Origin of the sequence: Bifidobacterium vansinderenii, from assembly GCF_002234915.1 — a bacterium.
Taxonomy (GTDB): domain Bacteria; phylum Actinomycetota; class Actinomycetes; order Actinomycetales; family Bifidobacteriaceae; genus Galliscardovia; species Galliscardovia vansinderenii.
Window position 1 is genome coordinate 56,485 of sequence record NZ_NEWD01000002.1, and the last position, 101,568, is coordinate 158,052.

Sequence of the window (101,568 nt, forward strand, 5' to 3'; positions counted from 1 at the left end):
ACGACGGGGTGACGCGTACGAGCATCGAACTGCGCGTGACGGCGATCGGCCCGGACCTGTCCACGCAGATCGCGGTGTGCGAACGCAACCCCAAGCCCCAGCAGCAGCCACAGGCGGCTCAGCAGCAGTCAGGCTATACGGGCGGTTTCGCGGGAGCCGCGCGCAATCGGCAGCAGCCGCAGTCTCAGGCCGGTGAGGAGAGTCAGGAGCCGTGGGCGGCCGGCGCCACGTATGGCTCCGGGTATGGAGAGGAGCCCGAGTTCTGATGGTGTTCGGAACGGAACCGCAAAGGAAGTCGCGTCGGTTCGTGGATTTGGAGCGTGATCTGATCCGTGAGGCGGTCAGGGATCTCGAGGACATTCAGGCCAGGAAGACGAACGGCACTGTGAGGCCGGGACCGGCGGCGGATGTGGCGAAGAGCGTCATCCACCGTCTGGGCCGTGACCTGGACCACAAGGGCAAGCACGGCACGCCCGCCGCCCTGTCGCGGGCGGAGCTGATCGCGGGCAACGGGTGGATCCCCGAAGCGATCCACATACTCAACACGATGATCGGAGGCACGAGATGATAGCGGTGCAGAAGACGCCGGACGGGATCCTGGTGGACATGGATGACGCGAGGTTCGTCACGTCCTCGGCCGAGCAGGGCTCGCATATGAGCCTGTTCCTCACCGAGGCGCAGGCCTCGCGGTTGGAGGATCTGCTGGCCAGGAGGCACGTATGAGCCGTGAGCCCTCCGAGAGGTTGAAGGCCGTGGTGGACGAGCGCGACCAGTGGTCGTGCGTCCGCTGCGGCGTTTCGCTGTATGCCACTGGCGGCAGTCGACATCACCGGCAGTTGAGAAGCCAGCAACCAAACCCCAAACTCTTGAATCGCCCGTCGAATCTGATCCTCCTGTGCGGATCCGGTACGACGGGCTGTCATGGCTGGGTGCACGCGCATCCGGCCGAATCGTATGAACAGGGCTGGCTCGTCCATGGATGGGACGATCCGACCCTGATCCCGGTCCGCTACCGGATCGGGAATCGTTTTTACACACTGCTGCTCGACGACGAGGGCGACAAGGAGGAGTCATGAGCGTTCAGGCGATGAGCTGGGCCATGGACGAGGCCCCGACGAAGGACAAGGCCGAACGCATCGTGCTGATCTACATGGCCGATGTGGCAGACAAGTACGGGCGCAATTCGTTCCAGTCGGCCGCGACGATCGCGAAGCGCAGCCGATACGGGATCACTGCGGTACGCACCGCCATCAAGGGACTGAAGGCCAAGGGCCTGATCCGCGAGGGCGACCAGCGGCGTATCGGATGGATGCCCAACGGGCAGCGTCCCGTGGTCTACGACCTCGACCTGGACGTGACCTGGGACACCGTGGAGGCACAGGAACCCACCACCGTGGAGCCCGAAACCACGAAAAACGACACCCCTCCAGAATCCGGAGGGGTCAGCAAGCCGGCAGTAGGACGGACCCGCAAAACCACCCCTCCAGAATCCGGACCCCTCCAGAAATCGGACCCGTCCAGAAAACCGGTTCTGACCCCTCCAGAATCTGGACCCAAACCCAATAAGAACCGTTATATAACCCCACCTCCTACGGAGGTGTCCCCTACCCGAGGGGAGACCCACCCGAAAACCAAAAACCCCAAACGCCATGAACTGCCCACGGACTGGACCCCCAGCCCCGAGGCACGCCAGCTCGCCCGCCAGCTCGGCGTGAACCTCAACCGGTCGGAAGCCAGCTTCCGCCTCTGGGCCCTCGAGAACCACCGCAGGCTCCGCGACTGGGACGCCCGCTTCCTGCGCTGGATCCACGGCGACGCCAAACCCGCCGCCACACCGGACCAGCAGCAGAAGCCCACACCCGTCCCCGCCCGCCACCAGAACAGCGAACACAAGCACACGGCAGGATGCGAGCACGTATCGGACCTCATCCGCCCGATCGAACACCGGTTCAGCACCGACCGCGTGGGAGGCAGGTTCGGCAGCTCACCGCGCTCGCAGGCACGCCAGCTGGCGGCGGACATGCTCAACGAGGGCAGGGATCCGGTGGAGATCCGCGGCGTGCTGACCGGCCGACTGGCGCCGGACGAGCTCATGCAGATCGCCTAGCGAAAGGAACACACTGAAAATGAACGAACTCGACAAGCCCGTCCGCCTGCTGTGGGTGGACGTGGAGACCACGGGACTGGATCCGGCAAGCGGTCACCTGCTGGAGGCGAGCGTGAGGGTCACGGACCTGGCTGGCGTGGAACTCTCCCGCCATCACGTGCTGGCCCGCCCCGAGCACTGGGAGACGGTCCTGAGGGGCATGGATGCTCGCTGGCGCCACACGCACACCGTCAACGGGCTGATCGACGCGGTCTCCTCGCTGGCCCCGCATCTGGGAGACGTCCGGTTCGCCGGCCTCGGTCTGACCGCGTTCATCGTCGCGCAGGCCCGTGAGGCGGTCCTCCGTCCGGCGGGATGGAACCCGCAGTTCGATATGCGCTGGCTCGCCTGTACGGCACCCGACGCCCTGGGCCTGCTGGACTACCACTGGATGGACGTGCAGTCCGCGTTCGCACTGCTCGAGCACCTGTCCCCCGACACGGCCCGCAGGATCCTCGACCAGGCGCCCGAGACCGATCACAGGAGCGACCAGTGCCTCGACAGGGAGATCGGCATCTACCGGCTCCTGCGCCGAGCCATGCTCGTCGGCTCTCTCGGATTCCACGAGGTGGCCCTATGAGCCAGTTGAAGGTCAGCGCGCAGGCCAGCCAGCACGGCAACTGCGTCATCCTCAAGACCGACCTCACCCACACCCGCGGCAGCAGGGCCCGCGAACTCACATCCTGGCGCATCACCCCGGAACAGGCCGAGGCGCTCGCCGACCAGTTGGATCAGGCGCTCGACGAATGCGAACGCCGCAGGAAGGAGAACCAATGACAACCCCGAGGAAATACCACCGGCTGAGCCCATGCCCGTTCTGCCATACCAGGATCCGTGTCACGCGCATCCCCGCCCCGTACGGGTGGAAGTGGCGGTACGAGTGCCCGTCCTGCCATGTGCGCTTCTACACGATGCACACCACCTCCCGGATCCCCACGGACGAGGCGCTGCGTACCGGGATCCGCGTGTGGAACCGCGCGGTCAACGGCCACAAGGGATTCGCATGGTATCTGGATTGCATCAGGGAGCAGCTATGAGCATGCGCGACATCCTGACCGAACGCTACCCCATCCCCGACCACCCGTACGAGCCCGTCACCGTCAGCCGACTCGATTTCGCGGTCATGCAGGCCCAGGCATTCGCCGCCGGCGTCGCATGGCAGCAGCAACAGGAGGAATCATGACCAGCATCATCGCAGAAGAGGCCAAGCGTCTCTACCAGGACCAGAATCTCCGACGCGCCTACCTCAGAGGAGCCATCCGCAAGCCAACGGATATGGAACTCGACCAGGCCGCCGAACTCCTGTACACGCTCATGACCAACGACGACAAGGGATACCGGGAAGCCAGCGAGGAGATCCAACACCACTGGCGGTACATGGCCGGAAGCGTCATCGCCCGAGCACAATGCTCCTGCATCGACCCTGCCATCACCTACACGGAGACCAACGAATGACCAACAACCAGACGGCACGCATCTACACCCAAACCGAACTCGCCCACGCCATCAGCTACGCGCTCGCCGACCTCGACCTGACCATCACCCTCAACCAGTGCGAGGACGGGGAGGCCGACTGGGAAACCATCGCCGCGCTCGCCGACAGGATCTACGAGCATTCAGGCATCCCCACCGACATCAGCATGCTGGAGGACGCATGATCGGCGAGCACGTGGCCCGCATCATCATCCGATGGTGGAACGCGGGCCTGACCATCCAGGAGATCCAGGAACTCAACCCGTTCGTCCCGTACGACGACATCGCCGAACTGATCGGCACCTACGAAACACGAAAGGACCAGCAATGAGCTTCCCGACAGAAATCATCCGAGGAACCCTGACCGACATCGCCTTCAAGGAGCCAAACAACAGGCTCTGCTACGACGTCGACGACATTCACCCCATCAGCACCCGCACCATCCTCATTCCCCAGGGCTTCGACTACGAGGAATTCATTGCCATCACCGAAGCCATCCACACCGCGCTCGCAGGCATGGAGGAATCGTGACCGTCGCTGATGTCACCGCGATCCTGCTGGCCGGCGTCATGTGCCTGATCCTGCTCATGGCGTCGGCCACGATCTGCATGTGCATTCTGCACCGCGAGTTCGGCTGGAATCCGTTCACGACAAGGAGGAAGCGATGAGCATCTTCACCACCGAGGACGAGGAGATCAGCTACTCCTCGATTATCCACGACTACGCGCACGCATGGGCCACGGACCCCGACGATATTGAGCTACGCCGGCATCGGATCATCACATGGCTGGCCAACCGCGACCGAAAACTCTTGAAGGCCGCGGCCGCGCAGGCATGGGAAAAAGGCGTCCAATACGGAATGAACGTCGTAAGAACCGCCGCCAATTCGGCGCGCGTGGGCCCCATCAGCGAAAACCCCTACATCATGGAGGAGAACCAGTGAGCACCAACACGAAATCCCAGCGCAACAAGATCCAGCACGACTACGCGCAGCTGCAGGACGACTCCCTGACCACGTCCTTTGATGCCGATGCCATGTACGTGGCGACCCTCGCCATCATCAACATCGCGGAAACCCTGGAACGCATCGCAAAAACCCTGGAAAACGTCGACAAGCAGTTGCAGACAACCATGGCCAGGGCATGGGCCGAAGGCTACGCCGCAAACAGCCCCTCACACATGATCGGCCCATACCACGCGCCACGCAACCCCTACGACGGCTCGACACCAGAGGAGGAATGAGTGTCCATCATCAACATCACCAAACGCGACCACGCCTACCAGCAAGTCCTCAACCAGATCCACGCCATGCGAGACACCAGCATCGAACACATCGACCACCCCGACACCCGACAGGGATACCTCACCGCGCTCGCCGAACTCGAACACTGCCTCAACGACTGGATGCGACCGCCAAAAACCCTCCGGCCCCACTAAACAAAAAGCCCCCACCCAAAGGCAGAGGCCGAAACGCATAACCAAGCATACCGCCAACGGGAGGGAACAACCATGACTGCAAACCACACCCCAACCGACGAAACCGACAACACCAACACCACACACGTCACATGCCGCATCTGCCCCACATGCGCCGCGAACGCGCTCGCCGACGGGATGACGATCTGCCGGCAGTGCATGCGCGCCTACGCCCGTCAGCTCACGCTTCTGCGCCATCATCTGGCTGTCCTGCAGCTGGTCATCCGCCGTGAGGTGCATCTGCGCGAGCGCGGCGGCGGGAGGGGTTCGTTCGCGCCGTTGGGCATCGATGTGTCCGCAGCCGATCTCGAGGCCGAGGTCGAACGTTTGATCGATGGGATCTGTGAGGCGGCCGGATTGCCCGGGGGCCGTTGGCAACGGGCATTGCCGCGGCTGGGCGCGAATCTACGTGTGCTGGCATGTCTGCCCGATGCGGCGGATCATCTCGAGGGGCTTATCAGGCTTAATGGGCGGCTGGAGCGTGTGGCCGATCGTCGGCCGCGGCTGCGCAGGCTTGTCGGGGTGTGTGACGTATGCGGGGCGATGGTCCATGCCGTTCAGGGCGAGGAGTGGGCGGTGTGCGGCCGGTGCGACAGTCTGCTGCATCTGCCCTCGGTGCGTCGGGCGGCTCGCAGACGGTTGGATGTGCTGCATACGACGCAGACCCCGTCCGGGGCCGCCGTGTGGGTGAGCCGGGAGACCGGGATCGACGTGACCCGCGATGACGTCAACAACTGGATCCGCTCGGGCAGGATCACGGCGCCGAAGCTTGAGAACGGCTATCGGGAGTTTCCGATTCTGCGGCTGATCGAGCTGGCCGAGGTGAAAATGGATTCCAAGCAGGAGTAGGCCTACACGCACCTGTGATATACTCGCTTCAGCGATAAGTATGAGAACCCCGAGACCCCTTGTGGATCCGGGGTTCTCTGCGTATTGCCACCTCTCTCTCGAAGACACCGTGCCGCCTCCCCGTCGGCAGTCAGCGGGGAAGCGACACGCCGGATGGTTGGCCGAGTGGTCGAAGGCACCTGTCCAGAAAACAGTCGAGGCGTATCCTCCGGGGGTTCGAATCCCTCACCATCCGCGAACACAGACGGGAGCCCTATGGCTTCGACGAATCCACGATGGAAGAACGGGTATAGACGCAGACAGGAGCAACGGCGCTGGCGAGCCAGCGGAGCTCCCTGCTACATCTGCGGCCGACCCATCGACTACAGCCTGAAAAGTCCCGACCCGTGGAGCTTCGTCATCGACGAGACCCTTCCTCTGGCCAGGGGCGGACGCGTCTGTCACTCCAACAGCGGACCCGCGCACCGATGGTGCAACGGGCTCAAAGGCACCCACAGCCTTGAATGGGCCCGCAACGAAGTCGCCAAACGACTCCAAGCCGGCTCAGGCACGATCCCGACAAAAGCCACCTCTCTCCGGTTCGAATCCAGCGACTGGTAGCCCCTCCATAGGGGGATATACCCCCGCCTCCGGTCTCGAGGTGCCCTCGGGTGCAGCGCCTTTTTTTCCACGGACGTTTTTCCACAGGAGACCACCATGGCCAAGACCTCCTCGGGCGTTCGAGGAACCGTGTACAACGCCGCCAGATCCAACGACCGACGGCGGTTGCTGGTCGCGATGCGCAACAAGATCGCCACCGCGCTCGACGAGGGCGTTTCCGCACGCGACCTCGCGGCCCTGACCAAGCGACTGGACGACATCACCCGCGAGATCGAATCCATCGACGCGCGGGACAAGGCGAAGGAGAACCCCATTGTGCAGGCGTTCGGAATCGCGGACCAGCCGTTCGACCCCGATACCGGGAGCGAGTGAGCTCGTCATCCCCGACGACATGGCCACGACCAGCGAACCGTCACTCAACGCGTTCGTCGAAGCGCTCGGCTTCGCCCTCGACCCATGGCAGCGAGCCATCAACCGGCTCGCCCTCGCCAAACGCGCCGACGGCCTATGGGCCGCCCGCAACGTCGACATGAGCATCCCCCGCCAGACAGGCAAGACCTTCACCGCCGGATTCATCCCCTTCCACCGGTGCATCCGCAACCCCCGGTTCACCGCCATCTGGACCACCCACCACTTCAGCGTCACCCAGGACACGTTCCAGACCCTGCGCGACATCGCCCTCATGGACGAAATGAACCCGTTCATCGACCCCGACCACGGCATCCACTCAGCCGCCGGCAAGGAGGCCATCTACTTCCGCAACGGCAGCCGCATCGCCTTCAAGGCCCGAGAAAACGGAGCCATCCGAGGATTCAAAAAGGTAGGACTGCTCGTCCTCGACGAGGCACAGCACCTGACCGACTCCGCCCTGGCCAGCGTGCTGCCCACCCAGAACCGAGCCGACAACCCCCAGACCTGGTACATGGGCACACCACCCGGCCCCGACCAGCAGGGCGACGTATTCGCCCGACACCGGGCCAACGCGCTCGCCGGCCGGTCCGCACGCACCCTGTACGTCGAATTCTCGGCCGAACGCGGCACCGACCCGCTCGACCGCAACCAGTGGATGCGCGCCAACCCCAGCTACCCGCAGCACACCAGCGACGAAAGCATCCTGAACCTGTACGAGGAGCTCGCCCCGGACGACTTCCGCCGCGAATGCCTCGGCATCTGGGACGACGTCACGTTCCACTCCGCGATCGACCCGGACGCATGGGCCGCCGGCATCGTCGAACGACGCGCCGCCACCCCGAACGGGTGGACAGCGATCGGCGTGGACATGCCGCCCGACCGCTCCAGCCTCGCCATCGGCGCATGCCGCGCATGGCCGGACGGAATGGCCCACGTGGAACTGGCCATGTTCCGCGACACCAGGCAGCACGGCACGGCCTGGGCCGTCGACTGGATCACGCAGCGCTGGCCACGCATGGCCGCCGTCGTCATCGACGCGCAAAGCCCCGCGACCGTGCTCGTGCCCGACCTCAAACGCCGCGGCGTGCAGGTCACGCTCACCGGGCCCACCGACATGGGCCAGGCCGTCGGCCGCTTCCAGGACATGCTGCGCGACCGCAGACTCGCCCACCTCACGCAAGCGCCGCTCGACATGGCCGTGGGAGGCTGCACGCTGCGCCACATCGGCCAGTCCGGCGCCATGGGGTGGAACAAACTCGGCAGCGACGTGGACATCAGCCCGCTGGTGGCCGTCACCCTCGCCCTGCACGGCGCCATGACCAGCAGACGCAGACCAGGACAAACGCAAAGGATGATACGACTGGCATGATCAGCTTCCCCACCACCATCAGCGGCCTGACCAGCGGCGAGCAGCAGCTCTACCGTCGTCTCCTGCGCCGCCTGTACCGCAAACGCAACCGCAACCGACTGCGCTCCACCTACTACAACGGACGCAACCAGCTGCACGACATCGGCTACAGCCTGCCCCCGATCGCCAAGGACATCAGCATCGTGGTCGGATGGCCCGAAAAGGCCATCGAGGGACTCGCCAACCGCGTACGCCTCGACGGGCTCATCGCCGCCGACGGATCCACCCCCGCCGACGCCATCGGCGAGCTGACCGACGCCAACGACGTCATCCAACTCGCCCAGAGCGTTCACACCGACGCGTTCGTCCACTCGTGCAGCTTCGTCGCCGTCCTGCAGGGAGACCCGGCAAAGGGCGAGCCCGAAGCCATCATCCAGGAGTTCACCGCCGACACCGCGACCGGCGAATGGGACAAGCGACGCAAGCGACTCGCCGCCGCGCTCCTGTTCGACGTCGACGACGAATACGAGCAGGTCAACGGCATCTACCTGATGGACTACGAGCACACCGTCACCATCGAACCCGACGAACACGGCTGGCACGTCGCCGACCGGTGGGACGAGGTGTCCGGACGCATCCCGTGCGAGCTGTTCGCCTACAAGCCCGACAGCCGCCGCCCCTTCGGACGCAGCCGCATCAACCGCACCGTCATGAGCCTGACCGACTCGGCCGTGCGCACCTTCCTGCGCAGCGAGATCCAGGCCGAGCTCTATTCCGTGCCCGGACGCTACTTCCTCGGCGTCAACGAGGACATGTTCACCGACGAGGACGGCAACCTCGTGCCCAAGTGGAGGATCATGCTCGACCAGGTCCTCGCCATCCCGCGGGACCAGCTCACCGGGCAGATCCCACAGGTCGGACAGTTCCAGCAGGCATCGTTCGAGCCGCACCTCGCACAGCTGCGCCAGACCGCCACCATGTTCGCGTCAGCGACCAGCCTCCCCCCGGACGCGATGGGCGTGCTCACCGACAACCCGAGCAGCGCCGAGGCCATCGACAAGGCCAGCAAGGAACTGTGCCTGCTCGCCGAGAACTGCCACATCTGGTTCGGCCGACCATGGCAGCGCGTCATCGAGCACGCGCAGCGTATCAGCGGAGACGGGCAGACCCAGACCCTGCTGCCCCAATGGCGCAACCCCAGCACCCCGTCCAAGGCCGCCGCCGCGGACCTCGCCGTCAAACTCGTCGGCGCGAACATCCTGCCCTCCGACAGCGAGGTCACCTGGGACATGCTCGACCTGACCGACCAGCAGCGACGCATCCTACGAGGCGAAGCCCGACGCAAACGCGCCCAGGCGGCCATAGACCAGCTGAGGGCCACGACCATGCAACAGATGCAGGAGGACACTGCCGGTGGAACTCAACGACCTGCAGGTGCCGGAGAACCGACGGGAGGAACTCGAACGACAGCTTGACGCGGCCTATGACCGCTACAAGCGCGAACTTGCCAAACTGCAAAGGAACGGCGCGGCCGACATCGGCTCGATCTGGGACGACGACTTCACCTTCCCCGACGCCGAATCCCGTATCGAGGAGGCCCGCGCGATGCTGGAACGCTACAGCGACCGCGCAGGCCAGCTCGCCAGCGACTACTACGACTCGATACGAGAGCTCTGGGGAAAGTACTCCGGCGTTGAGCTGCCGGAATTCGACCGTGGCGACATGCTTGACCCGAACCGTGTCGTCTGGCAGCTCGCCGGCGGATTCAACCAGACCGACTATCCCGGACTCCACTATCAGGACGTGATCCCCGGCGCCGACGGCGAAGTCCACAACAAGTACGGCAAGAGCATCGAGGAACTCTGGCCCAAGACCGACGACATGGCGGGCTACCAGTCATACATCGCACGCTTGGTCATGTCTGCCGGGCGTCTGACCCTCATGGACACGATCGGCCGAGATCCAACCCAGCCTCGCTGGGCGCGTGTGCCCAACGGGCCCACATGCGAGTTCTGCGTCATGCTCGCTTCCCGAGGCTGGGTGTACTGGACCGAGGACAGCGCCAGACTGGGTGGCAGCTTCCACAACGGTAACTGCGACTGCTCCGTCGTTCCCTCGTGGGGCGCCCAGAAGCTCAAGGGGTACGATCCCGACAGGCTCTATGAGCAATACCAGCAATGCGCCGACACCGCGGCCCGACTGACCACCCGCGAGGAATACCGGAAATACGAGGCCTCCTTCATCCCGAAGGCCGATAAGGACAAGCCGCTCGAATACAAGGAATGGAAACGCAACCGAATCCTCGCCGAGATGCGCACCCGTGACCGCCAGTGGCTATACGACGGGACCCCCACCCCGATCACCTATCTGAAGACCAGAGAGGACATCGCCAAGAACGAGCCTCGCGACCTTTTCGCGATAGACAGCCTATCCGCCAACGGATTCGCCCTAACGACACGTTCCGAAGATGCGCCGGTCGGGTATTCCAACATCGACCTGGAGATCGGGGGCCTGATCTGGGAAATCAAAAGCCCGAACAACGGCAACGTGCGATGCGTCGAATCGAACCTCAGAAAAGCCAAGAGACAGTTCGCCCAAGCCTACCCGAACCCGCTGTCGGTGGTCAGAGTCGTATTCAACGGCAAATACCTGGCATTGGACGACGAGTGGCTGGCGGGCGAATTGCTCAGACGAGCCAATCAACACGGCATAGACGAGGTGCTCCAGGTACGAAAGGACGGAACCATTCTGCGAATCAAATAAGGCGGTTCAAGTCCCTATTAGCAGAGCCCTGAAACCGCCTTACACCCTCATCATACCACCCGGCGGATTGCCAGAGCGGTCGATTGGGGCCGGCTGTACCCGGCTGCATTCTTGCCTCGCAGGTTCGAATCCTGCATCCGCCACGTACCGCGGACCCCGCACGCCGCGTCGCTAACCGTGCGCCATCACCAAGGAGGACCCATGCACAACAAGTTCCTGCAGTACCGGCTCCGTCGTCTGCGTCTCGCCGACACCGGCGGCGACGAGGGCAGCGGCTCCGAGCAGAGCCACGACGCCGGAGCTCTGAACGAGCACAAGGATGACCAGTCCAAGGACTTCAGCCGCGCCCTGGCCAAACGCGCCGCCGAGATCGAGGCCAAGTACTCGGACTACGAGGAGCTGAAAGCCAAGGCCGCGAAATACGACGCGCAGGAAAGCGAGTCGAAGTCCGACCTCGACAGGCTCGGCGAACGTCTCGCCGCAATCGAGAAGGAACGCGACGAGCTGAAGGCCGCCGACGCCCATCGCACGCTCGTGACCAAGATCGCCGCCGACACGGGACTGCCCACGGACATGGTCGCCCTGCTGTCCGGAGACGACGAGAACACGCTGGCCGAGCAGGCCAAGAAGCTCTCCTCGCTGATGGAGAAGACCACGACAAGGCAGCGCGGCCCCAAGGCCGCATCCCAGAACGGCAAACGCCCGCCCGAGGACGCGAAGTCCGCCATGGACATGCTGCGCGCCGCCTACGCCGACTAACCGACAACATCGAAAGGAAACCATCATGTCGCTCACCCTGGCCGAATCGGCCAAACTGTCCACCGACGCCCTGCAGCGCGGCGTACTCGAAACGTTCGTGCAGGAAAGCCCCGTGCTCGACCGCATCCCGTTCCTGAGCATCGAGGGCAACTCCTACGCGTACAACGAGGAGGCCACCCTGCCCGGCGTCGCGTTCCGCAACGTGAACGAGGCATACGCGGAATCCACCGGCACCGTCAACCAGAAGAGCGAGAAGCTCGTCATCCTGGGCGGCGACGCCGACGTGGACCGCTTCATCCAGCAGACCCGCTCCAACCTCAACGACCAGCGTGCCACCCAGACCGCCATGAAGGTCAAGGCGATCTCCTACAAGTTCCAGCAGACGTTCTTCAACGGCGACACCGCCACCGACGCGAAGAGCTTCGACGGTCTGCGCAAGCGACTGACCGGCAACCAGGTCATCAGCCCCGCCGCCGGAGGACTGAAGGTCCTGGGCAACGGCGGCACCGACGTGCACGCGTTCCTCGACAAGCTCGACGAGCTGCTCGCCGCGGTCAACGGCATCGGCCCGTCCAACGGCGCGATCTACATGAACCGCACGATCATGGGCAGGTTCCGCTCCGCGCTGCGCCACATCGGCTACGACACCACCCTCCAGCAGGACATCACCGGCAAGCGCACCCTCATGTGGAACGGCATCCCCGTGCTCGACGCCGGCACCAACACCGACGGCAGCATGGTCCTCGCCCAGAACGAGACCTTCGGCACCGGCGACACCGCGCCCAAGAACACGTCCAGCATCTACGCGGTCAAGTTCGGCGGCGACGAGGGAGACCAGGCCGTCACCGGCCTGACCAACGGAGGCGTCATGGTCGAGGACCTCGGCCAGCTGCAGGAGAAGCCCGCCTACCGCACCCGCGTCGAGTTCTACTGCGGCCTCGGCGTGTTCGGAGGCAAGGCCGCCGCACGCCTGAACGGAGTGCTCAATGCCTAAGCCGACCGACGACGTGACCACCGACATCCTCGACGAGCCCACGGCCACGCCGGCGCCGACGCCCGAACCGGACCCCGAACCCGCGGCGTCTCCCGCCGGCGACACCGCACCCACGGAGCCCACCGTCGAGGGGCTGCGCGTGGAATCGTTCGAGACCACGCGACCGGACGGCACACGAGTGCGCGTCGTCCGCGACATCGACACCGGGCGCCAGACCGTCGAGGAACTGCCGTGAGCAAGCCGTTCGCCAGCGTGGACGAGCTCGAAGCCGGATGGCACACGCTGAACGACGAGGAACGCGCCCGCGCCCAAACGCTGCTGGCGCGGGCGTCGCGCATCATCAGAGCCGACTGCCCCCACTGGCAGCGGTACGAGATCCGCACGCCCGGCCTGTGCGCCGACACCTGCTGCGAGATGGTCAAACGCGCCATGCTCGCGGACCAGAACGGCGCACCGGCAGGCGTCAGCCAGATGAACACGACCACCGGCCCGTTCACCGACGGGTACACGTTCGCCAACCCCATGGGCAACCTGTACATGCTCGACACCGAGAAACGACGACTCGGCGCCGGCGCGGGCCGGGCGTTCACCCTCACCATGTCCAGGAGCGGCGAGTGAACACGGAGACCGTCCCATTCCAGCGGCACGAAACCCGCATGGAGCACGGCAGGCGCGTCGCCGGCGAGCCGACCGAACTCGGCGCCCTGCACGTGCTCGCCGCTCCCGGCACCTACGAGCGGCAGACCGACACCGGGAGACTGGTGGTCACGTCGGGCTACGACCTGTACCTGCGCGGCACGCCCCCGTTCGATGTGCGCGTCGGGGACACGGCCGTGGTGCGCGGCGAGACCCTGACCGTCACCCGCACGCCCGAGGACTGGCGGCGCGGCGACCGCCGCATCGGCGTCCAATACCACGTGGAAAGGAGCCTCGACTCATGAAACCCGGCAAACTCGTGCTCGACCGGCTGAAGGTCTCCCGATACCTGCTCCACAACGCGACGATCCTCGACAACGTCGAATCCCAGTTTCACGGGATGGCCACCGCGCACCGTGCCATCAAGGTGTACCGCAACGAGGACGGCGACCGCGGCAACGTCGTGGCCACCATCCCCAAGGCCGTCGAGGACGCGCACCGCGGCACGCTGGCCGGATTCCCCGGAAGGCTGACCCTATGACCCCCGCGCTCACCGGCGTCGACCCGTCCGACATGATCCTCGACGGGCTCTCCGGCGCTCTGCCAGGCATCAGGTTCGGCTGGGACATGCCCGACGGCCTGCAGGCGAAGACGCTGCTCACCCTGGATCCGGGGGCCATGCCCACGCCCGCATCCCAGTACATGACGCTCACATTCAGCTGTTACGCGTTCCAGGCGGACGGTACCGCCGACACGCCGACGGCCATGCGAATGTTCCGTCAGTGCGCCCGATGGCTGCTTGCCCACCGCAAGACCGGCCCTCTCGTCGACGCCTCCCTGCAGGCCGGCCCCACCATCAACCACGACACCCGGCTGGGCGTCGACTACGCGTACGGGGCGGTCCTGCTCACCGTCGCCGCACGATAACCAATCGAAAGGAAAACGATCATGGCAACCAGTCTGGAGGCGCAGCTGCTCGCGGCCGGCGCCGCCGGCCTCGACTTCGTGTCCACCGGCAACAACAGCGACCTCGTCAAGCTCATCAAGGAGGCCGCGATCTACAAGTTCGACGTGAACGAGACGCTCACGTTTGGACCGAACTGGCGTCCCGCCGACGGCAAGGACCCGTTCGGCTACTTCTCCGAGGACGGCATCGTCATCCACCCCGAATCCGGCGACAGCAACGACTTCAAGGCCCACAACGGCAACGTCGTCATCTCGCAGAGCTCCGGCGGCTACTGGACCATCCAGTTCACCGGCCTCGAGTCCAAGAAGGAGGTCGTCGAGACCTACTTCGACGCCACCATCGGAGAGGACGGCGGCCTGACCATCAGCTCGGCCGAATGCAACCGGATCAGCCAGTACGTCGTCGCCGGCCTCACCCAGAGCGAGGACCTCATCCTCCTGCACGTCCCCAAGGCCAAGGTCAACGAGCGCGAGGACATCACCTGGAACGTGAGCAAACTGCAGAACTTCGGCATGACCCTGCGCACCTACAGGGACTCCACGAAATACCCGTACTTCATGAAGGCCTACGGCTTCGCAGCCTGACCGGAAGGAACACCGCATGAGCGACAAGCAGTACACGCAGATCACCCCCGAGCACATCACCGACGACGTCGACCCCCGTCCCGTGCACATCCAGTACGGCAGCGTGAAGATGGACCTACCCCGCCTCGACGACAGCAGGCAGATGCCTACCGCCGTCATGATCGCCGGCATGAGCGTCGCCTCCAAGGGCTGGGACAACCTCGACGAGAACGAGCAGACCGGGTTCATGGCCGTGCTCCTCGCCTGGCTGTCCCGCGAATACCCGCGGTTCGAACGCGAGCTCGACACCAGGAGCGGCGACAAGATCAAGGACATCGGCCTCGTGTTCCAGGCATGGGCGCAGGCCTCGAAGGCCGACCCAAAAGCCTGATCGTCCTGCACCTGTGGCTGGAGCACCGGGCCGCGCTCCAGTACGACTGGATCCGCGCATGGGGCTGTCCGCTGGATCTCAAGGCCATGCCCCTGTATGCGGCATGGCCCATGCTCTGGCAGATCCTCATGGACCACTCCAGCCACAGCTACGCCGCACTGGCCGGATACGCGTGGATCCCCGACCCCGCCGACAAGTACATCCACGCCTACAACCAGGGCATGAGCAAGATACGGATCCGCCCGCCCTGGCAGACCACCGTCACGCAGACCGACCCGGCCAAGCCGAAAAGGCCGCATGACGAACGACTCAGACGCCGGCTCAAGGACCGTCTGGGCATAACCGAATAGCGAAAGACCGGAGGGAGCCGCATGGCCAAGGATCTGGGAACCTACTACATCCTCGTCCAGCCCTCCACCAAGGGGCTGGGCAAGGCCATCGAGGGCAGTCTCGACGACGCCACCAGCAGCGGCGTGCAGAAATCCTCCAGGACGATCCTGTCCCGCGTCGGCGGCGCGTTCACCAAGGTCGGCAAGATCGGCGTCGGCGCGGTCGCCGGTGTTGCCACCGGGCTCGTCGGTCTGGCGGCCAAGGGCGGCTTCGACCGCGCCCTGAACATCGAGAACGCGCAGGCCAAGCTCAAGGGCCTCGGTCACGACTCGGAGTCCGTCAGCGAGATCATGAACAACGCCCTCGCCTCCGTCAAGGGCACCGCGTTCGGTCTCGGCGACGCCGCAACCGTCGCCGCCAGTCTGAGTGCATCGGGCGTCAAAAGCGGCAAGCAGCTGACCGACGTGCTCAAGACCGTGGCCGACACCGCCCAGATCAGCGGCCGCGAACTGACGGACGTGGGCACGATCTTCGGATCCGTGGCCGCGCGCGGCAAGCTCCAGGGCGACGACATGCTCCAGCTGATGAGCTCGGGCATCCCGGTGCTGCAGATGCTCGCCAACCATCTGGGCACCACGTCCGAGGCCGTCAGCGACATGGTGAGCGCCGGCGAGATCGATTTCCAGACCTTCGCCGACGCCATGCAGGAGGGGCTCGGCGGCGCCGCCCAAAGCGCCGGCACCACGTTCACCGGCGCCCTCGCCAACGTCAAGGCCGCCTTGAGCCGTCTCGGCGAGACCGCCGCCACGCCCGTGCTCAACGGACTGCGAGACCTGTTCAACCAGCTCATCCCCGTCATCGACCAGTTCGCCGCCACCGCCGAACCCGCACTCAAGGCGTTCGGCGACATCCTCGGCACCACGCTCGCCCAGGCGGTGCCCACCGCCAACAGCCTCCTGCAGCAGCTGCAGGGCACGCTCCAGTGGTACGAGGAGCACGGCGCGCCCATCAGCGCGGCGCTCATGGCCATCGCCGCGGGGTTCCTCGCGGTCAAGGGCTACCAGACCCTCAACGGCGGGCTCACGGCACTGACCAGGACCATGGACGCGGTCGCCTCGGGCGCCCAGTCGGCGGGCAGGGCCCTGCTGCTCATGCAGGATCTCGGCGGCCCGGCAGCGGCGCTCCGGACCTACGCGGGCAGCCTCACCCTAGTCGCCAACGCGCAGAAGGCGCTCTCCAGCGGCCAGGCCATGTTCACCGCGATCAAGGGAGCCGCCACGGGATTCGGCGCGGCGCTGTCCGGCACGATCGGCGTGATGGGCATGGTCGGCATCGGCGTCGCCGCGGTCGTCGCCGCCATGGCCCTGTTCTTCACCCAGACCGAGACCGGACGAGCGGCATGGCAGTCGTTCATGCAGTTCCTCCAGCCGCTCTGGCAGCAGGTGCAGGCGGCGTGGCAGGCCGCCCTGCCGGTCCTCCAGTCGCTCATGCAGTCGATCGGGAACACGATCTCCAACGTCGTCTCGACGGTGGGACCGGTCCTGTCCTCCCTCGCGTCCAGCATCGGCCCGCTGCTCTCCTCGATCGCCTCGGGGATGGCGGACCGGTTCCAGACCATCGTCGGCGTGGTCGGTTCCGTGCTGCAGCAGATCGGGCCGACGCTGGGGCAGATCGGCGGGCAGATGGCCGACGCGTTCGCCACGCTCGCCCAGGCCTCGATGCCCGTGCTGGAATCCCTGGCGGGACTGCTGTCCACGATCCTGCAGCCGATCATCGCGCAGCTGCCGGCACTGTCCGACGCGTTCGCCCAGCTCGGGCAGGCGTTCGCCCAGGCCGGCGCGGATCTCGCCCCGGTCATGGCCGACATGATGACGCAGATCGGCGACGCGCTGGCACAGCTCTCCCCGGTCATCGCCGAACTCGTCACCGCGTTCGCGCAGCTCGGTCCGGCGCTGCTCACCCCGCTCATCGCACTGGCATCCACGCTCATGTCCGCGCTGGCCCCCGTGATCACGATGGTCGCCGGACTGGCCGCGCAGATCCTGCCCGTGATCATGCAGCTCGCCACCACGCTGGTCAGCGCGCTCGTGCCGGTCATCACCACGATCATCAGCCTAGCCGCGCAGATCCTGCCGGTCATCGCCCAGATCCTGCCGGTCATCGCCCAACTGGTCTCCATGCTCGTGGGCACGCTCGTCCCCGTCGTCGTGCAGCTGGCGGCCACGCTGGTCAGCGCGCTGGTACCGGTCATCACGCTGATCGTGTCCGCGATCGCCGCGTTCCTGCCCGTCGTGGCCACCCTCGTCACCACGCTGGTGAGTCTGCTGATCCCCGTGATCACCGCCATCGTCAACGTCATCACCGCCATGGTGCCGGTCATCACGGCGGTCGTGTCCGCGATCATCGGCGTGGTCACCCCCGTGATCACCACGATCATCGGCGTCATCCAGAGCGTGGTCACCGTGCTCACCGGCGTGATCACGTTCCTCACCGGCGTGTTCACCGGCAACTGGAGTCAGGCGTGGGACGGCATCAAACAGGTGTTCTCCGGCGTATGGCAGGCCATCAAGAGCATCCTGTCCGGCGCATGGAACACGGTGCAGGCGCTTATCCGCGGCGGTCTGACCGTCATCACCAGCCTGTGGAACGCGGCGTGGAACGGACTGTCCGGCGCGTTCAGCGCGATCTGGAACGGCATCAAGACCGCCGCCAGCAGCGGCGTGAACGCCGTCGTGAGCGTGATCACCGGCATCAAGGACAAGATCACCGGCGCGTTCGCGAACGCCGGAAGCTGGCTCGTCAACGCCGGCAGCAACATCGTCAACGGTCTGGTCGACGGCATCAAGGGCGCCGTGAGCAAGGTCGTCGAGGCCGCCAAGAGCGTCGCCGACAGCGCCATCAACGCCGCCAAGAACGCGCTCGGCATCCACTCGCCGTCCCGAGTGTTCCGCGACCAGATCGGCCTGATGATCGGCGCCGGCATGGGGCAGGGCGTGAGCATGTCACGCGGGCTCGTGGAACGGTCCCTCGACGAGATGACCGCCAAGCTCCAGTCCGGCATCGAACCGCTGGTCGTGCCAGTGACCGCGCTGGCCACGACCGGAGGCAACGGCACGACCAGCGTCGTGCAGAACTTCACCACGAAGGTGGTGCGCGCCGACAGCGACCTGCACGTCGCCGCCAGCATCATCCACCGCAACGCGGCAAGGGAGGCGAGGCTGATGCTCGCATGAACCACACGATCGAAACGGTCGAACTCCGCGCGGGAGCCACCACGCTGACCCTGCACGGGGGCGCCGTGGACGACATCGACGGCCTGTACGTCACCGAGGACGGCATCGAGGGATGGCTGTCCACCCCGGATCTGAAGGTCACCAGCCAAGAGCGTGGCATCGGCGACGGCGCGCACGACATCCCCGACGGCATGATCCACTACGCCGCCAGAACCATAACCCTGCACTGGGCCGCCGTCTCGGAGAACCGTGACGCCCTGCAGCGACTGATCACCTCCATGGGCCTGCTGACGGGCCGGCAAATCACCATCCGCGTCATGGACGGCGAACAGGACACCTACTGCACCGGATACGCGTCGGTAGACGTCAACGCCGCATGGCCCGACAGGGTCCTGACCAAGAACCAGCTGACCATCGTCTGCCCGCGCCCGGAACGGCTCGCGTGGCAGGAACAGCGGCTGCAGCTGTCGGCCGCGCATGCGGGCGGGGGCGGCGGCCTGTCCTACGGGAGCGGAGTGAAGGGCCTCTCCTACCCATTGTCGTACGGGGACGTGGCCGTGGACGCGCGCAACGTGGGCGTGCTGCGCAACGGGGGTACGTATCCGGCAGCGCCCGTGTTCACCGTGCACGGGCCGATGCCCGACGGGGTGACGCTGCGCATGGGCTCGGACGCGATCCTCGCCTACGGACAGCCGATCGGCATGGTGCCGCTGGTTTTGGACTGCCGCAGCCGTACCGCCACGATCGGCGGCATGGACGTCAGCCGCGGTCTCACGGCGCGCGGCTTCCCCACGGTACCGGCCGGGGGCAGCGTGCCGGTCGTGCTGGAGTCGCCGGGCGGCGGGGTCGTGGACTGCCTGATCAGGGACACCTACATGTAAAGGAGACTTCATGGTTACCGCACTGGGCGTGGCGCCCGACAGGAACGGCAACGGCGTGGACCCGCTCACACACCGCAAAATCATCATGGGCCGGTGGATGACACCGGGCGTCACGTTCGGCCTGGACGTGACACGGCGCAGCGACCTGCGCTACGACGTGGCCGAGGGCAACGCGATCTGCAGCAGGGACGGCATGGGCGCCGACGGGATGACGGAGGCGTACTGGCCGGGAGGCCCGACCCCCGCGGTCGCGCCTGGCGACCCGTCGAACCCGCGCTACGACGTGATCTGGATCAGCGCACACGACGTGACGCAGGGCGACACGGACAACCAGGTGACGCTCAACGTGACCAGCGGCACGCCCGCCGCGTCGCCCGCCATGCCGAGCCTGCCGGCAGGCGCGGTGATCCTCGGGGTGCGCCTGCTCGCCGCCGGGGCGACCAGCACGCAGAACTCCGCCGCCTACGACTCGCAGCACTACGCGATCCCGTACGGAGCGACCATGGGCCGGCTCGGCTACGCGGAGAACACCCTGACCATCGAGCAGAACCACGACGACACATGGTACGTGCAATGCTCGGCCAGCACGTCGTACATGGCCCAGGACCGGCTCGTGGACGTGGTCTGGACCGGCAGGGCCAGCGCCGACGGCGACGCGATCGGCAGCTACTACCTCAAGGTCCAGATCGACGGCGTGGACAAAACCGACGGACTGGACGAGGTGCTCGTCAATCGCATCTGGTCCCGCAGCCGCGTCACCTGGACGCTCAAGCTGCCCGCCGGCTCGCACACCGTCACCATCCTCGCCAAATGCAACACGAACGAGGCCAAATGGTGGTGGCGCGGCGTGCGCAACGTCACCGTCTGGGACCGGGCGATGGCATGACCTGGACCCACTACCTGTACGACACCACCACCGGATTGCTTGGTAGTCCGATCGACCTGCCCGCCTTCCAATGGAGCGTCAGCGTGTCCGACAGCACGCTGTCGACCACCCGTGACAAGGGCGTGGGCGAGGACGACGTGTCCGGCCTGAAGGTCCCGTGGAGCGCGGTGCCCGGCAGCACGCCGGCGGCTAGGAACGCGGCCCTGATGGCCGGCAAGCGGTCGATCGTCAGCATGTGGCGGCCCGCCGGCGCGGATCCCTCCTCGCCCGGCATCCCGATCGTCACCGGCTGCATCGAACCACGCACCGACACCTGGAACGACACGAGCTTTTCGCTCCTGTCGACGATGCAGCAGCTCGCCTACCGGATCGTGGTCCCCGAAGGCCGGTTCGGCATGGACGAGGGCGGCACCAGCCGCAGCTCGATCACGGTCAACGGCTCCTACCGGGCGATCGCCTGCGAGGCCATCCGCCTCGCCACGTCGGCCAAGCCGGGCGGGGCGCTGCCGATCGACCTGCCGTATGCCGGCGAGGACGGCACACGGACACGCACGTGGGCCACGTGGAACGTGCAGAACCTCTCCTGCCTCGACGTGCTCACCAAACTCAGCAATGTGCAGGCCGGCCCCGACATGCAGTTCCGCCCCTACCTCGCCGACGCGCAGCACGTGCGTCAGCGGTTCGTCGCCGCCAGCGACGGGGACGTGTACCTCGGACAGGACGTCATGCACAGCCTCAGGGCGTTTCCCGGAGGCGGGGACGTGGACGACCTGACCATCACCAGGGCCGCGCCCATCCAACGCGTCTACATGACCGGCGCGGGCACCGACGAGGCCACCCTGTGCACGCTGGCCGAGGACCGCACCCTCATCGAGATGATGGACCCATGGCCGCTGCGCGAGAGCGCGAAAAGCGACACGGACCTCGACAACATCCCCCTGCTCACGGCGCACGCCACGGCCACGTTGAACGCGAACAGCAGGCCGCTCATGCAGGCGTCCTGCACGATCGACATAGCCGACGAGGACGCGAGCGGCAGCCCGCTGCATCCGCTCGGCTCGTTCTGGCCCGGCGAACTGTTCACCGTGTCCATCAGCTCGTATCCGTCGCTGCCCGACGGCGACTACCTGATGCGCCTCATGCAGATGAAGGGAGACGAGACCAGCACCGTCAAACTCGTCTTCGACATCATGGACGACCCGATCTACTAGGAGGCACACATGGCGGAACACTACCTATTGAATCCAGACCCCGACGATCTGGCCCTGTCGGTCGCCCAACGCGCCCTGTTGGAGGCACGCAGCCAGCAGACCATGAGGGCGGGCAGCATCTGGGTGCCCAACGGCGACGGCAGCGGCGCGGGCACCATGATCGGACCGCTCGCGGGAGGCCAGGGCATGTCCGACTGGGTGGGCGACACCACCGTCCCGCCCCGGCCGACCGGACTGGGCGCGACGAGCACGATGGGCATCGTGGCGGTCACGTGGGACGGGCGTCTGGAGGAGGAGACGCCACCGGATTTCGACTGCATCGAGATCCGCATCACCCTGCCCGACTCGACCGTGCAGACGCTAGGCCGCATGAGTGCGGCCGGCGAGCTCACGTCCGGCAGCCTCACCCCCGGCCAGAAGGTCACCGTCACCGCCCGCTCCTACGACCGCGCCCACGCCGTGGATGGCTCGACCGCGCCCAACGTGAGCGCGGACTCGGACCCGATCGGCGTGACCGTCAGCAGCGCGATCGACGACGCCGAGTTCGACCGGATCAACCAGGACCTGCAGGACGCGCTCGACCAGATGCACGACCTGAGCCAGACCGTCACCAGCATCGACGGCAAGACCACCGTCTCCGGCAGCGCGCCCACCACGGCCGACGCCAATGGCAAGCCCGAAGGCGCCATGTGGACCCAGATCGACAGCACCGGCAAGGTGCTCGGCATGTGGGTGCTCCGCAACGGCACGTGGATCAAAACCAGCTCCGACGCGACGATCCCGGACGGCATATTCGACGACATCAACAACCGGCTGGACGAGGCCGAAAAGGACCTCACCGACCTGTCCAAGACGGTCACCTCGATCGACGGGAAGACCACGGTGTCAGGCAAGGCCCCCACCACGGAGGATGCGAAGACCCACCCCGAGGGCGCCATGTGGACCCAGATCGACAGTACCGGCAAGGTGCTCGGCATGTGGGTGCTCAGGAACGGCGCATGGGTCAAGACGTCGTCCGACGTGACCATCCCCGACAGCGCGTTCGACGAGGTGAACAAGCGGATCGACCAGGCCATCAAGGACATGGACGATCTGGGCAAGACCGTCACCAGCATCGACGGGAAGACCACGGTCTCCGGCAGCGCGCCCACCACGGCCGACGCCAAGGGCAGGCCCGAGGGCGCCATGTGGACCCAGATCGACAGTACCGGCAAGGTGCTCGGCATGTGGGTGCTCCGCAACGGCACGTGGCTCAAGACGTCGTCCGACGTGGAGATCCCGGACGGCGCGTTCGACGACATCAACAACCGGTTGGACGAGGCCGAGAAGGACCTCACCGACCTGTCCAAGACCGTCACCAGCATTGACGGAAAATCCACCGTCTCCGGCAAGGCCCCCACCACGGCCGACGCCACGGGCAGGCCCGAGGGCGCCATGTGGGTGCAATTGGGAGCCACGGGCCAGCCACTGGGCCGCTGGTACCTGCACGACGGCGCGTGGATCGAGGAGAAGGCCGGACTGTCGGAACTGCCCTCGTGGGTGCGCACCGACATCGACCAGGCGCTCGCCCAGGCCAAGGACGCCAAGACCACCGCGGACGGCAAGAACCGAATATTCGCCCAGACGACGGAGCCGACCCATACGGGCCGTGTGAACGGCGACCTGTGGAGGAAGCTCGACGCATCCGGGAACATCATCGGCGAATACGTATGGAACGGCACCGTATTCGTCGCTCATGCGATCACGGCCGACAGCGTCCTGCTGCCCGGCAGCGCGACCGGCTCGACCCTGATCAAACCCGGGTCCATCACCGTGGGCACGATCCACATCGGATCCGGCGAGATCCTCACCGAACTCCTCAAGGCGCGCAAGATCACCACGTCCGACATCAGCACCGCGGGACTCGACGCCGGGGTCATCACCACGGGATACCTGAGCGCCGCCCGCATCAAGGCCGGCAGCCTCGACGCGTCACAGGTGCTCGTCAAGGGGTCGGTCGGCAGCGTGCTGATCGCCGACGGCGCCATCACCTCCAAGAACATCAGCATCGGCAACGGCGAGATCCTCACCGAACTCCTCAAAGCCAGAAAGATCACCACGTCCGACATCAGCACCGCCGGACTGGATGCGGGTGTCATCACCTCGGGCTACATCAGCGCGGCGCGCATCAAGGCCGGCAGCCTCGACGCCTCTCAGGTGCTGGTGCCCGGCAGTGTGGACGGCGGCGTGCTCATCAAGGACGGCACGATCACCGCCAAGAACATCAAGATCGGCAACGGCGAGATCCTCACCGAACTCCTCAAGGCGCGCAAGATCACCAGCACGGACATCAGCACCGCGGGACTCGACGCGGGCGTGATCAAGTCCGGCTACATCAACGCCGCCCGCATCCAAGCCGGATCACTGGACGCAAGCAAGGTCCTCGTCAAGGGGTCGGTCGGCAGCGTGCTGATCGCCGACGGCGCCATCACCGCCAAGAACATCAGCATCGGCAACGGCGAGATCCTCACCGAACTCCTCAAGGCGCGCAAGATCACCACCGGGGACATCACGGCCGACGGACTGGACGCCGGCGTGATCACCACCGGCTACCTGAGCGCCGCCAGAATCAAGGCCGGCTCATTGGACGCCTCTCAGGTGCTGGTGCCCGGCTCGATCGACGGCGGCGTGCTCATCAAGGACGGCACGATCACCGCCAAGAACATCAAGATCGGCAACGGCGAGATCCTCACCGAACTCCTCAAGGCGCGCAAGATCGTGGCGGACGACATCCAGGCGGGCGCGTTCAGCGGCTACACGTTCACCGGCAGCACATTCCAGTCCACGACCTGGGGCACGCCGAAGTCCAACAGCTGGCAGCTCAACAACCAGCGGCTCGAATGGTGGAACGACGGCGTCAAGACCATCTATTTGGACGGCACCGGCAAGGAAAACCTCCTCACCGGCACGTTCCAGACCGGCACCAGCGGCAACCGCGTGGTCCTCAGCCCGGAGTTCACCCAGTTCACCATCGGCGGCAGCGACACCATGTACGGTTCGGGCATCAGCTTTCCCATGTCCGGCACGTACGCACAGATGCCGTACATCGCCACCGAGGCCAGCACCAGTACGGAGGGCGACGTATCCGCACTCACGTTCAACGGTGGCCGCCGCGACAACGGATCCCTCGGCACGGGCCACGGATACGGGGCGTTCGGCCGTCTCGGAATGCGCCGCGACAGCCAGAAGCGCCAGCGCGCGACCGTGTACTTCAACGCGTGCGCGGACTACGACCACACCAACGACACCGACAAGACCCAACGGGAATGGAACTCCTATCTGAGCCTGCTCGTGCCCGACGAGGAGGACACCATCTCGACGCTGGGCGCGAACTCACCGACCCGGTGGGGACGCCACTGGGTCAACGTCTCCCAGGGACAGGCCGGCATGCGCATCGACGACGACAAGTCCGGCGCCTCCAACTACGCCGACATCCGCGGGGACATCCAGCAGGGCTTCTCCAGTCTCGAGTCCGGCGACGTCAATGGCACCGTCGGAATCCAGGCGAACATCACCAAGGGATACGTGTACCTCGGCGGATTCCTCGGCGGGTATACCAGCCGTCAGACGTTCCAAACGATCAACTGGCTCGCCTGGGGGCAGGGCATGGCCGCCGGACAGACCGGCTCCGTCGTCTGGACATGGGATCCGCCGAAGTACGGCGGCTACCACGTGCTCGCCCAACCGGTATGCGAATGGAGCGAGGTCCAGGCCCACCCAAAAAGCGACCACATCTCCAGCCAATGCGAGGTCACGTTCTGGAACGGGGCGGGATCCAGCAGCGACAAGGTGTACTGCAACGGCTACGCATGGCTGCACAGTTAGGAGAAACGCATGGAAACCGTGATCGAGGACGACAACCTCATCATCCGCCCCGAAGCCGGGGAGACCACCAAGGGACTGGTCTGCTCCCTGCGGTCGATCGCCGTCTGGCAACAACTGCTCGGAACACGATCCCCCACGGAAACCGTCGCGATGATGATGCAGGCGCAGGACCCCGGCATCATCAACCGAGCAACCGGAGAGAACGCCTGGACCAGCGCCTACACGCAACTCGAACGGGACAGGCTCCAGGACCTCAACCAGACCCGCAAAGCCGCACTGCACCGGGCCACCAACCCCCGAACACGCGCCCTCAGCATCGACGGCAGGGAGACCACACGCCGCCTGCTGGGCCTGCCCGGCAACCCCATCGACACGTACGAGGCCACGGCCGCCCTCGCCACCGGACAGACGGAGGACGAGGAAGCCATGGACGTGCCCCTGCCGGACGGCATCGACGAAACCACCCTGACCATCCTCCTGGACGGACAGGCTCCCCTGCTCGAACAGGAGGGCACGGCATTCCTCGAATCCCTCGTCCGCATCACCACCGACCCGCAACCACAACCATAAAAGGAGCCCATATGGCCACACAGATCGACTCGACCACCATCATCACCCGACTCGCCACACGCATCGCGGACCTCGAGATCCAACACGCCATCGACCAGGAAACCATCCACCAGCTCACCGAACAGAACAACACCGGGGAGGACGACTAGTGGGACCACTGCCCCAACTGTTCAACTCCACCGAATTCTGGACCGCGGTCATCGTCTCCGGACTCGGATCCGGCGGACTCATCGCCTGGATCCTCCGCCGCATCGACAAACACCTCGACCGCCACGAAAAGGTCCTGACCCGAGACGAACTCGACCTCGCGCTCGCCGAATCCCCCGTGATCCGCAGCTTCGAAACCAAACTCGACCGGGACTGGGAACGCTTCGAAGAGGCGGACCGGGACCGACGTGCGATCCGTCTGGACGTGCTGCGCATCGAGATGTTCGCCCACACCAACACGCGCACCCAGCACGAACGACAGCTCGAGGCCGGCAAGGAATACCTCGCGCTCGGAGGCAATGGACTGGGCCACGCCCGCTACGACGCGCTCAAAGCCGACTACGTACGCCGAGAACAGGCGTGCGACTGGACCTACCGGTAACCCAACGAAAGGACCCTCATGACACAGGTCAAGATCACCCTTAAACGCCATATCTCCACCGGACTGGAACCCATGGCCGACGGGCTCATCCGCTTCCAGGCCAAACGCCGCATCGACGCGGACAAGAACGTGATCGTTCGCGAGCCATTCGACGTCACCCTGGACAAGCAGGGCACCGCCACCGTCAGCCTGCCCGCCACGGACGGAACGTTCGTCTGGCACGTGGCCGAACTGCCCGGCACCGCGAACTCGTACGACCGATATGTGACCGTCCCCGACAGCCAGCAGACCATCGACTACGCGGACCTGACCGACGTCGACCCCGTCACATGGGCCCCTACCGCGATGATCGGCGGACGCCTTCTACAGGTCCGTGTCGCCACCAGCCAACAGGCCGCACAGGAACTCTCCGCCCAGCACCCCGATGACATGATCGTCTGGTTCGACGAAACCGCGACCGCCGAAGCCACGGAAACCGCACTCACCGCCGCCATGCAGGCCGCCGAGCGCGCCAGAACCGCCGCCGCCCAGGCACAGGCGGCACAGACCAGCGTGGAAACCAACGCCACCGCCATCGGCCACCTAGCCGAAACCACACAGACCGCCATCACCACGACCGTCCAGACCGTCGACCAGGCGGCAGCCGACGCGACCGCACGCATCGACGCCGCCGCCACACAGGTCGAGAACAAGGCCGCCGGCCTCATGGAAGGATAAGCCCATGCCAGCAGTCATGAGCCAACACACCATGCAACCACCCATCATGGGAGGCCACACATGGAACGCCTACATCGCCGGCAAACTCGTCTGGCCCTCGGCCAAGGACACCGTGGTATCAATCCGCATCACCACGGCGGCAGGCGGCCAGGTCCCGTCCATGCTCCCGGTCAACGGCAGCGTCCAGCTTGCGGCCGTGGCCACGTACGGGGACGGCCATACCGAGACCCATACGACCGAGGGCGTCGCATGGCGTTCGCTGGACACGGGCGTGGCGGTCATGGACGGGGCCACGCTGCGTTGGGTTCACGGCGGCACCGCGTTGGTGACCGCGACCGTGAACGGGTTCACATCGGCCGCGCTGTCGGTCGCGTGCGTCTGGGCGCCGGAGTCGATCACGGTCAGCCCGAACCCGGTCCTGGTGCGTGTGGGCGAGAGCGTGGACCTGACCATCCGGGTGCTGCCCGCCGCGGCCAGCCAGGACGTGACCGTGAGCATCGACGACGAGACCATCGCCCAGGTCGCGAAGACGGCCGGGGGGGGGATTAGCCTGACCGGCCTCGCGCCGGGCGGGACCGCGCTGGCCCTGCAGGCCGGTGACAAGCGTGCCAGGGTGCCGGTCACGGTGAGCGAGGCCGTGCGACCGAACCTGTGGCCGGCGGGCAGCCTGCCGGTGTCGAACGCCGGGGTGACGTTCTCGGACGCCGGCGGCGGCCGGGTGCGTGTTGCCGGTTCGAGCACGGGGTACGCGATCTACAGCGCGACCGGCGGGCTCGACGGTGCCGGCGAGTACACGATCGCCGACGGCGAGGGCTTCAACGGATCCCTGCTGTACATGCAGGTCAAGGCCGGTGGCACGACAGTGCTCGGCCCCGCCACGAAGACCGCGACCCTGACCGCAGCGCAGGCCGAACGCGTGCAATGCCAGATCGTGGTCGCGCCCGGCCTGACGGGCGACACGACCGTCACCCCGGTCATCCGCAAACTCTGAACCCCGTCACGGGGTTCCCAACATGGAAGGAGCCCCGCATGGGGACATTGAACGTCACGGGCGTGGCCATGGGCGCCACGAGCCTGAACATCGCATCATCCGGCCAGCCGACGGTCACGGCGAGCGTGCCTATCACGGTCCACAGTCGCAACCTGCTCGCCTACGGACCCGCCAGCGCGAACGGACTAACCTGTACGGTCAACCAAGACGGCAGTCTGCACGTCAGCGGACAGACCACGGCGGCCAACCAGGGCGTCAAATGGCGGTACCCCATCCCCGACGACGTCAAGGGCAAAACCGTCACCTACAAGCTCAGCTACGCGCCGGCGGGCGTGTACTGCTACGTGCAGGCCAGGAACGCGAGCGGCGTGCTGGTCACTCTGCTCTCCTCAGCCGCGACCCAGACCCTGCCCGAGGCGGCCACCGAGATCGAATTCAGGGTCGCGACCAACACCACCAACCTGATCGGCGGGGACATTAAGGTGCAGGTGGAACCCGGCGACACCGCAACCACATGGATGAGTCCCGACGTCACGAATCTCTCGGGGGGGGGGCTTAGCCTAGCCAGCCTCTGGCCTGCCATCACCGGCGGCACCAAAAACGGGGTCACCCTGACTCCGGGCCCGGACGGCTCGTACACGACCGGCGGCACCTGGGACAAATGGACCACGTTCGAATCCACGGTCGAACTCGAAGCCGGGCTCTACACGATCGAGGGATCCGAGGGACTGACCTCGCTGTCCTCGTGGGATCTGATCCTGCAGGTCGCGCCCTATCCCAGCGGCGACGCGATCATCAAGCCCGGTACCCCCAGCGCCCGCCTGGACGCGGGACGCTACCGATGCCAGATCAACATCAACAGCCAGGGCGCGATCGGCCGCAGCGTCACGCCCCGACTTACCAGAATCGACTAAAGGAGCACACCATATGAGCAAGAATCGCATCGGGGGGGGGGGACTTAGCGTCACCGGCCTGAAACGAGGCCATACCACCCTCACCCTCACGGCCGGGAACATCACCACGAGCATCCCGGTCACGGTGATCGACCCGCAGGCTCCCAGCCTGCCCACGGACCCGTCCGCCGGAGTCAGCCTAGACGAGGCACACGTGAAATACTCCCCGCAGGCCGTCAAAATGACCGCCGAGGCAGGGAAGACCGTGACCGCGCTCCTGTACCCCGACTACCGAGGGCAGGCCACCCCGCAGCGCGTGGGCCTGTGGGTGTGGGTGGGCCCCGAGAACCTGCCCAGCAAGGCCAGCGGCTCGACTTACACGGCCGTCAGCCTCGGCCGCGGCAACGGCGGCGGCTCCGGCACTCCGATCATCGGCACGGACCGGTACAAGGGCCTGTTCCCAGGCTGGAACCTGTGCGTGTTCGATACCCAGGCGTATGCGGTCGGGCTGACCGTCCAATGGAGAAGCGAGACGGGAGGCTCGATCTGGGTGGACAGCCTCATCGTCGAACCGCCCACCCCGAAGGCGGTCATCGTGTTCACGCATGACGTGGCCCCCGGCCAGGTCACGCAGGACATGATCGACATGTACCAGACGCGCGGACTCGTGTTCACGTGGGACCAGTCCAACGACAGTAATTGGACGGCCGATCAGGTCGCTCACCTGCTCGGGGCCGGCGTCACCGATGGCGGCGTGTACTCCGGTCACCCGGAGGACATCGACTACGACACCGGTGATTGGACCGTGGTGGCCGAACGCATGAAACACGTGCGAGACATTCCCAGTCTGCCGCGCGCCTCGTACGTCGCCAGCACCAGAAACCAGCTCGGCAAGGCGTATCTGGAGCGCCTGACCGATGACGGGTGGCCGCTCATTCGAGGCAACTACGGTGGTGGTCTCGGACTGACCATCGACCCCACGTACCGGAGCGTGCCGACGATCGGATACGAGGAGGCGTCCACGAAACTGGACACCTACGTGGACCTCGGCGCCATCATCTGCGTGACCGAACACAAGATCGTGGCCGACGGCCAGGGCAGCGACACCACCCAGATCGAGGTATCCAAGTGGACTGCCCTGCTCGACAGGGTCAAGACGCTTGTCGACGCAGGCAAGCTCGAATGCCTCACCATGCGCCAACTCGCCCAACGATACGTGCCCGACGCACTACACGCGTGGGACCAACAAACCAACTGAAAGGAGGCCTGGTGCATGCCTAGCATCCAGAAACTGTGCGACAGGATGCGCTACTGGTGCGTGTCCGTGTCGCTCGGCTACGACCAGTCCCAGCGCTGGAACATCTATCCCGGCGGCGAATGCGACTGTTCGAGTCTGGTGATCCACTGCCTCAGGGAGGCGGGATTCGATACAGGCTCTGCGTCATATACCGGGAACATGAGCCAGCAGCTGTGCGCCCGAGGATGGAAACGCCTGCCGAACAACGGCCGTCCCGCAAAGGGCGACATCCTGCTCAACGACGTGCACCACGTGGCCGTCTACCTCGGCGGCGGCAAGCTCGCCCAGGCCAGCATCGACGAACGCGGCCGGGCCAGCGGCGGCCAGTCCGGCGACCAGACAGGCTATGAGACCAATATCCGCAGCTATTACAACTATCCGTGGTCCTGTTATCTCAGGTACGCGGGCTCGACCGAACAGGAGGACGACATGACACCAAACGACGTATGGAACGCCGGTCTCGGACAGGAGGGCACCTACGGCAAGGACGACATCCCCGCGTGGATGCACCTGTCGTTCGCGCACTACGACACCGCCAGGCTGTTCGCGATTCTGGGCCGCACCGACGACGCGGGACTGGGCGACGGCACATCGGGCAACATCTACGAGCGCACCGTCAACATCGACAAGCGCGTGCGTGACATGGCCGGCATGCTGTCCCGCACGGACGACGCCGGCACGGGCGACGGGACCGACGGGGATCTCTACACGCGCGTGGTCAACATCGACAAGAGGGTCAGGGAGATGACCGCGACGATCGCCGCGCAGGCCGCCGCGATCGAGGCCCTGTCCAAGGCGCTCGGCCAGGATCCCGTCGACATGGCCGACGTGGTCGAACAGGCCGTCAGGGAAAAGCTCGACAGCCTCACCATCAGCCTGTCCACCAACACCATCACCGCACCCAAGACAAAGAAGGAGACCGAATGAGCGACGAAACCACGGATCCGGCCCAGAACCGAGTCGAGACCCACACCACCGACCTCACCGAAAGCCTGCCGCCCGACGTGCAGGAGATCTGGTACAAGGGGCAGCGCGTGCTGAGGACCATCGTCCAGATCGTGATCGCGTTCGCCCTGAGCGCGCCGACGATCACCGCGATCATCGACGCCCTGGGCATCCCGGTCGACACGCACATCGGTGCGTTCCTCGCCTCGATCGGCGTGGCCACCACCGCCATCGCCGCGGCCATCACCCGAGTCATGGCCATCCCCACGGTCAACCAGTGGCTCGTGAGCATCGGCCTCGGCAGCGTGCCCAAGGACAGCCTCAACCACTAGGTTGGTACGGCAGCTGCACATCTGAAAGTCATGCCCCGTCTGACGCCAAACGTCGGACGGGGCAGTTTTCCGTATATGGCGACACGCCGATGTCCCAGCTCACCGTTTGGGACATTTTTGGGACAGGAATCATTTTCTCCACGGGACTCATTAGACTCATTCGACGTCAATAACCGTGTTAAAACCCTTGGAATCATGCCAAACCGCATAATTCCAAGGACCGGTCTGCGGGTTCAAGTCCCGCTCCGGACACCGATTAACCCGGGAGTTTCGACTTCCGGGTTTTTTGTTATCCAAACGGTCTCGCACCGCTTATTTCCAGATTCGCCGCGACGGCGACCCAAGGTAGGATCATGCGCTACATTCACATCGACTCCATCGACGACGAGCGACTTGCCTCGTTCACCCACCTGACCGAACCGCAGCTACGCAATCGTCTCGAGCCCTCCATGGGCATGTTCATCGCGGAATCCCCCAAGGTGATCGACCGTGCGCTGGCCGCGGACGTGGAGCCCGTGTCGTTCCTGGTCGAGGAGGCCTGGCTGTCCGGCATGGAGCCGGAGTTTGCACAGGTCGACGAGCGCTGGGGCACCGACGTTCCCGTGTACATCGCCACCAGCGAAGAGCTCAAGCGCATCACCGGATATCGTCTGCACCGTGGAGCGCTCGCCACCATGCGCCGTTGGACGCTGCCCAGCGTGGAGGACATCTGCCGCAATGCGTCGCGCGTCGCGGTGATGGAGAACATCGTGGATCCCACCAACGTCGGCGCGCTCATGCGTTCGGCGGCCGCGCTGAACGTGGACGCCGTACTGGTCACGCCGTCGTGCGGAGATCCGCTGTACCGCCGCGCCGCCCGCGTCTCGATGGGCACGGTGTTCCAGGTGCCGTGGACGCGCATCGGCGGCGACGACACGCACTACTGGCCGTGGAAGGGTCTGAAGCAGCTGCACGAATGCGGTCTGACCACGGCGGCTCTGGCGCTCACCGACGACTCCATCGGTCTGGACGATCTTGTGGAACGACTGAACAACACGCCCGACACTCCGGGACACATCGATCGTCTTGCGATGATTTTCGGCACCGAGGGCGACGGTCTGAGCCGTCATACCATCGCCAACGCCGATCTGACCGTGAAGATTCCCATGGGTCACGATGTGGACAGCCTGAATGTCGCGGCTTCCAGCGCCGTTACGTTCTGGGCGACGCGCCGACGCTGACACGAATGCATCGGCGTGTCGCAAGGCGCGATTTCCCGGAATTCGAACATGACCTATAGGTAACGGCACGGCAAACGATTAACGAAAACCCGCAACACCCTCAACACCCACGCACATAATCACGATTTTTGTGAGATTATAGAGGCATTGTTTCAACTCACCGACGAGTAGAAGGCAGGGGATACCCATGAAGAGAAACCCGAAAGTGCTCTCGATAGTGCTGGCAGGCGGCGAAGGCACGCGTCTGATGCCGCTGACCCGTGATCGAGCCAAGCCGGCCGTGCCGTTCGGCGGCGTGTTCCGCCTGATCGACTTCCCGCTGAGCAATCTGGTGAACTCTGATTTCCGTCACATCATCGTGCTCACGCAGTATAAGTCCCACTCGCTTGACCGTCACATCTCCCAGGTTTGGCGCTTCTCGTCCCTGCTCGGCAACTACGTCTCCCCCGTTCCCGCCCAGCAGCGTCTTGGCAAACACTGGTATCTCGGCTCCGCCGACGCCATCTACCAGACGACCAACATCATCGAGGATGTCAAGCCCGACATCGTGGTGATCGTCGGCGCCGATCACGTCTACCGCATGGACTTCCAGCAGATGGTGGAATCGCATATCGAGTCCGGCGCCGAGTTCACGGTGGCCGGCATCCGCCAGCCGATCAGCCAGTCGAATCAGTTCGGCGTGATCAACACCGATCCGAACCACCCCGGTCTCATCACCCACTTCGAGGAGAAGCCCGCCACCACGCAGGGTCTGCCGGACGATCCGTCGATGATGCTGGCCTCCATGGGTAACTACGTCGCCAACACCGACGCCCTGTTTGACGCGCTGCGCAAGGACGAGAAGGCCAAGGACACCAAGCACGACATGGGCGGTGACATCGCCCCCTACTTCGCGTCCCGCGGCGAGGCCGGAGTCTACGACTTCACGACCAACGAGATCCCCGGTTCCACCGAGAAGGACCACGCCTACTGGCGTGATGTGGGTACGATCAAGCAGTTCTACGATGCCCACATGGACCTGATCGCCTACGTGCCGGAATTCAACCTGTACAACACGGATTGGCCGATCTACACCTACTCCGGCTCCCTGCCGCCGGCAAAGTTCGTGCACGCCGGCCGCGATCGTCTCGGCCACGCCACCGACTCGATCATCTCCCCCGGCGTGATCATCTCCGGTGGTGAGGTGCATCATTCGGTCATCTCCCCGAACGTGCGCATCCACTCCTGGTCGCAGATCGTCGACTCGATCCTGTTCAACAATGTCACGATCAACCGTCGTGCCCGCGTGTACAAGGCGATTCTCGACAAGAACGTCGTGCTCACGGAGAACGCGACCGTCGGCATCGACACCGAGCGCGATCTTGAGCGTGGCTTCACGGTGACCGCCGAGGGTATCACCGTGGTGCCGAAGGGTACGATCGTCACCGACTGATCGCATACCCCGCGCATAACGGCGTAGAGACGAGAAGGGTCTGAACCCAGAGAATATGGGTTCAGACCCTTTTCTTGTACCTTGCCAAGGAAAACCTAGGCACCTCGCCATCACTGTCAATCGGCAATCCCAAAACGGCATGAAAAAGGCGCCCTCTCAGGGGCGCCCGAATATCATGTCTACGCGATCACGCGCCGTAGGTGGGCAGGTTGTTGAAGTTGAATCCCAGCGCGGAGAGCTGGGCCTGTCCCTCGGGGGTGATCTTGTCGATCGTCCACGGCGGGGTCCACGTCCAGTCGATGCGGAATTCCTCGACCAAGCCGGCCAGCACGCTTGCCGTCTCGTCCTCGATGAGGTCGGTCAGCGGGCACGCGGGCGTGGTGAGGGTCATGGTGATGATGGCCCTGCCGAGTTCGTCGATCTCGATGCCGTATACCAGACCGAGGTCGATCACGTCAATACCAAGTTCGGGGTCGATGACCTGATGCATCGCCTCGCGCACGTCCTTGGCGGTGGCACGACCGATGTCGTCCACGGCCTTCAGTTCGATGCCGCCGTCCTCGGGGTCCTCTCCCCCGCACCCGCATGCGCCGTGGTCGTTGCCGCAGCCGCAGGTGTCGGCGGAAGTCGCGGATCCGCCGTCCTTGTTCGCCTGCACACTGCCGGCGAGATTCGGGTTCGCCATCACCTGACGGGCCGCCTTCTCGTCACCCAGCGCGCGTTCCACGGATGCGAAGATCGAATCCGTGGGCTCGGGAACCAGATTGCTGTTATCGCCCATTTACGCCTCCTTTGCGTTCATCTGAGCCAATGCCTGTGCCATGGAATCCTTCAGGCCCTCCCATCCGAGCAGCGCGCACTTGATGCGCATTGGGTAGCGGGAGACTCCCTGGAAGACCACGGCGTCGCCGAGCTCCTCCTCCATGGCCTCATCGTCAAGACCAGCGCCGCGCGATTCCATAAGCTTGTGGAATGCATGGAACAGTTCCATGGCCTCGTCCACGGTCTTGCCATCCACAAGATCAACCATAATCGAAAGGCTGGCCTGTGAGATGGAGCATCCCTGCCCGTCCCAGACCAGATGCTCGATGTGCTGGGGCTTGCCGTCGGTGCCGTCGGAGATCTCCACCCGTACGGTGACCTCGTCGCCGCAGGTGGGGTTGAACTGGTGGGACTGGGCCGGCACGCAATATTCGTGGGTTGCGCTCAGCGTGCTTTCCCCGGCACTGAGACTGTCTACGCCGATGGTCGCCTGCTGGCCCTTCTCGGCGGTGAAACTCACCTTGCCATGCGGTGTTTTCGAAGCCTCGAGGATGACCTCCTGGTACATCTGCTCGAGTTCTTCGCTGCTCATTCCGTAATCTGCCATGCCCTCTAACCTAGTGGCGCGCCCTGACTTGGACGCGCCGTACTTCTCCCAGCGAAACGACGATTCCGTCCGCAGATCCATATCTCCACGGACGGAACCATATGCCGGTCCTCTTCTGTCCGGTCCGACAGCGCTCAGACGCGGAAGAAGGCACGTACCTTGCCGACGGCCTCCACCAATGCCTGCGCGTCCTGTACCGAGTTGTATACACCGCTCGAAGCGCGATTGGATGCAAACAGTCCGAAGTGACGGTGGACCGGCTGGGCGCAGTGGTGTCCCACGCGGATGGCGATGCCTTGTGCGTCGATGAACTGGCCGACGTCGTGCGGATGCACGCCCTGCACATCGAACGCCACCGTGCCGATGCGGTTCACGTTTTCACGCGGTCCGAGGATGCGCACGCCGTCGATGTCGCCGAGCTTGAGCAGTTCGGCGGCGATGGTCTTCTCATGGGCTTCGATGTTCTCCATGCCCACGGCACGCATCCAGTCGGCGGCCACGCCGGCGGCCACCACCTGAGCGACGGGCTGGGTGCCGGCCTCGAATCGAGCCGGCGGAGCCATGTACTGGGCAGGCTTGTCCATCCATGCCAGTTCGACCATCGAACCACCGAAGTTTGCCGGCGGCAGGGCCTCGAGCAGCTCGCGCTTGCCGTACAGGAATCCAACGCCGGTGGGGCCGTACATCTTGTGGGCGCTCCATGCGGCGAAGTCCACGTCCAATGCGTGGAAGTCCACGGCCAGATGCGGCACGGACTGGCATGCGTCGAGAATGAAGATCGCTCCCACCTCATGCGCGCGACGGATGATCGGCGCGATGTCGGTGATGGCGCCGGTGGTGTTGCCCACATGCGTGATGGCCACGACCTTGGTGCGTTCGGTGATCACCTCGTCCGCGGTGTCGGCACGGACACGTCCCTCCTCGTCCAGGTCGAACCACTTGAAGGTCGCTCCAGTGCGTGCGGCCAGCTCCTGGAACGGCAGCAGCACGGAATGGTGCTCGGCCTTGCTCACCACGATCTCATCGCCGGGCTTGAGCGCGAAGCGCTTCGCCGCGTCTCCCCCGCAACCCAGTGAAGCGTTGCCAATGGCGGTGGCCAGCAGGTTCAGGCCTGCCGTGGCGCCGGCGGTAACGACGATCTCCTCCTCGCCTTCCGCCGCGTTGGCACCGACCAGTGCGGCGACCTTCGCGCGGGCCTGTTCGAACGCCTCCGTGCTCAGTGCGGCCAGCTCGTGGGCTCCGCGGTGCACGCCGGCGTTGATGGTGCGGTAGAACTCGGACTCGGCGTCGATGACCGTCTGCGGCTTCTGCGATGTGGCCGCCGAGTCCAGATACACGAGCGGATGGCCGTGGATCTGCTGGTCCAGAATCGGGAACTCCCCCCGAATAGCCTCAAAATCAACCATATTATCCCCCTACTTATATTTCCTTTTCGCTTCAGTAAGCCAGTAGTTGTACGTGAGCCGAGGGGCGGGACGTATGATGTTCGACTGTAGGCTCGGCCAAACGGCCTTGAGTGTGTCGAACATCATATGTCCCGCCCCTCGGCGACCAACCAAGTACCTTACGCCAGGGCGCTTTCGGAATCCGCGCCCTCCGGCAGATACTGGTCGTAGCCGTTCTCCTCCAGCTCGTCGGCCAGCTCGGGGCCGCCGGTCTTCACAAAGTGGCCGTCGGCGAACACGTGCACGATGTCGGGCTTGATGTACTTGAGGATGCGGGTGTAGTGCGTCACCATCATGATGCCGAGGCCGGTGTTCTCCTTGGCACGGTTGACGCCTTCGGACACGATGCGCAGGGCGTCAACGTCAAGGCCGGAGTCAGTCTCGTCGAGAATGGCGAACTTGGGCTTGAGCAGTTCGAGCTGCAGCACTTCGGCGCGCTTCTTCTCGCCGCCGGAGAAGCCCTCGTTCACGGAACGGGAGGCGAACTTCGGATCCATGCGCAGCTTCTTCATCGCGTCGCCGAGCTCCTTGGCCCAGGTGCGGATGGCCGGCGCCTTGCCGTCCACCTCGGTCTTGGCGGTGCGCAGGAAGTTCGTCATGGACACGCCCGGCACCTCCACCGGGTACTGCATGGCCAGGAACAGTCCAGCTTTGGCGCGCTCGTCCGGGGTCATCTTCAGCAGGTCGACGCCGTCGAGCAGTGCCTGACCGGAATCGACCTCGTACTTGGGGTGGCCGGCCAGCGTGTAGGCCAGCGTGGACTTGCCGGAGCCGTTGGGGCCCATGATGGCGTGGGTCTCGCCGGAGTTGACGGTGAGGTTCACGCCCTTGAGGATCTGCTTGCGTCCGTCCTTGGTCTCCACCGAGGCGTACAGGTCCTTGATCTCCAATGTGGACATTTCAAAATCTCCTATTTCGTCGTTACTTGTCTTCGAGGACCTGTGCCATGGCCGCGCTCTCGCCCTTGGCGAGCCTGCGGTCGATGACGGTCATCAGGTGTTCGGAAATGGACGGGATGCCGATCTCTTCGATCAGTTCGGCGAAGAATCCGCGTACCACGAGCTTGCGTGCCTCGGTTTCGGGGATGCCGCGGGACTGCAGGTAGAACAGCTCCTCGTCGTCGAATCGTCCGACGGAGCTGGCGTGGCCCGCGCCCACGATGTTGCCGTTCTCGATCTCCAGGTTCGGTTCGGAGTCGGCCACGGCGCCCGGAGTAAGCACCAGATTGCGGTTGAGCTCGTAGGAGTCGGTGCCGGGGGCGGTCGGTTCGATCAGCGCGTTGCCGACCCACGTGGAGTGGGCGTCCTTGCCGTCGAGCGCACCCTTGTAGACCACGCGGGACTTGCATTCGGGGTGGTTGTGCACCACCATCGTGCGGTGCTCGATGTGCTGGCCGGGATCCACGAAGTAGATGCCGAGCATGTTGAGGTCGCCCTGCGGGCCGCCGAAGTCCTGATCCATGCGGATGCGCACCACGTCGCCGCCGAGGGTGACGACGGAGTGACGCAGGCTTGCGCCCTCGCCCACGTGGATGCGGTGGTTGCCCACGTGCTTGCTGGTCTTGTCCCATTCCTGCACGAACGTGGTGGAGATGTGCGAGTCCTTGCCGGTGGTGATCTCCACGCCTTCGGCGAGACGGGCGTGGCCGGTGTGCTCGATGATCACGTCGCCGTGTGCCTTGTCGTCGGCCTTGATCACCAGATGCAGGGCGTCGAGTTCGTCGCCGGCGCCGGTGATCTTGACGAGCACGGGCGTGGTGAGTTCACCGGTCAGTTCCACCACGGTGGCGGTGGTGCCGGACTGCCATTCGACGGCCGACACGCGGTCGTTCGGCTTGGAGACGGTGCCGGAGGGGGCTTCGTCGATCTTGGTCTGGTACAGCTTCACATTGTCCGCCGCCAGTTCGGTGCCGTCGATGGTGGACACCTCGATGGTGGTCTCGCCGCTGGGCTTGAACACGTCGAAGAACTCCGCGATGCGGTCGACGGGGGTGAAGCGCCAGTCGTCTTGCTTGCGCGTGGGGACGGCGAAGTCGTTGGCCTCGAACGAGCGGATGGCCTTGTCCGCGCTGGACGGCATCAGGGCCGGCACGGCGTAGGGATCGTTGAGATCCGCGACGGGGATGTTGAGTTCGGCGGCGATGTCGCGCACGGTGCCGTCGCCGACGGTTTCGACCTTGTTTTCGTCTGTCATCGGTATCAGCCCACCGATCCTTCCATCTGCAGTTCCACCAAGCGGTTGAGTTCGAGCGCGTATTCCATGGGCAGCTCACGGCTGATCGGCTCGACGAAGCCGCGCACGATCATGCCCATGGCCTCCTTTTCCTCGAGGCCGCGGCTCATCAGGTAGAAGAGCTGGTCCTCGGAGACCTTGGAGACGGTGGCCTCGTGGGCCATGGAGACATCGTCCTCGCGCACGTCCACATGCGGGTACGTGTCGGAGCGGGAGTAGTCGTCGACGAGCAGCGCATCGCAGACCACGGATGAGCTGGAGCCCTCGGCGCCCTTGACGATCTTGACCAGACCGCGGTAGGCGGATCGTCCGCCGCCACGGGAGATGGACTTGGCCACGATGGTGGAGCTGGTGTGCGGGGCCAGATGGATCATCTTGGCGCCGGTGTCCTGGTACTGGCCCTTGCCGGCGAAGCCGAGCGACATGGTTTCGGCCTTGGCGTACGGTTCGGCGAGGATGCAGGCCGGGTACTTCATGGTGGCCTTGGAGCCGATGTTGCCGTCGACCCATTCCATGGTGCCGCCCTCGCGCACGTAGGCGCGCTGGGTGACGAGGTTGTACACGTTGTTCGACCAGTTCTGCACGGTGGTGTAGCGCACGCGGGCGTGCTTCTCGACCACGATCTCCACGATGGCGGCGTGCAGCGAGTCCTCGGACCAGATCGGGGCGGTGCAGCCTTCGACGTAGTGCACGTAGGAGCCCTCGTCGGCAATGATCAGCGTGCGTTCGAACTGTCCCATGGCCGGGGTGTTGATGCGGAAGTACGCCTGCAGCGGGATGTCCACGTGCACGCCCTTCGGCACGTAGACGAACGATCCGCCGGACCATGCGGCCGTGTTGAGCGCACCGAACTTGTTGTCCTCCGGCGGCACCACGGTGGCGAAGTACTTCTTCACCAGATCCGGGTATTCACGCACGGCGGTGTCGGTGTCGACGAAGATCACACCCTGCTTCTTGAGATCCTCCTGAATGGAGTTGTAGATCACTTCGGACTCGTACTGGGCGGCCACGCCGGAGACCAGACGCTTCTTCTCGGCCTCGGGGATGCCCAGTCGATCGTAGGTGCTGCGGATGTCGTCGGGCAGCTCATCCCAGCTCTTGGCCTGCTTGTCGATCGGCTTGACGTAGTACTTGAAGTCGTCGGCGTTGAAGCCGGAAAGGTCCACGCCCCATTCGGGCATCGGCTTTTCGAGGAACGCCTTGTATCCGCGCAGACGCATGTCGAGCATCCATTCGGGCTCGCCCTTGTCGGCGGAGATGGCCCTCACCACGTCCTCGTCGATGCCTCGCTTCGCAGCCTCGCCGGCGGCATCGGAATCATGCCATCCGTAGCTGTAATCACCGAACTGCGAGATGATCTCGTCATCCTGCTTGATCTTGTCCTCGTTGACGCGGGAACGGTCGGCCACATACTGGCTCATCTCCACGTCAGCCGCCGCGGAGCCCTTGTCCGGGGTCTCCTGCGACGTCATTTCATCCGTCACCTTGAGTTTCCTCCCATCGTCCGGCGTGATCATGGTCGCCGGAGCCTTGACGAAAGTGCTTTCTGTCCGTAGCAAATCTAACAGAACATCACGAACAACACTAATCGGCGTTCCGTGAATTATCCATCGGCAAACGTGAGAAAGATTACAAAGACAATGTGTCCGCCGGACGCAGAATACGATGAAGCCCGCCGTACGCGTAATGCACGGCGGGCTTCACGTCTCATCGGTGGTCGTCGAATCAATCGGTTAGATCATGGATTGATCGACGAATCCCGATCAGTGAGTGGCCTGATGATCAAGCGCAGCCTTGACCAGACCGGCGAACAGCGGGTGCGGCTTGGTCGGGCGGGACTTGAACTCCGGATGGGCCTGCGTGGCGATGTAGAACGGGTGCACGTCCTGCGGCAGTTCCACAAACTCGGTGAGCTCGCCATCAGGGCTCTGGCCGGAGATGCGCAGACCGGCCTCGCGCAGACGATCCTTATAGGCCACGTTCACCTCGTAGCGGTGGCGGTGACGCTCGGTGACGTGCGTGGTACCGTACAGCTGCGCGGCGAGGGAGCCCTCCTCCAGCACGGCCGGGTAGCTGCCCAGTCGCATGGTGTGGCCCATGTCACCCTTGCCGGCGACGATGTCCTTCTGCTCCTCCATGGTGGCGATGACCGGGTTGGCGCAATCCGGCTCGAACTCGGAAGAGTTGGCGTCCTCGAGGCCGAGGACGTGGCGGGCGTATTCGATGACCATGGACTGCAGGCCCAGGCACAGGCCCAGAGCGGGCAGACGGTTCTCACGGGCGTACTTGAGGGCGCCGATCTTGCCGTCGATGCCGCGGATGCCGAAGCCGCCGGGGATCACGATGCCGTCCACGTCGGCCAGCGCCTTGGCGGCGCCTTCCTCGGTCTCGCACTCGTCGGCCGCGACCCATTCGACGTTGACCTTGGCCCAGTTGGCGAAGCCGCCGGCCTTGATGGCCTCGGTGACGGACAGGTAGGCGTCGGGCAGGTCGATGTACTTGCCCACGATGGCCACGTTCACCTCGTGCTTGGGGTGGTGCACGCGGTCGAGCAGGTCGGACCACTCGGCCCAGTTCACGTCGTGGAACGGCAGGCCGAGCTCACGTACCACGTAGGCGTCGAGGCCCTCGTTGAACAGGGTCTTCGGCACGTCGTAGATGCTCGGGGCGTCCACGCAGTTGACCACGCCTTCCTCGTCCACGTCGCACATGAGGCTGATCTTGTCCTTGATGGACTGGGACAGCGGACGGTCGGAACGCAGCACCAGGGCGTCGGGGGCGATGCCGAGCTGACGCAGCATCATCACGGAATGCTGAGTGGGCTTGGTCTTGAGCTCGTGGGCGGCGGCGATGTACGGCACGAGGGACACGTGCACGAACATGCAGTTGTCGGAGCCGATGTCGCGACGCACCTCGCGGGCGGCCTCCAGGAACGGTTGGCTTTCGATGTCGCCGACGGTGCCGCCGATCTCGGTGATGATCACGTCGACGTCATCGGACGCCTGGGCACGCATACGCGACTTGATCTCGTTGGTGATGTGGGGAATGACCTGGACGCACTGGCCAAGGTACTCGCCGGCGCGCTCCTTGCGCAACACCTCCTGGTACACCTGACCGGTGGTGACGTTGGCCTTCTGGGAGAGGAACACGTCGAGGAAGCGCTCGTAGTGGCCGATGTCGAGATCCGTCTCGGCGCCGTCCTCGGTCACATAGACCTCGCCGTGCTGGAACGGGTTCATGGTACCCGGATCAACGTTGATGTAGGGGTCGAGCTTCTGCTGAAGCACATGGATGCCACGACTACGGAGGAGTCGGCCGAGGGACGATGCCGTGAGTCCCTTGCCGAGCGACGACACAACTCCGCCGGTGACGAAAATGTGCTTGGTGATGTGCTCTTGCGCGATGCCATGTTTTCTTCTAACCATGGAATTTCACTTTATCATCGCCATGAGACGCGGCGTGTTCGCAGTCGTCCCAGTGGATCGTCCCATCCCGTGGAACGAAAGTCGTCGTGTCGCCGTTGGTGTGATCACACTAGCGACGACACGACAGATGCGCGCACCGGCACGACATGCGATACGTCTGTACACAAATCGAATGTGCGAATGTGTACGGCGCTCAGCCGTTGACGATGTGCGCCACGGCCTCGAGGGCGAGCTTGTAGCCGAAGAAGCCCATGCCGGTGATGGTGCCGGTGGCCACGGGGCTGATCACGGAGCGCTTGCGGAATTCGTCGCGGGCGGACGGGTTGGAGATGTGCACCTCCATGAGGGGCAGTCCGGCGTCGCCGACCATGTGCGCGGCGTCGGACAGCGCGTACGAGTAGTGGGTAAACGCGGCGGGGTTCATCACCACCGGGGTCTTCTCGTCGGCGGCCTGGTGCATCCAACGGACCATCTCGGCCTCGTCGTCGGTCTGACGCACCTCCACGTCGAGACCGAGTTCCGCACCCCACTCGGTGCACAGGCGACGAAGCTCCTCAAGATCCTGCCGGCCGTAGACGTCCGGCTGGCGCACGCCGAGGCGGCCGAGATTAGGTCCGTTGACAACGATGACTTTGGTCATGATGGGCTCCTTTACTGCTGAATGCGGCGGAAGGCTTCCTCGACGGCGTCGGCCGGCGGGTTGTCCAGATGGACGACGTGTCCGGGGCGGTCGAGCACCACGAAGCGCAGCATATTGCCGCGGGCCTTCTTGTCGCGGTGCATGAGCGCGAGCACGTCCTCGAAGCTGCCGCCGTTCCACGAGGTCGGCAGGCCGAGCGAGGACAGCAGCGAACGATGGTAGTCCACCAGATCCTGGTCGATGTAGCCGAGCAGATGGGCAAGTTCGGCGGCGTAGACCATGCCGACGGCCACGGCGTTGCCGTGACGCCAGCGGAAGTGTTCCAGCTTCTCGATGGCGTGCCCCATGGTGTGACCGTAGTTGAGGAACTCACGCAGTCCCTTCTCCTTGAGATCGGAGGAGACGTGATGCGCCTTGACACGCACCGTACGCTCGATGAGTTCGGCGATCACATGCTCGAGCTCGTCGGACACATGTTCGGGATCGAAGATACGCAGCGCATCGGCGTTCTCCTCGAGGATGCGCAGGATCTCGGTGTCCATGATGAAGCCGGACTTGGCCACCTCTCCCAGGCCTTCGACGAAGATGTCGTTCGGCAGCGTGGCGAGCGTGGTCAGATCGGCGAGCACGCCGGCCGGCGTATAGAACGATCCGACCAGATTCTTGCCCGCCTCGGTGTTGATGCCGGTCTTGCCGCCGGTGGACGCGTCGACCATGGCCAGCAGCGAGGTCGGGCAGTTCACGTAGCGGATGCCACGCATCCAGGTGGCGGCGACGAAGCCGGCCAGATCGGTGGCCGCGCCACCGCCGAGGCCCACCACGGCGTCGGAACGGGTGAAGCCCTCCTCACCCAGACGCTTCCAGATGCCGTTGGCCACCTCGATGGTCTTGCCGGCCTCGGCATCGGGAATGGTGATATCGGACACCTCGTATCCGGCACGACGCAGCAGCGTGCGGGCACGGTCGGAGTGCCTCTGGACGGGAGTGGTGTGGATCAGTGCGATACGCACCGGCTTGTCGCCCAACACTTCGGCCAGATGGCTGCCCACATGCGAGCCGATCCGCACGTCGTAGGGGTCGGCACCCGTAACGTGCACCACGCGTTCGTTCGCGGAATCGGCGATGTTCTGTGCCGCCTGCATGGGATTCTTTCCTTTCGTGTGAACGATGCAATTCGCCAGTCGTTCGAATACCGGACGACGCTGTGAATACAGTTTGCGCCATTTCTTGGCGGCGCCGTCGACTAGCAGCGGCCTGTTGCCGGAACGGGATGCGCGGGCGATGGCCTCGTTGGGATCCGCATCGAGATAGGCGACGGTGCCGCCCTCCCCGATGTAGGATTCCAGGGCGGCGTAGACCCGGTCGGTCATCGGCGCTCCGCCGCCCAGCGACAGCACGCCTTCGAAGTCATGCAGATGTTCGAGTATCGTATCCGCCTCGATGCGGCGGAATTCCGCCTCGCCTCGGGTCTCGAAGATCTGTGGGATCTTCACGCCCTCGCGTTCCTCGATCTCCACATCGGAGTCGACGAACGGCACGTTCAGCAGTTCGGCCACATCCTGGCCGATGCGGGTCTTGCCCGCTCCCGGCATGCCGATGAGCACGGCCTTGGGGATCAACGTCATGATCGAAGCTCTCCCCTACCGCATGTGCTCGGGCCAGGACGCCAGGTAGGACTCGGCGTTACGACGGATCTCAGCCACCGAATCGCCACCGAACTTCTCCAGCACGAAACGTGCGAGCGTCAGACGGACCATGGCCTCAGCCACCACGGATGCCGCGGGCACGGCCGTAGTGTCGGAACGCTGGTTGATGGCCTGGGCGGCCTCGCCGGTCAGCACGTCCACGGTGCGCAGCGCGCGCGGAATCGACGGGATCGGCTTCATGGCGGCGCGTACGCGAATCGGCTGGCCGTTCGACATGCCGCCCTCGATACCGCCGGCGCGGTTGGACAGACGAGTGATGCGACCGTTCTCGTCGGTCACGATCTCGTCATGGGCCTGGGATCCGGGACGGACTGCCTCGAGGAAGCCGTCACCGATCTCCACGCCCTTGATCGCCTGGATGCCCATAACAGCACCGGCCAGAGCGGCATCGAGACGACGATCGGACTCCACGTAGGTGCCCAGACCGGCGGGAACGCCGTAGGCCAGCACTTCGATCACGCCGCCGACGGTGTCGCCGCTCTGCTTGATCTCGTCGATGCGGGCCTTCATACGGGCCTCACCGTCCTTGTCGAGCGTACGCACCGGGGACGCATCGAGGGCGGCCACATCATCGGGAGTGGGCAGCGGGGCGTTCTCGTCGACGCCGGCACCTCCGATGGAGATGACATGGGAGACGGTACGAATACCCAGCGTCTGCTCAAGGAACTTGGCGGCCACGGCGCCCAGAGCCACACGGGATGCGGTTTCTCGGGCGCTGGAGCGTTCCAGCACGGGGCGGGCGTCATCAAAACCGTACTTGCGCATGCCGGTGAGATCGGCATGGCCGGGACGCGGACGGCTCAGCGGGGCGTTGCGGCCCTCGCGGGGGATGTCGTGGTCAAGCGGGTCGGCGCTCATGACCTCGGTCCACTTGGGCCATTCGGTGTTGGCGATCTCGATGGCGATCGGGGAACCCAGCGTGGAACCGTGACGCACGCCGGTGAGCATGCGTACCTTGTCCTCTTCGAACTTCATGCGGGCGCCGCGTCCGTATCCCAGACGTCGACGCGCCAGCGCGTCCTTGATGTCCTGGGATGTGACGGCCACGCCGGACGGCAATCCCTCGATCATGGCCACCAACGCCTCGCCATGTGATTCCCCAGCCGTCTGCCAGCGCAACATCTCCCGCTCCTTTATCAACGTGTGTTCCCGGTCGAACGCTTGTCGTTCAACCTCGGTATATCTTACGAGTAATGACGTACCTTTTCATTCCTACAGCAGTGGCCGGATTTGTGGTGACGTGTACCGATATACGGACACGTCGGGTGCCCCGTGCGGTGATCGCCGCCGGATCGCTGACGCAGGTGATATGCATGGCTGCATGGTGCGCGACGGTGGGACGATGGTCGTCGTTGATCATGAGTCTCGTGCTTGCGCTGGCATGCGCCGCCGTGCAGCTGCTGCTGGCGATGGTCCGCCCCGGCACGCTGGGGTTCGGCGATGTGACGTGCACGCTGATGATGGGGATCGCCGTGGGCTGGTTCGGTGTGGAGGCGGTGCTGGTCTGGTGGATGCTGATGGGCCTGCTGGGACTGGTCATGCTGGGAGTACAAAAACGCCGGGGCGGGGATTCAATTCCCTTCGCCCCGGCGATCGTGCTGGCCGCGGTGATCGTGGTGCTGGCGCGCGCGCTCTGATTTCGGCACGCACCAGCCGATCGATTCGTCAGTTCGAAGCCTCCCAGTCCTCGTATTCCTTGGAGAACTGCTGGAACTCGTTCTCGTCGGCGGTGAACTTCGTCTCGCCCGTGTCGAGGTTGACGGTCACGAAGTAGAGCCAATCGCCCTCCTCGGGGTTCATCGCCGCCTTGATGGCATTGTCGCCCGGCTGGTTGATGGGCGTGGGCGGCAGACCCTTCTGGGAGCGGGAGTTGTAGGGGTTGCTGGTGTCGTTGAGCATCGCCTTGGTCAGTGCACGAGGCTCCACGTTGTTGCCGTAGGCGATCACGGAATCCATGCCGAGCGGCATGTCCTTGGCGAGGCGGTTCTCGATCACCCGCGTCACCTTGCCGTAGTAGTCGGACTTGTTCACCTCGCCCTCGGCGATGGATGCGATCTTGAGGATGCGCTCCCGGTCGTCGCCGGTGGGCACGCCCAGCTGATCGAGCTTGGCGATGCGCTTGTCGACCATCATCTTCATGATGTCCCCGGCCGACTTCTGCTCCTTGACGTTGTAGTTGCCCGGTTCCAACCATCCTTCGAAGCTGCCGCCGGCCTCCGCGGGAAGGATGCCGTCGCCCTTGTTATCGACGATGGCCTGGAACTCCGAACGGTCGATGCCGGAAAGGCTCGCTGCCTGATCCAGCACGGCACTGAGCCGCTCCCCCGGATTGACCACGAGGAAGCCCTTGGCGTTGCTGGAATCGGTGAGCACCTTCGCCACGGCGTCGGCCTTCATGCGATACTTCAGCTCGAACACGCCCGGCTGGAGTTGGTTCTCGAGTCCGGCGTTCTTGACCGCCTGCTGGAACGCCGCGCTGGACTTGACGATGCCCTTCTTTTCCAGATTGTCGCCGATCTGCACGCTGTTCTGCCCATTTTCGACGGTGAACTCCACATCGCCACTGCCGGGACCGGGATAGTCCGCCGCCTCGGTACGCGTGACCTGCACAGCGTTGCGAACGGATCCCAGCTTGGAGAACAACATCCAGCCGCACAGGCCGACCAGAACGACGAAGACCACTGCGATGATGACCTTGACCTGCCGGGCTCGCTGCTGCTTGCGCCGATACTTCTGCATCTCCTTGCGAGAGCGCGGAGGACGCGGAGGCGTGCCGGGAGCGGGCTCGGGCTCACCGTCCCCGCCAACCCATTCGGCCTTTTCAGCGAAAAAGTCCTGCATATCGTCGGCCATCAAACCTCCATAACCGCTGTATCCGTGCGTTCGCGTGCGTTCCTGTCCAAAGCCTCCTGCAGCAGCACCACGGCGGACTGCTGGTCTATGCTCGGCCGGTGATCCCGGGTCTTGAGCCCGGCCTCGCGAAGCTGACGGTGCGCGTCGACCGTCGTCAACCGTTCATCCAGCAATTCTACCGTGGCGGCGATGCCATCCTCATCGAGACGGCGTTCTAGGGCCTTGGCCCAGCGTCGAGCCTTCTTGGCGCTTTTGCCTTCGGTGCCATCCAACTGCAACGGATGGCCTACAACCACATGAGTGATGCGCTCGTCCTCGATGACGTCGAGGACATCGTCAAGCGCATGAAAATAATCGTCTCCCCATACCTGCACGTTGCCGATGGGGTGCGCGAAGGTAAGCTCCGGGTCGGACTTCGCGAGTCCGACCCGAGCGTTACCGAGATCCACGCCCAACCAATATGACATGGAATGCTCCGTCCCGTTGATCAGTGCTTGAGCACCTGGGCCTTCAGGGACGAAAGGGCCTCATCGATCTTGGTGGCGTCCTGACCGCCGCCCTGGGCGAAGTCGGGCTTGCCGCCACCGCCACCGCCGAGCGTCTTGGACGCGGTACGGACCAGATCGCCGGCCTTGATGCCGGTGCCGCGGGCCGCCTCGTTGGTGGCCACGATGATCACCGGATTGCCGTTCTCGCCTTCACCGGCAAGGGCCACCACCAGCGGCTTGGATTCGCCGAAGCGACCGCGGATGTCCATGACGGACTTGCGCAGGGCATCGACGGAACCGAAGTGACCGACGTTCTTCACGGCCACGGCCACGTCCTCGGAGGAGTCCTTGGCGCTCTCGAGGATCTGCGGCACCTGGGCGGCGAGGTTGCTCTCGTACATGGCAGCCAGACGACGGTCGGATTCCTTGAGCTTGGCAAGCAGAGCGTTGACGCGATCGGCCAGTTCGTCCGGACGGGCGTTGAGCTTGTCGGACAGCTGGGAGACCAGCGCGTGCTCACGTGCGTGGAAGTCGTAGGCGCCCTGACCGACGACGGCGTCCACACGACGCACGCCAGTGCCGACGGAGGCCTCGGACATGATGGACACGGCACCGATCTTGCCGACATGGTCGACGTGGGTGCCACCGCACAGCTCGCGGCTCCAGCCGTCCTCGCCGATGGAGACCACGCGCACGATGTCGCCGTACTTCTCACCGAACAGGTGCATGGCGCCGAGGGCGATGGCGTCGTCGAACTTCATCTCCTGCGTGGTCACGGCGAGGTTGTCGCGCAGACGATCGTTCACACGGGCCTCGACCGCGTTCATGACGTCCTTGCTCGGGGCCTTGCCCCACTGGAAGTCGAAGCGGAGACGGTTCGGGGCGTCCTCGGAACCGCGCTGAGTGGCCTGCGGACCGAGCTCCTCGCGCAGCGCCTTGTGCACCATGTGCGTGGCGGTGTGGGAACGGGCGATGGCTCCACGACGATCCTGATCGATGGTGGCGGTGACCTTGGCGCCGCGGACCAGCGTGCCTTCGGTCAGACGGCACTGGTGCACGGTCAGGCCCTTGATCGGGTGCTGCACGTCGTCGACCTCGAGCACGGCACCGTCGTCGGTGAGGATCTCACCCTGATCGGCGAGCTGACCGCCGGCCTCGGCGTAGAACGGGGTGCGGTCGAGGATGACCTCGATGGTGGCGGGGGCGCTGACCGCAGCCACGGAGCCCTTGCCCTCCTGGATGATGCCCAGCACGTTGGAACGGCTGGAGTACTCGGTGTAGCCAAGGAACTCGAGCGGGGCCTCGAGCGTCTTCTTGAAGTCGTCGTACACGGACAGATCCACGTTGTGACGCTTCTTCAGCGCGTCGGCGCGGGCACGGGACTTCTGCTCGTTCATGAGCTCGCGGAACTTGGCCTCGTCCACCTTCACGCCCTGTTCGGCGGCCATCTCGAGCGTGAGCTCGATCGGGAAGCCGTAGGTGTCGTGCAGGGTGAAGGCGTCCTTGCCGGACACCACCGGATCGGTGCCTTCCTTCTTGGCCTTCTTGACGGCCACGTCGAGGATGGACGTGCCGTTGTCGAGCGTGCGGCGGAAGGCGTCCTCCTCGGCGTACGCGGATTCGGAGACCTCGTGGAACGTGGTCTCAAGCTCCGGGTAGCTGGGGGCCATGGCGTTCTTGGAGACGGGCAGCAGGTGCGGCATGACCTCATCGGTGACGCCCAGCATGCGCATGGAGCGCACGGTGCGGCGCAGCAGGCGACGCAGCACGTAGCCGCGGCCCACGTTGCTCGGACGCACGCCGTCGCTCATGATCATCAGAGCGGAGCGCACATGGTCGGCCACCACGCGGAAGCGCACGTCGGCGTCGGCGTTCTCGCCGTACTTCAGTCCGGAGAGGCGTTCGGCCTCCTCAATGACCGGGTAGACCTCGTCGGTCTCGTAGATGTTCTCCTTGCCCTGCATCAGGTAGGCAAGGCGCTCGAGGCCGGCGCCGGTATCGATGTTCTTGTTCTCCAGCTCGCCCACGATGTGCAGGTCGGTCTTGGACTTGACGTTGTCGACCTCGTAGTTCTCGAACACGAGATCCCAGATCTCGATGAATCGGGTCTCGTCGGCGGCGGGGCCACCGTCCTTGCCGTACTGGGGACCGCGATCAACGTAGATCTCGGAGCAGGGGCCGCCGGGGCCGGGGCCGCCGGTGGTCCAGAAGTTGTCCTCCATGCCGAAGATCTGCATGTGCTCGGGATCGAAGCCCTCGTTCTTCCAGATGGAGCGGGCCTCCTCGTCATCGGTGTAGGTGGTGACCCACAGCTTCTCCGGATCGAAGCCGTAGCCGCCCTCGCTCTGCGGGGTGGTCAGCAGCTCCCATGCGAAGTGGATGGCCTCCTCCTTGAAGTAGTCGCCGAAGGAGAAGTTGCCCAGCATCTGGAAGAAGGTGCCGTGGCGGGTGGTCTTACCGACCTCGTCGATGTCAAGCGTACGCACGCACTTCTGGTTGCTGGCCATGCGCTTGCGAGGCGGCGTCTGCTCACCGAGCAGGTAGGGGATGAACGGCACCATGCCGGCGATGGTGAACAGCGTGGTCGGGTTCGGCGAGATCAGGGATGCCGAAGGAACGACCAGGTGGTCATGCTTCGAGAAGTAATCCAGATATCGCTTGGCGATTTCCGATGTGCGCATGGACGTGCGACTCCTTTAATTGATTGGCTTGCGGGCACGGCGATCGGCCCGCGAAAAATTACTGATCATGATCGCGGCGGACTGGTCCGCGATCGGCTAGCGTGCGGTCCGTTCGATGAACTCGCGGTTGAGCTGCTCCTCACGATCCCGGCGATGCTGCTGGAAGTCGTCGAACAGAGCCTGCACCGTCTGCAGGGTGATGGGCGGCTGCTCCTCATCGGGACCGAACACGAACTGTCTGGCCGGCTCGGGCGTATGGGCCTTCACGTAGGCCTGCGCCTTGGTGACGGCCATGATGCCGATGCCCACGCCGAGCGAAACCCAGAAGATGCGTTTGAACATGCTACTCCCCCTTGGATGCGTCGGACAGCGGCGAAGGCTCGGCATGGCGGCCGGCCGCACGACGGTTAAGGAAGTCCTGCGCGGTGGCTTTGAGGGCCCACAGTGCGGAGGCGGCCTTGATCACCGGCTTGCCGAGGAACGACCCATACAGATCGGTCAGCGCACCGACGTTCGTGGCGGAGCGCTGAGCCGCGTCGGAGATGGTGTTCACATCCTCGAGGGAACGGTTGACCTTCTGCACGGTGGTCACGCCTTCGTCAAGGGCGGGAAGTGCATGGTCTCCGGTGTCTTTGACGGTCTGTGCGATCTGATCGAACAGCTTGCCCAGACGAATCAGCGGGTAGATCATGAACCCCGCCAGAATGGCGAACGCGATGGCCGCGATCAGGCCGGCGATCTGACCGATATCCATTGCCGAATACCTCGTTTCCTTGACAACTTCTCGCGTCCCGGACGCAATACAAATCCAAAGGCTATCACCTACGGCGAACAGTCCCGTCATATTCGCCGCGAATGGTTCGCGATCGGCTCACTGATTATAGGAGACGATCGTGATGCCTCCGTCGTCCAACGGCCTGGACGGATCGAAGTCGAGCACGGTGACGCTGCCGTTCGCCGGGCGCTCGCTCAGATCGTAGCCGGCGGGCGCGAACCGGTGCATCAGGCTGAGCAGCGTATTGCCGTGGGAGATCACGAGCACGTCGTCGCCGTCCCGGAGCACGGGGTTGGCGGCGATGATGTCGAAGCCGCCCTCCACACGCTTCCAGTATTCGGTTTCGCTTTCGGCGTCATGGAACGGGTCGGCCTCCTTGAGGAAGTCCTTGGTGGCGCCGAGTCCGTATTTCTCCACGATGGCGTTGTAGGTCTTGACGCCGTGGGGCGCTCCGGCCGCATACCATGCCATGGCCATGTCGAGGCCTTCGTAGTAGCCGTAGAACTGCTCACGGAAGTGCATGTCCACGGTCAGTTCGGGACGCTGATGACCTGCTTTCTCGTTGATATCGAGGATGGAGCGAGCGGTCAGTTCGGCGCGGGTGGTGTCGGAGCAGTAGGCTGCCGCGAAGTCGATGCCTTCCAGCTTGTGACCGGCCTTTTCGGCGTCGGCGATGCCGGATTCGGTCAGCGGCGAGTTCGACCAGCCCTGCAGACGGTTGTACCGGTTGAAATAGGTCTGTCCGTGACGGACCAGATGCAGATGAAACGTCATAGCTCTGATTATCCCACGCTCAGCCCGCGATGGGCTTCCAACGGGGCATATCGTCGTTGCGCAGTTCTTCGGGCCCGTTCTCCCAGTCCATCAGTCCGGCGATGGCCGGACCGGAATTGAACTCATCGAGTGTCCAACGCAGTGTGCCGTCTCCGACGAACACTGGGGTGAGTCGTGACCAGAAGGCATTACGCATGGAGCCAAGATTGCTCAGATTGTCGGGATCCATGCCGACCAGTGTTTCGATGGTGGCCACGATCCACGATCCGTGACCCACGATGACCAGCGTGGTCTCCCGTTCCTCGCCGCGGGAACGCCCGACGATGTCGATGACCGCGTCTGCGCCACGCCGACCGACGTGAGTGCGCGTCTCCACGCCGTATCTGGTCTCGCCGCCGGTGTGCGCCTTCCACGACGCATAGGCTTCGGCGTCCATCGCACGCATCTCCGGGCGGGTCATCCCTTCCCATCGTCCGAATGCACGTTCGCGCATGCGTTCGTCCAGTTCGATCGGCAGACCGAGGATGTCGGCGAACGCATGGGCGGTCTGCTGGGCGCGGAACAGGTCGGACGACACGATCCTCAACGTTCTGCGCGCCGCCGGCGCCTTGCGATATTCCTCGGTGCTGCTCGGCCGCGCCGCCTGAGGTCCGGGCTGAGGCAGGGTTTCGGGATGATCGGCGATACGGCTGACCTTGGCCCAGTAGTATCTGCGCGCGAGTTCGAATCCGGTCTGGTCCGCCTGCCACTGGCCGACGATGTCGAGCGGAACGTCGATCTGCCCCTGCAGTCGACGTTCGAGATTGAAGCAGGTACGTCCGTGTCGCACCATCACCACTTCGGTAATCATCGTGTTCCATCCATTCCATGCCGTGTTCGTGACGGTAATCGTCGTATCGTTCCTATCATATGCTGGACATAGTCAATGAACACCGGCAGGGAGGTACGATGAGGATTCTGCTGGCAACACTCAACACTGCGTTGCGCAATGCGGTACGCGCGACGTTGGAGTCAGCGGGGCATGTCGTCGAGACGATTCCTTCGGACGACGACGATGACACGCCCGCCGATGCGTTCTCCGCGGAACTGATCATCATGGACGACGCTTTTCCGCGACATGCCGATCGAGAGGATCTGGACCGACTCGCCGCACGAATGATGCAGGCCAGAATGCTGTATCTGCGAACGCCCCGTCTGACCACGGCGGACGGCGATGCTCATGCCGATGACACGCATGCGGATGCCGCCGAGGCCGGGATGCTGTCGCAGATCGACGACGAGCTGCGCAAACCGTTCTCTGATTCGGAGCTGCTTGCCCATGTTCGCCGTCTGTCGTATGTCAATGACTCCGAAGACGCAACGATCCTGACCCGCGGCGATCTGACATTGGACACCGATGCCAGACGGGCGTTCTACGGGGATCTGGGACGCCCGTTGCCCCTTTCGCCCCGTGAGTACGCGGCTTTGGAGATGCTGGTTCGAGCCGACGGCGATTATCTGTCGTTCGACGAGCTGCTGGAAGGGGTGTGCGGCAACGGGTTCTTCGAACAACGCGACGTCATGGCTACCGCCATGCGTTCGCTCGCTCGTAAATTGCAACGCGCGGGCCTGTTCCTCACCCAACGCGGCGACCGGTACCGCATCGGCTGACGTGTTCGAAACTCAGCGGATTACGGCACCGAACGGCATGAGGGCGAGCTTGGCCATTTTGAAGGACTGGATGCCGAAGGGGATGCCGATGATCGTGATGCAGTTGGCCAGTCCGGCAATGACGTAGCCGATGGCCATCCACAGTCCCGCGATGACGATCCAGATGATGTTGAGCAGCAGGGAGCCGAATCCTCCCCCGTAGTCCACATGCTTGCCGAACGGCGTGAGCGTGAGTTGGGCCATCTTGAATGCCTGGATGCCCAGCGGGATACCGATGATCGTGATGCAGAGGATGATGCCGATGATGGCCCAGCCCAGCGCGAGGAAAAGTCCGCCGAGGATCAGCCATAGAATGTTGCCGAGCAGTCTCATGATTGCAATGCCACCTTATTGTGCGTGTTGATTATCCGTATGGTTTCATTATGGGCGCGCATGGGCGAGGGCGCCATCGGGGTTTGCCCTGATTGTTCCCCGATTCGTCCCTGATGGCAGGCTGCCTCGAAGTCGGCGACGCTCCGAACGACGATGTTCGGATATGGAAAAGCCCTGCGGCCACGAGGGCGCGCAGGGCGAAATGCTGAACTGAACCAGGATCAGCGAGCGTAGAACTCGACCACGTACTGGATGTTCACCTGAACCGGGATCTCCTCGGCGAGGGGCTTGCGGGTCAGGGTGGCCTTCAGCGAGGCGAGGTCGACGTCCAGGTAGCCCGGGACGGCCGGCAGCACGTCACGGTGCACGCCTTCGGCGGCAGCCTGGAAGGGCTCCATGGTCTGGCTCTTCGGACGGACCTGAATGGTCTGGCCGGGGCGAACCTTGTAGCTCGGACGATCCACCTTGTTGCCGTCGACCATGATGTGGCCGTGCACGACGAACTGACGGGCCTGAGCGGTGGTGCGGGCGAAGCCGGCACGCAGCACGAGGGCGTCGAGGCGGGACTCGAGGTCCTGCAGCATGGCGTTACCGGTCTGGCCGGCCTCGTGGGTACCCTTCTCGTAAGCGGCGCGCAGCTGCTTCTCGGAGATGCCGTACTGGGCGCGCAGACGCTGCTTCTCGCGCAGACGAACGGCGTAATCGGACTCGGTGCGGCGACGGGTGCGGCCGTGCTCGCCGGGGGCGTACGGACGCTTCTCGAAGATGCGCTGGGCCTTGGGGGTCAGAGCGATGCCGAGGGCGCGGGAAAGACGCACCTGACGGCGGGAGCGCTGAACGTTAGTCATGAATGTTCATCCTTTGTTTCTGTCGTTATCTGAACGGAACGCGCGGCATGCGCCGCACGCTGAGCCGGCCTCTCCAATGCTTCACCGTGCCATGGCACGAATGACCGCAACATGATTGCAGCCACCGACCCATTGATGGGCTAAGGCTCCAGATAGGTTTCCGCCTGATGGCAGACACCAAAAATAGAAGTATACGGTAACGGTCGGACTTTGTCACCGGGATGGTCTGTCGGCGAGTCGTCCGGCGTCCAGCGTGAGCACACGGTCGGCGTAAGGCAGGGCATCCGCATCATGGGTGACCATCAGCACGGCCGTGCCGTGGTCGGCAAGCGAGCGCAGGAGTCGCATGACGATGAGCGTGCTCTCCGCGTCAAGGTCTCCGGTCGGCTCGTCGGCGATCAGCAGCTTGGGGCGATTCATCAACGCCCGGGCGATGGACACGCGACGCATCTCGCCGCCGGACAGCTCCTTGGGATAGCTGTCGGCGAGGTCATCGACCTGCAGGTCGGCAAGCAATGCATGGGCGCGCGTCGACAGCGCGTCGGGCCTGGCGGCCGTCGGTTCGGAAACGCGTACCGGTGCTATGACGTCAGGCATATCCGGGTCGTCGGCTGGAGTCTCGGCCGGCTCCGCCGATTTGACGCCGGCGTTCTCGTTCTCGGATTCGACAGGCCCGCCAGCGGCCTGTCCATCGGAGTCGTCCGGGAAGAACAGGGCCGGCAGAATCACGTTGTCCAACGCGGTCAGGTTGGGCAACAGCGTCTGACTCTGCGTGACGAAACCGATGGTACGGTTGCGCAGTCGGGACAGCGCCTTGTCGTCAAGATCGGCGACGGACTGCCCGTCGATCGTCACCGCACCCGATGTGGGACGCAACAGTCCCGACACCATGTTGAGCAATGTGCTTTTGCCGTTACCGGAACGGCCGACGATGGCAATGAATTCGCCCGCGTCCATGGACAGGTTCACGTGGTCGACCGCCGCGAACGGTACGCCGCGACGAATGAACTCGCGGGTCAGGTCCTTGATCTCCAGCAGCATGTCACTCCCCCTCCCTCAGAGTCAGATATGCCTCGGGACGTCCCAGGCGGAAGGCGACGAACAGCGAAGCCACCGCCGCGGTGAGCACCGCAAAGACCAGAGCGACCAGCGCCATGCCCAGAATCGATCCGATGCCCACCTGCAGGTACGGCAGCTGCATCTGCTTGCCGATGTACCCGCTGAACGGGAACACGATCAGCGACGCCGCCGCCACGCCGATCACGCCGCCCGCAAGACCGGTGATCAGCGCCTCGCGGATCACGATGGAGATCAACATGCCGCGCGTGGCGCCCATGATGCGCAGGGATGCGAACTCCTTCTTGCGCTCGTTGACCGAGGAGGAGAACACGGCGAGCATGACGATCAGTCCCATCACCCACAGCACGACGACGAACACCAGCATATAGGACAACATGGTGTTCAGTGAAGTCTTGGTGGAGGCCGTCACGCCACCGGGATAGACAAACCCGACCGAGGCGAGCTGCGGATCCAGCTTGGCGATATTGTCCGCCACCGTATGGGCGTCGTATCCATCCTGCACCTTGATCAGCACGGAGGATACGGCCTTGGACGCGTACTCCTGCGGCATCACGCGCTTGGCCACCTTGGCCGAGGCCGCGACCATCTGCGGAACCGTGGCCTTGTTGACGAATACGGAGTTGTCGAGGCTGGTACCGGTGCTGGCCAGCTGTGCCACCACGGGCCAGGTCTTGCCATACAGTTCGATCGTACCGTCGGTGGACACGTTCACGTTCGCGCCGGCCACCATCTCGCCGTCGCCCAGCGTCTTGTCGTACTGGGAAGCGACCCACGGTTCGATCACGAAATCGGTCTGCGGATCGAACCCGATGATCTGCAGTTTTTCGGCGCAGCAGGCCGCGGCAAGTGACGAAATATAGGTCTGGGACGTGATCTGTGCGATGCCGTCGGCCTTGGCCACCTTCGATTCGATGTCGTTCGTGAAGTAGAAGGTGTTCGGCGTGCCGTCTGTCAGCAGTGCCTCGGCCTTGGATTCGGTGGTCTGCGGCACGACCATGAGGTCGGCCCCCAAGCGCTCCTCCATGCTCGTCAGACCCTTGTTGAGATTCATGGCGAGCATGGAGCCGCCAAAGAAGGCCACGGAGAGGATCGCCACCACGGTGATCAGGGAAGCGGTGCGGAATGGCTTGCGTCGAAGGTTCTCCAGCGGCAGTCCGGCAAGCGAGATATGCGGCGACATGATGTCCGGGTCCCGGTCAGACGCGCTTGGCCGGACGGGAGTCCAGCCAGATGGCGATGGCGGAGAAGACGATGGTCAGCACGCCGAGAACGATCAGCGTCGGACGGGTAACCATGTGGCAGTGCATCATGGCGCCGGGGCACACGCCGATCAGCACGGTCGGCACCGCAATGGCCAGCAGTGCACCCAGCACCGCGGCGATGTTCAGACCGATGCGGATCTGGGGGGCCACGAACAGGGCGATCACTCCCAGCACGGCGATGAGGGCGCCGACACCGATCTCGGCCTGAGCGGTCCAATGACATGCCATCGGCATCTTCTCAACCTTGCAGACATAGGCGAACGTGTGCGGGGCAATGGCGATCAGCGCACCGAACACGATGGACGGAATGGATGCGAACAGCTTGTTCTTCATGATCTTCTCTCCTGCGACTTCTGTATTGGGGATGTCCACGGATGCCTTCTGCATCCGAACCTGAGCGATTGTGAACGGCAATCGGGGGAAAATCAAGTCTTGACTTTCCCCCGATCCGTGCTAGAGCTTTTCGATCGGTGCCACGCGCAGCAGCAGACGCTTGGTGCCGTCGGAGCCGAAGTTCACGGTGATCACGGAGTTGCGGCCCTTGTCCTCCACCGCCACGACGGTGCCCAGACCATACTGGTCGTGCGTCACCTTGTCACCGGTGTGGAAGTCGGCGACGTTGGGCAGGGATTCCTGATCGTTCTGCGCGGTCCTGCGCGCGGCGGCGGCCTTGGCCTTCGACAGGGAGCCGAACAGATCCTGCTGCATGCGCTTCGTGGTCACCTTGCCGGAACGTGATGATCCCGAACCGGAGCGGGAGCCACGCGAGCCGTAGGAGGACGAACCGCCGTAGGAACGGGACGAACCGGAGCCATACCGTGAGCCGGAACCACGGGAACCCGAACGGGAACCGTAGGAGGAGCCCGAACCGTATCCGGAATCGTAGGATCCGGAACCATACGATCCACCGGTCGCACGCGCGGCGGCTGACCCCCAGCGGTGTGACGACCCGTATCCGGAATCGGACGCCGATTCGAAGCCGCCGAATTCGTCGTCGTCATCGAATCCGCCGCCCCAGCCGGTTCGCATGCGTTCGGCCGAGGTCTCCCGACGCTTCCATTCGATCAGGTTCTCGGGAATGTCGTCGAGGAACTGGCTGGGCATCATCTCCGCGGCCTGCCCCCACTGAGCACGCACCGCGGCGCGGGTGACATAGAGGATCTGACGGGCACGGGTGATGCCCACATAGGCGAGACGACGCTCCTCCTCCAGTTCGCTCTCGTCCTCCATGGCGCGCGAATGCGGGAACGTGCCCTGTTCCATGCCGGTGAGGAACACCACCGGGTATTCGAGGCCCTTGGCGGTGTGCAATGTCATGAGGGTGACGGTACCGGTGTCCTCGCCCTCGCCGGGCAGCTGGTCGCTGTCGGCCACGAGCGCGGTGGTCTCCAGGAATCCGTTGAGCGTGGCGTCGGGCGTGTTCTGCTCGTACTCCGCGGCGACGGACTGCAGCTGGGAGAGATTGTCCACGCGGGTCATGTCCTGCGGGTCGGTGGATTTGCGCAGTTCGGCGAGCAGACCGGACTTGTCGAGCACTTCGGCCACGATCTCGCTCGGCTTGGTGTCGTTGGCCGCGGCGAATTCCTGCAGCGAGCGCATGAGGTCGCGGAACTGTCCGAGCAGTGTGGCGGTGCGCGTGGGCACGCCTTCGATGGTGTCCAGAGCCTCGAGGGCTCCCCACGTGGTGGTCTGGTGGTCGGCCGCATACATGGTGATCACAGCTTCGGCACGAGCGCCGAGGCCTCGCTTGGGCACGTTGAGGATGCGTCGGAGGTTCACGTCGTCGGCCGGGTTGGCGATGGCCTGCAGGTAGGCCATCGCGTCCTTGACTTCCTTGCGCTCGTAGAACTTGGTGCCGCCGACGAGCTGGTAGGGGATGCCGGCGTTGATGAGCGCCTCCTCGAGGGAGCGCGACTGCGCGTTGGCTCGGTACATGATGGCGATGTCGGAGTAGCGGAAGCCCTCCTCCCCCGCGAGTCTGGCGATTTCGGTGGCGATCCAGGCGCCCTCCTGCTGGGCGTTGTCGGCTGCGTAGCCGATGATCTTGCTGCCTTCGCCGAGCGCGGTCCACAGCTTCTTGGGCTTGCGGCCCGGGTTGAGAGCGATCACCGCGTTGGCGGCGTTGAGGATGGTCTGCGTGGAACGGTAGTTCTGTTCCAGCATGATGGTCTTGGCGTTCGGGAAGTCCTTCTCGAATTCCTGGATGTTGCGGATGTCGGCGCCGCGGAACGCGTAGATGGACTGGTCGGAGTCGCCCACCACGGTGATCCATGCCGGTCCCGTCTTGCCGGCGCCACGAGCGTTGGGGTCGCGCGGCTGACCGGAGTCCACGCCACCGAGCTCGCGCACGAGTACGTACTGGGCGTGGTTGGTGTCTTGGTACTCGTCGACCAGGATGTAGCGGAACTTGCGACGATAGTAGTCGGCGACCATCGGGTCGGTGCGCAGCAGTTCCACGGTGCGCATGATCAGGTCGTCGAAGTCCACGGCGTTGGCCGCGGCGAGACGGTACTGGTATTCGGCGTACACGCAGGCGTAGAGCACTTCGACGTCGCCGAAGTTGCCGATCTGGGAGCCGCGGATGCCGGGCTTGAACTGCGGGGCGTACTCCTTGAGTCGTTCCTGCCATCCGATGAGGCTGTTCTTGTAGTCGGAGATGTGGGCGAGGATGGACCGGGGCGTGTACCGCTTGACGTCGATGTTGAGTTCGTTGCAGATGATCTTGATCAGACGCTGCGAATCGGCGGTGTCGTAGATGGAGAATCCGGATTTGAGTCCGATTTTCTCGCCGTCGCGGCGCAGGATGCGCACGCAGGCGGAGTGGAAGGTCGACACCCACATGCGCTGGGCCACGGGTCCGATCAGTGTGGTGAGTCGCTCCTTCATTTCGGCTGCGGCCTTGTTGGTGAAGGTGATGGCCAGGATCTGGCTGGGCCATGCGCCCACCTGACTGAGCAGCCATGCGATGCGTCGGGTGAGCACCCTGGTCTTGCCGGAGCCTGCGCCGGCGGCGATCAGCAGCGCCGGACCGTGATACTGCACGGCTTCGGCCTGCTGATCGTTGAGGCCGCCCAGCAGCTCCTCCGCACTGCGGGCGATTACCTCGGGTTCGTCATACATCATCATTCGCGCTCCCCTGTCCCGTTGTCGATTCATGTGGTTGTGCGTTCCTCGCGGTAAAACCGAGTACATGAATCTACCATCGGGCGCGGTCAAGCGCGACTGACGGGCAGCGTGCGGACGCATGCGTGACGGGCATCCGCACCGGTCGGGGGTCAGGCCTTGACGGCGTGCTCCTCGAGAAGCTCTCCCACGTTGGTGTCGTCGTCCATGTAGTGGTCGAACACGTCGGTGATCTCCTTGCCGGGCTCCTTGGTGGCGAGCGAGACCACGACGATGGCGATGGCGGAGACGATGAACGCGGGCAGCAGCTCGTAGATGCCGAAGATGCCGCCGAGGGGCTTGAGGGCGAGGTTCCAGACGAACACCGTGACGGCACCGACGAGCATGCCGGCGATGGCGCCGTACTTGTTGGTGCGCCTCCAGTAGAGGCTGAACAGCATGAGCGGTCCGAATGAGGCGCCAAGGCCGGCCCACGCGTAGGAGACGACCTGGAAGATGGAGGAGTTCTGGTCGGCGGCGATCACGCAGCCGAACACGAACACGACGAAGATGGTGATGCGGGCCACCCACATGACCTGACGGTCGCTGGCGTTGCGCTTGAGGATGCCGCGGAAGATGTTCTCCGCCACGGCGGATCCCGCGATGATCATGTAGCTTGACGAGGAGCTCATGGATGCGGCAAAGATGCCGGAGACCACCACGCCGCAGATGAAGCTGGGCAGCAGCATCTGGCTGAGCACGATGAACACGCTCTCGGCGGCCGCCTGAGTGCCGAACTGGACGGGCAGCATGGCACGGCCGAACAGGCCGATGGCGATGGCGCAGCCGAGCGAGATGACGACCCACACGGTGGCGATGATCCTCGACTGCTTGATCTCCTCGGCGTCGCGCACCGACAGGAAGCGCACGAGCACCTGCGGCATGCCGAAGTATCCCAGGCCCCATGCCATCAGGGAGACGATGGTGATCAGATCGAAGTCGGTGGGTGCGCCGAACAGTGGCTGGCCGCCCTGTGCGAGCTGGGCTCCGGTGGCCGGGTCGAGCGTCGGGGTGGCGGTGTGGTTGGCGCTGATGTAGCCGGGGATGTCGGAGAGGAAGGCGGCGACATGGTCGATGCCGCCCGCGCTGATCACGGTGCCGCTGCACACCACGGCGAGCGCGAAGAACATGAGCATGCCCTGGATGAAGTCGGTGACGACGACGGACAGGTAGCCGCCGATCACGGTGTAGAGGAACACGACGATGGCGCCGAGCACCATCATGAGGTGGTAGTCGAAGCCGAAGAGGGTGTCGAACAGTTTGCCGACGGTGACGAAGCAGCTGCCCACGTAGACGGCGAAGAACACGATGATGATTACGGCCGCGATGGTGGATAGGATGTTCTTCGTGTCGCCGAACCGCTTGGAGAAGTAGTCGGGAATGGTGATGGCGTTGCCGGCGGCCACGGAGTAGCGGCGCAGGCGCTTGGCCACGATCTTCCAGTTGAGGTAGGTGCCGATGGCCAGGCCCGCGGCGGTCCATCCGGCGTCGGCGACGCCGGTGAAGTAGGCGAGGCCGGGCAGGCCCATGAGTAGCCAGCCGGACATGTCGGAGGCTTCGGCGGACAGTGCGGTGAGCCATGGGCCGACTCCTCGGCCACCGGCGAAGTACTGGGATGCGGATGAGTTGGATCGCCTCGAATAGAAGAATCCCACCGACAGCATGGCCACGAAATACAGGACCATCGCCAAGAACACCCAGATATCGCTGGTTTGCATGAACAGCTCCTCCGCTTCCCTTTGTTGACGCCACCGGCGCATACCGGCACGGAGACCTTACTATAGCCATCATGTCGGCATCGCCCTAATGCGTCTCACATGGTAAAGTCCAAACCCTGGTTTGTACCACGGTACAGTCGTCATCCCACGCCCAGAGTAGTCTGCTAGACATACGTGGACGAGCACTGTCCGCGGAGTGAACAGACCGTAAACGGCGTCGGGGCGACGAACCGGAGCCGATGATCAAAGGGGTGTGCATGAAGGAACTCGAGGAGCGAATCCGCAAGGAGGGCACCGTCAAGCCCGGCAACGTGCTCAAGGTAGACGCTTTCCTCAACCATCAGTGCGATGTGGAGCTGTTCGACCACATGGGCGCGGCGTGGGCCGAGCACTTCAAGGGCAAGACCATCACCAAGATCCTCACCATCGAGGCGTCCGGCATTGGCATCGCCTGTTGCGCCGCCCGCCATTTCGGCAATGTGCCGGTGGTGTTCGCCAAGAAGGCGCAGTCCATCAATCTGGACGGCGACCAGTACGTGACCACGATCTACTCGTACACCAAGCAGCGTGAATTCCCGGTGATCGTGGCCAAGAAGTTCCTCTCCCCCGGCGATCACGTGCTGCTGATCGACGACTTCCTCGCCAACGGCAAGGCGCTGCAGGGCCTGATCGAAATCTGCGATCATGCGGGCGCCACGGTGGAGGGCATCGGCATCGCCGTGGAGAAGGGCTTCCAGGATGGCGGCGAGCAGCTGCGCAAGGCCGGCTATGATCTGGATTCGCTGGCGATCGTCAAGTCCATGGATGCCGAGACCGGCGACATCGAATTCGCCTGATCGGTTTCGGGCGGCCCCACCGCCCGTTTCATGATCGTTCCCGAGGGAGGGTCGACATTCTCACCCTCCCTTTTTCATGCCGTCCGGCACATGGGTTCGGGAGTCCGTCGGGACGGCGGTCCATCAAGGAATCAAGAGAGGAAACAGATGAGTGACAAAGTCACCGAGAACGGTGGAGAGAAGCACCGTTCCGGTATCTCGTTCGAGGCGCTGAGCAGTCTTGACGCCCCGGTTTCGTTCTGGAAGGGCATTCCCTTCGGCCTGCAGCATGTGATGGCCATGTTCGTGGCGAATCTGGCGCCGATCTTCATCGTGGCCTCCGCCGCGAAGATGAGTCCGGAGCAGTCGGCCACGGTCATTCAGGCCGGTCTGCTGGTGGCGGGTCTGGGCACCTGCCTGCAGCTGTACGGCGCCTGGCGCATCGGTTCGAAGCTGCCGATGGTCACGGGTATCTCGTTCACGTATGTGGCGGCGGCCGTGGCGATCTGCGCCGACAAGGGTTACGGCGCCGTGGTGGGCGCGGTGATGGTCGGCGGCCTGCTCGAGCTCGTGCTCGGCCTGACCGCGAAGTACTGGCGTCGGTTCGTGCCGCCGATCGTCTCCGCGATCGTGGTCACCTCGATCGGCTTCTCGCTGCTGACCGTGGGCGCCACGAGCTTCGGCGGCGGTTCCGGGGCGAAGGACTTCGGCAGCTGGCAGAATCTGACGCTCGGCCTGATCTCGCTGGTTGCCTGCCTGGCGTTCCAGCTGCTGATGAAGGGCACCGCCAAGCAGCTGTCCGTGCTGTTCGGCCTGGTGGTCGGTTATGTGGTGGCCATCTGCATGGGCAAGGTCGATTTCTCTGGCTTCCAGCATCTGGCGATCGTGTCCGTACCGCAGTTCATGCCGTTCCGCCCCGAGTTCGACTGGGGTGCGATCATCTCGCTGGGTCTGCTGTACGTCGTGTCTTCGGTCGAGGTGCTTGGCGACACCGCCGCCCTGACGAAGGTGGGTCTCAACAGGCTCCCCACCGAGCGTGAGACCGCCGGCGCAATCGCCGGCGACGGTCTGATCTCCTCGGTCTCCGGCCTGTTCGGCTGCCTGCCGCTGACCTCGTTCGCGCAGAACATCGGACTGGTGGCCATGACCAAGGTCGTCAACCGCAAGGTAATTCTCTCCGGCGGCGTGATCCTGATTCTCGCGAGCTTCGTTCCGGCCATCGCCGAGGTGTTCAACTCGCTGCCGCAGGCCGTGCTCGGCGGTTGCACGATCATGATGTTCGGCAACATCATCCTCTCCGGCTTCCAGATGATCTCCGAGGCCGGCTATACGCAGCGCAACATCACCATCGCGGCGCTTTCGCTGACCATCGGCATCGGCTTCACCCAGGTGAGCGACATCTTCGTGCACTTCCCGGCCCTGTTCCAGCAGATCTTCGCCTCGAACTGCATCGCCGTGGCGTTCGTCGTGGCCGTAATCCTCAACCTCGTGCTGCCAAGCGAGGACCACTTCCTCTCGGCGCCGAAGGAGCAGCCGGCCGACGCCGAATGATCATTCATCCGTGACCGTTCGAACGACGGCACGGCCACGGAACGCATAGTCAAACATAGTCAAAGGTGCTTCTGACACGGACCATACCGTGTCGGAAGCACCTTTTTTTCATGCCGCCAGACCCGTGGATAGGCCTGCGGATCAGCCCTTGTATCCGAAGTCCGGAATGGCGGCCCAGCGGTCGCGCAGGAAGTGGGCGGCCATCTTGGGCTGGCGGTCGCGAGTGAGGATGCCCTTGCGGTTGCCCTCCACGCGCATGGTGCCCTGGATGGTCACGAAGTCGGCGAAGTTCCACAGCTGTTCGCCGATGAACCACGGACGCTTGTCGATCTCCGCGTCGATGCGGGCGAAGTAGTCGCGCTGGTATTCCTCGCTCCACATCTTGCCGTGGGTGCCGTGCACGCCCTCCATGGTGTCCGCGCCGTACTCGGTGAACATGACCGGCTTGCCGATCTTCTCCCACCAGTCGAGCTCGTAGTTCAGGGCGTAGCAGGCCGCGTCGAGATCGCCGGACAGGTTGTACCAGCCGTAGTAGCGGTTGAGGCACACCACGTCCATGGTGCGGGTGACGAGATCCTTGGTGTAGTCGTTCTGGCAGCACACGATCGTGACCGGGCGGTTCTGCGGGTCCTCCGCGTGCGCGAGCTCGTACAGCGGAGTGAAGTACCTGAGCGCGTTCTCGGACTTCTCGCCGCCCTGGTCGTACCACGGCTCGTTGGCGAGCGACCACATGACCACGCTCGGATGGTTCTTGTCTCGGGCGATCATGTCGCGGATCACCTGCTGGTGGTGTTCGAACAGCGGCTTGTTCGTGTACTGGGGCCAGCTCATACCCACCGCCGGGGTCTCGTCGATGATCACGATGCCCTCGCGGTCGCACAGGTCGTACATGTTCTCCGCGTACGGGTAGTGCGAGGTGCGGAACGAGTTGGCGTTGAGCCAGTGGATGAGCGAGACGTCCTTGACGTTGAGCAGCTGGTCGGTGCCGCGGCCGTGGAAGTAGCTGTCCTCGTGCTTGCCGAAGCCCTTGAAGTAGAACGGTCTGCCGTTGATAAGGAACTTCTGATCCTTCACCTCAACGGTGCGGACGCCGAAGGTCTGATCGTATTCGTCGTCCGAGCCCTTCGCCTGGCCGGCGAGCGCGACGTGCGCGGTGTACAGGTATGCGGCGCCCGGATTCCACAGGTGTGCGGCCGGCAGGTCGATCTCGCCCTTGGTTCCGGTCGCCGTGGCGACGGTGGCGCCCTGTTCGTCTCGGATCGTCACGCTCACGCGGTCGCCGCTTTCGTCTGCGGATGCTCCGCCGAGCGTCACCTCGTAGCCGATGACCGCCGGTCCGGTCTCACCGTCGTGTAGTCCTTCGGTAACGGCCTTGGTGGTCACGGCCACGTCGGCGATGTATGTGCGCGGCGTGGTGTAGATCTCCACGTGTCGGTTGAGGCCGGCGAAGTTGAAGAAGTCGAAGTTCGGACGGTTCTGCGGCTTGGCCCAGCGCTTGCCCGCCTCCACGGAGGGGATGCCGGCGTTGTCGGAGCCGAAGAACGCCACGTTGCCTTCGTTGCCGATCGGCAGGGTGGACTGGTTGATGCGGTTGTCGATGGCGACGGCGAGCAGGTTGTCGCCGGGCTTGATCCTGTCGGTCACGTCGAACTCGAACGGCAGGAATCCGCCCTTGTGACTGCCGATGCACTCGCCGTTCAGGTATACGTCCGCGGCATGGGTGGCGGCGTCGAATCGCAGTACCACGCGCTGGCCGTCGATCACGCGTTCGGGCAGACTGAACGTGCGCTGGTAGACGACCCATCCGTATACATCGTACAGATCGGTCATGTCGTTCTGATCGTTGTAGGAGCCGGGGACTGCCATGGGGATGGGTTCGGGCAGGGCCTCGGCGGTCCATTCGGCTGGATAGTCGTTCTCGCCGGCGGTTCTGAAGTTCCATACGCCGTCAAGGCTGAACACCATGCGTGCGTCATTGGTCTGTGGGTAGAGCATTCCGCTTCCTCCCTGTATTGTCGACAGCTTTGTCTCTTACTGTTCATAATACACGAGATTCACGCAGTTTTGATCAGTTTTGCACATTTTCTATCAGAAGATGTCAGAGCGTCGGCAAGACGACGTTCCACCCGTCCGCCGAAAAAGCCAGAGGGCCCGCCCCGGTGGAATTTCCGGGGCGGGCCCTCTGCGCAGAAGGAATCGAGGCGATCGATCACGGCACGCGAACTGGACCGCGGTTCACAACGATCCGTTGTCGCCGCCACGACGTCATCCGTATCCGCATCGTCAGGATTCGCCTTCCGCGTTCAGCGCCTCGTGACGCAGGATCAGGAATCCGATCGCGCCGGCCACGATGGACGCGGCGAGGATGGCGGTCTTCGAGATCGCAGCGATCTGCGGGTCGGAGAACGAGAGGTTCGTCACGAAGATCGCCATGGTGAAGCCCACACCGCCCAGCGCCGAGACGCCGGCGATATGTCCCCACTTGACGCCCTTGGGCAGCTGCGAGATGCCCAGCTTCACCGTGATCCACGTGGAGATGAAGATGCCGAACGGCTTGCCCACCAGCAGGCCGAGGAACACGCCGATCGCCACAGGACTGGTCACGATCTGCGAGAACGACATGCCGCCGAGCACCACGCCGGCGTTCGAGAACGCGAACAACGGCAGGACGAAGAAGTACACGAACGTGTGCAGGCTCTTCTCCAAGCGGATCGTCGGAGGGATCGTGGCGTGCGACACGCGACGGATCGAGTACACCTCGCGCAGGTATTCGCGCTGCGCCACGTCCGGCTCTCCCGGATCATACCGGTCCTCGGCCGTGCGCGCGCGATGGGCGAACCAGCCGCCCACGCGGTCGAGCTTGATCTCGGACCGTGCGGGGATGGCGAGCGCGAGCATCACGCCGGCGAGCGTGGCGTGCACGCCGGAGAACAGCACGCAGATCCACAGCACGAATCCGACCACCAGATACGGGGGCAGATCGTAGATGTGGCAGCGGTTGAACACGATCAGCAGCGCGAACGCGGCGAACGCGGCGATCAGCCACGGCAGACTGAGATCGGACGTGTAGAACAACGCGATCACGCCGATGGCGATCATGTCGTCGGCGATGGTGAGCGTGGACAGGTAGGCGCGCAGCCCCGACGGCACGCGCCGGCCGAGCAGGGCGAGCAGACCCAGGCAGAAGGCGATGTCGTTGGCCATGGGCACGCCCCAGCCTCCGATGTACTGTCCGCCGGCGTTCACGATCAGGTAGATGATGGCCGGCAGCAGGGCGCCGCCTGCGGCCGCGACGATGGGCAGCACGGCCTTGCGCGGCTCGGTGAGTTCGCCGGCGCGCATCTCGTGCTTGATCTCAAGGCCGACCATGAGGAAGAACAGTGCCATGAGGAAGTCGTTGATGAAGTGCTCCAGGCTGATGTTCGCGTGGAACGACCCCAGTGAGAACGACAGGTGCACGGATTGCCAGAACTCGTTGAAGTATGGCAGCGCCGGAGTGTTCTCGATGGCGAATGCGGCCAGGGCCGCGAACACCATGAGCATGGTCGCCTTGGTGGATGAGTGTGTGAATTCGACGAGGCGCCGTTTCCCCCTGTGGACCTTGACGACGCCGGGTTCGAGAATGCCCTCGTGAATCTGGGGGCTTTGTGTCATGCGAGTGCTCCTAACAACTGCTTTCGTGAATGGAGTCGGCCGCCGCATGCGGCCGCGAGGATTCAACCTTTCCAGTGTACAGGATGCGCATACGGCGGCATCGCCGAGCGCGAAACGGCCGTCGCGCCCGGTGGAACGCACGGAATGTATAGTGGCGGGTGAACGACGGGAACGCTCCGTCCGCGATTCCCGTCGCGACGACGATGTCAATGACATGACGATGACGACGGGAGGAATTCATGGCCGAGACGACCACGCCCAGCACACCCCAATCCGATGCCGGATCCGAAACGAAGGGACGCAAGGAGCGCATCTACCCGCAGGTGGGCGAGGCGCTGGTGAAGGCCCGGCGGGAGGCCGGCATGACGCAGGATCAGCTGGCCGCCAGCTCCGGGGTCTCGCGCATCACCATCGCCCGCATCGAACAGGCGCACATCAATCCATCGTTCCGCACACTGGAGGCGCTGGCCCACGGCATGGACCGGCGGCTCACCATCAGCTTCGACGAGTAGCCGACGGACGGGGATGATCCCGCACACCGTACGACTTCCCCGTCTCGCACATCTCCCGTGAATTCTTGATGAACTGCCGGCCAACGACGTAGCGTCACCGGCATATGGCGGACTTGTGGGGGACAATGGTATCCAAGGAGGTCCGCCATGGTTGACGACTACACCGCGAAGATGACCGAGCTGATCGAGCTGATGCGTCTGATCGGCAACGATACGCAGCAGTGCGAGGTCAAGGAGTGCAAGCGCAAGATCTCGTCGACCATCACCGACACGCTGTCGGCGTTTTCGAACGGGTCGGGCGGCTGGATCATTCTGGGGCTTTCGGAGAAGAACGGGTTCACGCCGGTACCGGACTTCAACGCCCGTTCCATGCAGGAGTCGCTCAGCCAAGCGTGCGAGAAGATGACGCCCGTGGTCCGTCCGGTGATCGTGACATGCCCGTTCGAGGGCTCGAATCTGGTGTTCGCCCGCGTGGACGAAATGCTGCCGCGCGACAAGCCGTGCTTCATCTCGGCGATCGGCGCACACGGCGGCTCCTACATTCGCACCGGCGACGGCGACCGACGCATGACATCGTATGAGGTGGACCGTCTTATCGAGGAGCACCTGCAGCCCACGTACGATCTTGACATCGTGCCGGACGCGACGATGGCCGATCTGGACCCCACACTGACCGCCGGACTACTGGACCGGGTTCGCGAACAGCATCCGCATGTGTTCGCCGACCGCAACGACACGGACACGCTGCTGGATCTGCAGGTGCTGCGCCACGACGACTCCGACTACGGGCGTGCCGGCAGCATGCTGCGGCCCACACTCGCCGGACTGCTCGCGCTCGGACGGTACCCGCAGAAGTTCTTTCCCCGGCTCAACGTGTCCATCGCCGTGTTCCCCGGCACGAATCGCAACGACGTGTTCCGGGGTGACGAACGACTCGTCGCCTCGCAGACCGTGGTCGGTTCGATCCCGGTGATGATCGACGACACGGTGACCTCGCTGATGCGTTGGATCGGCGCACGCAAACCCGACTATCCCCCGGACGCGCTGCGCGAGGCGATCGCCAACGCGCTGACCCACCGCGACTACTCCCCCGACGCGCGAGGCACACAGGTGCATGTGAGCGTGTTCACCGACCGCATCGAGATCAGCAATCCCGGCGGCCTGTACGGCACGGTGACGCATGACGTGCTCGCCGGTTCGAATCCCGTAGCGGGCACGACGTTCTCGTCCACACGCAATCAGTTCCTGTTCACGCTGCTGGAATCCACCCCCTATCCGGACGGCGGGTTCGTGAACCCGGAAGGCGGCGACGGCTACCAGCGCATCGCCGCCGCACTGAGGGAAAACGGCATCGAACCGGCCACCACGCGCAACGACATCAACACGTTCACCATGACGATCACCAAGCACCGCACACTCAAACGCAGCTCCCCCAGCGAAGTGTCGAAGGAGATCATGACGCTGCTCGAACGGCATTCGGCAATGAGCGTCAAGGAGATCATCCGGGAGCTGAGCCTCACCCCGCTCGCCGCCACGTCGGGACTGCGCGAGCTGGTGAAGGAGGGCCGGGTCGCCAAGGTGCGCTTCCAGGACGACCCGACCCAACGCTATCGGCTGAAGACCAGCTGAGTCTTCGGCCCGCACGAGCGCACCATCATGCCTCGGCCAGTACGGTGGCGGCCTGGGAAACGGCTCCCCGCCTTGCACGGCGGATGCGGCCGGCCGCAAGTCCGAGACACATGAACGTCACGGCGAACAGGAGCACCAGTCCGAGCGATTCCGCCCATCCCGGCACATTCACCCCGCCGACCGTACCGAAGCCGAGCGCGTTGTCTATGGACACGCAATACCACCAGCCGGGCAGGAACCGTGCGATCACCCGCATCACGTCGGGCATCATGTCCGGAGGAAAGCTGACGCCCGACGTGAACAGGATGAGCAGACCGAACAGATTGGCGAACCCGTTGGCCATCGTGTCCGTAAATCCCAGCTCGCCGAGCATGAAACCGCAGGCCACGGTCATCAGCGCGTACACGCAGGTCGACGCGAACGTCATCGCCACGCCGGCGGCGGGCAACGTCAGAGGACTAAGCCCCGCGGCCAGCATCATCGCGAATGTGACGATCAGATATATCAGGGACACCGCAAGAGCGAACCCACACATCGTGGCCATCCGTTCAAGACTCGTTATCGATGCTCGCCGGGGCGCAGCGGACAGCCGACGGCTGGTCTCCCCCGCATTGAACACGCCGCACACCAGCGCCGTGCATACGGTCATGGCCAGGAACAGCGGATACAGCACGGTCTTCATGATGCCGCCGAACCCCGAAACCGTCGCATCGGTCACGGCGGTGTCCCCGGCAGCGACGTCAGAGCCGACGGTGTGGTTCACCGCGATGGCATGATTCACCGTCCCGTCCTTGGCGACGGCCACCGCCGACCGTGCGGCACGGGCCAGATCGTTGCGGGTCAGACGCCCGACCGTCCCCTCGGGCAGCTGGTCGAGGTCACTCGCGTCCCGCGAATCATACGTCTGCGGGGATGATGCCATACCCGCTTCCGACGACCCCGCGCCGTCACCGTACATTTCGGCGAAATCGGCGGCGCCGACCTGCACGCCGTCACCGATCAGCGCGGTGCGGGTCAGCGCAAGGAACCCGCTGACCTCCATGGACGCCATGGTGCCATCGCCCGACGTGTAGCTGGTGACCGTCTCGATCTGCGGCGCGTCCGTGCCGGAGATCACGGAATCAAGCAAAGCATCCGCGTAGCCGTCCGGAATGATGACGATGAGGTCCGTATAGTTCGATGCGACCGCCTGCTGCAGTGCCTCGGAGTCGTCCTGCAGCGAGACCAGTTCGCCGTCGGCCTTCATGTAGTCGCGCATCGCGTCGGCGATGCCACCACGTCCGTCGTCCCGATCGATCACCGCCACCGTGGGACGGCTGGGGGCATACGTATCGCCCGCTCCCGTCCCGGAGGTCAATAGCGACCATCCGATGCCGAACATCAGCACGCCGATCATCACCAGATAGATGATGACATACAGTCGATGCGCGATGAGTATGCGCAAGGTGACCTTACAGGTGTTCATAGCGTTGCCTCCTGAGAAGAATGGCGCCAACCGCGAGGAACACCGCGCTCATGACAAGCAGGTTGACGCAGGTGGCGGCGAATGGTCGATAACCGTCGTAGTAGAGGATGTCGTAGAACAGGTTCGTCACCTGCTGCGCGGGATTGACAAGAGCCAGCACCGGCGCGTGTCGGGTGATCCAGTCGCTCAGCTCCATGGCGAACGAACCGTACAGGCCGGAGAACAGGGACAGCACACAGGAGATGGCACTGGTCAGCCCGATCTTCACGCCGTGCGGCAGTCTGGGAATCGCGCCGATCATCGTGCCGAGCGCGCATGACATGAACGATGCGACGCCCACCGCCAGAACCGCGGCCGGCTCCCGCCCGCCCAGGAGCACGCCGCACCCGTATCGGATGTATGCCAATGCGATGAGCAGGCTCGTTCCGGCACAGAGCCAACTGGCCAGGAACCCGGCGAGCAGTTGCCTGACGCGCCCCAATGGCGCCACCGTGCGGCGAATGCCGAGCGCCGAAAGGTTCGCCTGGGCGAAGGTGACCGCCGCCACCGCGTAGGACATGGCCATCAGGCACGACATGCCCAGCAGCGCGTAATAGTATCTGGCGATGGGATCGGGCTTGACGTTGGTCAGCGTCACCTCCCTCGTCAGGCCCGCGGCGTCTCCCACGGATCGCCAGAACCGTGCGGACGCGGCGGCGGTCGGATGATCCTCGAGGGTCTCTCGGGTGATGGCGTCGGTCCGGTTGTACAGTTCGATGGCCCCGTGAAGCGCCGCGATGGTGACGGTGACATTGCCGTCGGACGACGTGGCGGTCCCCGCGGTGTCGGATGAAAGCGTCATGCGCAGTCGTCCGCTCCCGTCCGCGTTCAGATACCCCTGCACGGCATCGTCCGCGATCCTGCGCCGTGCTTCGGCCGTCGACGTGACCGTCGTGATGTCGATCAGCTGCTGGTCGAGACCGGTCGCGGTTCCTTCGTGGGCGCCGGTCGTCGCGTCAGATGACGGTTCCTTCCCCGCGAGCGCATCGACGAAGGCGCCCGCGCCCGCCGTACGCTTCCAGTTCGCGTCCTTCACGACCGCCATCGACATCGGCTTGATGTCATAGCCTTCGGTGATCTGGCCGAACACGCCGTTGAACATGGTCGCCAGCACGATGGGAAACACGATCAGCCAGAATAGCGCCGATCGGCTGCGCAGATTCATTTTCAATACGACGAGGAATGTGGTCCACATGATGCTCTCCTTATCCGCTCCGACCGGCGCGGCGATCAGTCCCTGAGTGCCTTGCCGGTGAGTTCCAGGAACACGTCGTTGAGTGTCGGCGGACGGCTGGTCAGATGACCGATGTTCACGCCGAAGCGTCTGGCCGTGTCCAGCACGTCGGTGAGATTGCGGTCGCCGCGCCTGCAGCGCACATCAAGTTCACGGCCGTCGTACGTGGCGTCGATCACGCGCGGCAGGGCCCGTATGGCGGCGAGCGCATCGTCAGTCAGGTCGAGCGTGGCGATGGTGATGCGCTCGCCGGTGTCGATCATGGCCTTCAGCTCGTCGGCCGTGCCGAGCGCGAGATGCCGTCCGTGGTCCATGATGAGGATGCGGTCGCAGATCTGTTCGACCTCCTCCATGTAATGGCTGGTGTAGATTACGGTCGCGCCGTTTCGGTTGAGTCGTCGGATGCCTTCGAGGATGGCGTTGCGGCTTTGCGGATCAACGGCGACGGTCGGCTCGTCGAAGAAGATCAGGTCGGGTTTGTGCGCAACGCCGCAGGCGATGTTGAGGCGTCGGAGCAGTCCGCCGGAGAGTTTGCCCGGCCGGAATTTGCGGAAGTCCTGCAGTCCGGCGAATTCGATCGCCTCCTCGACCAGTGGCACACGGTCGGCCTTGTTCGGCACGTACAGCGAGCAGAAGTAGTCGATGTTCTCCGTCACGGTGAGTTCGTTGAACACGGCCACGTTCTGCGGCACGATGCCGATGCGGCGTTTCAGCGCATATGAGGTGGGCGTCATCGGTTCTCCGAATACGCGGATCGTGCCCGAATCGTAGGCGAGCAGCGCGAGGATGCAGTTGATCGCCGTGGTCTTGCCCGATCCGTTGGGGCCGAGCAGGCCGAAGATCTCCCCCGTCTTCACGTCAAGGTCGAAATAGTCGAGTGCCACCATGTCGCCGTAGTGCTTGACCAGACGGCTGACCTTCACCGCCGACGTGGCTTGCGTGGATTGCACCGTCATCATGCCCTCCGATCATGTTCCTGAATATCATCGTGATTCCATGCTCCTCCATTCGGTGCGACGAATCCACCGACGAAGATCATGTCGGGGCCCGGGGGACATGACATTTGTCACTGATTCGTCCCCCGTCATGGGGACGCGTCATATCCATGGGTCATGTTCGGTGCCTGCGGCGCGCTAAGCTCGTACTGGTATATGGGGAGGGATCATGATGCGCGTGACGATGGAGAAGATTCTGCTCATGATCATGTCCCTGACGCTCATGTCGACGTTGCCCATCGGCATGATCGACGGCGGGACCATGACCGCAGGCCTTCTTCTGTCCCTGATCTGCTCGGGTCTGATCGAATGGCGGCGAGGCGTCTCCTCCGGCACCTGGGTGATCTGTGCGGCGTACGTGCTCGGAGCGCTGGCGTTCCCGCAATGGTGCGTGTTTCTTCCGATGATCGCCTACGATTCCGCCCGTCTCGCTCGGATCCCGTATCGGGGTTCCACCGGCGACTGGAATGCTCGCATGGGTATGATCAGCGGATTGCCGTGTCTGACGCCCGTTCTCGCGTGGTCAGTGCGACACCGCTATGGATGGTATGACGCCATGGGGATCACCGCCCCCGGGGCATTCGTCGCAACGATGTCGTTGCTGGCGACGAGCGTGCTGCTTGGGGCTGCACTGGGATCGGCTCGGGCCGAATCCTCGGCATCTCGCCGAGCACTCCGTCGCGCACGTGATCAGGCTCGAGAACGTCTCCGCCATATTCGTCTTCGCCTGTCCGACATCGAGGAGGAACGGGCGCGGGCGGTGCGTATGGCCACGCTCGGCGAGCGTACCCGCATCGCCCGTGAGATCCATGACAACGTCGGCCACGCGCTGACGCGTGCGATCATGCAGTCCCAGGCGGGCAAGGCCGTCGCCGACGCCACGGGAGACGTCGTGGCGTCGCAGGGATTCGACGCGCTGAACGCCACGCTGAACGACGCCATGACGATGATCAGGCGCTCCGTGCATGATCTTGAGGACGACGGCACCGATTTCGCCGCCCAGATCGCCGACGCCGCGGGATCGTTCGATGGCGTGTCCCCCGATTTCTCGGTGACGTTGACCAACGACATCGTCTCCGCACCCGCGCCGGTGTCCCGCTGTCTTGCCACGACGATCCGTGAGGCGCTGTCCAATGTGGTACGGCACAGCCATGCCCGTACCGCGACGGTCACATTGCGCGATTTTCCCGCCATATGGCAGCTGGTGGTGCTGGATCCCGGACCGGCACGGCATGATGCTCCCTTGCCCCAGTCCGAAGCCGCCGTATCAGGTGCCGATGAGAGGCTTCGTGGAATGGGACTGTCGGATATCGAGGCACGGGTACGCGCCTTGAACGGCATGTCGTCATGCGGACCGTATCGTGAGGGGTGGAGGGTATTCGTTTCCATTCCCAAGGCGCCATGGTCTCAAAGCTCCGTGGGGTACGAATCCGATCACGGAAAGACACCGAGTCCAAAGGAGGCATGATGAGGACGGCAATCGTGGACGATGATCCGATCGTCTGCCAATCATTGACGACCATATTGACGGCCACGCGGACGGCGCAGGTCCTGTGGACGGCGTGCAACGGCGACGACGCGATTCTCCAGTACTTCGCAACGCCGGCCAGTCATCCCGATGTGTTGCTGATCGACATACAGATGCCGGGAAAGGACGGGATCACGACGGCGCAGGAGATTCTGCGGCGGGATCCGGCGGCGCGTATCCTGTTCCTCACCACGTTTTCCGATCAGGCATATATCACACAAGCCATGGCCCTGGGAGCCAAGGGATATCTCATCAAGCAGGACGTGGCGGCCGTGGGGCCCGCTCTGCAGGCGGTGATGGCGGGACAGATCGTGTTGGGTGCCGAAGTGCTCGGTAAACTGTCGGGAATGGCGCCAGCTCACGATTCCGCCGCTACTCCTGTTTCCAACGATGACGCCGTTGACGCGGCCGCGTTGAACACCCTCACCGACAGGGAACGGGAGGTGGCCCGACTCGTCGCCAAAGGGCTCGACAATCGGGACATCGCTGCACGACTGTTCCTCAGCGAGGGCACGGTACGTAACCGCATCAGCTCCATGCTTGACAAACTCGGACTGACCAACCGCACCCAGCTGGCGATCCTGTGGATCAACACGCATCGATGATCGCATTCTCTCTTCCTCCTCGTTTGCCATGTATGGAATCATCTGGCAACAATCACCCTTTCATGACCGCGAGCCGATAAGATCGCCAGTACAGGCCGAAGGCGGCCTGCCGTGGCTCATCCGTTTGCAGGCTTGCACGGCGCTCGATGCAGAGCGGGGCCCGATCCGTATCAACGACGAAAGGATCAATCGATGGATATCAGGAACGTAGTCGTGGCCGGTGGTGGCGTGCTCGGCAGCCAGATCGCCTTCCAGATCGCGTATAAGGGATTCCACGTGACCGTGTGGCTGCGCAGCGAGGGGTCGATCGGCCGCGCGAAGCCGAAGTTCGAACGGCTCAAGGGCATCTATCTGAACACGCTCGAGGCAATGAAGACGAACCCGGCGGCCTACTGCCGCGGACTTGCCCCCTCCCCCGATCTATCCGCAGAACAGATCGACGAGCTCAAGGCAAACGTTGGACGGGCATTCGACGGCATCGTGTACACCACGTCCTATGAGGAGGCGGCCAAGGACGCCGATCTGGTGATCGAGTCGATCGCCGAGAACCCGCAGGACAAGATCGCCTTCTACACGGAGCTCGCCAAGCATCTGCCGGAACATACGATCGTCGCGACGAACTCCTCCACCATGCTGCCCAGCGCGTTCGCCGAATACACGGGACGTCCGGAGAAGTATCTCGCACTGCACTTCGCCAATGAGATCTGGCGCAACAATACGGCCGAGATCATGGGACACCCCGGCACCGGCGCGGAGGCGTACGACGAGACGGTCGCATTCGCCGAGGCGATCGGCATGATCCCGCTCAAGCTCAGGAAGGAGCAGCCCGGCTACATTCTCAACAGCATGCTGGTGCCGTTCCTCAGCGCGGCCGAGGCACTGCTCGCCACCGACGTGGCCGATGTGGAGACGATCGACAAGACATGGATGCTCGCCACCGGAGCCCCGCTCGGCCCGTTCCGGATCCTCGACATCGTGGGCCTGACCACGGCGTACAACATCGGCTCCATGGATCCTCGTTCCAAGGATCCGAACACGCCGCAGGGCAAGATCGCCGCCATGCTCAAGCAGTACATCGACGAGGGCAAGACCGGCATCAACGCCGGCGAGGGCTTCTATAAGTACGGCAAGTGACGATGTCGTATAGAGAAAGGGCCTGACCCCTCCCTCAGACCGCCTACGGCGGCCAGCTCCCTCCCCAGGAGGGAGCACGCTGAGGTTCAGGCCTAATCCGTTCTCCCTCCATGGGAGGGAGATGTCATGATGCACATCATGACAGAGGGAGGGATCAGACACCTTATCGTCTCGCAATCCCTCCCCCAGTCACGCTTCGTATGCCATCCCCCTCCCTAGGAGGGAGCATTTTGGTATTGGCCTACTTGTGGTAGAGGCTCACGCGTTCGTACTTCGGCTCGCAGCACACATTGATGCCGAGCTTACGGTACAGCGCCTCATCAGTCGAGGAAATGATGACCGAGAAGAACGCGTCACAGCCGCGCAGCAGTTCAAGACCGTCAATCACGCGGGCCGCGACCGGGCTGTCCGCACTGGTGAGCGACAGCGCGATCAGGGTCTCGTCGGAATGCAGACGACGGTTCACGCTGTGCAGGTGCTCGGTCTTGAGCCTGCAGATCGGCTCGATGGCGGACTCATCGATCACACGGGCCGCATCGTCCACACCGGTCACGGCCTTCAACGCGTTCATCAGCAGGGCGCTGGCCGCACCCAGCAGGTCGCCGGTCCGTCCGGTGACCACACGACCGTCGGGCAGCACCATGGCGCCGGCCGGAGCGCCCGTCTCCTGCTCACGGGTCAGGGCGGCCCGGCGCGCGGGAGACAGGTTTTCGTCCACGCCCGCCTTCTTCATGATGGAACGCAGACGCTCCACCTGCTCCTCGCCCGTGCCGGTGCGCTTGACATTGACGACCGCGGTGAAGTATCGACGCACGATCTCCATGTTGGCGGCCTCATGGCATGCCTCGTCGTCCGAGATCGCGCATCCGGCCATGTTGACACCCATATCCGTGGGACTCTGATACGGGCTCTCGCCCAGAATGCGTTCCATCATGGCCTTGAGCACGGGGAACGCCTCGACGTCGCGGTTGTAGTTGACCGTGGTCTTGCCGTACGCCTCCAGATGGAAAGGATCGATGATGTTGGCGTCGTCCAGGTCTACGGTCGCGGCCTCGTAGGCGATGTTCACCGGATGGTTGAGCGGCAGGTTCCAGATGGGGAACGTCTCGTATTTGGCGTATCCGGCGGAGATGCCGCGCTGGTGCTCGTGATACAGCTGCGACAGGCAGGTGGCGAGCTTGCCGGAACCAGGACCGGGCGCGGTGACCACGACGAGCGGCCGGCTGGTGACGATGTAGTCGTTACGGCCATAGCCCTGGTCGGATACGATGTGCTCGATGTCGTGCGGGTATCCGGCGATCGGATAGTGCAGATAGCAGGTGATGCCCAGCTGCTCCAGACGATGACGGTAGGCGTCCGCGGCCGGCTGGCCGGCGTACTGGGTGAGCACGACCGATCCGACGAGGAAGCCGTGATCGCGGAACACGTCGATCAGTCGCAGCACGTCCTCGTCATAGGTGATGCCGAGATCGCCGCGCACCTTGGCCTTTTCGATATGGTTGGCATTGACGGCGATGACGATCTCCACGTCATCGGACAGACTCTGCAGCATGCGGAACTTGGTATCGGGCTCGAAGCCCGGCAGCACACGCGACGCATGGTAGTCGTCGAACAGCTTGCCACCGAATTCCAGATACAGCTTGCCGCCGAACTGCGCGATGCGCTTGCGAATGTTGGCGGCCTGCAGCTCGATGTACTTGTCGTTGTCAAATCCCTGTCGCATGTGGCGGGAATCCCTTCTCGAACGGCGGTGCAAATGAAAGCATTATAGGGACAGCCCGGAACCACGGACAGCCATACGACACGCCCAAGGCCGACAGGACGACAGAGACGACCGCAAAGACGACAAAGGGGCCGCGGCATTACGCCGTGACCCCTTGGAGTGTCAGTCAGCCTTGAATTGGCATCACTGGGCGGTGACCGCGGTCAGCGCCACGGTGTTGATGATGTCCTCGACGTTGGCGCCGCGGGACAGATCGTTCACCGGCTTGTTCAGGCCCTGCAGCACCGGGCCGATGGCCAGGGCGCCGGAGGAGCGCTGCACGGCCTTGTAGCCGATGTTGCCGGCGCACAGGTCCGGGAACACGAACACGTTGACGTGGCCGGCCACATCGTTGCCCTTGGCCTTGGTGGAGGCCACGACCGGGGACCAGGCGGCATCGAACTGGATGGATCCGACGACAGCCAGATCCGGATCCTTCTGCTTGACGATGGAGGTGGCCTCCTCGACCAGATCCACATCCGGGCCCTTGCCAGAGCCGAGGGTGGAGTAGGACAGCATGCCGACCTTCGGGTCGATGCCGAAGGCCTTGGCGGTCTCGGCGGACTGCAGGGCGATCTCGGCGAGCTGCTCGGCGTTCGGGTTGAGGTTGATGGCGCAGTCGGCGAACACGGCCACGTGATCCTTGAAGCACATCAGGAAGGCACCGGAGACGAGCTTCTGACCGGGCTTGGTCTTGATGACCTGCAGGGCCGGACGCACGGTGTTGGCGGTGGAGTTGATGGAGCCGGAGACCAGACCGTCGGCCTTGCCGAGCACCACGAGCATGGTGCCGAAGTAGCTGGCGTCGGTCAGCTGCTTGCGGGCCTGCTCCGGGGTCATGCCCTTCTTGGCGCGAAGCTCGCACAGCTTCTCGACCATCGGGGCCAGCACCTCTTCGTCGTTCATGGACTGGAAGGAGGCCTTCTCGAGGGAGTTGAGGCCGAGCTCCTTGCCACGGGCCAGGATCTGATCCTTCTCGCCAACGATGATCAGGTTGACGATGTCGCGCTCGAGCAGGTAGTCGGCGGCCTTGATGATACGGTCCTCTTCGCCTTCCGGCAGAACGATCGTCTTCTTGGCGGCCTTGGCCTTGTTCAGCAGGTCGGACTGGAAGGCGTACGGCGTGGTGGGCTGAGCGAAGTCCTGGTTCAGGGCGGCGAGGATCTGGGCGGCCGGGACATGGGCTTCGAAGTCGGCGAGGGCGGCCTTGGCCTCCTCCTCGGTGCCGCAGTCGTGAGCCGGAACGGTCCACACCGGAGCTGCGAAGTCGGCGAGGGCCTCCTTAACGGCCGGGGCCTTCTCGTCGTCGCAACCGGTCAGGAACACGCCAGCGACGGTCTGGCCGGCATCCTTGACGCTCTTGGCGCAGGCTTCGACGGTGGCCTTGGCCTGCTTGGCGTCACGCTGCAGAGCGCACACGGCGAGGAACACGGGAGCCTTGAGATCGGCGGCCACGGCGGCGTTGAAGTCAAAGGCGGCGGGATCGAAGACACCGCTCTTGTCGGTGCCAACCACCACGACGGCCTCCGGATCCACGGCGGCCACGGCGGCGGAGTACGCGCGCACGATATCGCCACGGGCGCCTTCCTTATCCTCGCGGGCGGCACAGGGGCACACGCCAACGGCCTGCTCGCGGGACTGGCCGGCATTGGCGGCTCCCAGAAGCACGTCGGTGAAGGTTTCCTTCTTGCAGGCGGCCGGACGGAACACACCGGTCTTGTACTGTCCTGCGAGAGCGGAAACGACACCGTAGGCGACGACATTGCGGCCATTGGCGGCTTCGGGGCTGGCGATATACACACTGGTAAGACTCACGGTCATACACTCCTTCGCGAATGGTCAGTCCATTGCTGGGCTGAGGTGCGGCAACACTGCATTGCAACCTTGTCCATTGTAAGTGTGTGAGCGCCTCTCACTGACGGATGTTGTCGATTGTTGTCGTGATTTGCATCGACATACCAATAGTTGGGATTCGCCGGATATACGAAAACCCCTACAACCATCTAGGCTGTAGGGGTTTTCTACGATTCGCTAGCGAATCAGACCGTTACCGGTAATGTGACGAATCTCACTCGTTGTCGCCAGCGGTGGCGGCGGTGGCGGAGACGGCACCCGGCAGCTCGGTCTTGACGCCCGGCCACACCCAGTCGGTGTAGTCCGGGTGATCGTAGCCGTTGTCGACGGCGAACTGGAAGGCCTCGAGGCGGAAGTCCTCGAGCTTCTTGATCTCGTCGGCGTACTTGTCGGCGTCGACCATGCGCAGAGCCTCAGCGGTCAGCTCGTAGCGGTCGATGTTGTTCACGCGCACCATGTCGAACGGCGTGGTGGTGGAACCCTGCTCCTCGTAGCCGTGGACGTTGAAGTTGTCGTGGTTCGGGCGATCGTAGATCAGGCCACGCACGTCGTGGGCGTAGGAGTGGTAGGCGAACAGGACCGGCTTGTCGGCGGTGAAGAGGTCAGCGAACTCCTCATCGGTCAGGGCCTCGTCGTTGTCCTTGGCGGACTGGAGCTTGACCAGATCCACCACGTTGACGACCTTGAACTTCACGCCAAGCTTGTTCAGCTTGTCGGCAGCGGCCATGAGCTCCTGGGTCGGAACGTCACCGGCGGAAGCCAGCACGACCTCGACCTCGTCGTTGGAGTGAACGTTGGAAGCCCACTCCCACTCGGCGGCACCCTTCTCGAGCTCGGCACGAGCCTCGTCCAGGGTCTGCCAGGTGGCGGCCGGCTGCTTACCGGCGATGATCGCGTTGATCATGTTGGTGGACTTGTAGACCTTCTCGCCAACGGCCAGCAGCATGTTGGCATCGGCAGCGAAGTAGATGCCGATCACGTGGTCGTTGTTGTAGCACTTGTTCAGCAGCACGGAGGTCACACCCGGATCCTGGTGCGAGAAGCCGTTGTGATCCTGACGCCACACGTGAGAGGTGACGAGCAGGTTCATGGAGGAGATCGGCTTGCGCCACGGGATCTCACGCACGGTGGCCTCGAGCCACTTGGCGTGCTGGTTCAGCATGGAGTCGATCACGTGCACGAAGGACTCGTAGGAGCTCCAGATGCCGTGACGGCCGGTGAGCAGGTAGGCCTCGAGGAAGCCTTCCATCTGGTGCTCGGACAGCTGCTCCACAACCTGACCGGTGACGTTCATGTGCTCGTCGACCAGGTCGGACAGGTAGCCGGCATCCCACTGCTTGTTGGTGACCTCGTAGGAGGCCTGCAGACGGTTGGAGGCGGTCTCATCCGGTCCGAAGATGCGGAAGGAATCCGGGTTCAGCTTGATGACGTCGCGGGTGTAGACGCCGAGACGACGGGTGGCCTCGAGCTGGCCCCAGCCGTGGCCGAACTCCTTGACTTCCTTGACCTCGTAGTCGTCGAGGTTCGGGAGCTTCAGGTCCTCGCGGATGCGACCACCGTTGGCGTTCGGGTTCTGGCCGATGCGCAGCTCGCCCTGCGGCATGAACTTGGTGACCTCGGGACGGATGGCGCCGTTCTCGTCGAACAGCTCCTCCGGCTTGTAGGACTCCAGCCACTTCTTGAGGACGTTGAAGTGCTCCTCGGTATCGCGGGCGGAAGCCAGCGGCACCTGGTGGGAACGCCAGGAACCCTCGGTCTTCTTGCCGTCGATGAACTTCGGGCAGGTCCAGCCCTTCGGGGTGCGGAAGATGATCATCGGGTAGAACGGACGGTGCTTGTCGTCGGTCTGAGCGGCGGCCTTGATGTCGCAGATCTCGTCGAAGACGGTCTCGAACAGCTCGGCGAAGCGACGGTGGATCGACAGGTGATCCTCATCGTCGAAGCCAGCGACGAACTCGTAGGGCTCGTAACCCATGCCGTGGAAGAACTCGTGGAGCTCTTCGTCGGAGATGCGGGACAGGATGGTCGGGTTGGCGATCTTGTAGCCGTTGAGGTGCAGGATCGGCAGCACGATACCGTCGGTGCGCGGGTTCACGAGCTTGTTGGACTGCCAACCGGTGGCCAGCGGGCCGGTCTCGGCCTCACCGTCGCCGACGATGGCCGGCACGAACAGGCTCGGGTTGTTCATCACAGCGCCGTAGGCGTGGGACAGGGCGTAACCCAGCTCGCCACCCTCGTGGATGGAGCCCGGGGTCTCCGGAGCGTAGTGGGAGGGGATACCACCCGGGTAGGAGAACTGGCGGAAGAACTTCTGCAGGCCAGCCTCGTCCTTGGTGATGTTCGGGAAGTACTCGGTGTAGGTACCGTCAACGTAGGACTGGGAGGTACCAGCGGGGCCGCCGTGGCCCGGTCCCATGATGATCACGGTGTTCTGCTGGTGGTCAGCGATAAGACGGTTGATGTGGCCGATGAGGAAGTTCAGGCCAGGGGTGGTGCCCCAGTGTCCGACCAGGCGGTGCTTCACATCCTCACGGGTGAAGGGCTCCTTCATCAGCGGGTTGCTGCGGAGGTAGATCTGACCGATGGAGAGGTAGTTGGTGACGCGCCAGTACTTGTCGACGGCCTCGAGGGTTTCGTCGGAGATCGGAGCGTTCAGCTTCTTCCAAGGGGTGCCAATAACAGGACTCGTCATGTGTACTCCTGTACTTCTGCACTTGATGTGCGATCGGTTATTTCCTCAGGATTGCAATCCCTTGTGTTCCTTGGATTGGAACGTGCAATGAACTGCATTTCCTAATCGCCCTTAATGGTAAAGGAACGAGCGGACTTTTGCATAATCGGCCGTCGGACTTTTGTTAAGAAATGTTCGCAAAGTTGTCAAAGGGGATCGAAACTTGTGCGTTTTCGGGAATAGGTGAAAACGCCCCGCCGGGCCGATAACTCTTGGGTTTTCGGTTGCCGTGGTTTGCCACGGCGTGTGAAAACCTATCATGTGAAAATGCGCAAGCGCTGTTGCATCCCAAGGGCGTGTCGCCGCCGATCAAACGAACGACATGCGCATGCGCGTTCGGCAAATACCCCTATGTCGCAATCTTCAGTGATAATCGACACACCGTTTCACGTAATCTTTCTGAACTCCAAGGGAGGCTCGTATGGCCAATGGACCGGTTCTCGTCGTCGACTTCGGCGCCCAGTACGCGCAGTTGATCGCACGTCGCGTGCGCGAGGCGCACATCTATTCCGAACTGGTGCCGCACTCCATGCCCGTGGATGAGATCCTGGCCAAGGATCCGCAGGCGATCATTCTTTCCGGAGGCCCCGCCTCCGTCTTCGAACCCGGCGCGCCCCGCATCGATACGAAGATCTTCAACGCCGGCGTCCCCGTGCTCGGCATCTGCTACGGCTTCCAGGTCATGGCGCACGAGCTCGGCGGTGACGTCGACAAGGCGGCGCTCGGCGAGTACGGCAAGACCCCCGCGGTCATCACCGACGCCGAGGGCATCCTCGCCGGCTCTCCCGCCGATCAGAACACCTGGATGAGCCATGGCGTGGCCGTGAACAAGGCCCCCGAAGGATTCAAGGTCCTCGCCCACACCGAGGGCGCCCCCGTCGCCGCCATGGCCGACGAGTCCCGCAAGCTCTACGGCGTGCAGTGGCACCCTGAGGTCAAGCACACCCCGCTGGGTCAGGATCTCATCGAGAACTTCCTGCACAAGTGTGCCGGCCTGCCGGACAACTGGACCGCATCCAGCATCATCGACGACCAGGTCGCCAAGATCCGCGAGAAGGTCGGCGACGCCGAGGTGATCTGCGGACTGTCCGGCGGCGTGGACTCCGCCGTCGCGGCCGCCCTCGTGCACAAGGCCATCGGCGACCAGCTCACCTGCGTGTTCGTCGATCACGGTCTGCTGCGCAAGGGCGAGGTCGAGCAGGTCAAGCACGACTTCGTCGAGGCCACCGGCATCAGGCTCATCACCGTCGACGCCGCCGACGACTTCCTTACCGCGCTCAAGGGCGTCTCCGAGCCGGAACGCAAGCGCAAGATCATCGGCGAGAAGTTCATCCGCACCTTCGAGAAGGCGCAGCAGCAGGTGCTCGAGGAGGCCGGCGCCCGCGGCAAGGAAGTCAAGTTCCTCGTTCAGGGCACCCTCTACCCCGACGTCGTCGAGTCCGGCGGCGGCGACGGCGCGGCCAACATCAAGAGCCACCACAACGTGGGCGGCCTGCCCAAGGACATCAAGTTCCAGCTCATCGAGCCGCTGCGTACCCTCTTCAAGGACGAGGTGCGCGCCATCGGCACCGAGCTCGGTCTGCCCGACGAGATCGTCTGGCGTCAGCCGTTCCCGGGTCCGGGTCTTGGCATCCGCATCATCGGCGAGATCACCAAGGAACGTCTCGACCTGCTGCGCGAGGCCGACGCCATCGCCCGCGAGGAGCTTTCCAAGGCCGGCCTCGACCGCGACATCTGGCAGTGCCCCGTCGTGCTGCTGGCCGATGTCCACTCCGTCGGCGTCCAGGGCGACGAGCGCACCTACGGCTCCCCCATCGTCCTGCGTCCGGTCTCCTCGGAGGACGCCATGACCGCCGACTGGTCGCGTCTGCCCTACGATGTGCTCGCCACCATCTCCACGCGCATCACCAACGAATGCCGCCAGATTAACCGAGTCGTCCTCGACTGCACCTCGAAGCCGCCGGCAACCATCGAGTGGGAGTGATCCCCCGGCATCGGTTTCAGTAGATTCAGCACGAAACCATAGCGACAAGGACCTGCTTGCCCATATCGGCAGCAGGTCCTTTTCATATGCATTCATCAGACGCATCGTCTCCCCCGACAATCCACAGCTGACAGTCCGAACGCGACATCTTGGTAGTCGAAACAAGACATTTTCGTAGTCCGAATGAATTTGGTAGTCAAAACAGGACGAATACAGGCGATGTGAGGGATCACAATGTCTTGTTTTGACTACTAAGTTCGTTTTGACTACCAAATTCACCAACGCTTCATCCCCGAGGATGATTGGCGTGTCGAATGGTTACCGAGTAACCTATAGAGCAAGAGGTTACTGAGTAACCATTCATATCCGCCGGTCGATCGGAGGAACGCGATGGCCATCAAGGAAGCACTGCTGGCGCTGTTGCAACGAAGCCCCGCCAGCGCCTACCAGCTCAAGAAGGAATTCGACGCCACCACCAGCGAGACATGGCCGCTCAACATCGGTCAGGTCTCCACCACATTGCAGCGGCTGCAGCGCGACGGTCTGATCGAGCAATGTCCGGACAGCGAGACCGTAGCCGCGGAAACCACCGTCATGACGGCCACTGCCGATTCACAAGGAACCGGTCACGCAACGTCGCCAAACCACTCCGCTACGGTCACCCGCACCAAGTCCCAAACGACCGCAGTATGGCAGCTGACCGATATCGGCCGCGATGCGGTATCACAGTGGTGGAGCACGCCCGTCACACTCGAACAGCGCGGACGCGACGAACTCGTGATGAAACTGGCGTTCGCCGTAACCACACCGGGAGTGGACGTTACCGCTCTCATCCAACGACAACGCGTCGCACTGCAACGACTCCTGCACGATGTCACCCGAGCACGCCGCGCGCTTCCCCCAAGCGACATCGCAGGCCTCCTAGTACTTGACCATCACATCTTCGCCACCGAAGCCGAACTGCGATGGCTCGACACCATCGACGACCGCCGCCTGCGAGCGCGCATCTAGCCAGACGACGGCCCTGTCCACTCCGGTCATTCACATCCCCATATGGATAGAAACGAGACGATCATGACCACTTCACGATTCGGGCAGTCGGGCCCGTCACACAACATGTCTCACGCATCGATTTCCCCGTCGCCACCGCAATCCACCAACACGGTCAACACGGACACAGCCGGTACCGACACGGCCAGCGCCACGGTCCAGCCAATCCTCGCCATGCATGACGTATCGCGCGTCCATGGCGAAGGCGCCCGCCGGGTCAATGCGCTGCTGCATGCGAATCTTGTGTTGCATCCCGGTGAATTCGTGGCGATCATGGGCCCCAGCGGTTCGGGAAAGTCGACGCTGCTGAATCTCGCCGGCGGCCTGGATACGCCCACCAGTGGCCATGTGCTTGTCGAGGGTCGTGATCTGGCCGCGTTGAACGTCGCCGAACGTGCTGCGGAACGACGTCGTTCCATTGGCTACGTGTTTCAGGATTTCAATCTGCTGCCCGGCCTGACGGCCAGGGAAAACGTGCAGTTCCCTCTGGAGCTTGACGGGTGGAGCGCCCGCAAGGCCGCGGCCTCGGCGGTGCATGCGCTTGACGAGGTGGGCGTGTCGGAACTGGCGGATCGCCTTCCCGAGGACATGTCCGGCGGCCAGGCGCAGCGCGTGGCCATCGCCCGTGCATTGGTGGGCAAACGTCGACTCCTGCTCGCCGACGAGCCGACCGGCGCCTTGGATTCCAATTCCGGCACCACCATTCTCGAGGTGTTGAGACGCCGGGCCGATGATGGCGCCGCCGTGTTGTTGGTCACGCATGAACCGCGGTTCGCGGCGTGGGCCGATCGTACGGTGTTTCTGCGAGACGGCCGCATCATCGACGACACCGGCCCGTCCGATGTGGACATGCTGTTGAACGGCACCGAGATCGGAGGTGCATGATGACCCGGATACATCGACGTGAGATCTCCACCAGTGTCATAACGGGTCTGCGCCGTTGGAGGCCCGTTCTGCGCATGGGATTGCGCGACGCCGTGCGTCATAAGGCACGGACCTTCTTCTCCGTACTGTTGATCATGCTTCCGGTGGCCGCGCTGATCGCGGGGATCTCCGCTACCACGGCGGTGGCGGCCAACCGCGAGCGCACGTTGTCGACCATTCCGGATGGTGTTCAGGCCGTGATCACCGCGACTGCGGTCACACGGTCGAGTCAGCCGTTCCCGCAGATTCCCGAGGGCGCGCCGGGCGTGTGGCTCGATGACGTCGGTCAGACGCCGGCGACCCCGGATGAAATGCTTCGGTATCTGCCCGAGGGCACCACGCTGCTGCCGTTCTACGAGTCGCGGAAGCTGCTGGCGACCACCGGCACGTCCATGAAACCCGGGGAGCAGAGTGAGGCCGGTGCACAGGTGGTCGCCTCGCATACGCCTATTGACTCCACCACCACGGCCACGATGACCGAGGCCGGTGAGGCTGCGCTGCGCCAGCTGATGCCCGAGCCGTCGTCGGGCAGGTTTCCTCGGGACAACACCGAAATCGTGGTGTCCACGGCGTTGGCGGATCAGCTACATCTTGCGGTGGGCGATACGATAGCGTTCACCGCTCCCCCGTTTCAGGGATATATGAATACCAGCGGACGCATCGACGACGTGATCGAGGATTCCCAACGTGCGTGGCGTATCTCCGGTCTGGTCGATGACGAGGACAGTCATGCATGGGGTCTTGATGGCTGGATGTCGACAATGGTGGAGAAGGACCACGCGGGTGTTGACGGGCACTATCTGGCGGTGGGCGATCGGCCGATCACATGGAACCAGATCAAGAAGCTCAATGCCCTGCAGGCGTTCGTGGTGTCGCGTCATGTGCTGACGGACGGGTACCCTGCTCCGAACGAACGGTACCCGGTGAGTGTCGATCCGAAGGTTGTGCTGGACCGTACCGTGGCGCTGGGCATCACGGCGCTGCTGGGTGCTGCGACAATGCTGTGCCTGGTTACACCCGCGTTTTCGGTGTCCACCGATCAGCAGCGGCGGACGCTTGGCCTGGCAGCGGCCTCAGGCGCAGGGCCACGTGATCTCAAGCGCATCGTCACCACACAGGGCATCGTCATCGGTCTGATCGGTGGAGTGCTGGGCACGCTGCTGGGCGTTGCCGTCATGATGCTGGTCGTTCCACGCTATCGGTCGATCAGCATTGGTGAGACGTTGGAGTCGTTCCCTTGGCCGATGCTTGGCATGACGCTGCTGATGGCCGTGGCGATCGGCTATGTGGCCACATTGCTGCCCGCTCGGAGGGTCAGCCGGCTGAATCCGGTGGACGCGTTGAAGGACAATCCGTCCGAATCCCGCCATTTGTCTCATCGACGTCGGGCGACGATGATTGCATTGCACGCGTCCGGCCCTCTGCTGATCGTCGGAGCCGCGGCCTGCGGTGCAGCCAGTCTGACCTTGCCGATTCCGCATCCCGATCACGGAGGCGCCTCGACGGCGCATATGCTGCTGCTTGCCGCCACCATCGCACTGACCATCATCGGACTGGTTCAGCTGGTGCGCAGTCTTGCCGCAGCGGCGGCCTCTCTGAGTAGGTTCGCGCCGCTATCACTACGCTTGGCATTGCGCGACGCGGCACGACACCATCATCGGTTCGTTCCGGCCGCCACCGCGGTGCTCGTCACGGTGACCGTGGCGTCGTACTCGCTGACCTTGGTGGGGTCTACCTTCGCCAACGATCGCGACAATACCGGGGACGCCGTCATCGGCGACCGTGCCATGATCGTGAGTGCCAGCGTGCCGATCAGCAACGACTACGATCACATGGTCGTCATGGATGCCGTCAATGCGCTCGGCAGACAATATCCGGTCAGCGCGCATCAGCCCATGTACGCGGCCGCCATGCCCAAGGCCGACTACGGCGCCGATCAGCAGGGGACGCAGGAGACCGAGTCGCAGCGGCTTCCCATCGCCCGAGCGCTGCTTCCGAAGTCGGCGCCGGAGTGCTCCGCCGATCAGGGGCAGGACACCGCCTCGGTGATCTATCCCGGCACTCCAGTGCGTTGCGTGGACTTTTCCAGGGCAAATCGCCGATCCATGCATGGGATCAGCATGATCAACGCCGATACCGAGATGCTGGTCATCAGCGGCGACGCCATGCGCCTGTCCGGCTATCCGGATGCGGAACGGGCCGCCAGGATGATCGACAGCGGCGGCGTGGTGGTAAGTGATGCGGCGCAGGTGGTCGAGGGCAAGGCCGAGCTGGCCGTCGCCACATGGTCGGCCGGATTGCCCGATCGGAGCAATGCGACCGCCATCGTCTCCAAACCGGCCATGTTCGTCCGCGGTTTCTACCCGCTTGCCATGAGCGAGCGGACGGCACGGGAACTGGGCTTCACCGAGTTCCGGTATATCGGCGAATACGTGAACCTTGCACCCCGGTCCGGCCTCATGACGATGGACAAGGTAGCCGAATCCATACAGTCCGATCATCCGTTGGTGCAGGTGACCAAGTATCGCGGGCTGCGTGATGTTCCGATCGCACTGCTGCCGACATTACTGTTGGGGGTGTTCGCTCTGATGGCGACCGTGATCTCGCTGCTGCTGGCCCGCACACAGACGCAGCGGGACATGTCCACCATGCACGCGGTGGGCGCCTCCCCCGGATTTCTCAGACGTCTGGGCCTCGCCCAGGCGGGTGTGATCCTGCTGACCGGCGTACCGCTGGGCATGTTGTCAGGACTGGCGCTTGGCTGGTTCCGTGTGGCGTGGAATCGTCGCATCGGGCTAGAAGGAGCATGGCTGCATACCGATCCCGTCTGGCCGGTGCAGGCGATGCTCATCGTAGGTATCGTCATGATCTCACTGCTCGTAACGGCCGTCGTAACCAGACCACCGCGCGAACTGACTCGTCGGACGATCGACTGATCGACGGCCTGCCGGACGACGCTAGATCTCGCGTACCAACAGCCTGATTGTGACATTCCTCACAAAACCGTTCCGATCCCTGTGATTGGAACGGTTTTGTCCATGGAAAACGACGCAAACCTGTACCGCAATGTAGCGGCCAACGAGTAATCTCAGTCGAGGAAGTGGAGCGCAAGCTCCCCAATCACTAGTCATGGAGGAAGCCCATAATGGCGAAAACCGTCCTTGTCATCAACTCCGGCTCCAGCTCGATCAAGTACCAGCTGGTTGACCTCGAAACCGGCGAAGGCATCGCGTCCGGTCTGGTCGAGAAGATCGGCGAGCCGATCGACGGCAACTACAAGCACGAGTACAACGGTGAGAAGCACAAGCTGACCGAGCCGATCCACGATCACGAGGAAGGCCTCAAGCGCGTGCTCGGCTTCTTCAAGGAGTACGGCCCCGATCTGTCCGAGTCCGGCATCGTCGCCGTCGGCCACCGCGTGGTGCAGGGCGGTTCCATCTTCCCGCGTCCGGCCCTGGTCACCGACAAGACCATCGGCAAGGTCAAGGATCTGGCCGTGCTTGCCCCGCTGCACAACGGCCCCGAGGCCAAGGGCGCCGAGGTCATGCGCTCCCTGCTGCCCGACGTGCCGCAGGTCTTCGTCTTCGACTCCTCCTTCTTCTTCCAGCTGCCCAAGGAGGCCAGCACCTACGCTCTGAACAAGGAGATCGCCGACCGTTACCAGATCCGTCGTTACGGCGCTCACGGCACCTCCCACGAGTTCGTCGGCTCCGTGGTGCCCGAGCTCATCGGCAAGCCGGCCGAGGGCCTCAAGCAGATCGTGCTGCACATCGGTAACGGCGCCTCCGCCTCCGCTCAGATCTCCGGCAAGCCGATCGACACCTCCATGGGCCTCACCCCGCTCGAGGGTCTGGTCATGGGCGGCCGTACCGGTGACATCGACCCGGCCGTCGTGTTCCACCTGATCCGCAACGCCCACATGAACGTGGACGAGCTGGACTCCCTGTTCAACAAGAAGTCCGGTCTGACCGGCATGACCGGCTTCGGCGACATGCGTGAGGTCATGCGTCTGGCCGACGAGGGCGACGAGAACGCCAAGCTGGCCCTCGACGTGTACGTGCACCGCATCGTGGCCTACATCGGCAACTACACCGCTCAGATGGGCGGCGTCGACGTGATCACCTTCACCGCCGGTGTCGGCGAGAATGCCTCCGCCATCCGCAAGATGGTCATCGATCGTCTGGCTCCGTTCGGCGTGAAGCTGGACGAGGAGAAGAACAACGTGCACACCTCCGAGCCGCGCGTCATCTCCACTCCCGACAGCTCCGTCATCGTGGCCGTCTACCCGACCAACGAGGAGCTGGCCATCGCCCGCAAGTCCGCCGCCATCGCCGAAGAGGGCAAGGACTCCTACGGCAACGTGTTCACCAAGTGAGCCGTTGATGTGATGCGTTCCGACCGCTGATGTGGCGGAACGCAGATAGCGGAAAGGGTGGGTACCCGGTTTGGGTACTCACCCTTTTTGTGTTTTAGGCTGCTGGGAGCTGATCCCTCCCTCAGTCAGCTTCGCTGACAAGCTCCCTCCCAAGGAGGGAGCACGAACAAAGGATGGATGTCGGCCAATTCCGACAAAACCGCTCACCAGAGAGGGAGCACAAAGGAGAAGCCTAGGCGAGCATGGAGGTCCAGAGGCCCACAAAATCGGGGATGGTCTTGCGCGTGGTCGCCACGTTGACAACGTCGATGCCATCGATACGCAAGCCCAGCATGGCGGCGAACGTGGCCATGCGATGATCGGCGTACGTCTCCATCACGGCGCCATGCAGCGACTCCGCGGGAACCGCGTCGATGTGCAGACCGTCGGGCAGCTCGTGTGCGCTGCCGCCCACACGTTCGATCTCGGTGACCAGCGCCTCCAGTCGATTCGTCTCATGACCACGCAGGTGACCGATGCCCACGAGCGAGGTCGGCGCGTCGGCGAACACCAGGATCGCGGCCAGCGAGGGCGCGATCTCACCGGCTGCGGACAGGTCGAATTCGCCAAGACCATGAATCGTGCCGTCCGACGTGACCGCGAGCGTGCGTACGCCGTTGTCCGCCACGTCGACCGACACGCTGGCGCCCATGCGTTCCAAGTATCCGGGGAGCAGTCCGCCGGGCTGCGTGGTCGTCTCCGGCCAGTTCGGCACGCGAACCGTACCACCGGCGATCAACGCCGCGCCGAGGAACGGCGCCGCATTAGACAGATCCGGCTCCACCACAACCTGTTCCGGCAACTGCACGGCACCGTGACGCACCGTCCACGTATGACCATCCATGCTCACGTCCACGCCGGCGGACGAAAGATCGGCCATGGTCATGCGAATATGCGGCAGACTGGGCAGATGCTCACCAGTATGGGTCAGTGTGAGACCGTCCGTCAGTTTCGGCGCGGCCAGCAGCAGGCCGGAGATGAACTGGCTGGAACCGGACGAATCGATCGACACCGCTCCCCCATCGGCGTGTTCGGGAGGAGTGAGCGTGAACGGCAGACGACCTCGCTCGCCTTCGTAGTCGATGCGGGCGCCCAGCTGTTCGAGACCATCCAGCAGTGGGGCCATCGGACGCTGGTATGCCTGCTCGTCGCCGTCGAAGCGTACCGGACCGTCGGCGTACAGGGCCAGCGCGGGCACGAAGCGCATCACCGTGCCGGCAAGGCCGCAGAATACCGAGGAGTTTCCCTTGAACACGCCGTCTGCGGGCGGCACGACGGTGACCGTGGTCTCCTCATGCTCGTCGATGCGGCATTCCACGCCCAAGGATTCAAGGGCGCCCATCATGAGCTCGGTGTCGCGCGAGCGCAGCAGTCCGATCAGCGTGACCGGCCGTGATCCCATGGCCGCGAGGATGAGGTATCGGTTGGACAGGGACTTGCTTCCCGGAATGGTGACCGTGGCGTTGAGGGGCGCCGCCGCCTTGGGGGCGCGCCAAAGATCTGTAGCTGTCATGCCTGCCATACTAGCGTGAGATATGGTTGGGCCCGCGTTCGCATTCCACGAACGCGGGCCCATACCGGCGATTGATCGACGCGGAATCGATCACCGGCCGATGGTTGTCTTGACTAGCTGATGATCACCGGTTGCTCAGAGCATCGTGGAACCCGTCCTGCAGCACGTCGTTGAGATCGTTGAGCTCATCCTCCGGGTTCATCTTGTCCTCGGTCTCCTTGAGCGCATCGGAGAAGTCGGAGTCGATGTCATATCCGTCGGAGCTCAGATCGTAATATTCGTCCTGCAGATCGTTCAGCTGGTTGTACTGGTCAGTGCCGTACCGGAGGTCGTTCGGATTGCCGAGCGCCTGCATCTTGCCGATGAGTTCGCTCGGCTTGCCGATGTAGTCCTTCATGTCGGTGCCGTACTTGGCCACATCCGCGTCCTTCGCCTTGCTCAGTTCATCGAGGCTGGCGGTGCAGTCGGTGATGTACTGGTTGTACTTGTCGTAGAAGTCGCTGTCGTACAGCGAGGCCGACGGCGTATCGGAGCATACCTTCATAGCCTTGGACATCGGCAGAGCAGAGTCGGCCAGACCGTTGATGTACGACGCGTACTTGTCGGAGGCCTTCACGTAGGCGTCGTACTTGGTCTTGACGTTCTCGTCCTTCAGGATCTTGTCCTGACTGCCGAGATCGGAGACCGCGCTCTGATAGTCCTTCACCTTCTGCTTAAGGCTGGTGATGTCCTTGTCATCCAGACTCTTGGAGGGGTCGTAGGTGACCGAATACACGTCGCCGAGCTTCGTGTTGACGCTGTAGTACCGGTTGCTGATCTTCGACGTCTGATTCAGCGCGTTGGTGTAGTCCTCGGCGGTGGGCTTGCCGCTGGGCAGGAAGGCGAGCACCACGAGCACGATGACGACGAGCGCCGCGATACCGCCGGCGATGCTCAGTCCCACGACGAGTTTCTTGTTGGATTTTTTCGGAGCGGGAGGCATGGGCGCACCGTACGGCGGCTGCCCCTGCGGCGGCTGGCCGGGCTGCTGGTATCCGCCATAGGGAGGCTGACCGAACGGAGGCTGCCCACCGGCCGGGGGAACGTTCGGAGGCGTCATACCGGGCGTCTGCGGATTTCCCGGCGTCTGCGAATCGCCTGGCGCCTGCGGTGATGATGTCGGTACTGGCCCCGGAGCGAAACCGGGGTCCGGCTGCGTACCGGATTCCGTCGAGGAAGAATCATCGTCCGGCGTCTGCGATGTCGGCGGGGCGAACGACTGCTGGCCGCCGTCCTGCACCGGCGACGGCTGGTCTCCGGCTGGAGCCGCCGGCTGCCCATCGACCGGCAAGCCTTGCACCGGCAGGGTCGGCTGGTACTGAGGCTGCTGCGGGGATGAGAACTGGGACGTCGCCGCATCCCCCGTATACGGCGGGATACCGAACGGGTTGTATGGAGCGTTCGCGCCGGGAGCCGTGTCCTGCCCCGAACCGTATGAGACGGGCTGGATGCCTGGCTGCTGCGGTTGGAACGACGACGGCGTGTCGGACGGCTGCCCGAACGGCGGCGGAGTCATTCCCGACTGGGGTTGGACGGCAGGCTGCCCGTAGCCATAAGCGGGCTGGGAAAACGGCTGCTGATACGGCTGATATGCAGACGGCTCCTGCGGGATCGGCTGAGTCTGCGGAACGGACTGGTAGGAGCCGGGAACAGGCCCGGACTGCTGCGGCTGAACCGGCACGGACCCTTGGAGGGGATCATACGAGAAGCCCCCCTGCTGCTCATTTCCGGGAACGGGAGAATCCCCCACTGAGGAAGTCTGCTCAGACTCCTTGTCGGCCTTGCCCGCTGCCGTACCATCCGGCGGCACATACTGCGGATCGTCATCCCCAACCGATTTGTATCCATCTGCCATAGCGAAAACTCCTTCGTCTCTTCGCCGGTGTTCATTGGTACAAGGCCAGTCTATCAACGTGACCGTTCACAACCAAGGAATGAGACGGAGGAAAATACAGGAGTGCGACACGCGCCATGCATGATTCATTTCCGGTTCACCCGCAAACGCGACTTTGTGACATGGTAATGCGATACTGGTAGGTATGCAGATCAGACCAGGTTCAATGTATCCATTGGGAGCTCGCTACGATGGCGCAGGAGTGAATTTCGCCCTGTTCTCGGAAGCGGCCGAAAAAGTGGAGCTCTGTCTCTTCGACGCGGAAGACAACGAGACCCGCATTGAAATGACGGAACAGAATTCCTACGTATGGCACAACTATCTGCCGGGCATCCAGCCGGGACAGCGCTACGGCTACCGCGTCTACGGTCCGTACGATCCCAACAACGGACATCGCTGCAATCCCTCCAAGCTGCTGCTCGACCCATATGCGCGAGCCATCCAGGGTCGCATCGACGACGACGAAAGCCTGTACTCCTACAACTTCAGCGACCCCGACAACGAATACCATATGAACACCATGGATTCGGCGCACCACACCATGAAATCCGTGGTCGTCAATCCGTTCTTCGACTGGGGCAACGACAAGCACCCCAACATCCCCTACCACGATTCGGTGATCTACGAGGCCCACGTGCGCGGCATGACCAACCTGCGCAAGGACGTGCCCGCCGAGATCCGCGGCACCTACGCCGGTCTCGCCTACCCCACCGTGGTGAACTATCTCAAGGAGCTCGGCATCACCGCCATCGAGCTCATGCCGATCCACCAGTTCGTCAATGACTCGTTCCTCACCGAAAAAGGGCTGAGCAACTACTGGGGCTACAACACCATCGGTTTCTTCGCCCCGCACAACGCCTACTCCAGCTCCGGTGAATACGGCGAGCAGGTCAACGAGTTCAAGTCCATGGTCAAGGCTTACCACGAGGCCGGCATCGAGGTCATCCTCGACGTGGTGTACAACCACACCGCCGAAGGCAACCACCGTGGCCCCACACTCAGCCTGCGCGGCATCGACAACCGCAACTACTACCGTCTGGTGGACGGCGACTACGCCCACTACTTTGACACCACCGGCACCGGCAACTCGCTGCTCATGCGATCCCCGCACGCGCTGCAGCTCATCACCGACTCGCTGCGCTACTGGGTGACCGAAATGCACGTGGACGGCTTCCGATTCGATCTGGCCGCCACGCTGGCTCGCCAGTTCCAGGAGGTCGACAAGCTCTCCGCGTTCTTCGACATCGTGGAGCAGGATCCGGTGCTTTCGCACATCAAGCTCATCGCCGAACCGTGGGATCTGGGCTCCGGCGGCTACCAGGTGGGCGGCTTCCCGTCCAGCTGGTCCGAGTGGAACGGCCGCTACCGCGACTGCGTACGCGACTTCTGGCGCTCGCAGCCGTCCACGCTCCCCGAGTTCGCCAGCCGACTCATGGGCAGCTCCGACCTATATCAGGCCAACGGCCGTCGACCCGTCGCCTCGGTAAACTTCATCACCGCTCACGACGGCTTTACGCTCAACGATCTGGTCACGTACAACGACAAGCACAACGAGGCCAACGGCGAAGGCAACCGCGACGGCGAGTCGCACAACCGTTCGTGGAACTGCGGCGTGGAGGGTCCGTCCGACATCCAGGACGTGAACTGCCTGCGTCAGCGTCAGCGTCGCAACTTCCTCGCCACGCTGCTGGTCAGCCAAGGCATCCCCATGATCTGCGGCGGCGACGAGGTGGGTCGCACCCAGCAGGGCAACAACAACGCCTACTGCCAGGACAATGAGATCTCGTGGACGGATTGGGAGCTTGATCAGGATCGTCGCGATCTGCTCGAGTTCACCAAGAAGTTCATCCATCTGCGTCTCAACCATCCGGTGCTGCACCGCAGGCGCTTCTTCACCGGACGCGCCGCCGGCGACACGTCGGATCGCATCCCGCAGGCGGAATGGTTCGACCACACCGGCGAGGTCATGGACCGCGAGGACTGGGGCAACACGCACGCCCTGTCGGTGATGGTGTTCCTCAACGGCAAGGACATCCCCGAGACCGACTGGTACGGCTCCCCCATGACCGACAACAGCTTCCTGCTGATCTTCAACGCGCACTATGAGCCGATCGTGTTCAAGCTGCCCGATGAGAAGTACGGATCCACGTGGACGCTGGTGGCCGACACCTTCAACCCGAAGGGCCCGGAGCTCACCTACGAGGCAGGTTTCGTGATCACCGCGCAGCCGCGCAGCTTCCTGGTGCTCATGAGCGCCAAGCGTTCGCGCAGGCTCATGGACTGACACCGGTAAGTTCAACGAATGAATGATGCCCGTCACGCCGATCGATTCGGTGTGACGGGCATCGTTGTATTGCGATTGCTGATCGCGATCGCGCCGATGACGGCCGTACTAGTTCTGCGGAGAGATGCGCGACTCGGGCGGCACGACGCTCACCGGACGTTCGGCCGTCAGCTGCGCGTACACACGATCCGCCTCGATGGCCGCGATCTGACGCGAGAACACGATGAACCATCCCATGAACAGGATGCAGGCGAGCGCCTCCACGTTGGTGAGCGTGGTGTTGCCCTGCAGCCAGTTGAGTCCGGCGACCACGATGGCGACGATGATGAGGTCGGACACCACGTACATGGCGCGTGACAGCTGCGGCGCGAGCCACGGCAGGAAGATCATGAGCAGGCTCATCGGCAGGCTCAGCCCGCGTGCGAACACGTTGTGCAGGATTGGGTGCGGGGTATATCGGAACATGCCCACTCCGGCGAAGCAGACGCCGGCGAGGGTGAGCAGCACGGCCAGGCAGATAATACGCGCCCAGAAGCGTGGAATGTCGAATTCGGTCTTCGGCTCGTCGCCCACCTTGGGAGCCTCGCCCGTGCCGTTGACGACACGCCATTTGAGACGCATGCGTTGCGTGGTGATGAGTTCGGAGATGGCGAAGTAGCTGAGGATGACCACGCAGATGCCGGCGAGGATCAGCGTGGAGTTGAACATGCGGGCGGCGAACGTGGTGCGGTCGCCGAGCTGGGAGAAGTTGTTCTTCCACCAGTTGGGGTCGTCGGTGGTCAGGCCGGCGGTGCTCACACCGGAAACGACGAACAGGGGCAGCAGCGACGCGATGGTTCTGGAGTTGAGCGTGTCCGCCTGCACGAACACCACGTACCCGACGACTCCGGAGAATATGGATGCCACAGCGGGAATGTATCCGGAGAACAGGGATATGCCCATCGTGCCGTTGATGACCTCGAGCATCGCGTACACGCTGAGGAACACGGTGGACGCGTAGACCACGGACAGCGACAGGGTCTCGAACGCGCGACGGACCGGTACGATCCACCCGCGTTTGAGACTCCACGAGCGGGACTGTCTGGTGTATCCGACGACGAACGACATGACGGCGCAGGCGGCCACCACGCCGGCGCATGCGGTGAACAGCCGTCCGGAGACCAGCCAGATGGCCGAGGCGAGCGTGAGATAGAGCTCCATGATCAGGCCCGATGCGAGCGCGCAGATCAGGGATGCGATGAGTCCCAGCGTCTCCGCCTGCTGATGCCTGCCCATGAGCCTCCGTTTCGTTTTTCGATCTGCCGTTTGCGCCGTTCGAGGCGTTCGCAGCGCTTATTGCCGCTGTGTTTTGCGCAGTATGCCGTCAATGCTCTTCTCCGCGATTATAGGTCAGGACTGTGGCAAGGACTCGGCCTCGTTTTCATGGATGGCCATGAGACGTCTTTCGGCAATGGCGGAAACGTCCTACCATGAAATCACCTGAGGTGGTTGTTCAGGCATGATTCCTTGGCGAAACGATCGTCGGTCGATGGGGAAAGGACGCAGCCATCATGAACCGCGAATACTGGGATCGCAAGCGGCGGGAGCGCGAGGCGCGCGACGAACGCTACCGGCAATTGCGTCAGGGCGCCACTCCCCTGCAACGATTCGGCATGTTCGCCGAACGACATGGCGAAGAAAACCGACCGTCCATACCGGATCAGGCGAGGCATTCACGACAATGGTTCGGGCAAGTGACCGGAATGACGTTGGTCCTCACCGTGATTCTCGTGACGCTTGGCTTGCTGCTTGGCATGATCGGCGCGAGCGGCGGCACGATTCTGATCGTCATGATCGTTGCGCTTACCGTTCTGATCACGGTCATCGTCCTCTTCATGCAGCGTTTTCAATAGGAGCAAATAGAGACCGTGATGCAACACGCGGACCGGCATGGGTTATACTAGTGATTCGTGTTCATACGCGCCCGGTTTTCCCGGTTTCCGTATGAACGCAGTATGAATGCAACGGGCCGTAGCGCAGTTTGGTAGCGCGCCTGCTTTGGGAGCAGGATGTCGCGGGTTCAAATCCCGCCGGCCCGACGAGCCGCCTACTGGCACAACGGGTTTCGGACTATCGTCCGGAGCCCGTTTCCTGTCTCGCATACGATTACATACGATGACCGCGGACCGCATACGATCCCGGGGTTATAGGCCACGTTCATGGGGCCTTGCACTCGCAAGTATAGGGCTATAGGAACAAGAGTGTTGCTTATGTTCCGGGTTTGGCCTTACGGCAGTAGGCGTGTCGGGGTGTTATTTTTCCGCGTGAAAAAATAGGGGCGTTCCTCTGGTGGGCTGAATGCATGAGGACGAAATCCAGCAAGGCGAAGAAATGCCCCGTGTGCGGGTCGGCGATGAAGCGGAACGGCAGGACGAGGGCGGGAACCCAGCGGTGGATGTGCGTCGCGTGTTCGCTGACCGGGGTCATGCGTCAGCAGGACGCGGAACGTGGCAGGCAGCTCGACGCGTTCCTCGGCTGGCTGCTCGGCCGCGCGTCCCAGTCCTCATGCGACGCGCACGGCGATGCGCGGGCATTGCGCAAGCGGACAGCGTGGTGCTGGAACATCCGGCCCGAGATTCCCCCGTGCACGGTGAAGCATCACACGGTGATGGCGGACGGCACGTACATGAGCCACGGCTGGTGCCTGATCACGGCGGTCGACGGCGAAAGCG

The 101,568-nt window shown here is 63.8% G+C and carries 100 protein-coding genes and 3 tRNA genes (1 of these 103 only partly in view); 68 read left to right on the top strand and 35 right to left on the bottom strand.

What is annotated here, in order from left to right:
• The 50 genes from ssb to glgC form a co-directional block, all read left to right on the top strand.
• Window positions 1-266 carry the 3' portion of a single-stranded DNA-binding protein gene (gene ssb / locus Tam10B_RS00350; RefSeq protein WP_093959301.1) on the top strand. It extends 283 nt beyond the left edge of the window, so the window shows 266 of its 549 coding nt (coding positions 284-549); its start codon lies off the left edge, out of view; it ends in the stop codon at window positions 264-266.
• The gene (locus Tam10B_RS00355; protein WP_093959302.1) at window positions 266-568 is read left to right on the top strand and encodes a hypothetical protein; all 303 of its coding nucleotides are present in this window, start codon (window positions 266-268) and stop codon (window positions 566-568) included. Before ssb ends, Tam10B_RS00355 begins: the two co-directional genes overlap by 1 nt.
• Window positions 565-723, top strand: coding sequence for a hypothetical protein (locus tag Tam10B_RS13125; RefSeq protein WP_158214073.1), 159 nt, complete (start codon window positions 565-567; stop codon window positions 721-723). The genes Tam10B_RS00355 and Tam10B_RS13125 overlap by 4 nt, the downstream gene beginning before the upstream one ends.
• A complete protein-coding gene (locus tag Tam10B_RS00360) occupies window positions 720-1,076 on the top strand; it encodes a hypothetical protein (protein WP_198947484.1) in 357 nt (118 codons plus the stop codon). Before Tam10B_RS13125 ends, Tam10B_RS00360 begins: the two co-directional genes overlap by 4 nt.
• Window positions 1,073-2,107 carry a helix-turn-helix domain-containing protein gene (locus Tam10B_RS00365; protein ID WP_158214074.1) on the top strand — a complete coding sequence of 345 codons (1,035 nt, stop codon included), beginning with the start codon at window positions 1,073-1,075 and terminating at the stop codon, window positions 2,105-2,107. Before Tam10B_RS00360 ends, Tam10B_RS00365 begins: the two co-directional genes overlap by 4 nt.
• Before the next feature lie 19 nt (window positions 2,108-2,126).
• On the top strand, window positions 2,127-2,726 hold the full coding sequence (locus tag Tam10B_RS00370; protein ID WP_093959304.1) for a 3'-5' exonuclease family protein: 600 nt from the start codon (window positions 2,127-2,129) through the stop codon (window positions 2,724-2,726).
• Window positions 2,723-2,923, top strand: coding sequence for a hypothetical protein (locus tag Tam10B_RS00375; protein WP_093959305.1), 201 nt, complete (start codon window positions 2,723-2,725; stop codon window positions 2,921-2,923). The genes Tam10B_RS00370 and Tam10B_RS00375 overlap by 4 nt, the downstream gene beginning before the upstream one ends.
• The gene (locus Tam10B_RS00380; protein ID WP_093959306.1) at window positions 2,920-3,183 is read left to right on the top strand and encodes a hypothetical protein; all 264 of its coding nucleotides are present in this window, start codon (window positions 2,920-2,922) and stop codon (window positions 3,181-3,183) included. The genes Tam10B_RS00375 and Tam10B_RS00380 overlap by 4 nt, the downstream gene beginning before the upstream one ends.
• Entirely contained in the window at window positions 3,180-3,329 is a 150-nt protein-coding gene (locus Tam10B_RS13130; protein ID WP_158214075.1) for a hypothetical protein, read from the top strand. The genes Tam10B_RS00380 and Tam10B_RS13130 overlap by 4 nt, the downstream gene beginning before the upstream one ends.
• Complete coding sequence (locus Tam10B_RS00385; RefSeq protein ID WP_093959307.1) at window positions 3,326-3,601, top strand: hypothetical protein; 276 nt, start codon at window positions 3,326-3,328, stop codon at window positions 3,599-3,601. The genes Tam10B_RS13130 and Tam10B_RS00385 overlap by 4 nt, the downstream gene beginning before the upstream one ends.
• Window positions 3,598-3,804: a hypothetical protein gene (locus Tam10B_RS00390; protein ID WP_093959308.1), complete on the top strand. Its 207-nt coding sequence runs from the start codon at window positions 3,598-3,600 to the stop codon at window positions 3,802-3,804. The genes Tam10B_RS00385 and Tam10B_RS00390 overlap by 4 nt, the downstream gene beginning before the upstream one ends.
• Window positions 3,801-3,950, top strand: a complete 150-nt coding sequence (locus Tam10B_RS13135; RefSeq protein ID WP_158214076.1) for a hypothetical protein — start codon at window positions 3,801-3,803, stop codon at window positions 3,948-3,950. Before Tam10B_RS00390 ends, Tam10B_RS13135 begins: the two co-directional genes overlap by 4 nt.
• Complete coding sequence (locus Tam10B_RS00395) at window positions 3,947-4,150, top strand: hypothetical protein (protein WP_093959309.1); 204 nt, start codon at window positions 3,947-3,949, stop codon at window positions 4,148-4,150. The genes Tam10B_RS13135 and Tam10B_RS00395 overlap by 4 nt, the downstream gene beginning before the upstream one ends.
• Complete coding sequence (locus Tam10B_RS13140; RefSeq protein ID WP_158214077.1) at window positions 4,147-4,287, top strand: hypothetical protein; 141 nt, start codon at window positions 4,147-4,149, stop codon at window positions 4,285-4,287. Before Tam10B_RS00395 ends, Tam10B_RS13140 begins: the two co-directional genes overlap by 4 nt.
• Window positions 4,284-4,562, top strand: coding sequence for a hypothetical protein (locus tag Tam10B_RS00400; RefSeq protein ID WP_093959310.1), 279 nt, complete (start codon window positions 4,284-4,286; stop codon window positions 4,560-4,562). Before Tam10B_RS13140 ends, Tam10B_RS00400 begins: the two co-directional genes overlap by 4 nt.
• Window positions 4,559-4,861 (top strand): hypothetical protein, encoded by a 303-nt coding sequence (locus Tam10B_RS00405; RefSeq protein ID WP_093959311.1) that lies wholly within the window; start codon window positions 4,559-4,561, stop codon window positions 4,859-4,861. The genes Tam10B_RS00400 and Tam10B_RS00405 overlap by 4 nt, the downstream gene beginning before the upstream one ends.
• Window positions 4,862-5,056 (top strand): hypothetical protein, encoded by a 195-nt coding sequence (locus tag Tam10B_RS00410; RefSeq protein WP_093959312.1) that lies wholly within the window; start codon window positions 4,862-4,864, stop codon window positions 5,054-5,056. It begins immediately after the preceding gene.
• Window positions 5,057-5,128: 72 nt separating this feature from the next.
• Window positions 5,129-5,944 carry a hypothetical protein gene (locus Tam10B_RS00415; RefSeq protein WP_093959313.1) on the top strand — a complete coding sequence of 272 codons (816 nt, stop codon included), beginning with the start codon at window positions 5,129-5,131 and terminating at the stop codon, window positions 5,942-5,944.
• Between the two features lie 151 nt (window positions 5,945-6,095).
• Window positions 6,096-6,179 (top strand) — tRNA-Ser (locus tag Tam10B_RS00420).
• A 461-nt stretch (window positions 6,180-6,640) separates the two neighbouring features.
• The gene (locus Tam10B_RS00425) at window positions 6,641-6,916 is read left to right on the top strand and encodes a hypothetical protein (protein ID WP_093959314.1); all 276 of its coding nucleotides are present in this window, start codon (window positions 6,641-6,643) and stop codon (window positions 6,914-6,916) included.
• Complete coding sequence (locus Tam10B_RS00430; RefSeq protein ID WP_233133508.1) at window positions 6,858-8,324, top strand: terminase large subunit domain-containing protein; 1,467 nt, start codon at window positions 6,858-6,860, stop codon at window positions 8,322-8,324. The genes Tam10B_RS00425 and Tam10B_RS00430 overlap by 59 nt, the downstream gene beginning before the upstream one ends.
• A complete protein-coding gene (locus Tam10B_RS00435) occupies window positions 8,321-9,778 on the top strand; it encodes a phage portal protein (protein ID WP_093959316.1) in 1,458 nt (485 codons plus the stop codon). The genes Tam10B_RS00430 and Tam10B_RS00435 overlap by 4 nt, the downstream gene beginning before the upstream one ends.
• Window positions 9,717-11,066 (top strand): VG15 protein, encoded by a 1,350-nt coding sequence (locus Tam10B_RS00440; protein ID WP_093959317.1) that lies wholly within the window; start codon window positions 9,717-9,719, stop codon window positions 11,064-11,066. The genes Tam10B_RS00435 and Tam10B_RS00440 overlap by 62 nt, the downstream gene beginning before the upstream one ends.
• Window positions 11,067-11,127: 61 nt before the next feature.
• Window positions 11,128-11,209, top strand: a tRNA-OTHER gene (locus Tam10B_RS00445).
• A gap of 58 nt (window positions 11,210-11,267) precedes the next feature.
• A complete protein-coding gene (locus Tam10B_RS00450; RefSeq protein ID WP_093959318.1) occupies window positions 11,268-11,825 on the top strand; it encodes a capsid assembly scaffolding protein Gp46 family protein in 558 nt (185 codons plus the stop codon).
• A 25-nt stretch (window positions 11,826-11,850) separates the two neighbouring features.
• A complete protein-coding gene (locus tag Tam10B_RS00455) occupies window positions 11,851-12,819 on the top strand; it encodes a major capsid protein (RefSeq protein WP_093959319.1) in 969 nt (322 codons plus the stop codon).
• Complete coding sequence (locus Tam10B_RS00460) at window positions 12,812-13,054, top strand: hypothetical protein (RefSeq protein WP_093959320.1); 243 nt, start codon at window positions 12,812-12,814, stop codon at window positions 13,052-13,054. The genes Tam10B_RS00455 and Tam10B_RS00460 overlap by 8 nt, the downstream gene beginning before the upstream one ends.
• Window positions 13,051-13,437 carry a Gp19/Gp15/Gp42 family protein gene (locus Tam10B_RS00465; protein ID WP_093959321.1) on the top strand — a complete coding sequence of 129 codons (387 nt, stop codon included), beginning with the start codon at window positions 13,051-13,053 and terminating at the stop codon, window positions 13,435-13,437. The genes Tam10B_RS00460 and Tam10B_RS00465 overlap by 4 nt, the downstream gene beginning before the upstream one ends.
• Window positions 13,434-13,760 carry a hypothetical protein gene (locus tag Tam10B_RS00470; RefSeq protein ID WP_093959322.1) on the top strand — a complete coding sequence of 109 codons (327 nt, stop codon included), beginning with the start codon at window positions 13,434-13,436 and terminating at the stop codon, window positions 13,758-13,760. The genes Tam10B_RS00465 and Tam10B_RS00470 overlap by 4 nt, the downstream gene beginning before the upstream one ends.
• Window positions 13,757-13,996, top strand: a complete 240-nt coding sequence (locus Tam10B_RS00475; RefSeq protein ID WP_093959323.1) for a hypothetical protein — start codon at window positions 13,757-13,759, stop codon at window positions 13,994-13,996. Before Tam10B_RS00470 ends, Tam10B_RS00475 begins: the two co-directional genes overlap by 4 nt.
• Window positions 13,993-14,382: a hypothetical protein gene (locus Tam10B_RS00480; RefSeq protein ID WP_093959324.1), complete on the top strand. Its 390-nt coding sequence runs from the start codon at window positions 13,993-13,995 to the stop codon at window positions 14,380-14,382. The genes Tam10B_RS00475 and Tam10B_RS00480 overlap by 4 nt, the downstream gene beginning before the upstream one ends.
• Before the next feature lie 21 nt (window positions 14,383-14,403).
• On the top strand, window positions 14,404-15,006 hold the full coding sequence (locus tag Tam10B_RS00485) for a hypothetical protein (protein WP_093959325.1): 603 nt from the start codon (window positions 14,404-14,406) through the stop codon (window positions 15,004-15,006).
• Window positions 15,007-15,022: 16 nt separating this feature from the next.
• Window positions 15,023-15,376, top strand: a complete 354-nt coding sequence (locus Tam10B_RS00490; RefSeq protein ID WP_093959326.1) for a hypothetical protein — start codon at window positions 15,023-15,025, stop codon at window positions 15,374-15,376.
• Window positions 15,340-15,726: a hypothetical protein gene (locus Tam10B_RS00495; protein WP_093959327.1), complete on the top strand. Its 387-nt coding sequence runs from the start codon at window positions 15,340-15,342 to the stop codon at window positions 15,724-15,726. The genes Tam10B_RS00490 and Tam10B_RS00495 overlap by 37 nt, the downstream gene beginning before the upstream one ends.
• A gap of 21 nt (window positions 15,727-15,747) precedes the next feature.
• Window positions 15,748-18,939 carry a tape measure protein gene (locus tag Tam10B_RS13340; RefSeq protein WP_198947485.1) on the top strand — a complete coding sequence of 1,064 codons (3,192 nt, stop codon included), beginning with the start codon at window positions 15,748-15,750 and terminating at the stop codon, window positions 18,937-18,939.
• Entirely contained in the window at window positions 18,936-19,820 is an 885-nt protein-coding gene (locus tag Tam10B_RS00505; protein ID WP_093959328.1) for a hypothetical protein, read from the top strand. The genes Tam10B_RS13340 and Tam10B_RS00505 overlap by 4 nt, the downstream gene beginning before the upstream one ends.
• A 10-nt stretch (window positions 19,821-19,830) precedes the next feature.
• The gene (locus tag Tam10B_RS00510) at window positions 19,831-20,706 is read left to right on the top strand and encodes a hypothetical protein (RefSeq protein ID WP_093959329.1); all 876 of its coding nucleotides are present in this window, start codon (window positions 19,831-19,833) and stop codon (window positions 20,704-20,706) included.
• A complete protein-coding gene (locus tag Tam10B_RS00515) occupies window positions 20,652-21,917 on the top strand; it encodes a hypothetical protein (protein ID WP_233133509.1) in 1,266 nt (421 codons plus the stop codon). The genes Tam10B_RS00510 and Tam10B_RS00515 overlap by 55 nt, the downstream gene beginning before the upstream one ends.
• A 9-nt stretch (window positions 21,918-21,926) precedes the next feature.
• Complete coding sequence (locus Tam10B_RS00520) at window positions 21,927-25,781, top strand: hypothetical protein (RefSeq protein ID WP_093959330.1); 3,855 nt, start codon at window positions 21,927-21,929, stop codon at window positions 25,779-25,781.
• A gap of 9 nt (window positions 25,782-25,790) precedes the next feature.
• Complete coding sequence (locus tag Tam10B_RS00525; protein ID WP_093959331.1) at window positions 25,791-26,351, top strand: hypothetical protein; 561 nt, start codon at window positions 25,791-25,793, stop codon at window positions 26,349-26,351.
• Between the two features lie 11 nt (window positions 26,352-26,362).
• Window positions 26,363-26,500: a hypothetical protein gene (locus Tam10B_RS13145; RefSeq protein WP_158214078.1), complete on the top strand. Its 138-nt coding sequence runs from the start codon at window positions 26,363-26,365 to the stop codon at window positions 26,498-26,500.
• Window positions 26,500-26,940 (top strand): hypothetical protein, encoded by a 441-nt coding sequence (locus Tam10B_RS00530; RefSeq protein WP_233133510.1) that lies wholly within the window; start codon window positions 26,500-26,502, stop codon window positions 26,938-26,940. The genes Tam10B_RS13145 and Tam10B_RS00530 overlap by 1 nt, the downstream gene beginning before the upstream one ends.
• 18 nt (window positions 26,941-26,958) lie before the next feature.
• The gene (locus Tam10B_RS00535) at window positions 26,959-27,657 is read left to right on the top strand and encodes a hypothetical protein (RefSeq protein WP_093959332.1); all 699 of its coding nucleotides are present in this window, start codon (window positions 26,959-26,961) and stop codon (window positions 27,655-27,657) included.
• Between the two features lie 4 nt (window positions 27,658-27,661).
• Window positions 27,662-28,648: an Ig-like domain-containing protein gene (locus Tam10B_RS00540; RefSeq protein ID WP_093959333.1), complete on the top strand. Its 987-nt coding sequence runs from the start codon at window positions 27,662-27,664 to the stop codon at window positions 28,646-28,648.
• A gap of 38 nt (window positions 28,649-28,686) precedes the next feature.
• Entirely contained in the window at window positions 28,687-29,562 is an 876-nt protein-coding gene (locus Tam10B_RS00545; RefSeq protein ID WP_093959334.1) for a hypothetical protein, read from the top strand.
• 13 nt (window positions 29,563-29,575) lie between these two features.
• The gene (locus tag Tam10B_RS00550; RefSeq protein ID WP_093959335.1) at window positions 29,576-30,799 is read left to right on the top strand and encodes a hypothetical protein; all 1,224 of its coding nucleotides are present in this window, start codon (window positions 29,576-29,578) and stop codon (window positions 30,797-30,799) included.
• Between the two features lie 15 nt (window positions 30,800-30,814).
• Window positions 30,815-31,765, top strand: a complete 951-nt coding sequence (locus tag Tam10B_RS13430) for an endolysin-like domain-containing protein (protein ID WP_233133511.1) — start codon at window positions 30,815-30,817, stop codon at window positions 31,763-31,765.
• The gene (locus tag Tam10B_RS00560; protein ID WP_093959336.1) at window positions 31,762-32,115 is read left to right on the top strand and encodes a hypothetical protein; all 354 of its coding nucleotides are present in this window, start codon (window positions 31,762-31,764) and stop codon (window positions 32,113-32,115) included. Before Tam10B_RS13430 ends, Tam10B_RS00560 begins: the two co-directional genes overlap by 4 nt.
• A 353-nt stretch (window positions 32,116-32,468) precedes the next feature.
• Window positions 32,469-33,335: a TrmH family RNA methyltransferase gene (locus tag Tam10B_RS00565; RefSeq protein ID WP_093959337.1), complete on the top strand. Its 867-nt coding sequence runs from the start codon at window positions 32,469-32,471 to the stop codon at window positions 33,333-33,335.
• Window positions 33,336-33,522: 187 nt separating this feature from the next.
• Window positions 33,523-34,767, top strand: coding sequence for a glucose-1-phosphate adenylyltransferase (glgC, locus tag Tam10B_RS00570; protein ID WP_093959338.1), 1,245 nt, complete (start codon window positions 33,523-33,525; stop codon window positions 34,765-34,767).
• A 187-nt stretch (window positions 34,768-34,954) separates the two neighbouring features.
• On the opposite strand, the gene Tam10B_RS00575 is transcribed toward glgC, so the two are convergent.
• The 10 genes from Tam10B_RS00575 to aroC form a co-directional block, all read right to left on the bottom strand.
• Window positions 34,955-35,548 carry a metal-sulfur cluster assembly factor gene (locus tag Tam10B_RS00575; protein ID WP_093959339.1) on the bottom strand — a complete coding sequence of 198 codons (594 nt, stop codon included), beginning with the start codon at window positions 35,546-35,548 and terminating at the stop codon, window positions 34,955-34,957.
• Window positions 35,549-36,136 carry a Fe-S cluster assembly sulfur transfer protein SufU gene (gene sufU, locus Tam10B_RS00580; protein ID WP_093959390.1) on the bottom strand — a complete coding sequence of 196 codons (588 nt, stop codon included), beginning with the start codon at window positions 36,134-36,136 and terminating at the stop codon, window positions 35,549-35,551.
• A gap of 134 nt (window positions 36,137-36,270) precedes the next feature.
• Window positions 36,271-37,542 carry a SufS family cysteine desulfurase gene (locus tag Tam10B_RS00585; RefSeq protein ID WP_093959340.1) on the bottom strand — a complete coding sequence of 424 codons (1,272 nt, stop codon included), beginning with the start codon at window positions 37,540-37,542 and terminating at the stop codon, window positions 36,271-36,273.
• Window positions 37,543-37,700: 158 nt separating this feature from the next.
• Window positions 37,701-38,480: a Fe-S cluster assembly ATPase SufC gene (sufC, locus tag Tam10B_RS00590; RefSeq protein WP_093959341.1), complete on the bottom strand. Its 780-nt coding sequence runs from the start codon at window positions 38,478-38,480 to the stop codon at window positions 37,701-37,703.
• A gap of 22 nt (window positions 38,481-38,502) precedes the next feature.
• Complete coding sequence (sufD, locus tag Tam10B_RS00595; protein ID WP_093959342.1) at window positions 38,503-39,774, bottom strand: Fe-S cluster assembly protein SufD; 1,272 nt, start codon at window positions 39,772-39,774, stop codon at window positions 38,503-38,505.
• Between the two features lie 5 nt (window positions 39,775-39,779).
• Window positions 39,780-41,285 (bottom strand): Fe-S cluster assembly protein SufB, encoded by a 1,506-nt coding sequence (gene sufB / locus Tam10B_RS00600; RefSeq protein ID WP_093959391.1) that lies wholly within the window; start codon window positions 41,283-41,285, stop codon window positions 39,780-39,782.
• Window positions 41,286-41,576: 291 nt separating this feature from the next.
• Entirely contained in the window at window positions 41,577-43,238 is a 1,662-nt protein-coding gene (locus Tam10B_RS00605; protein WP_093959343.1) for a CTP synthase, read from the bottom strand.
• A gap of 193 nt (window positions 43,239-43,431) precedes the next feature.
• The gene (aroQ, locus tag Tam10B_RS00610; protein WP_093959344.1) at window positions 43,432-43,878 is read right to left on the bottom strand and encodes a type II 3-dehydroquinate dehydratase; all 447 of its coding nucleotides are present in this window, start codon (window positions 43,876-43,878) and stop codon (window positions 43,432-43,434) included.
• 11 nt (window positions 43,879-43,889) lie between these two features.
• Entirely contained in the window at window positions 43,890-45,503 is a 1,614-nt protein-coding gene (locus tag Tam10B_RS00615; RefSeq protein ID WP_093959345.1) for a bifunctional shikimate kinase/3-dehydroquinate synthase, read from the bottom strand.
• Between the two features lie 15 nt (window positions 45,504-45,518).
• The gene (aroC, locus tag Tam10B_RS00620; RefSeq protein WP_093959346.1) at window positions 45,519-46,706 is read right to left on the bottom strand and encodes a chorismate synthase; all 1,188 of its coding nucleotides are present in this window, start codon (window positions 46,704-46,706) and stop codon (window positions 45,519-45,521) included.
• A gap of 71 nt (window positions 46,707-46,777) precedes the next feature.
• Here aroC and Tam10B_RS00625 point away from each other — a divergent pair, with 71 nt between their 5' ends.
• On the top strand, window positions 46,778-47,221 hold the full coding sequence (locus tag Tam10B_RS00625) for a prepilin peptidase (RefSeq protein ID WP_093959347.1): 444 nt from the start codon (window positions 46,778-46,780) through the stop codon (window positions 47,219-47,221).
• Between the two features lie 28 nt (window positions 47,222-47,249).
• On the opposite strand, the gene mltG is transcribed toward Tam10B_RS00625, so the two are convergent.
• From mltG to Tam10B_RS00660, 7 genes are all read right to left on the bottom strand, one after another.
• Window positions 47,250-48,437 carry an endolytic transglycosylase MltG gene (gene mltG, locus Tam10B_RS00630; RefSeq protein ID WP_093959348.1) on the bottom strand — a complete coding sequence of 396 codons (1,188 nt, stop codon included), beginning with the start codon at window positions 48,435-48,437 and terminating at the stop codon, window positions 47,250-47,252.
• Complete coding sequence (gene ruvX / locus Tam10B_RS00635) at window positions 48,437-48,904, bottom strand: Holliday junction resolvase RuvX (RefSeq protein ID WP_093959349.1); 468 nt, start codon at window positions 48,902-48,904, stop codon at window positions 48,437-48,439. The genes mltG and ruvX overlap by 1 nt, the downstream gene beginning before the upstream one ends.
• 20 nt (window positions 48,905-48,924) lie before the next feature.
• Window positions 48,925-51,606: an alanine--tRNA ligase gene (gene alaS, locus Tam10B_RS00640; protein WP_093959350.1), complete on the bottom strand. Its 2,682-nt coding sequence runs from the start codon at window positions 51,604-51,606 to the stop codon at window positions 48,925-48,927.
• Between the two features lie 96 nt (window positions 51,607-51,702).
• Window positions 51,703-51,948 (bottom strand): hypothetical protein, encoded by a 246-nt coding sequence (locus tag Tam10B_RS00645; protein WP_093959351.1) that lies wholly within the window; start codon window positions 51,946-51,948, stop codon window positions 51,703-51,705.
• 1 nt (window position 51,949) lies between these two features.
• A complete protein-coding gene (locus tag Tam10B_RS00650) occupies window positions 51,950-52,360 on the bottom strand; it encodes a DUF948 domain-containing protein (protein WP_093959352.1) in 411 nt (136 codons plus the stop codon).
• A gap of 117 nt (window positions 52,361-52,477) precedes the next feature.
• Window positions 52,478-53,155, bottom strand: a complete 678-nt coding sequence (locus Tam10B_RS00655) for a histidine phosphatase family protein (RefSeq protein ID WP_093959353.1) — start codon at window positions 53,153-53,155, stop codon at window positions 52,478-52,480.
• Window positions 53,156-53,174: 19 nt separating this feature from the next.
• Window positions 53,175-54,005 (bottom strand): histidine phosphatase family protein, encoded by an 831-nt coding sequence (locus tag Tam10B_RS00660; RefSeq protein ID WP_093959354.1) that lies wholly within the window; start codon window positions 54,003-54,005, stop codon window positions 53,175-53,177.
• A gap of 98 nt (window positions 54,006-54,103) precedes the next feature.
• On the opposite strand from Tam10B_RS00660, the gene Tam10B_RS00665 reads away from it, so the two are divergent.
• The gene (locus Tam10B_RS00665; RefSeq protein ID WP_158214079.1) at window positions 54,104-54,805 is read left to right on the top strand and encodes a response regulator transcription factor; all 702 of its coding nucleotides are present in this window, start codon (window positions 54,104-54,106) and stop codon (window positions 54,803-54,805) included.
• Between the two features lie 12 nt (window positions 54,806-54,817).
• Here the strand turns inward: Tam10B_RS00665 and Tam10B_RS00670 are convergent, their stop codons facing one another.
• From Tam10B_RS00670 to Tam10B_RS00700, 7 genes are all read right to left on the bottom strand, one after another.
• Window positions 54,818-55,177 (bottom strand): YccF domain-containing protein, encoded by a 360-nt coding sequence (locus tag Tam10B_RS00670; protein WP_093959356.1) that lies wholly within the window; start codon window positions 55,175-55,177, stop codon window positions 54,818-54,820.
• Window positions 55,178-55,398: 221 nt separating this feature from the next.
• Complete coding sequence (gene rpsD, locus Tam10B_RS00675) at window positions 55,399-56,025, bottom strand: 30S ribosomal protein S4 (RefSeq protein ID WP_093959357.1); 627 nt, start codon at window positions 56,023-56,025, stop codon at window positions 55,399-55,401.
• Between the two features lie 213 nt (window positions 56,026-56,238).
• A complete protein-coding gene (locus tag Tam10B_RS00680) occupies window positions 56,239-57,066 on the bottom strand; it encodes an ABC transporter ATP-binding protein (protein WP_093959358.1) in 828 nt (275 codons plus the stop codon).
• A 1-nt stretch (window position 57,067) separates the two neighbouring features.
• Window positions 57,068-58,285 (bottom strand): ABC transporter permease, encoded by a 1,218-nt coding sequence (locus Tam10B_RS00685; RefSeq protein WP_093959359.1) that lies wholly within the window; start codon window positions 58,283-58,285, stop codon window positions 57,068-57,070.
• Between the two features lie 16 nt (window positions 58,286-58,301).
• On the bottom strand, window positions 58,302-58,700 hold the full coding sequence (locus Tam10B_RS00690) for a DUF4418 family protein (RefSeq protein ID WP_093959392.1): 399 nt from the start codon (window positions 58,698-58,700) through the stop codon (window positions 58,302-58,304).
• A gap of 120 nt (window positions 58,701-58,820) precedes the next feature.
• The gene (locus Tam10B_RS00695) at window positions 58,821-61,487 is read right to left on the bottom strand and encodes a UvrD-helicase domain-containing protein (RefSeq protein ID WP_093959393.1); all 2,667 of its coding nucleotides are present in this window, start codon (window positions 61,485-61,487) and stop codon (window positions 58,821-58,823) included.
• 155 nt (window positions 61,488-61,642) lie between these two features.
• Window positions 61,643-63,247, bottom strand: coding sequence for a sodium/proline symporter (locus tag Tam10B_RS00700; protein ID WP_093959360.1), 1,605 nt, complete (start codon window positions 63,245-63,247; stop codon window positions 61,643-61,645).
• Between the two features lie 257 nt (window positions 63,248-63,504).
• On the opposite strand from Tam10B_RS00700, the gene Tam10B_RS00705 reads away from it, so the two are divergent.
• Entirely contained in the window at window positions 63,505-64,083 is a 579-nt protein-coding gene (locus tag Tam10B_RS00705; RefSeq protein ID WP_093959361.1) for a xanthine phosphoribosyltransferase, read from the top strand.
• A gap of 147 nt (window positions 64,084-64,230) precedes the next feature.
• Window positions 64,231-65,613: a nucleobase:cation symporter-2 family protein gene (locus tag Tam10B_RS00710; RefSeq protein WP_093959362.1), complete on the top strand. Its 1,383-nt coding sequence runs from the start codon at window positions 64,231-64,233 to the stop codon at window positions 65,611-65,613.
• Window positions 65,614-65,754: 141 nt separating this feature from the next.
• On the opposite strand, the gene uidA is transcribed toward Tam10B_RS00710, so the two are convergent.
• Both uidA and nhaA read right to left on the bottom strand, forming a co-directional pair.
• On the bottom strand, window positions 65,755-67,608 hold the full coding sequence (gene uidA, locus Tam10B_RS00715) for a beta-glucuronidase (protein ID WP_093959363.1): 1,854 nt from the start codon (window positions 67,606-67,608) through the stop codon (window positions 65,755-65,757).
• A gap of 288 nt (window positions 67,609-67,896) precedes the next feature.
• Window positions 67,897-69,267, bottom strand: a complete 1,371-nt coding sequence (nhaA, locus tag Tam10B_RS00720; RefSeq protein WP_198947486.1) for a Na+/H+ antiporter NhaA — start codon at window positions 69,265-69,267, stop codon at window positions 67,897-67,899.
• 239 nt (window positions 69,268-69,506) lie between these two features.
• On the opposite strand from nhaA, the gene Tam10B_RS00725 reads away from it, so the two are divergent.
• Window positions 69,507-69,779 carry a helix-turn-helix domain-containing protein gene (locus tag Tam10B_RS00725; RefSeq protein ID WP_093959365.1) on the top strand — a complete coding sequence of 91 codons (273 nt, stop codon included), beginning with the start codon at window positions 69,507-69,509 and terminating at the stop codon, window positions 69,777-69,779.
• Window positions 69,780-69,926: 147 nt separating this feature from the next.
• Window positions 69,927-71,408, top strand: coding sequence for an ATP-binding protein (locus tag Tam10B_RS00730; protein WP_093959366.1), 1,482 nt, complete (start codon window positions 69,927-69,929; stop codon window positions 71,406-71,408).
• Window positions 71,409-71,433: 25 nt separating this feature from the next.
• On the opposite strand, the gene Tam10B_RS00735 is transcribed toward Tam10B_RS00730, so the two are convergent.
• From Tam10B_RS00735 to Tam10B_RS00745, 3 genes are read right to left on the bottom strand one after another with little or no spacing between them, the layout of a single operon-like run.
• A complete protein-coding gene (locus Tam10B_RS00735; protein ID WP_093959367.1) occupies window positions 71,434-72,873 on the bottom strand; it encodes an ABC transporter permease in 1,440 nt (479 codons plus the stop codon).
• Entirely contained in the window at window positions 72,860-74,107 is a 1,248-nt protein-coding gene (locus tag Tam10B_RS00740; RefSeq protein WP_093959368.1) for an ABC transporter permease, read from the bottom strand. Before Tam10B_RS00740 ends, Tam10B_RS00735 begins: the two co-directional genes overlap by 14 nt.
• Before the next feature lie 35 nt (window positions 74,108-74,142).
• Window positions 74,143-75,105, bottom strand: a complete 963-nt coding sequence (locus Tam10B_RS00745) for an ABC transporter ATP-binding protein (protein WP_093959369.1) — start codon at window positions 75,103-75,105, stop codon at window positions 74,143-74,145.
• Window positions 75,106-75,313: 208 nt separating this feature from the next.
• Here Tam10B_RS00745 and Tam10B_RS00750 point away from each other — a divergent pair, with 208 nt between their 5' ends.
• From Tam10B_RS00750 to Tam10B_RS00760, 3 genes are all read left to right on the top strand, one after another.
• Window positions 75,314-76,609, top strand: coding sequence for a sensor histidine kinase (locus Tam10B_RS00750; RefSeq protein ID WP_093959394.1), 1,296 nt, complete (start codon window positions 75,314-75,316; stop codon window positions 76,607-76,609).
• Window positions 76,609-77,274 (top strand): response regulator transcription factor, encoded by a 666-nt coding sequence (locus Tam10B_RS00755; RefSeq protein ID WP_198947490.1) that lies wholly within the window; start codon window positions 76,609-76,611, stop codon window positions 77,272-77,274. The genes Tam10B_RS00750 and Tam10B_RS00755 overlap by 1 nt, the downstream gene beginning before the upstream one ends.
• A 192-nt stretch (window positions 77,275-77,466) precedes the next feature.
• Window positions 77,467-78,408, top strand: coding sequence for a 3-hydroxyacyl-CoA dehydrogenase (locus tag Tam10B_RS00760; RefSeq protein WP_093959371.1), 942 nt, complete (start codon window positions 77,467-77,469; stop codon window positions 78,406-78,408).
• 241 nt (window positions 78,409-78,649) lie between these two features.
• Here Tam10B_RS00760 and Tam10B_RS00765 read toward each other — a convergent pair whose 3' ends face one another.
• From Tam10B_RS00765 to Tam10B_RS00775, 3 genes are all read right to left on the bottom strand, one after another.
• Window positions 78,650-80,131, bottom strand: a complete 1,482-nt coding sequence (locus tag Tam10B_RS00765; RefSeq protein ID WP_093959372.1) for a DUF1846 domain-containing protein — start codon at window positions 80,129-80,131, stop codon at window positions 78,650-78,652.
• Between the two features lie 183 nt (window positions 80,132-80,314).
• The gene (pta, locus tag Tam10B_RS00770) at window positions 80,315-81,991 is read right to left on the bottom strand and encodes a phosphate acetyltransferase (protein ID WP_198947487.1); all 1,677 of its coding nucleotides are present in this window, start codon (window positions 81,989-81,991) and stop codon (window positions 80,315-80,317) included.
• Between the two features lie 247 nt (window positions 81,992-82,238).
• Window positions 82,239-84,716, bottom strand: a complete 2,478-nt coding sequence (locus Tam10B_RS00775; protein WP_093959373.1) for a phosphoketolase — start codon at window positions 84,714-84,716, stop codon at window positions 82,239-82,241.
• A 460-nt stretch (window positions 84,717-85,176) separates the two neighbouring features.
• Here Tam10B_RS00775 and guaA point away from each other — a divergent pair, with 460 nt between their 5' ends.
• From guaA to Tam10B_RS00800, 5 genes are all read left to right on the top strand, one after another.
• A complete protein-coding gene (guaA, locus tag Tam10B_RS00780) occupies window positions 85,177-86,739 on the top strand; it encodes a glutamine-hydrolyzing GMP synthase (protein WP_093959374.1) in 1,563 nt (520 codons plus the stop codon).
• Between the two features lie 390 nt (window positions 86,740-87,129).
• Window positions 87,130-87,750, top strand: a complete 621-nt coding sequence (locus Tam10B_RS00785; RefSeq protein ID WP_093959375.1) for a PadR family transcriptional regulator — start codon at window positions 87,130-87,132, stop codon at window positions 87,748-87,750.
• Between the two features lie 63 nt (window positions 87,751-87,813).
• Entirely contained in the window at window positions 87,814-88,674 is an 861-nt protein-coding gene (locus tag Tam10B_RS00790) for an ABC transporter ATP-binding protein (RefSeq protein ID WP_233133512.1), read from the top strand.
• 74 nt (window positions 88,675-88,748) lie between these two features.
• On the top strand, window positions 88,749-91,649 hold the full coding sequence (locus Tam10B_RS00795; protein ID WP_158214080.1) for an ABC transporter permease: 2,901 nt from the start codon (window positions 88,749-88,751) through the stop codon (window positions 91,647-91,649).
• Between the two features lie 209 nt (window positions 91,650-91,858).
• Entirely contained in the window at window positions 91,859-93,088 is a 1,230-nt protein-coding gene (locus Tam10B_RS00800; RefSeq protein ID WP_093959377.1) for an acetate/propionate family kinase, read from the top strand.
• A gap of 232 nt (window positions 93,089-93,320) precedes the next feature.
• Here the strand turns inward: Tam10B_RS00800 and aroA are convergent, their stop codons facing one another.
• Complete coding sequence (gene aroA / locus Tam10B_RS00805; protein WP_198947488.1) at window positions 93,321-94,640, bottom strand: 3-phosphoshikimate 1-carboxyvinyltransferase; 1,320 nt, start codon at window positions 94,638-94,640, stop codon at window positions 93,321-93,323.
• A 124-nt stretch (window positions 94,641-94,764) separates the two neighbouring features.
• Window positions 94,765-96,534 (bottom strand): hypothetical protein, encoded by a 1,770-nt coding sequence (locus tag Tam10B_RS13150; RefSeq protein WP_158214081.1) that lies wholly within the window; start codon window positions 96,532-96,534, stop codon window positions 94,765-94,767.
• A gap of 184 nt (window positions 96,535-96,718) precedes the next feature.
• On the opposite strand from Tam10B_RS13150, the gene glgX reads away from it, so the two are divergent.
• The gene (gene glgX, locus Tam10B_RS00815; RefSeq protein ID WP_093959380.1) at window positions 96,719-98,857 is read left to right on the top strand and encodes a glycogen debranching protein GlgX; all 2,139 of its coding nucleotides are present in this window, start codon (window positions 96,719-96,721) and stop codon (window positions 98,855-98,857) included.
• Between the two features lie 108 nt (window positions 98,858-98,965).
• On the opposite strand, the gene Tam10B_RS00820 is transcribed toward glgX, so the two are convergent.
• Window positions 98,966-100,132 (bottom strand): ABC transporter permease, encoded by a 1,167-nt coding sequence (locus tag Tam10B_RS00820; RefSeq protein ID WP_093959381.1) that lies wholly within the window; start codon window positions 100,130-100,132, stop codon window positions 98,966-98,968.
• Between the two features lie 275 nt (window positions 100,133-100,407).
• On the opposite strand from Tam10B_RS00820, the gene Tam10B_RS00825 reads away from it, so the two are divergent.
• The 3 genes from Tam10B_RS00825 to Tam10B_RS00835 all read left to right on the top strand — a co-directional run.
• Complete coding sequence (locus Tam10B_RS00825) at window positions 100,408-100,749, top strand: hypothetical protein (RefSeq protein ID WP_093959382.1); 342 nt, start codon at window positions 100,408-100,410, stop codon at window positions 100,747-100,749.
• Between the two features lie 112 nt (window positions 100,750-100,861).
• A tRNA-Pro gene (locus Tam10B_RS00830) sits at window positions 100,862-100,935 on the top strand.
• Between the two features lie 263 nt (window positions 100,936-101,198).
• On the top strand, window positions 101,199-101,568 hold a 370-nt coding region (locus Tam10B_RS00835; RefSeq protein ID WP_456297845.1), incomplete at its 3' end, for a transposase-like zinc-binding domain-containing protein.

What these genes read in the sequence shown, in the direction of transcription:
- Tam10B_RS00355 (WP_093959302.1), top strand. Translation starts at nt 266, where the DNA reads ATGGTGTTCGGAACGGAACCGCAAAGGAAGTCGCGTCGGTTCGTGGAT.
- Tam10B_RS13125 (WP_158214073.1), top strand. Translation starts at nt 565, where the DNA reads ATGATAGCGGTGCAGAAGACGCCGGACGGGATCCTGGTGGACATGGAT.
- Tam10B_RS00360 (WP_198947484.1), top strand. Translation starts at nt 720, where the DNA reads ATGAGCCGTGAGCCCTCCGAGAGGTTGAAGGCCGTGGTGGACGAGCGC.
- Tam10B_RS00365 (WP_158214074.1), top strand. Translation starts at nt 1,073, where the DNA reads ATGAGCGTTCAGGCGATGAGCTGGGCCATGGACGAGGCCCCGACGAAG.
- Tam10B_RS00370 (WP_093959304.1), top strand. Translation starts at nt 2,127, where the DNA reads ATGAACGAACTCGACAAGCCCGTCCGCCTGCTGTGGGTGGACGTGGAG.
- Tam10B_RS00375 (WP_093959305.1), top strand. Translation starts at nt 2,723, where the DNA reads ATGAGCCAGTTGAAGGTCAGCGCGCAGGCCAGCCAGCACGGCAACTGC.
- Tam10B_RS00380 (WP_093959306.1), top strand. Translation starts at nt 2,920, where the DNA reads ATGACAACCCCGAGGAAATACCACCGGCTGAGCCCATGCCCGTTCTGC.
- Tam10B_RS13130 (WP_158214075.1), top strand. Translation starts at nt 3,180, where the DNA reads ATGAGCATGCGCGACATCCTGACCGAACGCTACCCCATCCCCGACCAC.
- Tam10B_RS00385 (WP_093959307.1), top strand. Translation starts at nt 3,326, where the DNA reads ATGACCAGCATCATCGCAGAAGAGGCCAAGCGTCTCTACCAGGACCAG.
- Tam10B_RS00390 (WP_093959308.1), top strand. Translation starts at nt 3,598, where the DNA reads ATGACCAACAACCAGACGGCACGCATCTACACCCAAACCGAACTCGCC.
- Tam10B_RS13135 (WP_158214076.1), top strand. Translation starts at nt 3,801, where the DNA reads ATGATCGGCGAGCACGTGGCCCGCATCATCATCCGATGGTGGAACGCG.
- Tam10B_RS00395 (WP_093959309.1), top strand. Translation starts at nt 3,947, where the DNA reads ATGAGCTTCCCGACAGAAATCATCCGAGGAACCCTGACCGACATCGCC.
- Tam10B_RS00400 (WP_093959310.1), top strand. Translation starts at nt 4,284, where the DNA reads ATGAGCATCTTCACCACCGAGGACGAGGAGATCAGCTACTCCTCGATT.
- Tam10B_RS00415 (WP_093959313.1), top strand. Translation starts at nt 5,129, where the DNA reads ATGACTGCAAACCACACCCCAACCGACGAAACCGACAACACCAACACC.
- Tam10B_RS00425 (WP_093959314.1), top strand. Translation starts at nt 6,641, where the DNA reads ATGGCCAAGACCTCCTCGGGCGTTCGAGGAACCGTGTACAACGCCGCC.
- Tam10B_RS00435 (WP_093959316.1), top strand. Translation starts at nt 8,321, where the DNA reads ATGATCAGCTTCCCCACCACCATCAGCGGCCTGACCAGCGGCGAGCAG.
- Tam10B_RS00450 (WP_093959318.1), top strand. Translation starts at nt 11,268, where the DNA reads ATGCACAACAAGTTCCTGCAGTACCGGCTCCGTCGTCTGCGTCTCGCC.
- Tam10B_RS00455 (WP_093959319.1), top strand. Translation starts at nt 11,851, where the DNA reads ATGTCGCTCACCCTGGCCGAATCGGCCAAACTGTCCACCGACGCCCTG.
- Tam10B_RS00460 (WP_093959320.1), top strand. Translation starts at nt 12,812, where the DNA reads ATGCCTAAGCCGACCGACGACGTGACCACCGACATCCTCGACGAGCCC.
- Tam10B_RS00475 (WP_093959323.1), top strand. Translation starts at nt 13,757, where the DNA reads ATGAAACCCGGCAAACTCGTGCTCGACCGGCTGAAGGTCTCCCGATAC.
- Tam10B_RS00480 (WP_093959324.1), top strand. Translation starts at nt 13,993, where the DNA reads ATGACCCCCGCGCTCACCGGCGTCGACCCGTCCGACATGATCCTCGAC.
- Tam10B_RS00485 (WP_093959325.1), top strand. Translation starts at nt 14,404, where the DNA reads ATGGCAACCAGTCTGGAGGCGCAGCTGCTCGCGGCCGGCGCCGCCGGC.
- Tam10B_RS00490 (WP_093959326.1), top strand. Translation starts at nt 15,023, where the DNA reads ATGAGCGACAAGCAGTACACGCAGATCACCCCCGAGCACATCACCGAC.
- Tam10B_RS00495 (WP_093959327.1), top strand. Translation starts at nt 15,340, where the DNA reads ATGGGCGCAGGCCTCGAAGGCCGACCCAAAAGCCTGATCGTCCTGCAC.
- Tam10B_RS13340 (WP_198947485.1), top strand. Translation starts at nt 15,748, where the DNA reads ATGGCCAAGGATCTGGGAACCTACTACATCCTCGTCCAGCCCTCCACC.
- Tam10B_RS00505 (WP_093959328.1), top strand. Translation starts at nt 18,936, where the DNA reads ATGAACCACACGATCGAAACGGTCGAACTCCGCGCGGGAGCCACCACG.
- Tam10B_RS00510 (WP_093959329.1), top strand. Translation starts at nt 19,831, where the DNA reads ATGGTTACCGCACTGGGCGTGGCGCCCGACAGGAACGGCAACGGCGTG.
- Tam10B_RS00515 (WP_233133509.1), top strand. Translation starts at nt 20,652, where the DNA reads ATGGTGGTGGCGCGGCGTGCGCAACGTCACCGTCTGGGACCGGGCGAT.
- Tam10B_RS00520 (WP_093959330.1), top strand. Translation starts at nt 21,927, where the DNA reads ATGGCGGAACACTACCTATTGAATCCAGACCCCGACGATCTGGCCCTG.
- Tam10B_RS00525 (WP_093959331.1), top strand. Translation starts at nt 25,791, where the DNA reads ATGGAAACCGTGATCGAGGACGACAACCTCATCATCCGCCCCGAAGCC.
- Tam10B_RS13145 (WP_158214078.1), top strand. Translation starts at nt 26,363, where the DNA reads ATGGCCACACAGATCGACTCGACCACCATCATCACCCGACTCGCCACA.
- Tam10B_RS00535 (WP_093959332.1), top strand. Translation starts at nt 26,959, where the DNA reads ATGACACAGGTCAAGATCACCCTTAAACGCCATATCTCCACCGGACTG.
- Tam10B_RS00540 (WP_093959333.1), top strand. Translation starts at nt 27,662, where the DNA reads ATGCCAGCAGTCATGAGCCAACACACCATGCAACCACCCATCATGGGA.
- Tam10B_RS00545 (WP_093959334.1), top strand. Translation starts at nt 28,687, where the DNA reads ATGGGGACATTGAACGTCACGGGCGTGGCCATGGGCGCCACGAGCCTG.
- Tam10B_RS00550 (WP_093959335.1), top strand. Translation starts at nt 29,576, where the DNA reads ATGAGCAAGAATCGCATCGGGGGGGGGGGACTTAGCGTCACCGGCCTG.
- Tam10B_RS13430 (WP_233133511.1), top strand. Translation starts at nt 30,815, where the DNA reads ATGCCTAGCATCCAGAAACTGTGCGACAGGATGCGCTACTGGTGCGTG.
- Tam10B_RS00560 (WP_093959336.1), top strand. Translation starts at nt 31,762, where the DNA reads ATGAGCGACGAAACCACGGATCCGGCCCAGAACCGAGTCGAGACCCAC.
- Tam10B_RS00565 (WP_093959337.1), top strand. Translation starts at nt 32,469, where the DNA reads ATGCGCTACATTCACATCGACTCCATCGACGACGAGCGACTTGCCTCG.
- glgC (WP_093959338.1), top strand. Translation starts at nt 33,523, where the DNA reads ATGAAGAGAAACCCGAAAGTGCTCTCGATAGTGCTGGCAGGCGGCGAA.
- Tam10B_RS00575 (WP_093959339.1), bottom strand. Translation starts at nt 35,548, where the DNA reads ATGGGCGATAACAGCAATCTGGTTCCCGAGCCCACGGATTCGATCTTC.
- sufU (WP_093959390.1), bottom strand. Translation starts at nt 36,136, where the DNA reads ATGGCAGATTACGGAATGAGCAGCGAAGAACTCGAGCAGATGTACCAG.
- Tam10B_RS00585 (WP_093959340.1), bottom strand. Translation starts at nt 37,542, where the DNA reads ATGGTTGATTTTGAGGCTATTCGGGGGGAGTTCCCGATTCTGGACCAG.
- sufC (WP_093959341.1), bottom strand. Translation starts at nt 38,480, where the DNA reads ATGTCCACATTGGAGATCAAGGACCTGTACGCCTCGGTGGAGACCAAG.
- sufD (WP_093959342.1), bottom strand. Translation starts at nt 39,774, where the DNA reads ATGACAGACGAAAACAAGGTCGAAACCGTCGGCGACGGCACCGTGCGC.
- sufB (WP_093959391.1), bottom strand. Translation starts at nt 41,285, where the DNA reads ATGACGTCGCAGGAGACCCCGGACAAGGGCTCCGCGGCGGCTGACGTG.
- Tam10B_RS00605 (WP_093959343.1), bottom strand. Translation starts at nt 43,238, where the DNA reads ATGGTTAGAAGAAAACATGGCATCGCGCAAGAGCACATCACCAAGCAC.
- aroQ (WP_093959344.1), bottom strand. Translation starts at nt 43,878, where the DNA reads ATGACCAAAGTCATCGTTGTCAACGGACCTAATCTCGGCCGCCTCGGC.
- Tam10B_RS00615 (WP_093959345.1), bottom strand. Translation starts at nt 45,503, where the DNA reads ATGACGTTGATCCCCAAGGCCGTGCTCATCGGCATGCCGGGAGCGGGC.
- aroC (WP_093959346.1), bottom strand. Translation starts at nt 46,706, where the DNA reads ATGTTGCGCTGGCAGACGGCTGGGGAATCACATGGCGAGGCGTTGGTG.
- Tam10B_RS00625 (WP_093959347.1), top strand. Translation starts at nt 46,778, where the DNA reads ATGACGTACCTTTTCATTCCTACAGCAGTGGCCGGATTTGTGGTGACG.
- mltG (WP_093959348.1), bottom strand. Translation starts at nt 48,437, where the DNA reads ATGGCCGACGATATGCAGGACTTTTTCGCTGAAAAGGCCGAATGGGTT.
- ruvX (WP_093959349.1), bottom strand. Translation starts at nt 48,904, where the DNA reads ATGTCATATTGGTTGGGCGTGGATCTCGGTAACGCTCGGGTCGGACTC.
- alaS (WP_093959350.1), bottom strand. Translation starts at nt 51,606, where the DNA reads ATGCGCACATCGGAAATCGCCAAGCGATATCTGGATTACTTCTCGAAG.
- Tam10B_RS00645 (WP_093959351.1), bottom strand. Translation starts at nt 51,948, where the DNA reads ATGTTCAAACGCATCTTCTGGGTTTCGCTCGGCGTGGGCATCGGCATC.
- Tam10B_RS00650 (WP_093959352.1), bottom strand. Translation starts at nt 52,360, where the DNA reads ATGGATATCGGTCAGATCGCCGGCCTGATCGCGGCCATCGCGTTCGCC.
- Tam10B_RS00655 (WP_093959353.1), bottom strand. Translation starts at nt 53,155, where the DNA reads ATGACGTTTCATCTGCATCTGGTCCGTCACGGACAGACCTATTTCAAC.
- Tam10B_RS00660 (WP_093959354.1), bottom strand. Translation starts at nt 54,005, where the DNA reads ATGATTACCGAAGTGGTGATGGTGCGACACGGACGTACCTGCTTCAAT.
- Tam10B_RS00665 (WP_158214079.1), top strand. Translation starts at nt 54,104, where the DNA reads ATGAGGATTCTGCTGGCAACACTCAACACTGCGTTGCGCAATGCGGTA.
- Tam10B_RS00670 (WP_093959356.1), bottom strand. Translation starts at nt 55,177, where the DNA reads ATGAGACTGCTCGGCAACATTCTATGGCTGATCCTCGGCGGACTTTTC.
- rpsD (WP_093959357.1), bottom strand. Translation starts at nt 56,025, where the DNA reads ATGACTAACGTTCAGCGCTCCCGCCGTCAGGTGCGTCTTTCCCGCGCC.
- Tam10B_RS00680 (WP_093959358.1), bottom strand. Translation starts at nt 57,066, where the DNA reads ATGCTGCTGGAGATCAAGGACCTGACCCGCGAGTTCATTCGTCGCGGC.
- Tam10B_RS00685 (WP_093959359.1), bottom strand. Translation starts at nt 58,285, where the DNA reads ATGTCGCCGCATATCTCGCTTGCCGGACTGCCGCTGGAGAACCTTCGA.
- Tam10B_RS00690 (WP_093959392.1), bottom strand. Translation starts at nt 58,700, where the DNA reads ATGAAGAACAAGCTGTTCGCATCCATTCCGTCCATCGTGTTCGGTGCG.
- Tam10B_RS00695 (WP_093959393.1), bottom strand. Translation starts at nt 61,487, where the DNA reads ATGTATGACGAACCCGAGGTAATCGCCCGCAGTGCGGAGGAGCTGCTG.
- Tam10B_RS00700 (WP_093959360.1), bottom strand. Translation starts at nt 63,247, where the DNA reads ATGCAAACCAGCGATATCTGGGTGTTCTTGGCGATGGTCCTGTATTTC.
- Tam10B_RS00705 (WP_093959361.1), top strand. Translation starts at nt 63,505, where the DNA reads ATGAAGGAACTCGAGGAGCGAATCCGCAAGGAGGGCACCGTCAAGCCC.
- Tam10B_RS00710 (WP_093959362.1), top strand. Translation starts at nt 64,231, where the DNA reads ATGAGTGACAAAGTCACCGAGAACGGTGGAGAGAAGCACCGTTCCGGT.
- uidA (WP_093959363.1), bottom strand. Translation starts at nt 67,608, where the DNA reads ATGCTCTACCCACAGACCAATGACGCACGCATGGTGTTCAGCCTTGAC.
- nhaA (WP_198947486.1), bottom strand. Translation starts at nt 69,267, where the DNA reads ATGACACAAAGCCCCCAGATTCACGAGGGCATTCTCGAACCCGGCGTC.
- Tam10B_RS00725 (WP_093959365.1), top strand. Translation starts at nt 69,507, where the DNA reads ATGGCCGAGACGACCACGCCCAGCACACCCCAATCCGATGCCGGATCC.
- Tam10B_RS00730 (WP_093959366.1), top strand. Translation starts at nt 69,927, where the DNA reads ATGGTTGACGACTACACCGCGAAGATGACCGAGCTGATCGAGCTGATG.
- Tam10B_RS00735 (WP_093959367.1), bottom strand. Translation starts at nt 72,873, where the DNA reads ATGAACACCTGTAAGGTCACCTTGCGCATACTCATCGCGCATCGACTG.
- Tam10B_RS00740 (WP_093959368.1), bottom strand. Translation starts at nt 74,107, where the DNA reads ATGTGGACCACATTCCTCGTCGTATTGAAAATGAATCTGCGCAGCCGA.
- Tam10B_RS00745 (WP_093959369.1), bottom strand. Translation starts at nt 75,105, where the DNA reads ATGATGACGGTGCAATCCACGCAAGCCACGTCGGCGGTGAAGGTCAGC.
- Tam10B_RS00750 (WP_093959394.1), top strand. Translation starts at nt 75,314, where the DNA reads ATGCGCGTGACGATGGAGAAGATTCTGCTCATGATCATGTCCCTGACG.
- Tam10B_RS00755 (WP_198947490.1), top strand. Translation starts at nt 76,609, where the DNA reads ATGAGGACGGCAATCGTGGACGATGATCCGATCGTCTGCCAATCATTG.
- Tam10B_RS00760 (WP_093959371.1), top strand. Translation starts at nt 77,467, where the DNA reads ATGGATATCAGGAACGTAGTCGTGGCCGGTGGTGGCGTGCTCGGCAGC.
- Tam10B_RS00765 (WP_093959372.1), bottom strand. Translation starts at nt 80,131, where the DNA reads ATGCGACAGGGATTTGACAACGACAAGTACATCGAGCTGCAGGCCGCC.
- pta (WP_198947487.1), bottom strand. Translation starts at nt 81,991, where the DNA reads ATGACCGTGAGTCTTACCAGTGTGTATATCGCCAGCCCCGAAGCCGCC.
- Tam10B_RS00775 (WP_093959373.1), bottom strand. Translation starts at nt 84,716, where the DNA reads ATGACGAGTCCTGTTATTGGCACCCCTTGGAAGAAGCTGAACGCTCCG.
- guaA (WP_093959374.1), top strand. Translation starts at nt 85,177, where the DNA reads ATGGCCAATGGACCGGTTCTCGTCGTCGACTTCGGCGCCCAGTACGCG.
- Tam10B_RS00785 (WP_093959375.1), top strand. Translation starts at nt 87,130, where the DNA reads ATGGCCATCAAGGAAGCACTGCTGGCGCTGTTGCAACGAAGCCCCGCC.
- Tam10B_RS00790 (WP_233133512.1), top strand. Translation starts at nt 87,814, where the DNA reads ATGACCACTTCACGATTCGGGCAGTCGGGCCCGTCACACAACATGTCT.
- Tam10B_RS00795 (WP_158214080.1), top strand. Translation starts at nt 88,749, where the DNA reads ATGGGATTGCGCGACGCCGTGCGTCATAAGGCACGGACCTTCTTCTCC.
- Tam10B_RS00800 (WP_093959377.1), top strand. Translation starts at nt 91,859, where the DNA reads ATGGCGAAAACCGTCCTTGTCATCAACTCCGGCTCCAGCTCGATCAAG.
- aroA (WP_198947488.1), bottom strand. Translation starts at nt 94,640, where the DNA reads ATGACAGCTACAGATCTTTGGCGCGCCCCCAAGGCGGCGGCGCCCCTC.
- Tam10B_RS13150 (WP_158214081.1), bottom strand. Translation starts at nt 96,534, where the DNA reads ATGGCAGATGGATACAAATCGGTTGGGGATGACGATCCGCAGTATGTG.
- glgX (WP_093959380.1), top strand. Translation starts at nt 96,719, where the DNA reads ATGCAGATCAGACCAGGTTCAATGTATCCATTGGGAGCTCGCTACGAT.
- Tam10B_RS00820 (WP_093959381.1), bottom strand. Translation starts at nt 100,132, where the DNA reads ATGGGCAGGCATCAGCAGGCGGAGACGCTGGGACTCATCGCATCCCTG.
- Tam10B_RS00825 (WP_093959382.1), top strand. Translation starts at nt 100,408, where the DNA reads ATGAACCGCGAATACTGGGATCGCAAGCGGCGGGAGCGCGAGGCGCGC.